This is a genomic window from Variovorax sp. YR634 (assembly GCF_900106655.1).
Taxonomy (GTDB): domain Bacteria; phylum Pseudomonadota; class Gammaproteobacteria; order Burkholderiales; family Burkholderiaceae_C; genus Variovorax.
In genome coordinates this window covers 1-111,870 of the sequence record NZ_FNOL01000017.1, presented here as the reverse complement: position 1 = coordinate 111,870, position 111,870 = coordinate 1, and the positions used below count along the sequence as shown (strand labels likewise).

Below are 111,870 nucleotides of genomic sequence, written 5' to 3'. Positions count from 1 at the left end.
CGCTGGCTGCACTTGCGGGCGGCGCGGCGCGCGTGATCCTCGCTGACCTCGTGCCGGAGAAGCTGGCGCTGTTTGCGGACAACCCGGCCGTCACCACGGTCGATGTGCGCAACACCAAGCTCGCCGACACCGTGAAGTCGCTGACCGACGGCTGGGGCGCCAACGTGGTGTTCGAAGCCAGCGGCAGCGCGCGCGCCTTCGACGACATCTTCGAGCTGCTGTGTCCCGGCGGCTGCCTCGTGATGGTGGGCATACCCGCTGGCAAGGTTGCCTTCGACATCGTGGCCATCCAGGCGAAGGAAGTGCGCATCGAGTCGGTGTTCCGCTACGCCAACATCTTCCCGCGCGCGCTGGCGCTGATCGCGTCGGGCCAGGTCGACGTGAAGCCCTTCATCTCGCGCACCTTCGCGTTCGAAGATGGCATCGAGGCCTTCGAGGAAGCCGCGGCGGGGCGCGCAACCGACGTGAAGATCCAGATCGAGTTTGGGGAGCCCGTCACTTCCTCGTAGCTTCTTCCGGAGGCGCGATCAGGTGCTCGAGCATGCGCCGGGCGTTGAGCGGCAGGTCTTCCGACGAGCGCACGCAAGCCATCAGCGTGCGCTCGGCCCATTTGTCGGCGAGCGAGGCGCGCGCGATCTTCATCGAGCGGGCGCAACGTTCGGCCGCGGTCTGCGGCACGATGCCGACGCCAATGCCGTACTCGACCATGCGGCACACGGCCTCGAAGTTGCGCACGCGCACCCGGTAGGCCAGGTGCTTGCCGAGCGCACGCACATGCTGGGTGATCAGCAGCTGCAGTGCGCTGTCTGCGGGCAGGCCCACGAATTCGCTGTCGACCACGTCGGCCAGCTGCAGGCGCCGGCGTCCAGCAAGGGCGTGGCCGCGTGGCATCACGAGCACGAGGTCGTCGCGGCGGAAGGGGTGGCATTCGAGGCCTTCGCTGTCGATGGCGTCCGAGACGATGCCGATGTCGCACAGGCCGGCGCGCAGCGCGTCCACCGTGTCGGGGCTGGGGCGCTCCTCGAGGTCGACCGAGATGCGCGGGTGCTCGGCGAGAAAGCGGCTCAGCACCTCTGGCAGGTGCTCGGTCAGCGCCGAAGTGCCGCACATGAAGCGCACATGGCCCTTGAGGCCCTGTCCGTATTCGCCGAGTTCGCCGCGCAGCCGCTCCATCTGCTGCAGCACGACGCGCGCGTGGTGCAGCAGCGTGCGGCCGGCCTCGGTGGGACGCACGCCCTGCGCGTGGCGGGTGAGCAGCGGGGAGCCGAGCGCGTCTTCCATGCCGCGCACGCGCTGGCTGGCGGAGGCCAGCGTCATGTGCGAGCGCCCGGCGCCGCCGGTGAGGCTGCCGGCTTCGACGACGTTGAGGAAGAGCCGCAGGTCGGTGAGATCGAATCGCATGGTTCGGCGGAGTGTGCACCAGGAGCCTCAGCCGCAGCCTGAGGCTACCTCTGCGAATGCCCGATTTCCAGAGGCCGGCTTCGTCGGCAGAGTCGTGTCCCGATGACGCATTCGATCGACACAACGAGTTTCTGGGCCGTCGCCGCGGCGGTGTACCTGCTGGCCGGGGTGATCAAGGGCGTGGTCGGCCTCGGGCTGCCGACGGTGTCGATGGCGCTGCTCGCGCTGTGGATGTCGCCGGTGCAGGCCGCGGCGCTGCTGATCGTGCCGTCGCTCGTCACCAACATCTGGCAGACCGGGCCGCGCGCGACCTTCATGCCGGTGCTGCGGCGCATCGGCGGCATGCAGGTGGGGGTGGTGATCGGCACGCTGGGCGGGGCGCTGTGGCTGGGCGTGCCGGCGGGGGCCTGGGCTTCGTTCGCGCTCGGGGTGGCGCTGGTCGTCTACGCGGTCTGGGGGCTGACCGGGCGGCAGCTTCACGTGACCGACGCGCAGGCGCGCTGGATGGGGCCGCTGGTGGGCATCGTCACGGGGCTGGTGACGGCGGGGACCGGGGTGTTCGCGGTGCCGGCGGTGCCGTACCTGCAGGCGCTGGGGTTCCAGCGCGATTCGCTCATCCAGGCGATGGGGATCTCTTTCACCACCTCGACGGTGGTGCTGGCCATCGGGCTGGTCGGGAACGGGGGCTATCCGATGTCGGCGATGGGCGGGTCGATCGCCATGCTGGTGCCGGCCATCGGCGGCATGGTGCTCGGGACCTGGCTGCGGCAGCGGCTTTCGGTGGCGGTGTTCAAGCGCTGCTTCCTGATCGGGCTGGCGCTGCTGGGGCTTTACATGGCCGCGCGCGCCGGGCTGTGAGCCGAAGTCAGGCTGCCTGCAGCAGGGCCGCGCGCACGCGCTCGATGGTCTGGCGGTAGGGCAAGGCGAAGTCGTCGAGTGCATCGCCCGCTTCGAGCCAGCGGAACGCGAACACCAAGCCTTCCTCTTCAGGGCTGCCCGTGGCCATGTGCGTGAAGGTTTCAGGCAGGGCGCCCTGGGCGCGCATCAGGAAAAGGTGCCACAGCTGCGGGTGGCGGTGCGTGTTGCCTTCGACGCCGGCTTCGCATTCGCGGTGCAGCGTGCCCAGCGATTGCAGCGGGCCGGTGTAGTCGAGGCCCGATTCTTCGAGCAGCTCGCGGCGCACCGCCACTTCAGGCGATTCACCGGGCTCGATGGTGCCCTTGGGCAGCTGCATGTTGCCATCCTCGGGATGGCGGAACACCAGCAGCCGGCCCCGCGCGTCAACCATGCAGGCGCAGGCCTTGGGGATCGTGGCGGAGGGGCTGCTGCCGGTGCTGTTCATCATCAGGCGCCCGTCAGAGCGGCCTTGACCGCTGCGCTGACCTGGCCCATGTCGGCCTTGCCGGCGAGGCGGGTCTTGACCACGCCCATCACCTTGCCCATGTCGCCGGGGCCGCTGGCGCCCAGCTCGGCCACGATGGCTTTCACAGCGGCCACTGTTTCATCGGCGCTCATGCGCTGGGGCAGGTAGGCCTCCAGCACCTTGATCTCGGCAGCTTCCTTATCGGCCAGATCGGGGCGGCCACCGGTGGTGAAAGCGGCGATCGAGTCCTTGCGCTGCTTGACCATCTTGTCGACGATGGCGACGACCATGGTGTCGTCGAGCTCCACGCGCTCGTCGACTTCCTTTTGCTTCAGGGCGGCGAGCAGCAGGCGGATGGTGGCCAGGCGCTCGGAGTCCTTGGCGCGCATCGCCGTCTTCATGTCTTCGGTGATTTGTTCTTTGAGAGTCATTCGGCAACCTTTCGGAAAAAACAAAAGCCGCGGCAGGTTTCCCTGGCGCGGCTGAGGCAACGGGGCGGCGGTGCTGACTTTCGTCTGGAGCCGGCCGCCCTGGGTGTTGCTTAGTACAGCTTCTTGGGCAGCTGCATGCTGCGCACGCGCTTGTAGTGGCGCTTGACCGCGGCGGCCTTCTTGCGCTTGCGCTCGGCGGTCGGCTTTTCGTAGAACTCGCGGGCGCGCAGGTCGGTCAGCAGGCCGAGCTTTTCGATGGTGCGCTTGAAACGGCGCAGTGCGACGTCGAAGGGCTCGTTTTCTTTAACGCGGATGGTGGTCATTGATGAATCGTTGAAATGAATTTGGCCTGGAGAGATCGAGGCCCCAAGCCGGGGTTCCTCAACTGAAAACTTTTTGCGGCCGTTGAGGGGAGGCCAAGAGTTAGCCCGCGATTATAGCGCGGTTGCGCACGCGTGGGCGCTCGCCCAAGCCCATTGGAAGTTGTATCCGCCCAACCAGCCGGTCACATCGACCACTTCGCCGATGAAATACAGGCCCGGCTGCTTCGATTCCATGGTCTGGGACGACAGGTCGCGGGTGTCGACTCCGCCGGCCGTGACTTCGGCTTTTTTGTAACCTTCGGTGCCGCTGGGGGTGATCTGCCAGCGGGCGATGCGCTCCGACAGGGCTGTCAGCGACTTGTCGGCGGCTTCGTTGACGGGGCGCTGCAGGGCCGGATCCTGCCCGACCCAGGCGTCGGCCAGCCGGGAGGGCACCAGCGTGGCCAGTTCGTTGGCGATGCGCTTTTTAGAGCGCAGCTTGGCTTCGCCCAGCGCCTCCGCCACGTCCACGCCGGGCGCGAAATCCAGCGTGAGCGGGGTGCCGGGCTTCCAGTAGCTCGAAATCTGCAGCACCGCCGGGCCAGACAGGCCGCGGTGGGTGAAGAGCAGGTCTTCGAGGAAGGCCATTTTTTCCTTCTTCGCCCCGGTCTCGATGCGCACCGGCAGCGCCAGGCCGGCCAGTTCGGCATACGGCGCCCAGCCTTCGCCGCCGAAGGTCAGCGGCACCAGCGCCGGACGGGGGGTGACGAGGCGCAGGCCGAACTGCTCCGCAAGGCGGTAGCCGAAGTCGCTGGCGCCGATCTGCGGGATCGACAGGCCACCCGTGGCAACCACGATCTTCGGCGTTTCGATCAGCCCGCGATCGCTCTCGATTTGATAGCCGCCAGCACCCGATCCATCGGCGTCAGCGCCAGAAAACACAATCTTCCCGACCTTGCACGGCTGCCACCGCTCCACCCCACCCGCCGCGCATTCCGCCAGCAGCATGTCGACGATCTGCTGCGACGAGCCGTCGCAGAACAGCTGCCCCTTGTGCTTCTCGTGGAAGGCGATGCCGTGTTTTTGCACCAGCTCGATGAACTGCTGCGGCGCGTAGCGCGACAGCGCCGAGCGGCAGAAATTCGGGTTGTCGCCGATGAAGTGGCGCTGCGGTGCGCGCACGTCGAGATCGCGGTTCGTGAAATTGGCCCGCCCACCGCCTGAGATGCGGATCTTCTCGCCCACCTTTTCGCTGTGGTCCACCACCAGCACCCTGAGCCCGCGCTGACCCGCCACGCCGGCGCAGAACAGCCCGGCAGCCCCGGCGCCGATCACGACGACGTCGAAGCGCGATGAAGCGGCCGCGCTCAAGGGCCGTCTGCCGCGAGCAGCGGCGGCGGGTTGTATTTCAGGTGGCCTACGTAGCGCAGCGGCTGCGTGGCGGCGATGGAAGGCACGTCGCCCTCGCGCATGTGCAGCAGGTCGGACGGGCTCACCCAGCGCGGGTCGGCGCTGGTGATCGGCAGGCCAGCCTGTTTGTAGGCCTCGAGCACGAACTGCGAGCAGAAGAACTGGTCGTCGCGGCTCGCACCCAGCTGCACCATCGCCATGCCGCTCAAGCAGTAGTTGCTGACCGCGCTTGGCACCAGCGGTAGTTCGCACAGGCGCCGGTTCAGCACGAAAGGCGCGTTCAGCAGCACGCCCACGGTGTTGTAGCGCGCGCCGACCTGCGACAGCGCCCATTCGCGCATGCGCCCGGCACCGGCTTCGTCGACGCCCGGCACGCGAAAGGCCACCACCATCTGCTCTTCATCGACCAGATCGGCCAGCGGCCGCGCGCGCACGCCGGTGCCCACGGCTTCGGCGATCTGGCCGTCGCCGAGGTACAGCACCGCGTGGCTCACCGGCGAGAAGGTGCCCAGCCGGATGCCGAAGGAATTCACCGTGGCGATGGAGGTCAGCAGGATGTCGCCGGGCTCCAGCGCGTCGGCCGCGATGAGTTCGCCGCCGTTGCCTGGCGCGATGACCGAGCTCTGCACCCGCAGACGCAAGCCGGCATCCTTGGACGGCAGGTCGATGCGGGTGGCGCAGGCCGTGAGCAGCAGGGCAGCGCCCGCGGCAACGACGACCGCGGCGGTCTTGAACGCGGCGCGCATCAACCCTTCCAGATGAACGGAAACTTCAGCTGCTTGAAGAAGCCGTTGGGCACGTAGTCGCCCAGCACGCCGTATTTTTCAGGCCAGAGCTTGGTGCTCTTCACCGCGGTGCCGAAGATGTAGTCGAGGAAGGCGTAGTGCGCCGCGTAGTTCTTGTCGAGTGCTTCCTGGTCCTGGCTGTGGTGCCAGTGGTGGAAGTTGGGCGTCACGATCAGGTAGCGCAGCGGACCGAGCCGCACGCTCACGTTGCAATGGTTGAACACCGCCTGGAAGCCCACCACCACGATGTAGGCGTCGATCACGTCCTTGCTGAAGCCCAGCACGTAGATGGGCGCCAGCACCAGCGTGCGCGTGATCAGCAGTTCGAGGATGTGCTGGCGCGAGCCCGCCATCCAGTCCATGCTCTTCACGCTGTGGTGCACCGCGTGCAGGCGCCACAGCACCGGCACCTCGTGGTAGGCGCGGTGGGTCCAGTACTGCACGAGGTCGGCCACCAGAACGATCAGCAGCAGCCCGGCCCAGAACGGCAGGTTGCCCACCCAACCGCGAATGCCGTCATTGGCGGCCCAGCCGAAGAGCTTGTGCACCATCAGGTTGGTGGCCAGCAGCACGAAGCCCACGATCATGTGGTTCACCACGAAGTGATGGAAGTCGGTCTGCCACTCTTCGCGGAACACGGGCTGGTCTTTGCGCAGCGCAAAGAGTTTCTCGATGAAGATGAAGATCAGCGACGAGCCCAGCAGGTCGAGGATGAACCAGTCGAGCCCGATGTACGGCGTGTTGTCCGCGAAGTCGTGCACCGGCACCTTGTGCCCGCCGAGCAGCGCCGACGCCACCACCAGCAGGAACGCCGCCGACGAGAGCCAGCGCGAGCGGTTGAAGATGATGTTGACCAGCGACAGCCCACCCGAAATGACCAGCGCCGCCAGCAGGATGTAGCGCATCACGTCGACGTTGTAGCTCTTGCGCAGCTCGGGCGTGGTGAGGTACTGCGGAAAGTGGAAGGCCAGCACGCCGAGGAAGCACAGGATGGCCAGGCTCAGCGCGATGGTGCCTGTGACCAGCCCTTGGCCACGGCGCAGTTCGCCGTGGTTATGGGTGAATTCGTTGAGTTTGTCGATGTCCAGCATGCCCGCCTCTCTCGCTTGTACTTTGTGTTGGAGCGCGATTTTAGAGGCGGCTGTAGGAAAAATCTCACCTGGGCCGCACAGCCCTGCGGCGCAGCAGCGCAGCCGAGCCCAGCGCCACGGCCATCACGAGCAGCGACACGACGGTGGTCACCGTGCCCAGCGCATAGATCGACGGCGTGGTGACGGTCGACGTCAGCCCCTGCAGTTCGAGCGGCAGCGTGTTGACGTCGCCGATGGCCTGCGAGGTGCGGGCGATCTCGTCCCACGACAGCGTGAAGCCGAACATGCCGATGCCCACGATCGACGGGCCGATCAGCGGCAGCACCACGAAGCGGAAGGTCTGCCACGGCGTGGCGCCGAGGTCGCGCGCGGCTTCCTCATAGGCGGGGTTGAAGCGGTTGAACACCGCGAACATGATGAGCAGGCCGAAGGGCAGCGTCCAGGTCAGGTGCGCGCCGAGGGCTGAGCTGAACAGGCCGAGCGCGGTGCCGTAGCCTTCGAGCAGCGTGGTCGCGTCCATCGCCGTCAGCACGCTCTTGATGCCCGTGTCGATCAGCCGGAACTGCAGGCCGATGCCGAGCGAGATGATGATCGACGGCATGATGAGGCTGGCCACCGTGACGAAGAACAGGGCGTTGCTGCCCGCGAGCTTCTTGCGGAACGCCAGGCCTGCCAGCACCGACAGCACGACAGTGAAGGCCATCACCACCGCGCCCAGCGCCAGCGAGCGCCTGAAGGCCGCGCCGATGTCCACTGTGCCCAGCCCTTCAGCCAGCTTGTAGAACCAGTGCAGCGAGACGCCGCGCAACGGGAAGGTGAGACCGCCCTCGGGGCCCTGGAAGCTGAGCACGAAGATCGTGATCATCGGGCCGTAGAGGAACAGCACGAACAGGGCGAAGACCGTGGCGAGAGGCCAGAAGCCGGGGCTGCGTTGTTCGCCTATGCGTTGGCTCATTTGTATTTTTCCTTCAGGGCGTGAGCGCGCCCCGAACGACGCACCCCAAACAGAACGGAAGAATCCAGGTTCACCCTAGAGCTCCTTTCGAATGTCGACCAGCCGCGTCAGCCCCCAGATGATCATCAGCACGACAGCCAGCAGGATCATCGCGTTGGCCGCAGCCAGCGGAAACTGCAGGTACGAGGTCTGCACCTGGATGATCTTGCCGATAGAGGCGATCTGCTGGCCGCCCATCACGCCGATGGTGACGAAGTCGCCCATCACGATGGTGATGACGAAGATCGACCCGATCAGGATGCCCGTGCGCGACAGCGGCACCACCACGTTCCACAGCGTCTGCCAGCCCGAGGCGCCCGCATCGCTGGCTGCTTCGAGCAACGAGCGGTCGATGCGCATCATGCTGTTGAAGATCGGCACGATCATGAACATCGTATAGAGGTGCACGAAGGCCAGCACCACCGAGAAATCGGAGAACAGCAGCCACTCCACGGGCTGGTTCACGAGGCCCAGGCCCATGAGCGCCTGGTTGACCAGCCCGTTGCGCCCCAAGAGCGGCACCCACGAGATCATGCGGATCACGTTCGAAGTCCAGAAGGGCACCGTGCACAGCACGAACAGCACCGTCTGCATGGTCGACGAGCGCACGTGGAACGCCAGGAAGTACGCAACCGAAAAGCCGATCAGCAGCGTGATGCCCCACACCAGCACGCAGAACTTGAACGTGCTCAGGTAGGTGTTGAGCGTGACGCACAGGTCGCCGTTGTCGGTGAGGCGCGAGCAACCCTCGAACAGGCTCAGGTAGTTGCGCAGCGTGACCGCAGGGATCAGCTCGTATTCGTTGAAGTTCCACAGGCTGACCATCGCGACCAGAGCCAGCGGAACCAGGAAGAACAGCAGGAACACCAGCGCGAACGGCGCCGCCTGCCACCATGCTTTCACAGCATGGATGGGCGTGGTGGCGACGGACGCGCTGGTCGAGGGGGCGCTCACAAGCTCAGGTCGAAGGTCAGGCCGCGACGAACTCGTTCCACTTGCGGACCATGTACTCGTTCTCGTCCATCACGGCGTTCCAGCAGGCGATGCCGCCCATGCGCTGTTCGTAGCTGCCGCCGTCGCGCACCGAGCCCGCCTTGGCGATCACGTCGCCCTGCGGGCTCTTGATGTCCTGCGCGGCGGGCTTGCCTTCCATCCAGTAGGCCCACTCGTAGGCTTCCATCTTGGTCTTGGCGGTGTCGAGCACGGCGCTGTAGTAGCCTTGGCGGTTGAGGTACGCACCAGCCCAGCCGTCGAGGAACCAGTTGATGAACTCATAGGCGCCGTCGAGCTTCTTGCCCGAGAGCGTGGCCGGCAGCCCGAAGCCCGAGGCCCAGGCGCGATAGCCTTCCTTCAGCGGCTGGAAGGTGCAGTCGATGCCCTTGCTGCGCACGGCCGTGACGGCGGGCGACCACATCGACTGGATCACAACCTCGCCCGAGGCCATGAGGTTCACCGACTCGTTGAAGTCTTTCCACAGCGCGCGGAACTGGCCGGCCTTCTTGGCTTCGATCAGGGTCTTGATCGTCAGGTCGATCTCGGCCTTGGTCATGTTGCCCTTGTCGGCGTACTTGTGGATGCCCTTGGCCTCCACCACCATCGCGGCGTCCATGATGCCGATCGACGGAATGTTCAGGATCGCGGTCTTGCCCTTGAACTCGGGGTTCAGCAGCTCGGCCCACGAAGAGATCGGGCGCTTGATCAGGTCGGGCCGGATGCCCAGGGTGTCGGCGTTGTAGGTGGTCGGGATCAGCGACATGAACTGCGTGGCCGACTTCGCGAAGACCTTGCTCTTCTCGCCCTCGAGATAGATCACCTTGACCGGCGCCGTGCCCTGGCTGCCGACCTTCTTGCCCGCAACTTCGCCCTTGGTGAAGAGCGAGGTGATCTTGTCGGCGTTCTTCACGCGCTTGGTGTCGATGCCCTTCAGGTTGCCGGTCGGCACGATCTTCTTGAGCGAGAAGAACTCGGTATCGATCAGGTCGAAGCTGTTGGGGGCGGTCACGGCGCGCTTGGTCACGTCGTCGGTGGTCACGGCCACGTACTGGATCTCGATGCCGGTGTCGGCCTTGAATTTTTCGGCAATCGCCTTGTCCTGGTTCACCGCGGTGCCGAGGTAGCGCAGCACGATCTTTTCCTGCGCATGTACGAAGGGCGCGATGCCCGTGGCCAGGATGCCGGCGGTGCCTTGCAGGAGGGTGCGGCGCTTGACGCCGTTGGACGAGTCGATGGAATCGGTCATGGCTGAGTCTCCAGAGAAAAAAGTGGAAAGAAACGAACGCAGGAAAAAGAGAAGCAGGTTGCGGATGCGCTCACAGGGTCATGGCGAGCGCGGCCGTGTCGTCGCGCTGGCGAGCCCCGGCGTTGGCGGGCGCCGAAGCCCGCTCGCCCGGCGGCTTGACGCCGGGGCCGAGCACGCGCGCGTCGGCTTCGGCCCATGAGAGGCGCACCGCCTCGCCGTGCGCATAGGGGCGCGCGAGGAAAGCGGCTTCGCCGAGCAGCACAGAGACGTTCTGGCGCCCGGCGGCAGCGCCTTCGAGCGCCAGGCCGAGCAGCACGTAGGTGCCCTGGTATTCGACGTCGGTAACGGTGGCGGCAAGGGCAGTGCCAGCCGCGTCGCCCTCCGAAGCCGCGGCGATCCGCATGCGGTCGTTGCGCACCGCGATCGGGCCGGCCGGCGTGTCGAACACGTTGTGGCCGCCCATGAAGCGCGCCACGAACTCGCTCGCCGGGTGGTTGTAGACCGCGTGCGGCGAGCCGACCTGCTCGATCACTCCGTGGTTCATCACCACCATGGTGTCGGCCAGCGCCATCGCCTCTTCCTGCGAGTGCGTGACGTGCACGAAGGTCAGGCCCAGTTCCTTCTGCCAGCGCCGCAACTCGGCGCGCATCTGGATGCGCAGGAAGGGGTCGAGCGCCGACAGCGGCTCGTCGAGCAGCAGCACGCGCGGCTCGGTGATGAGTGCTCGCGCCAGTGCCACGCGCTGCTGCTGGCCGCCGGAAAGCTCACCGGGCTTGCGGTTGGCCAGGTGACCCATCGCCACGCGTTCGAGCAGGTCGTTGGCACGCTTGTGGCGCTCGGCCTTGCCGACGCCTTTCATCTTGAGGCTGAAGGCCACGTTGTCGGTGGCCGAGAGGTGCGGGAACAGGGCGAAGCTCTGGAACATCATCGCCGTGCCGCGCGCGGCCGCGGGCAGGTCGGTGATGTTGCGGTTGTCCAGCAGGATGTCGCCGCTGGTGACGGACTCGTGGCCCGCGATCATGCGCAGCGTGGTGCTCTTGCCGCAGCCCGACGGGCCGAGCAGGCAGCAGTAGCTGCCGCTGGCAATGCGCAGGTCTATCTGGTCGACGGCGGCCGGTGTGCCGGGGGCATAGCGCTTGGTGAGCGCGACGATCTCGACGGCGGCGGGTTCGGGCGTGGCGACGGCATTCATTGCCGGTGGCTCAGCACGATCCATGCCACGTTGTGGTGCGCGGCGCCCGTGCCGCTCGTGCTGTCCTCGCCCTGGTCAGGTGCCGATCAGGTACCGAACTTGTCCGCGTCCACCGGTACCTCGACGGCTGCCAGTCCGCGCAGCACGTCGCCCACCACGATCACAGCCGGGCTGGCCAGGCCGGCCTCGGCGATGCCGTTCTGCAGGTTGCCCAGCGTGGTCGCGATGTGCCGCTGGTGCGGCAGGCTCGCATGCTGGATGACGGCCACCGGCGTGTCGCCCGGCAGGCCTTGCAGCAGTTCGCGTTCGATGTGCCCGGCGCCCGACACGCCCATGTAGATAACGAGCGTGAGCCGCGCGTTGTACGCCGTCGCGGCCAGCGCGCGCCAGTCGGTCGGGTCCTCGGCTGCGCCGGCCCCTGTCTTGGCATGGCCGGTGACGAACACCACGCCCTGCGCATGGTCGCGGTGCGTGAGCGGCACGCCCAGCGCGGTCACGGCCGCGAGGCCGGCGGTGATGCCGTTGACCACGGTGCATTCGATGCCGGCTTCGCGCAGGTGCTCCACTTCTTCGCCGCCGCGGCCGAAGATGAACGGGTCGCCGCCCTTGAGGCGCACTACCGTCTCGCCTTCGCGCACCGCGGTGATCATCAGCCGCTCGATGAATGCCTGCGGCGTGCTCTTGCAGCCGCCGCGCTTGCCCACGTGCACGATGCGCGCTCCGGGGCGGCTGTAGGCCAGGATCTCGTCGTTCACGAGGTCGTCGACCAGCAGCACCGTCGCGGCCTGGATTGCCTTCACGGCCTTGACGGTCAGCAGCTCCGGGTCGCCGGGGCCGGCGCCCACCAGCGTGCAGCGGCCGGTGATGAGGGAGGTGGGGGTGTCGTTGTTCATGCGTGGGATGCCAGTTGCGTGATGTGCCTGACTTGCGCCGCAATGGCTTCGGGCACGGGAAGCTCGCCGGCCAGCACGCGGCGCGTGTAGCCAGCGGTGGTGGCGACGTCGATTTCCTTCGGCAGGCCCGGCACTTCGGCTGTGGTGCCGGCCTGCTGCGCCTGCAGTTCGGTGCGCACGCCGCGCACGAAGCCGTCGATCTGCGCGGTGCGGCGCGGGTCGGACACCACTTCGCCTTCGAGGCCGCGCGAGAGCAGGGCGGTCATGCCCGTGAGTTCGAAGGTCTCGCCCATGGTGCGGGCGTATTCGGGGTGTGTGTAGCTGGCCACCACCACGCAGGGGCCGGCGGTGGGCTGCATCAGCTTCACCACGCTGTGGCCCGGGTTGCGCAGGCCGACCACGCGGCGCACATCGAGCAGGCGCTTGAGCGCGGGGTTCAGCAGTTCGGTGGGCGCAAAGGCCGCTTCGCCGTTGGCGATGGGGCGGATGGCGGTCATGGGCGGAACATCGAGCGCCGAGAGCACGTTCGACGCCAGCACGCGCGAGGTTTCGCTCGCACTGCCGTGCACCAGCACCGGCAGGCCTTCGCGCGCCAGCAGCAGCGCCAGCAGCGGCGTGAGCACCGGCAGCTTGCGCGCGCCGTTGTAGCTGGGCAGCACGACCAGCGCCCGGTCGCCCGCTGGGATGCGGTTCAGCCGCGCATGGGTGGCATCGAGAAAACCGGCCATTTCCTCAGGCGTTTCGCCCTTGATGCGCATGGCCAGGCAGAAGCCGCCGATTTCGAGGTCGGTGACGGTGCCGTCCAGCACCTGGCCGAACAGGTCGGTGGCCTGTTCACGCGTGAGCGGCTTGGCGCCTCGCGCGCCGCGGCCGATTTCCTTGATGTATTGGCTGATTCCCATGGGTAGGCGGATTGTCCTGCAACGCTTATGCCGGAATGTCATTCGGCTTATGCACAGGGCTGTCATGGGGCTTCCACCATCGCTTCGGCCGGTGTTGCCCGCACCATGCGCTTGAGTTCCGGAATGCACGAGCCGCAGTTGGTGCCGCACTTCAACGCTCCCTGCAGCTTCGCCAGCCGCTCGTCGGCGGTGCCGGTGAAGCGGCCCAGTTCGGTCTGGATCGCCACGTCCGCCACGTTGAAGCAGGTGCACACCGTCTTGCCCCGCGACTGCACCGCCACCGGCGCTTTCGAGCCCGGCGACAGCAGCAGGCGGCCGTAGCTTTGCGCCGGCAGTTCCTCGCGCAGCAGCGTGGAGATCCAGGTTTCGGCGCTGGTGTCGCCGCCCAGCAGGAAGGCTTCGAGGCCCGCGCTGCCGTCGGCACGGCGCACCAGCCGGGCCGAGCGGCGCTGGCCCCGGCGGCGGTCGGCGTAACGCAGGGTGTCGGCGGTCTGCAGGCCGAGCAGGGCTTCGATCTTCTCGACCAGCGCGTCGTCGGGCGCGTCGTGCGCGGCGGCGCGAAAGAGGAGGCCGCTGCGTTCGGCGCCCTGCGTGTTGCCGGCAAACGGCACGCAGGTCGCAAAAGGAAACAGCGCCATCATCGGCTGCAGCGCGCGGTGCGCGGCCAGCGCGTCGCCATCGGGCAGCCAGGCCATGGCCAGCAGCGACCACGGCAGCTCGGCCTTGAGGATCTTCACCGGCGTGTGCTTCAGCTCGGGCTGCTTCGAGGTCGGGCAGTAGGCCGGCGTGGTCAGCGCGTTGATGCCCGCGAGCCGCGTGCCGTTCGACGAGCAGCCGCTCAGGTACTCCTCGCCCCAGTGCATGGCGACGAACGCCTGGCTCAGCCCCACCTCGGCGCTGGCGCGCGCGGGCAGCATGATCGAGCCGCGCCTGGAGGTCAGGTGCACCAGGTCGCCTTCGCGGATCTGGCGGCGCGCCATGTCCTGCGCGTTCATCTGCACCACCGGCTCAGACACATGGCCGAACAGGCGCCCGACGGTGCCGGTGCGGCTCATTCCGTGCCACTGGTCGCGCAGGCGGCCGGTGTTCAGCGAGAAAGGGTAGCGGGCCTCGCGGGCTTCGGCCACCGGCTTGTAGACCGTGTCGACGAAGCGGGCGCGGCCATCGGACGTGGGGAACACGCCGTCTTCGTAGAGGCGCACGCGGCCGGTGTTTTCGCCTTCCTTCAGCGGCCATTGCTGCGGGCCGGCGGTTTCCAGCATCGCGTAGCTCAGGCCGGTGATGTCGAGGTCGCGCCCGCGCGTGGACTCGCGGTGCTCGTTCCAGACCGATTCGGCCGTCTCGTACGGGAACAGCGTGAACGCGCGACCCAACTGCCTTTCGAGCCGGTGCGCGAAGGCCACGGCTATCGACCAGTCGTTGCGCGCCTCGCCGGGCGCCGGCACGGCCGGGCGCACGCGCGAGATGCGGCGCTCGCTGTTGGTCACGGTGCCTTCCTTCTCGCCCCAGGTGGTGGCTGGCAGCAGCAGGTCGGCAAAGGCGCAGGTGGCGGTGGTGGCAAAGGCTTCCTGCACCACGACGAACTCGGCGCGTTCCAGCGCGCGGCGCACCGTGGCCTGGTCGGGCATCGACTGCGCCGGGTTGGTGCAGGCGATCCACAGCGCGCGGATCTCGCCGTCGGCCACGGCCTGGAACATCTCGACAGCCGTCTTGCCCGGCTTCTCGGGCACCGAGGGCACGCCCCACAGCGCGGCCACTTCGGCGCGGTGATCGGGGTTCGCCAGGTCGCGGTGCGCGCTCAGCAGGTTGGCGAGGCCGCCCACTTCGCGCCCGCCCATCGCATTGGGCTGGCCGGTCAGCGAGAACGGGCCCGCGCCGGCGCGGCCGATCTGCGCGGTCGCCAGGTGCAGGTTGATGAGCGCAGCGTTCTTCGCCGTGCCGCTCGACGACTGGTTCAGGCCCTGGCAGTACAGGCTCAGCGTGGCGGGCGAGGTGGCGAACAGCCGCGCCGCCTCGAGCAGGTCTTCCTTCGGGATGCCGCACACCTGCGCGACCTTGTCCGGCGTGCATTCGCGCACCGTTGCCTTCAATGCGTCGAAGCCGTTGGTGTGCGCCGCGATGTACTTCGCGTCGATCCAGCCTTCCCACAGCATCAGGTGCAGCATGCCGTTGAACAGCATCACGTCGGTGCCGGGCTGGATGGGCAGGAACAGGTCGGCGATCTCGACCGTGTCGGTGCGGCGCGGGTCGACCACGATGATCTTCAGCGCCGGGTTCGCGGCCTTCGCGTCCTCGATGCGGCGAAAAAGAATGGGGTGCGCCCACGCCGTGTTGCTGCCCACGATGAACAGGCAGTCGGCGTGCTTCAGGTCGTCGTAGCAGGCCGGCGGCGCGTCGGCGCCCAGCGTCTGCTTGTAGCCGGCCACGGCGCTGCTCATGCACAGGCGCGAGTTGGTGTCGACGTTGTTGGTGCCGATCAGGCCCTTGGCGAGCTTGTTGAAGACGTAGTAGTCCTCGGTGAGCAACTGGCCCGACACATAGAAGCCGACCGAGTCCGGGCCGTGGTCGCGGATCACCTGCGCGAACTTGCCGGCGGCGTTGTCGAGCGCGGTGTCCCACGTCACCGCGGTGGGCGCTTCTGCGCGCGCGAGGCGTTGCATGGGCTGCAGCAGCCGCGTCTGCCGCGTGACCGTGGCGCTGGCCGTGAGGTGCAGCGTCGAGCCCTTGGTGCACAGCCGGCCGAAGTTCGCCGGGTGGTCAGGGTCGCCGCGCACGCCGGTGATTTCGCTGCCCTGCGATTCGATGATGACGCCGCAACCGACGCCGCAGTAGGGGCAGGTGGAGCGGGTCTCAAGCGTCATGGGTTATTCCAGCGGCAGAACCGTCAGCACCGCGAACGGCTTCGGGCCGGCGACCGGGCGCTCCAGGTCGATGGCGTGCGTGGCCAGTTCGCCCGCGTCCAGGTGCACCACGCCGTCTTCCACCTTCACGGCGAACTTCGGCGTGCAGCCTTCGTCGGGCGACCTGGCGCAGCCGTCGTCCAGCCCGATGGCCCAGTTGTGCAGCGGGCAGGCCACGCTGGTGCCGAACACGATGCCCTGGCTCAGCGGGCCACCCTTGTGCGGGCAGCGGTCGAGCAGCGCGAACACCTCGTTCTCGGCGTTGCGGAACACGGCAACGTCCACGCCGGCAGGCCGCGCCACGCGGCGGGCGCCGAGCACGGGGATGTCGTCGATGCGGCAGATGACTTTCCAATCGCTCATGGTGTCTCCTTTCAGGCGGTCTGGTGGGTGTCGATCGGCGCCGTCAGCGGCGTGAACTGCCGCACATCGACCGAGGCCTGCGCCGATTCGAACCACGGATCGGGCTCGCCGTCGAGCGCGAACTGCAGGCGCTCCCACAGCGCCTTGCGGCCTTCGGCGTCGTCGAGGATCTTCTTCTTCACGTAGTCCAGGCCCACGCGGCCGATGTAGTGCACCGTGCGCTCCAGGTACCAGCCCTCTTCGCGGTACAGCTGCAGGAAGGCGCCCGAGTACTCCATCACTTCCTCGGCCGTCTTCACTTTCACGAGAAACTGCGCCACCTCGGTCTTGATGCCGCCGTTGCCGCCCACGTAGAGTTCCCAGCCCGAGTCGACGCCGATCACGCCCACGTCCTTGATGCCGGCCTCCGCGCAGTTGCGCGGGCAGCCCGACACCGCCAGCTTGACCTTGTGCGGCGAGTACATGGCCCACAGCGCGCGCTCCAGGTCCTTGCCCATCTGCGTGGAGTCTTGCGTGCCGAAGCGGCACCACTCGCTGCCCACGCAGGTCTTCACCGTGCGCAGCGACTTGGCGTAGGCAAAGCCGCTGGGCATGCCGATGTCCTTCCAGACGTTTTCCAGGTCTTCCTTCTTCACGCCCAGCAGGTCGATGCGCTGGCCGCCCGTGACCTTGACGGTCGGAATCTTGTACTTGTCGGCCGCGTCGGCAATGCGGCGCAGCTCGTCGGGCGTGGTGTGGCCGCCCCACATGCGCGGAATGACGGAGTAGGTGCCGTCCTTCTGGATGTTGGCGTGGCTGCGCTCGTTGATGAAGCGGCTCTGCGGATCGTCCTTGGCCTCCTTCGGCCAGGTGCTGATCAGGTAGTAGTTGATGGCCGGGCGGCAGGTGGCGCAGCCGTTGGGCGTGCGCCAGCCGAGGTTGCGATACACCTCGTCGTGCGTCAGGTAGTGCTCCTTGCGGATCGCATCGCGCACGTCCTGGTGGCTCGCGTCGGTGCAGCCGCACACGGCCTTCTTCTTCGGCGTGGCCGAGTAGTCGCCGCCGGCGGTGAACATCAGGATCTGCTCGACCAGCCCGGTGCACGAACCGCAGCTGGCACTGGCCTTGGTGTGCTTCTTCACCTCGTCGAGCGTGAACAGGCCCTTTTCCTTGATGGCCTTGCAGATGGTGCCCTTGCTCACGCCGTTGCAGCCGCAGACCTCGGCGTCGTCGGGCATGGTCGCGGCCTTGTTGTGGCCCTCGTGGCCGGTGTCGCCGATGTTCGATTCGCCGAACATGAGCTTGTCGCGGATGTCGTGCACGCTGCGGCCGTCGCGCAGCAGCTTGAAGTACCAGCTGCCGTCCACCGTGTCGCCGTAGAGGCAGGCGCCCACCAGCTTGTCGTCCTTGATCACCAGCTTCTTGTAGACGCCGCCGAAGGGGTCGCTCATGACGATTTCTTCAGTGCCTTCGCCGCCCATGAACTCACCGGCCGAGAACAGGTCGATGCCCGTCACCTTCAGCTTGGTGGAGGTGAGCGAGCCCAGGTAGCGGCCGATGCCGAACTGCGCCAGGTGGTTGGCCGCCACCTTGGCCTGCTCGAACAGCGGCGCGACCAGGCCGTAGGCAATGCCGCGGTGCGCCGCGCACTCGCCCACCGAGTAGATGCGTGCATCGGTCACGGTCTGCATGGTGTCGGTGACGACGATGCCGCGGTTGCAGTGCAGGCGCATCTTCTCAGCCAGCTCCACGTTGGGGCGGATGCCCACGGCCATCACCACCAGGTCGGCAGCCACCTCGGTGCCGTCCTTGAAGCGGATGGTCTTGACGCGGCCGCCCTTGCCGTCGTCGCTGTCGCCGACGAGGTCTTGCGTCTGCGCGCCGATCCGGAACTTCAGGCCCCGGTCTTCCAGCGACTTCTGCAGCAGCTTGCCCGCCACGTCGTCGAGCTGGCGCTCCATCAGCCAGGGCATCACGTGCACCACCGTCACGTTCATGCCGCGCAGCATCAGGCCGTTGGCGGCTTCGAGGCCCAGCAGGCCACCGCCGATGACCACCGCGTTCTTGTGCGTGCGCGCGGTCTCGATCATGTAGTCGGTGTCGGCGATGTCGCGGTAGGCGATCACGCCCTTCAGGTCCTTGCCGGGCACCGGCAGCATGAAGGGGTTGGAGCCGGTGCACATCAGCAGGCGGTCGTAGGCAGCCTCGGTGACATCGCCTTGCGAATCCACGGCGCGCACGACGCGCTTGACGCGGTCGACTTCCACCACCTTCTTGCCGGCGTGCAGCGTGATGTTGTTGTCCGTGTACCACTCCCAGCTGTTGAGCACGATCTCGTCGACCGTCTGCTCGCCCGCCAGCACCGGCGACAGCAGGATGCGGTTGTAGTTGGGATGCGGCTCCGCGCCGAAGACGGTGATGTCGTACAGCTCGGGCGCGATCTTCAGCAACTCTTCGAGCGTGCGCACGCCGGCCATGCCGTTGCCGACCATCACGAGTTTCATTTTCTTCATGGGGCTGGGCCTTTCAGGGAAATCAAGCAAAGGAGCGCCCGCGGCGCGCGTTCAGAATCGCGCCATGAGCTTTGAAGTGGACATCGGCTACAGCAGCCAGCGCGGACCGCGCGAGCTGAACGAAGACTTCGCCGGTGCAGTGCATGCGCCGCCGGGCGACGAGGCCCGCGGCCTCATTGCGGCCATTGCCGATGGGGTGTCCAGCGGCGGGCACGGCCGCGAAGCGGCGCAGACCACGGTGATGGGCCTGCTGGCCGACTACTTCGCCACGCCCGCCACCTGGGAGCCGACCGCCGCGCTCGACCGCCTGATCGGCGCGCAGAACGGCTGGCTGGCCGACCACAACCGCCGGCGCCAGAGCAAGCAGGACGGCGGCACGGCGCTCACCACGCTCACCGCACTGGTGCTGCACGGCCAGAGCTACACGCTGGCGCACGTGGGCGACACGCGCGCCTGGCGCGTGCGCGCCGGCGGCGGGCCGGCCGTGCCGCTCACGCAGGACCATGCCTTCGACCACCCCGACATGCGCAGCCGGCTCACGCGCGCCATCGGCCTGGACGACCAGGTGCGCGTCGACTACGCCCAGGGCGACGTGCGCGTGGGCGACTGCTTCGTGCTGAGCTCCGACGGCGTGCACGGTGTGCTCAAGCCGCAGCAGGTGGCCGCGCTGGCCCTGCAGGGCGATGCCGAAGCGGCCAGCGAGGCGCTGGTGCATGCGGCGCTCGACGCCGGCTCGCGCGACAACGCGACCGCGCTGGTCATCCGCGTGGTGGGGCTCGATGCGCGCCAGCTCGACGACGAACTCGGCGACGGCCGCCGGCTCGCACCGCCGCCCGCGCTGAAGGTGGGCGACGTGCTCGACGGCTACGCCATCACCGCGCTGGTGGCCGACACCGGCGTGCACCTGCTGTACCAGGCGCGGCATCCGCAGACGCGCGAGCTGGTCGCGCTGAAGACGCTGCACCCCTCGCGTGCCGGCGATCCGCAGGAACGCGCGATGCTGGCGCACGAGGCGTGGCTGGGGCTGCGTGTCGGAGGTATTGGCGGCAGCGGGTTCGTTCGTGTGCACGAGCGCGCCGAGAACGCGAGCGCGCTGTACATCGTGTTCGACTGGCATGGCGGGCGCACGCTGGAGCAGTTGCGCAAGGCGAACGCGCGCGGCGCGGTGTCCGAGGTAGTTGCCGCCGGCATCGAACTGAGCCGCGCGCTCGGCCGGCTGCACCGGCAGGGCGTGATCCATCGCGACATCAAGCCGGGCAACCTGCACCTGGGCGACGACGGGCGCTGGCGCATCATCGACCTCGGCGTGGCCCTGTCCGGAAGAGAAGGCGCTGCCCAGCGCGAGCTGCATGCCGGCACGCCCAGCTACATCAACCCCGAGCAGTGGGAGGAGGGCGGCACCGCCAACGCGGCCAGCGACCTGTTCGCGCTCGGCGTCACGCTGTACCAGTGGCTCACCGGCCACCTGCCCTACGGCGAGATCGAGCCCTACCAGGTGGCGCGCTACCGGCGCGATCCGGTCGCGCTCTCGCGCATCCGCCCCGACGTGCCGATCTGGCTCGACCATCTGGTGCGCAAAGCCGTTGCCCGTGATCCGCGCGAGCGCTTCGAAACCGCCGAGGAGCTGCTGCTCGCGCTGGAGCGCGGCGCCTCCCGCCCTGTGAACGCGCCCGCCGCCACGCCGCTGATCCGCCGCGACCCGCTCGCGCTCTACCAGCTCGCGCTCGGCGTGTCGGTCCTGTTCAACGTGCTGCTCATCGTGTGGCTGCTGTTCTTGCCACGTTGAGCGGAAGACGGCGGGGCGTGTCATGAGCGTGCCGTCTTTCGAATGTGGGGGGCAGCTGCGTGCGGCGTCGTGACGCGCGCACGGCCGCCCTTTTCGGCCCAGGTGCGGGTCCAGCGGATCTGCATCACGCGCATCACGCCCAGCATCACCAGCGACAGCGCCGCGAAGAACACGAAGCCCCAGATATAGCTGCCCAGGTATTGCTTCGACAGGCCCATGGCGTTGGGCACGAGGCCGCCGCCCAGCGCGCCGATCTCGCCGATCATCGAGCCGGCCACTGCCGTGCTCGTAGGCCAGCGCAGCGGCACCAGCTGGAACAGCGCGCCGTTGCCCGCGCCCAGTGCGGCGAAGCAGACGATCAGCACCAGCGTGGTGACGGCCAGCGAGCCTGAAGAGAAGCCCACCAGCACCAGGCTCACGGCCACCACCAGCAGCACCACCGTCAGCGTGTTGACGCCGCCCCAGCGGTCGGAGATCCAGCCGCCCACGACGCGCACGGCCGCGCCCATGAAGGCCGCGAGCATGGTCAGCTGGCCGGCCTGCACCTTGCTCACGCCGAACTGGTCGTAGTAGTACGAGGGCAGGAAGGTGGTGAGGCCGATGAAGCCGCCGAAGGTCACGCCGTAGATCAGGCTGAACACCCAGCCGTCTTTCTCGAACAGGCAGGCAATGTGCTCGCGGAAGCTCGAATGAGCGTTCACGTCCGGCGGCTCCTTGGCGAACACCACCATCACGACCATCGGAATGAGGATGGCGACGGCGGCCACGCCGTACACCGCCTGCCAGCCCAGCCAGTTCGCCAGCGGCGGCGCCACCAGCACCGACACCGCCGTGCCCACGTTGCCCGCGCCCACAAGGCCCATGGCCAGGCCCTTGTGCTGCGGCGGGAACCAGCCCGAGCCAAGCGACAGCGCCACGCCGAAGCTCGCACCCGCAATGCCCAGCAGCACACCCATGGCGAGCAGGTCGTTGAAGCTCTTGACGAAGAAGAAGCCGAACAGCATCGCCACCGCGATCAGCGCCATTTCGACCAGCGTGGCCTTCTTGCGGCCGATGTACTGCGAGAGGATGCCCAGCGGAAAGCGCATCAGCGCGCCCGCGATGATCGGCACCGACAGCATCAGGCCCTTCTGGGCGGGCGAGAGGTTGAAGGTTTCGCCGATGAACGGCGCCATGGCGCCGTTGAGCACCCAGATGCAGCAGGAAAACGAGAAGTACAGGAAGGCCGCGAACAGTGTCGGGCTGTGGCCTGATTGCAAGAAATTCCTGAAGCTGGACATGGCGTTCAAAGATGCGAAAAGCCGCGGCGCGACCCTGGAGAGGTCGTGTCGACGGACGGGGTTGGGGTCGGAGTGCCGGCAGCGGACGCTGTCGGCGTGGGGGTGTGCACGGCGTGTGAATTGCCGGGCCGGCTGCAGGAGCCTGCAGCCTCATCACCAAAGCGGTGCTTCGTTACACCGCGCTCCGTTTCATGCAAGAGGCGTGCCTGCGAGTTCGCGCGGGCGTGGCCTATGCTCGCGGTGCGTTCCCACACCGCTTCCCCAAGATGTCCCTTCTCGTAGTCCTGCCCGATGAACCCGCCGGCCTCGTTTTGCCCGAGGCGCTTGCGCGGGCGCTGTCCGGCGCCGGTCTCGACGTGCTCGGCTGCGCGGATTGCGGCAGCTTCGCGCGGCAGGTCGAGGTGCTGGCCCCCCGGCAGGCCTTGATCTGCCTGCCTTTGCCCACGCCCGCGCTGCTCGACGCCTTGTACACGTGGGCCGGCCTGCCGCCGTGTGCGCTGAGCCTTGTCAGCGCGCCGTTGAGCGGTGCTCAACATGAAGAACTGATCGCGCTCGGCATGCACGCATGGATGCAGATCGATGCCATCGATGCCGAATCGCTCGCCGCATTGGCCGCCCGCGCCCGGTCGCGCTGGCAGCGCGAGGCCACTTTGCGCACCGAACTGGAGAGCCTGCGCACCCGCATGGACGAGCGCAAGTGGGTCGACCGCGCCAAGGGCCTGCTGATGTCCGCGCGCGGCATCGGCGAGGACGAAGCCTTCGGCCTGCTGCGCGGCGCTGCGATGCACGCCAACCTGCGTCTGGGCGAGGTGTCGCGCTCGGTCATCGAGGCGGCGCAGTGGGCCGACGCGATCAACCGCGCCGGGCAACTGCGCATGCTTTCGCAGCGGCTGGTGCGCGTGGCGGCGCAGCTGCTGGGCAACATCGACGCCCAGCGGGCGCGAGTGCTGCGCACGCAGTCGGCCGAGCGGGTGCAGCAGAACCTCGATCATCTGGCGACCCTCGGGCTCGGTGCGGCTGGTGCGCAGGCGCTGGGGGATGCGCAAGCCGCGTGGAGCGGACTGGCCACTGCCTTGACTGCACGGCCGACGGCAGCGGGGCTGGCCGACATCGACCAGCGCGCGGAAGTGCTGCTCCACGCAGCGGAGGCCTTGACGGAGGCGCTCGAAACCTCGGGCGCGCGGCGCGCGCTGCGCATCGTCAACATCTGCGGACGGCAGCGCATGCGCGCGCAGCGGCTGGCCAAGGACGCGCTGCTGGCCGCCGCGCTGAAAGAGAAGGCCGCGAACGCGCGGCTGGTGCCGACCATGGCCGAGTTCGAGGCCGCATTGCTCGAGCTGGAGCACGCGCCGCTCAGCACCACCGAGATCCGCGCCGCGCTGGCCAGCGCCCGCGACGAATGGCTGCGGCTGGTCGGCGGCGTGCGCACGCTCGACAGCGCCGACGGCCGCGCCACGCTGGTGCGTTCCAGCGACGCGCTGGTCGACACCTTCGAGCGCCTCACGGCGTCGTACGAGCACAGCCTGCAAGTGATCATGTCCTGACGCCGGTTGTGCTGGCGCGGGCGCAGCGTCAGGCCGCGACCTTCTCCACGTGCGCCTGGCGCGTGTAGAGGAAATCGATCACCGCCTTGCGTGCGTGCACATAGGCCGGGTCTTCGGCCAGTTCGACGCGGTTGCGCGGGCGCGGAAGGTTCACTGCGAGCACGTCGCCGATGGTGGCGGCCGGGCCATTGGTCAGCATCACGATGCGGTCGCTCAGCAGCACGGCCTCGTCGACGTCGTGCGTCACCATGACGACGGTGCTGTGCGTCTTCTGCACGATGGCCAGAAGCTCGTCCTGCAGCTTGGCGCGGGTGAGGGCGTCGAGCGCGCCGAAGGGCTCGTCCATCAGCAGCACCTTGGGCTCCATCGACAGCGCGCGCGCAATGCCCACGCGCTGCTTCATGCCACCGGAGATTTCGCCGGGCCGCTTCTGCGCGGCGGGCGTGAGGCCCACCAGCGCCAGCGCCGCATCGGTGCGCGCGCGCAGCTGCGCTTTGTTTTCGGTGGCTGCGAACACGCGTTCGACCGCGAGGTACACGTTCTCGAAGCAGGTGAGCCAGGGCAGCAGAGAGTGGTTCTGGAACACCACCGCGCGCTCGGGGCCGGGGCCCCTGATTTCCTTGTTGGCGCACAGCAGCGAGCCTTCGGTGGGCGTGGTGAGCCCGGCAATCAGGTTCAGCAGCGTCGACTTGCCGCAGCCCGAGTGGCCGATGAGCGTGATGAACTCGCCCTTGGCCACGTTCAGGTTCACGTCGCGCAGCGCGACGAAGCGGCCCTTGGGCGTCTTGAATGCCTGCTCGACCCCGTGGATCTCGATGTACTTGCTGTCGTCGATCATGACTTCACCTCTTCGAATGTGAATGCCGTTGCGAGCTTGATGAGCGCGAACTCCAGCACCAGGCCGACGATGCCGATCACGAAGATCGCGATGATGATGTTGGCGACGTTGAGGTTGTTCCACTCGTCCCACACCCAGAAGCCGATGCCGACACCGCCGGTGAGCATCTCGGCCGCCACGATCACCAGCCACGCGGTGCCCACGGCCAGGCGCACGCCGGTCAGCATGTAGGGCAGCACGGCGGGGAACAGGATCTTGGTGAGGATCTTCCATTCGCTGAGGTTCAGCACCTTGGCTACGTTCATGTAGTCGCTCGGCACGCGCTGCACGCCCACGGCCGTGTTGATGACCATCGGCCAGATCGAGCAGATGAAGATGGTCCAGATGGCCGCCGGGTTGGCGCCCTTGAACACCAAGAGGCCGATGGGCAGCCAGGCCAGCGGCGACACCGGGCGCAGCAGGCTGATCAGCGGGTTGAACATGCGCGCGAGAAATTCGAAGCGCCCGATCGCGAAGCCGGCCGGAATGCCGACCAGCGCCGCCAGCCCGAAGCCCAGCGCCACGCGCTGCAGCGACGAGAGCACGTTCCAGCCCACGCCCTGGTCGTTCGGGCCCTTGCTGTAGAACGGATCGCTGAACACCGTCACGGCCTGCTGCCAGGTGGCTGCGGGCGTGGGGAAGCCGGTGGTGCTTTTCATGGCCACCACTTCCCAGATCAGCAGCAGCAGGCCGAAGCCCGCCAGCGGCGGCAGCACGCGCATCCAGAAGGCGCGCAGGTCGATGGGCGTGCGCACCCGGGGCTCGGGCGCCGGGGCGGGTGCGGGCTTGGGGGCTGCCGGCCTGGCGGCGACGGAAGGGGCCACTTGCGTCACCTGCGCGGTGGTCGCTTCGAGCGGCGAGTGAAAGACTGCGCTGACCATGTTGTTCTCCCTATGCATGAAGCTTGAAGGACTCGGCGTATTTCTTCGGGTCTTTGCCGTCCCAGACCGAGCCGTCGAACAGCTTGCTGGTGCGCATCGTTTCCTTGGGCACTGGCGTCTGCGTGGCTGCGGCGGCCTGCTTGTAGATGTCGATGCGGTTGATCTCGGTGGCCACCTTCAGGTAGTCGGGGTGTTCCTTCAGCAGGCCCCAGCGCTTGTGCTGCGTGAGGAACCACATGCCGTCCGACAGGTACGGGAAGGTCACGGCGCCGCCGTTGTAGAACTTCATGTGGTTGGGGTCGTCCCAGCTCTTGCCCAGGCCGTTGGTGTAGCGGCCCAGGATGCGCTGGTTGATGGCGTCCACGCTGGTGTTGACGTAGCTCTTGTCGGCGATGGTCTCGGCCATCTTGTTCTTGTTCTGCAGGCCGGTGTCGATCCACTTGCCGGCCTCGAGGATGGCGGCGGTCACGGCGCGCGCGGTGTTCGGGTATTTCTTGGTGAACTCGGCCGTGGTGCCGAGCACCTTCTCGGGGTGGTCCTTCCAGATGTCCTGCGTGGTGATGGCCGTGATGCCGATGCCGTCCATGATCGCGCGCTGGCCCCAGGGTTCGCCCACGCAGTAGCCGTCCATGTTGCCCACGCGCATGTTGGCCACCATCTGTGGCGGCGGCACGGTGATGTTCTTCACGTCCTTGAACGGGTCGATGCCGGCGGAGGCGAGCCAGTAGTAGAGCCACATGGCGTGCGTGCCGGTGGGGAAGGTCTGCGCGAAGGTGTATTCGCGCTTCTCGCTGGCGATGAGCTTGGCGAGCGAGGCGGCATCGACCGCGCCCTTGTCCGAGAGCTTCTTCGACAGCGTGATGGCCTGGCCGTTGTTGTTGAGCGTCATGAGCACGGCCATGTCCTTCTTGGGGCCGCTTACGCCGAGGTGCACGCCGTAGACGAGGCCGTAGAGCACGTGCGCCATGTCGAGCTCGCCGTTGACCAGCTTGTCGCGCACGCCGGCCCAGCTGGCTTCCTTGCTGGGGACGATCTTCACGCCGTACTTCTTGTCGATGCCGAGCACCGAGGCCATCACCACGCTGGCGCAGTCGGTCAGCGGGATGAAGCCGATCTTCACTTCTTCCTTCTCGGGCTTGTCCGAGCCCTGGGCCCAGACGGCGGCGCGCAGCGCCGGGTCGATGCCGACGGCGCCGATGGCAGCGGCTTGCAATACGCGGCGTCGGCTGAGGCGGGTTTTGAGCAGGTCGGTCATGGGGCGGGCTCCGGTTGAAGGCAAACAACAAACAAGAAAGACAAAAACGAAAAGGCGTCCGCACCGCGCAGGGGCTGCTCGAAAACGAGCCCTTGCGGGATGGGGACGCCTTTGTCCGGTTCGGTGGGAGACACCCGCCGTTGGGTGCCGCCTGCCTGAAGACCCATTGGGGGGCCTACGAACTTATTGCTTGCAAGCGGTGTGCCAGCCTTCGGGTGCTACGGGCTGCTATCAAGAAAGTAGCGGGATGCGGCCGCACAGCATGGGAGAGGGCCCGATCAGGCCGGGAAGTGCCGGATGGCACAGTTGTTGTGCACTGCACCAAGTTGAACGGCAGGACCGCTTCAACGCGGCGGCGCGCGGTCGAGCATGGGCAGGTAGTCGGCCATTGCCAGCATTGACTCGGCCACGTCGACCAGCCGCCGCTTCTGGTTCATCGCGGTCTGGCGCAGCATCTTGTGCGCGTCTTCCTCGCTGAGCCGGCGGTGCGCCATCAGCAGGCCCTTGGCGCGTTCGACGATCTTGCGTTCGTTGAGCGAGGCGCGCACGGTTTCGAGCTCGTCGCTCATGGCCTGCAGGCGGTGCGACTGTTCCTGGACCATGTCGAGCACCGAGCGTTCGAGATGGCGGCCGAACTGGGCGGGCGCGGCTGACTGCGCGTCGGCGTCGTCGAAGAACAGGGCGCCAGCCTGCGGGGCCAGCGTGTCGAGCAGCTGCCGGTATTCCTGCAGCTCGCTGCGCGCCTGCACGGTCTTTCGCTCGCACAGCGCGCGCAGGTCGGCGGCCAGGCGGTCCTCGACGATCTTCATGGCGTCGATGCGGCGGGTGCAGCAGTCGAACCAGGCCTGGCTGAGCGGCACGTCAGCCGGCGTGGAGGCGGCGCCGCGCCGGCGGATGCGTTCGAGCTCGGCCACTTCGGCATCGGGCTGGCTGTTGCGCCACAGCGCGAGCACCGCCTCACCGGAGAAATCGGTGAACACCTGGAAGCAGCGTTCCTGCGATTCGATCAGGTGCAGCCACTGCAGGCGCTGCGCTTCGTCGCTGCGGCCCAGCGCCAGCGCGGCGGAGCCGAAGGCGCGCTCCTGGCCGGCGAATTCCTTGCCCTGCATGAAGTTGAACATCGCGACCAGCAGGCGCGAGATCTCTGGGTCGGTGGCGCCGTCGGCCGCCTCGAACACCACCGACAGCAGGCCGGCGACGAGCTTGGCGAACGCGGCGGTGGACTGCGCCGGCTTCAGTTCGAGCGCATCGATGCGGCGGCGCAGGCCGGGCAGGGCGTCCAGCCCGGGGAGCACCCATGCGATGCGGCTGAACAGGCGTGCGCTGTTGCCGGTGCCCGCGCCGCGGTGGTTGTCGGCCTCGAGCTGGTCGAAGCCGGCGCGCACCTCCTGCTCCAGCGCGATGCATTCGGCGATCTGCGGGCCGCGCTGGTCGGCGAAGCGGGCGCCGCGAGAGGTGAGGAACATGTTCGACATGCCCCGCTCGCGCTGCAGCGCGTGGACGAGGCGGCCGATCAGGCTCACCAGTTCGCTGGTGCGGGCGAGCTGATCCAGCTCGTCGATTTCGCAGCGACGGGCAGCGATCAGAAAACTCAGTCCGGATTTCATGGTGGGAGGGCGCGGGGCTCTGGCATGGTCAACGCAACATCCGTGCCTCGGGGAGTGGAGAGCGCCGCCGTTTGCCCCTTCGCGGGTGCCGGGGGAGGGCGCCGCCTACACTCGGCGGCATGCTCTTGTTGGGAATCGAATCATCCTGCGATGAAACCGGCGTGGCGCTGGTCGAGTCGCACGGCGACGCGCTGCCGCTGCTGCTTTCGCACGCGCTGCACAGCCAGATCGCCATGCACCAGGCCTACGGCGGCGTGGTGCCCGAACTGGCCAGCCGCGACCACATTCGCCGCGTGCTGCCGCTGACTGAAGCCGTCATGGCCGAAGCCGGTCGCACGCTGGGCGAGATCGACGTGGTGGCCTACACGCGCGGGCCGGGCCTGGCGGGCGCGCTGCTGGTGGGCGCCGGCGTGGCCTGTGCGCTGGGCGTGGCGCTTGGCAAGCCGGTGCTGGGCGTGCATCACCTCGAAGGGCATCTGTTGTCGCCGTTCCTGAGCGCCGATCCGCCGGAGTTTCCGTTCGTCGCGCTGCTGGTGTCGGGCGGCCACACCCAGCTGATGCGGGTGGACGGCGTGGGCCGCTACGAGCTGCTCGGCGAAACCATCGACGACGCGGCCGGCGAGGCCTTCGACAAGAGCGCCAAGCTCATGGGCTTGCCGTACCCGGGTGGGCCGTGGCTCGCGAAGCTGGCCGAAGGCGGCAGTGCCACGGCCTTCAAGCTGCCGCGGCCGCTGCTGCACAGCGGCGATCTCGATTTTTCTTTTGCCGGCCTGAAGACGGCCGTGCTTACGCAGGCCAAGAAGCTTGGCGACCAGCTCGAAGCGAACAAGGCTGACCTGGCAGCGTCCACGCAGGCGGCCATCGTCGAGGTGCTGCTGAAGAAGTCGCTTGCCGCGCTCGACCAGACCGGGCTCAAGCGCCTGGTGGTGGCGGGGGGAGTGGGAGCCAACAGGAATCTGCGCGAACAGCTGAACGCCGCGTGCGCCAAGCGCAAGGTGCGCGTGCACTACCCTGAGCTGCACCTGTGCACCGACAACGGCGCGATGATCGCCATGGCTGCGGCGATGCGCCTGCAGTCGGGGCTGTCGCAGGCGAGCGAGCGCTATGCCTTCGACGTCAGGCCGCGATGGCCCATGGCTTCGCTACCGGAGACTGCGTAAGCAGTTGCTTTGATCGGCCGATTGCCGGCAGCGGCAGCACGTCGAGCACGTTGCGCCACAGCTGGCGCCACTGCGGCCAGTCGTGGCCACCCTCGGTCGTGAAGACGCGCCCCGGCGGCAGGGCGTCGGCCAGCAGCTTGTGGTTGCTGGCAAAGCGGTCGTCGAGCCCGAAGCCCAGGTACAGCGGCGGCAGGTTCTGCGACGGCTGGGCTTCCAGGTACTGCTGGAAGAAGGGCCAGAGCTTGCGGTCGGGCTCTTCGTCGGGCTGCGGCCCGGTAGGCGCCTGCCAGGTGCGCAGGCCGCCGGCTTTCTTGATCTCCGCGCCGAGCACCCGGCGTCCCAGGTAGGGCGCGAGCGCCACGATGCCGTCCACCGAGCCCGGCCGCGCCAGTTCGTGAATGAGCGCGCCGAAGCCGCCGATGGAAATGCCCACGAGCCAGATCGACTTGTAGCCCTTGGCGCGCTGCGGCTCGATGACCTCGGTGTGGAGGCGATCGCTCAGCGTCTGTTCGTAGTAGTAGGAAACATCCGCGTCCACCAGCAGGGAGTCGGCCGCCAGATGGCGTTCGCGCACGGCTGCGATGAACCCTTCGCGCTCGAACTCGTCGGGCTTCAGGTACGCCCCGGGCAGGAACACCAGGAGCGTGTCGGATTGTTCGTTGGGGTTGGCGGATTGAAGGTGCGTTTTCATGGTGCCTTTGGGGCACCCGAACCGCACCGTAGCGAGTTCGGTGCGTTTACGAGACGCCCACGAAGAAGAAAGTTCTAAGAAAACGTCACATCATGTGACGTTATCTGGCGCTATTGTGAATAAGGTGCTCGTTTAAAGTCAAAACGAGGCCTTAACTAACATTTTCCTCTTGTGGGCATAGGCCAAATTAGTTGATTTGTAACTGAGTGGCCTGGCTCACGGGGACCAGCTTGCCGAGCTTCAGCGTGAGCACGCCGTTCTCGAGCTTTGCTTCGCTGGTGGCCACGTCGATGTCCTGCGGCAGCTCGTAGGCGGCCTTGAACTGGCGCTTGGCTTCGGCCTTGCTGTCGATGCGCAGCACGGCGCCTTCGATGCTGATCGCGAGGTCTTCGCGCGTGAAACCCGGCACGTCGAGCGAGAGGGTCCAGCTCTTGTCGTCCTGCTCGACCAGCGGCGAGCGGCGGGCACCGGCGAAGGCATCGTTCACGAAGCGTTCGAACGAGCGGTCATAGGCGCGGGGAGCAAAGCGGGCGGTGCGAAGGGTGGGGGCGAAAAACATGATGAAGAACTCCTGAATCAACACAATGGGGACAAGGAATGTGTGTCCCTTACACTGCGCGGCCGTTCAATCGTGAGTGCCGCTTGAGACCTCATCTAGGCGCAGCCGCACGCGTTTCAAGACAATGAATCCCCCCTTTATTTGGCGTCGCGAGGCCTTGAAATTCGCGGCGCTGGCGCTATGCGCGAGGCCCTTCGCCGCGCTGGCGCAAGCATCGGTTTCATCGCCACCTGCGCCCATTCGCCTGGCACTCATCGAAAGCATGAGCGGCCCCTTCGCCAACACCGGCGAGGCCGTGTTCCGCAATCTGTTGTGGGCGGTGGAGCGCGTGAATGCGCGAGGCGGCATCAAGCTGCCCGGCGGCACGCGGCCCCTGCAGCTCGACCGCTACGACAGCAAGGGACAGAACGAAGAAGCGCTCTCCGCGCTGCGCGCCGCGATGGACGACGGCGCGCGCATCGTGCTGCAGGGCAACTCGTCGGCCACGGCCGCGGCGCTGGTCGATGCCATCGACAAGAACAACGAGCGCGACCCGTCGCGGCGCGTGATCTTCCTCAACTACGCGGCGGTCGACCCTGTGCTCACGAACGAGCGCTGCAGCTTCTGGCACTTTCGCTTCGACGCCCATGCCGACATGCGCGTGGCAGCGCTGATGGACGTGGTGAAGGACGACGCAGCGCTCAAGCGCGTCTACCTGATCGGACAGGACTACAGCTTCGGCCAGGCCGTGCTGCGCGAGGCGCGCCGGCAGCTCGGCACACAGCGGCCCGACGTGGAGATCGTCGGCGACGAGCTGCATCCGATGGGCAAGGTGAAAGACTTTGCGCCCTATGCCACCAAGATCATCGCGAGCGGTGCGCAGGCCGTGGTCACGGGCAACTGGGGCAACGACCTCACGCTGCTGGTGAAGGCGGCGCGCGAAGCGGGCTTCAACGGCACCTTCTATACCTTCTACGGCAATGCGCTCGGTGCGCCCGCAGCCATCGGCGATGCGGGCATCGGGCGCGTGATCGCGGTGGCCGACTGGCTGCCCAACGTGCAGACGACGCAGTCCGAAGCCTTCTACCGCGCCTTCCGCGCGCGCTTTCCGAAGCCAGCCGAAGACTATGTGCACATGCGGCTGGCGCTGATGATCGAAGCGCTCGTACAGGCCATCGAACGCGCGGGCAGTGTCGACGCGGTGCCTGTGGCACGCGCGCTGGAGCAGGCCGACGTGAGCCTGTACGGCCAGCGCGGGCGCATGCGCGCTGCGGACCACCAGTTCCAGCAGCAGCTCGTGGTCGGCGTGATGGACAGGCAGGGCAGGCCGGGCGTGCAGTTCGACGTCGAAGGCTCCGGCTACGGCTTTCGGGTGGTCAAGACCATCGCCCCCGAGCGCGCCGAGCTGCCGACCTCGTGCAAGATGAAGAGACCTTGATGACGATGATGAACAGGACAACCAGACATGCGTGAAGCCATCCACAACCTCGAAGCATCGAAGATCCGCGAAGTCGCCAATGCCGGCATGGGCCGCGACGACGTGCTGGCCTTCTGGTTCGGCGAAAGCGACGAAGTCACTCCCGAGGTGATCCGCCAGTCGGCCATCGAGTCGCTGCAGCGGGGCGAAACCTTCTACGCCCACAACCTCGGCCTGCCCGAACTGCGCGAAGCCATCGCGCGCTACACCAGCGGGCTGCATCCGGCGGTCGATGCCTCGCGCATCGCCGTCACCTCGGGCGGCGTGAGCGCGCTGATGCTCGCGGTGCAGGCGCTGGTCGATGCGGGCGACGAAGTGGTCGCCGTGACGCCGGTGTGGCCCAACCTGACGGCGCAGCCCGCGATCATGGGCGCGCATGTGCGCACGCTGTCGCTGGTGCCGGTGAAGGGCCAGTGGACGCTCGACCTGCCCGCGTTGCGCGCAGCGGTCACGTCGAAGACGAAGCTGCTGATCGTCAACGCGCCGAACAACCCCACGGGCTGGACCATGACGCGCGACGAGCAGCAGGCCGTGCTCGACCATTGCCGCAAGACCGGCACGTGGATCCTTGCCGACGAGGTGTACGAGCGGCTGTACTACGAGCCGACGCCCAATGGCTGCGCGCCGAGCTTCCTCGACATCTCGAAGCCTGACGACCGCCTCGTCGTCACGCACAGCTTCTCGAAGAGCTTCCTGATGACGGGCTGGCGCCTCGGCTGGCTGGTGCTGCCGCCGTCGATGGTGGACGGCATCGGCAAGCTGATCGAGTTCAACACCTCATGCGCCAGCGTGTTCACTCAGCGCGCCGCCATCACCGCCATCGAGCACACGAGCGAGATCACGCCGCGCGTGGTGGCGCACCTGAAGCAATGCCGCGACACGCTGGTGCCGCTGCTGGCGGCGCTGCCGGGCGTGCAGGTGGCCTCGGCCAAGGGCGGCATGTACGCCTTCTTCCGGCTCGAAGGCTTCGGCGATTCGCTCGAAGTGGCCAAGCGGCTGGTGGCAGAGGCGGGCCTGGGGCTCGCGCCGGGCAATGCCTTCGCACCTGAAGCGCAGGGCTGGCTGCGCTGGTGCTTTGCGTCGAAAGACCCGCAGCGGCTGGTGAAGGGCGTGGAGCGGTTGCGCAACTGGCTGGCGGAGCAGCAACCCGGCAAGGGCTGAGCCGGCTGCAATTTCGTTCAATACGCGGCGCGCCGGGGCCGCGAAGCTCGAGCTTTTCTCGAAAGCGAAAGGTCCGGCATGTTGTCGCAACGGTTGAAGGGGATGGCGCTGTGCGCGCTGGCGATGGTCACGGTCGGCAGCACGGTGGTGGCCAGCAAGGTCATCGCGGGCGGGCTGCCGCCGTTCACCGCGACCGCGCTGCGGTTCGCGATGGCGCTGCCGGTGTTCCTGGTGCTGCTGCGGCTGACCCGCACGCCGTGGCCGCGGCCCGGCCGGCGGGATCTGGCGCTGCTGGTGTGCCAGGCGGGGCTGGGGAGCGTGGGCTACACCGTGCTGCTGATCCTTGGTGTGCGCTGGGCGCCGGCGGCCAGTGCGGGCGTGGTGGCTGGTACCTTGCCGGCTGTGGCGGCGCTGGTGGCGGTGATTGCGCTGCGCGAGCGGCCGGGGCGGTTTCTGGTGGGCAGCATCGTGCTGGCGACGGCGGGGGTGCTGGCGATCAGCTGGCCCGGGGCGGGCCAGGCTTCGGCGGGGGACTCAAAATCCCCGGCGGCTCTGATCGGCAACCTGCTGGTTTTGGGCGCGGTGGTTTGCGAGGCGATGTTCATCCTGCTCAACAAACGCCTGCGGGTGCCGGTGCGTCCGCTGGTGCTGTCGACGCTGATGACGGCCTTCGGGTTGCTCCTGTCGCTGGTGCCGGCGCTGTTCGAGCGAGCCTGGGAGCGCCCCTTGCCGGCGGAGGCACTGGCTGGCGTCGCCTACTACGCGCTGGTGCCGACGGTGCTGGGCTTCGTGCTGTGGTTTGCCGGATCTTCCCGGCTGCGCGGGGCCGAGGCGGCGCTTTTCACTGCCGTTCTACCGGTTTCGGCGCTGGCGCTGGCCGCGCTCTGGCTGGGCGAAAGCATCAGCCTGGCGCAGATCGGCGGGGCAGCCTGCGTGCTGGGCGCCGTGGGGCTGGCTTCGCTCGATGGAAGGCCCTCAAGGGGGCCTGAAAGCCCGATCAGGACGGTCGGGCTATAATTCCAAGGCTTTGCATGCCGCAAGGCGCACGGTGGGTGCAGTTCCAGCGCACACCGCAAGTCAAACATCCCGGAACAAGGAAATCAACATGATCGCAGCCTCCATCAAGGCAGAAGTTGTCAAGGACAACGCCCGCGCCGCCAACGACACCGGCAGCCCCGAAGTGCAAGTCGCACTGCTGACCGCCCGCATCAACGAGCTCACCCCCCACTTCAAGACGCACGCCAAGGACCACCACGGCCGTCGCGGCCTGCTGCGCATGGTGAGCCGCCGCCGCAAGCTCCTCGACTACCTCAAGTCCAAGGACGCCGACCGTTACACCGCGCTGATCGCCAAGCTGGGTCTGCGCAAGTAAATCGAATCGCATGAAAAAACGCCTGGGTTAGTCCGCTAGCTCAGGCGTTTTTTACTTCGCGATCCACTTTCGGAGTGCCCAAACAGAGCGAAGCTGTGTCATTCCAATGAAGTTCGCCCCGAGCTTCGCTGGAATGGCATCGTGTTCTGAGAAGCCTCCGTCTCTTGCGGGCTCTGTGTAGTCCGCTATCAAAACAGGAGCAAAACATGAGCCTCTTCAACAAAGTCACCAAGTCGTTCCAATGGGGCGACAAGACCGTCGTCATGGAAACGGGTGAAATCGCCCGCCAGGCCAGCGGCGCCGTGCTCGTCGACATCGACGGCACCGTCATCCTCGCGACCGTGGTTGCCTCCAAGTCGGCCAAGGCCGGCCAGGACTTCTTCCCGCTGACCGTCGACTACATCGAGAAGACCTACGCCGCGGGCAAGATCCCCGGCAGCTTCTTCAAGCGCGAAGCCAAGCCCAGCGAACACGAAACGCTGACCAGCCGCCTGATCGACCGCCCGATCCGCCCGCTGTTCCCCGAAGGCTTCCTGAACGAAGTGCATGTGGTCATCCACACCGTGTCGCTCAACCCCGAAGTCGATGCCGACATCGCCGCCATGATCGGCGTGAGCGCTGCGCTGTCGATCTCCGGCGTGCCGTTCAACGGCCCGATCGGTGCAGCCCGCGTGGGCTACATCAACGGCCAGTACGTGCTGAATCCGGGGCAGACGGCTCGCAAGGATTCGCAGATGGACCTCGTCGTCGCCGGCACGCAATCCGCCGTGCTGATGGTCGAATCCGAAGCCCTGCAACTCAGCGAAGAAATCATGTTGGGCGGCGTGGTGTTCGGCCACGAGCAAGCCAACATCGCCATCAACGCAATCCATGAACTCGTGCGCGACGCCGGCAAGCCGGTGTGGGACTGGAAGGCTCCCGCCGAAGACGAAGCCTTCGTCGCCAAGGTCAAGGGCCTGGCCGAAGACAAGCTGCGCGCCGTCTATCAAATTCGCAGCAAGCAAGCCCGTACGCAAGCCCTGCGCGAAGCCAACGCCAGCGTGCTCGAGGCACTGAAGGCCGAAGGCGCCGAGTTCGACTCCGGCAAGGTCAGTGACCTGCTGTTCGCCATCGAATCGAAGATCGTGCGCAGCCAGATCCTGTCGGGCGAGCCCCGCATCGACGGCCGCGACACGCGCACCGTGCGCCCCATCGAAATCCGCAACTCGGTGCTGCCCCGCACCCACGGTTCGGCCCTGTTCACGCGTGGTGAAACCCAGGCGCTGGTCATCACCACGCTCGGCACCGAACGCGACGCACAGCGCATCGACGCGCTGGCCGGCGAATACGAAGACCGCTTCCTGTTCCACTACAACATGCCTCCCTTTGCCACCGGCGAAGTGGGCCGCATGGGCTCGACCAAGCGCCGCGAAATCGGCCACGGCCGCCTGGCCAAGCGCGCGCTCGTCGCCGTGTTGCCGAACAAGGAAGAATTCCCGTACACGGTTCGCGTGGTGTCGGAAATCACCGAGTCGAACGGCTCGTCGTCGATGGCTTCTGTCTGCGGCGGCTGCCTCTCGATGATGGACGCCGGCGTGCCCATGAAGGCGCACGTGGCTGGTATCGCCATGGGCCTGATCAAGGAAGACAACCGCTTCGCGGTGCTGACCGACATCCTGGGCGACGAAGATCACCTGGGCGACATGGACTTCAAGGTTGCGGGTACCACCAACGGCATCACCGCGCTGCAGATGGACATCAAGATCCAGGGCATCACCAAGGAAATCATGCAGGTCGCACTGGCACAGGCCAAGGAAGCGCGCATGCACATCCTGGGCAAGATGCAGGAAGCCATGGGCGAGGCCAAGGCCGAAGTCTCCAGCTTCGCACCGCGCCTGACCACGCTGAAGATCAACCCCGAGAAGATCCGCGACGTGATCGGCAAGGGCGGCTCGGTCATCCGTGGCCTGCAGGAAGAAACCGGCACGACGATCAACATCGACGAAGACGGCACCATCACCATCGCTTCGACCGATCCGGAAAAGGCCGAGCTGGCCAAGAAGCGCATCGAGCAGATCACGGCCGAAGTCGAAATCGGCAAGGTCTACGAAGGCCCGGTCACCAAGATCCTGGACTTCGGCGCGCTCATCAACCTGCTGCCCGGCAAGGACGGCCTGCTGCACATCAGCCAGATTGCGCACGAACGCGTCGAGAAGGTGACCGACTATCTGAGCGAAGGCCAGATCGTCAAGGTCAAGGTTCTGGAAACGGACGAGAAGGGCCGCGTCAAGCTGTCCATGAAGGCCCTGACCGAGCGTCCGGCCGGCATGGAATACAGCGAGCGCCCGCCGCGCGAAGACCGCGGTGACCGTGGCGAGCGGCGTGACCGTGGCGATCGCGGCGACCGCGGTGGTGACCGTGGCGAGCGCGCACCGCGCTTCAACAACGAGCAACAGCAGCCGCGCAACGAGCAGCCGCAGGCTCCGGCCGGCGAGCAGCAGCAACAAGCCCCGCGCGAGCCTCAGGAGTAAGAAGGGCGCAACGGCGGTCCTCCGGCTGCCGTTGCTATCTTTTGAACATCAAGCTTCGCCCCATCTGCGGGCGTTGGAGGCCGAAAGACCATGAAAGCCATTGAAATCACTTCGTACGGCGCCCCTGAGGTGCTGCGCGTTGCGCAGCGTCCCGACCCGGTAGCGGGTGCGGGCGAACTGCTGATCCGTGTGGCGGCAAGTGGCGTCAATCGCCCGGACGTGCTGCAGCGCAAGGGGCACTACCCCGTGCCGCCGGGCGCTTCCGATCTGCCGGGCCTCGAAGTGGCCGGCGAGATCGTCTCGGGTGACGCTGCGGCGCTGGCCGAGGCGGGCTTCAAGGTTGGTGACCGTGTCTGTGCGCTGATCGCCGGTGGCGGCTATGCCGAGCTGTGCGTGGCGCCCGTGGCGCAATGCCTGCCGGTGCCCAAGGGCTGGAGCGATATCGATGCAGCTTCGCTGCCCGAGACCTTCTTCACCGTCTGGAGCAATGTGTTCGACCGCGGCCGCCTGCAAAAGGGTGAGACGCTGCTGATCCAGGGCGGCTCGAGCGGCATCGGCGTCACGGCGATCCAGATCGCCAAGGCGCTCGGTGCGACCGTGATCGTCACGGCCGGCAGCGACGACAAGTGCGAAGCCTGCCTGAAGCTCGGCGCCGACCATGCCATCAACTACCGCACGAGCGACTTCGTCGAAGAGGCGAAGAAGCTCACCGGTGGCAAGGGTGTGGACGTGGTGCTCGACATGGTTGCCGGCGACTACGTGGCGCGCGAGATCGAGTGCCTGGCCGAAGATGGCCGGCTCGTGATCATCGCGGTGCAGGGCGGCGTGAAGAGCGAGATCAATGCGGGCCTCGTGCTGCGCAGGCGGCTCACGATCACCGGCTCGACGCTGCGTCCGCGGCCAGTGGCGTTCAAGGGCGCCATTGCCAAGGCCCTGCGCGAGAAGGTGTGGCCGCTGCTGGAAAGCGGCGCAATCAAGCCTGTGATCCACAGCATCTTTGCGGCGGCGGGCGAGCCCAGCGGCGCAGCCCAGGCTCACGCGCTGATGGAATCGAACCAGCACATCGGCAAGATCGTGCTGACATGGTGAGTGACGAGAAGACGAACGCGATGACGACCAAGAAGAAACTGATCGCTGGCAACTGGAAGATGAACGGCAGCCTGGCTGCCAACGAGGCGCTGGTGAAGGCCTTGCAGCAAGGCTTGGCCGCAAGTCCGGCGGCTTGCGATGTGGCGCTGTGCGCGCCTGCGCCGTACTTCGCGCAACTGCAGTCGCTGCTGGCGGGTTCGCCGGCACTGGCACTGGGCGCGCAGGACATTTCGGCTCATCCGCAAGGCGCCTTCACCGGCGAGCAATCGGCGGCAATGCTGAAGGACTTCGGCGTGCGCTATGCCATCGTCGGTCACTCCGAGCGTCGGCAATACCACGGCGAGACCGATGAAGCGGTCGCGGCCAAGACGGCGGCAGCGCTGGCCAATGGCATCACGCCGATCGTCTGTGTCGGCGAAACGCTGGCACAGCGCGAAGCAGGGCAGACCGAAGAAGTCGTCAAGCGTCAGTTGGCAGCGGTCATTCATGTGAACGGCCATTGCATCAGTGAGATCGTCGTGGCGTACGAGCCTGTCTGGGCCATCGGTACGGGCAAGACGGCTACGCCGGAGCAGGCGCAAGCGGTGCATGCGGTGCTGCGCGCGCAGTTGCATCACGCAGCGAGCGAGCATGCAGCCGGCATCCAGATTCTTTATGGTGGCAGCATGAACGCCGCCAACGCCGCAGAACTGCTGGCGCAGGCCGACATCGATGGCGGCCTCATCGGTGGCGCTTCGCTCAAGGCGCCCGATTTTCTGCAGATCATTTCCGCCGCTGCGCGCTGAACGCGCAACGGCTGTATCACTTAGGAGTAAGAACGAATGAACCTGGTCCTCAATCTACTGGTCGGTGTGCAGATGCTGACGGCCCTCGCAATGATCGGCCTGATCCTGATCCAGCACGGCAAGGGCGCCGACATGGGTGCGGCCTTCGGCAGCGGAAGTGCCGGCAGCCTGTTCGGTGCCAGCGGCAGTGCCAACTTCCTCTCGCGCACCACGGCTGTGCTTGCTGCGGTGTTCTTCGCATGCACGCTGCTGCTGGCCTATTTCAGCCACGCGCGTCCTGCGGGCGGCGGCAGTCTTCTGGAGCGCGCTGCAGTGGGTGCACCGGCCACGCCGGCTTCTGGTGCAGCGAGTGAAATTCCTGGTGCGGCGGCTCCCAGTGCGCCTGCTTCGGCTCCTGCTGCCCCGGTTTCGGGCGCGGGTCAGATTCCGAGCAAGTAATCAACTCGTTTTCATGAGTTGCCTGTGAGAAATGGCTTCATTTCAGGGTAAACTCTAAATCTGTTCGGAAAGCCAAATGCCTCTTGCAGGTACCTCATGCCATCCGAACAGCAAAAACCGCGGTCGTGGTGAAATTGGTAGACACGCTATCTTGAGGGGGTAGTGGCGAAAGCTGTGCGAGTTCGAGTCTCGCCGACCGCACCAAATCTCATCGGCAGAAAGCCTCATCCAGGGGCTTCTCTTGCCGGTGGCAAGCGGTGAAAAACTCTCGATGAATCTCGACTCCTACCTCCCCGTCCTTTTGTTCATTCTGGTCGGAGTCGGCGTAGGCGTCGCCCCTCAGGTCATCGGATACATTCTCGGCCCCAACAGGCCCGACGCCGCAAAGAACGCTCCCTACGAGTGTGGCTTTGAAGCCTTCGAGGACGCACGCATGAAGTTCGACGTGCGCTACTACCTCGTTGCGATTCTCTTCATCCTGTTCGATCTCGAAATTGCCTTTCTCTTTCCGTGGGCCATTGCGCTCAAGGAGATTGGTGCTGTCGGCTTCTGGGCCATGATGATCTTTCTCGCCATCCTCGTCGTGGGCTTTGCCTACGAGTGGAAAAAAGGCGCGCTCGACTGGGAATGACAAGGAATCACGATGGCCATTGAAGGCGTTCTCAAAGAAGGTTTCGTCACCACCACCTACGACTCGGTGGTGAATTGGGCGAAGACCGGATCTCTCTGGCCGATGACCTTCGGCCTCGCATGCTGTGCGGTGGAAATGATGCACGCGGGTGCCGCCCGCTACGACATCGATCGTTTCGGCATGCTGTTTCGCCCCAGCCCACGTCAGTCCGATCTGATGATCGTGGCCGGCACGCTGTGCAACAAGATGGCTCCGGCCTTGCGCAAGGTCTACGACCAGATGCCCGAGCCGCGCTGGGTGCTGTCGATGGGTTCGTGCGCGAATGGCGGTGGCTACTACCACTACAGCTATTCCGTCGTGCGCGGCTGCGACCGCATCGTGCCGGTCGATGTCTACGTTCCGGGTTGCCCGCCCACCGCCGAGGCTTTGCTCTACGGCGTGATCCAGTTGCAGCAGAAGATTCGCCGCACCAACACCATTGCCCGCGCCTGAGGGATTGCCGACGATGACTGACTTTGCAATTTCGCCGGAGGTGCTGCGCGCCACCATCGCCGAGACGCTCGGCGCCAAGGCCAAGAGCGTGACGCTCGCCCTGGAAGAGGTGACCGTGGTGGTCGGCGCTGCCGACTACATAGAAGCCGCCTTGCTGCTGCGCGATGCGCCCGGCTGCCGCTTCGAGCAGCTGATCGACCTCTGCGGCATGGACTACTCCGACTACCGCGAAGGTGAGTGGCAGGGCGAACGCTACTGCGTCGTCACGCACCTGCTGTCGGTAAGCCTCAACCAGCGCGTGCGCCTGAAGGTGTTCGCGCCGAACGAAGACCTGCCTGTGGTCGATTCGCTGCAGCCCGTCTGGAATGCCGCCACCTGGTTCGAGCGCGAAGCCTTCGACCTCTACGGCATCGTGTTCGACGGTCACGACGACCTGCGCCGCATCCTGACCGACTACGGCTTCATCGGCCATCCGTTCCGCAAGGACTTCCCGGTGTCGGGTCACGTCGAGATGCGTTACGACGAAGAACAGAAGCGCGTGGTCTACCAGCCGGTTTCCATCGAGCCGCGCGAAATCACCCCGCGCGTGATCCGCGAAGACAACTACGGCGGCGGTTTGCACTGATATGGCCGAAATCAAGAACTACACACTCAACTTCGGTCCCCAGCACCCTGCGGCACACGGCGTGCTGCGCCTGGTGCTCGAGCTGGACGGCGAAGTGATCCAGCGCGCCGACCCTCACATCGGCCTGCTGCACCGCGCGACCGAGAAGCTTGCCGAATCGCGCACCTTCATCCAGTCGCTGCCGTACATGGACCGTCTCGACTACGTGTCGATGATGAGCAACGAGCACGCGTACTGCCTCGCCATCGAGCGGATGATGGGCCTCGAAGTGCCGATCCGCGCGCAGTACATCCGCGTGATGTTTGCGGAGATCACCCGTCTGCTGAACCACTTGCTGTGGCTCGGTGCGCACGGTCTGGATTGCGGTGCGATGAACATGCTCATCTACTGCTTCCGCGAGCGTGAAGACCTGTTCGACATGTACGAGGCCGTGTCCGGCGCGCGCATGCACGCGGCGTACTTCCGTCCGGGTGGCGTCTACCGCGACCTGCCGGATGCAATGCCGCAGTACAAGGTCAGCAAGATCAAGAACGCGAAGGCTATCGAGAAGCTCAACGAGAACCGCCAGGGCTCGTTGCTCGACTTCGTCGACGACTTCTGCAAGCGCTTCCCGAAGATGGTCGACGAGTACGAGACGCTGCTCACCGACAACCGCATCTGGAAGCAGCGCACCGTGGGCATCGGCGTGGTCACGCCGGAGCGCGCGCTGAACCTCGGCTTCACCGGCCCCATGCTGCGCGGCTCGGGCATCGAATGGGACCTGCGCAAGAAGCAGCCCTACGACGTCTACGACCAGATGCAGTTCGACGTGCCTGTCGGCAAGACCGGCGACTGCTACGACCGCTACCTGGTCCGCGTCGAAGAGATGCGCCAGGCCAACAAGATCATCCAGCAGTGCTCGGCCTGGCTGCGTGCCAACCCCGGCCCTGTCATCACCGACAACCACAAGGTCGCCGCGCCCGCGCGCGAATCGATGAAGGCGAACATGGAGGAGCTGATCCACCATTTCAAGCTCTTCACCGAAGGCTTCCACGTGCCCGAAGGCGAAGCGTATGCCGCCGTCGAGCATCCGAAGGGCGAGTTCGGCATCTATCTCGTGAGCGACGGCGCCAACAAGCCGTACCGCCTGAAGATCCGCGCCCCTGGTTTCCCGCACCTCGCCGCCCTCGACGAAATGTCGCGCGGTCACATGATCGCCGACGCTGTCGCGGTGATCGGCACGATGGACATCGTGTTCGGCGAGATCGACAGGTGAGAAAGAGCGAATGACGACTTCCTCGACCCACCATGACGCGGCGCCCTCGGCGCCGTTGAAGACTACGATCCTCGAGCGCTTTGCGCGCGAGGTCGCCAAGTACCCCGAAGCAGGCAAGCAATCCGCCGTGATGGCCTGCCTCGCCATCGTCCAGCAGGACGAGGGCCACGTCAGCCTGCAGCGCGAGCGCGAGATTGCCGAGTACCTCGGCATGGCGCCCATCGCCGTGCATGAAGTGACGACCTTCTACAACATGTACAACCAGCATCCGGTGGGCAAGTTCAAGCTCAACGTGTGCACCAACCTGCCTTGCCAGCTGCGCGATGGCGTCACCGCCCTCGTGCACCTCGAGAAGAAGCTCGGCATCAAGATGGGCGAGACCACGGCCGACGGCCTGTTCACGCTGCAGCAGAGCGAATGCCTGGGCGCCTGCGCCGATTCGCCCGTGATGCTGGTCAACGACCGTACCATGTGCAGCTTCATGAGCAACGAGAAGCTCGACCAGCTCATCGAAGGCCTGCGCGGTTCCACCAAAGGGGAGGCTGCCTGATGTCACCCGAACAAGTGCTCCAGCAGTTCCAGGCGACGGGCGTCCAGACCTGCTTCCATGACCGTCACATCGAGCCGCAGATCTATGCGGGCCTTGACGGCACCAACTGGCGTCTGGCCGACTACGAGGCGCGCGGCGGCTACCAGGCGCTGCGCAAGATCCTCACCGAGGGCCTCACGCCCGACCAGGTGATCGCCGAAGTCAAGGCCTCGGGCCTGCGCGGCCGTGGCGGCGCCGGTTTCCCGACCGGCCTGAAGTGGAGCTTCATGCCCCGCCAGTTCCCGGGCCAGAAGTACCTCGTCTGCAATTCGGACGAGGGCGAGCCGGGTACGTGCAAGGACCGCGACATCCTGCAGTTCAACCCGCACATCGTGATCGAAGGCATGGCCATCGCCGCGTATGCGATGGGCATCAGCGTGGGCTACAACTACATCCACGGCGAGATCTTCCAGAGCTACGACCGTTTCGAGGAAGCCCTCGAAGAAGCGCGCGCCGCCGGCTACCTCGGCGACAAGATCATGGGCAGCACGTACAACTTCCAGTTGCACGCCGCCCACGGCTTCGGCGCCTACATCTGCGGCGAAGAAACCGCGCTGCTCGAATCGCTCGAAGGCAAGAAGGGCCAGCCGCGCTTCAAGCCGCCGTTCCCGGCCAGCTTCGGCCTGTACGGCAAGCCGACCACCATCAACAACACCGAGACCTTCGCGGCGGTGCCCTGGATCATCCGCAACGGTGGTCCGGCTTACCTCGAATGCGGCAAGCCGAACAACGGCGGTACCAAGATCTACTCGGTGAGCGGTGACGTCGAGCTGCCCGGCAACTACGAAGTGCCCATGGGCACGCCGTTCTCCAAGCTCCTCGAGCTGGCCGGCGGCGTGCGCAAGGGTCGCACGCTGAAGGCCGTGATTCCCGGCGGATCGTCGGCGCCGGTGCTGCCGGCCGACATCATGATGGCCTGCACCATGGACTACGACTCCATCGCCAAGGCCGGCTCCATGCTCGGTTCGGGCGCGGTGATCGTCATGGACGACAGCCGCTCGATGGTCGAGTCGCTCAAGCGCCTCTCGTACTTCTACATGCACGAGTCCTGTGGCCAGTGCACGCCGTGCCGCGAAGGCACGGGCTGGCTCTACCGCGTGGTGGACCGCATCCACAACGGCCAGGGCAAGCCCAGCGACCTGCAACTGCTGGACTCCGTCGCCGGCGACATCATGGGCCGCACCATCTGTGCGCTCGGCGATGCGGCAGCGATGCCGGTGCGCGCCATGATCAAGCACTTCCGTCACGAGTTCGAAGCCCTGATCCCGGGCTACGTTCCGACGGCGCCCGTCAAGGCCTGAGCGCGAGAAGAAACATACTCATGATCGAAATCGAACTCGACGGCAAGAAGGTCGAAGTGACCGAAGGCAGCATGGTGATGCATGCGGCCGACAAGGCGGGCACGTACATCCCGCACTTCTGCTATCACAAGAAACTCAGCATCGCGGCCAACTGCCGCATGTGCCTCGTCGACGTGGAAAAAGCGCCCAAGCCGATGCCGGCCTGTGCCACGCCCGTCACGCAGGGCATGATCGTCCGCACCAAGAGCGAAAAGGCCATCAAGGCGCAGCAGTCGGTCATGGAGTTCCTCCTGATCAACCACCCGCTGGATTGCCCCATCTGCGACCAGGGCGGCGAATGCCAGCTGCAGGACCTGGCCGTTGGCTACGGCGGTTCTTCTTCGCGCTACGAAGAAGAAAAGCGCGTCGTGTTCCACAAGGACGTGGGCCCGCTGATCAGCATGGAAGAAATGAGCCGCTGCATCCATTGCACGCGCTGCGTCCGCTTTGGCCAGGAAGTGGCCGGCGTGATGGAGCTCGGCATGTCGCACCGCGGCGAGCACTCCGAAATCGAAACTTTCCTCGGCGACTCGGTCGACTCCGAACTGTCGGGCAACATGATCGACATCTGCCCGGTCGGCGCGCTCACGAGCAAGCCCTTCCGCTACAGTGCCCGCACCTGGGAACTGTCGCGTCGCAAGTCGGTGAGCCCGCATGACTCCACCGGCGCCAACCTGATCGTCCAGGTCAAGAACAACCGCGTGATGCGCGTGGTGCCGCTCGAGAACGAAGACGTCAACGAATGCTGGATTGCCGACCGCGACCGCTTCTCGTACGAAGCGCTCAACGGCCCGGAACGCCTGACGCAGCCCATGCTGAAGCAGGGCGGCCAGTGGCAGCAGGTCGACTGGCAGACGGCGCTCGAGTACGTTGCCAATGGCCTCAAGCAGATCAAGGCCGACCACGGCGCGCAAAGCATCGGCACGCTGGTCAGCCCGCACAGCACGCTCGAGGAGCTGCAGCTCGCAGCCTTGCTCACGCGTGAACTCGGCAGCGACAACATCGACTACCGCCTGCGCAACGCCGAATTCACGGCCTTCGAAGGCGTGCGCTGGCTCGGCACCTCGATCGCTTCGCTCACGCAAGTGCAGCGCGCGCTGGTCGTCGGCTCGAACCTGCGCAAGGAACATCCGCTGTTTGCACAGCGCATCCGCCAGGCCGTGCGCAAGGGCGCCGCGCTGTCGGTGATCACCTCGGCCAGCCTGATGGCTGCTCGCGACGCCTGGGCCATCGACGTGGCGCAGGCGTCCATCGTCGAAGCCGACCAATGGGTCGAGGCGCTGGCCGCAGTTGCTGCCGCCATCGGCCAGACCAATGGCGCAGCCGCGCCCCTGGCACCGAAGAACGCGCCTGACGCCGCCGCGCAAGCCATCGCAGCTTCGCTGCTGAGCGGTGAACGCAAGGCCATCCTGCTCGGCAATGCAGCTGCCCACCACGCACAAGCCAGCAGCCTGCTGGCCCTGGCGAACTGGATCGGTGCGCAGACGGGCGCCACCGTCGGCTACCTGACCGAAGCCGCCAACACCGTTGGCGCGCAGATCGTCGGCGCTTTCCCGAAGAACGGCGGCCTCGATGCCGGCCGCATGCTCGCCGCCGGTTCCGGCCTGAAGGCCGTGATGCTGCTGAACACCGAGCCGGTGTTCGACTCGGCCGCTGGCGCCGCCGCTGCCGATGTCATCGGCAATGCTCAAATGGTCGTCACGCTGAGCCCCTTCAAGGCCAACCTCGAGTTCAGCGACGTGCTGCTCCCGATCGCTCCTTTCACAGAAACCCCCGGTACCTTCGTCAATGCCGAAGGCCGCCTGCAAGGTTTCCATGCCGTCGTGAAGCCGCAAGGCGAAACGCGCCCGGCGTGGAAGGTGCTGCGCGTGCTGGCCAACCTGCTGGGCCTGCCCGGCTTCGCGTTCGAATCGACCACCGAGGTGCTGGCCACCATCGGTGACAAGGGCGCGGTGCCGGCGAATGCGCTGAACAACGCCACCTCCGCCAATGCCGTCGCTTCCAGCGGTGCAACTGCTGCACCCGTGGTCGCGAGCATCTACCAGCTCGACTCGATCGTGCGCCGTGCACCGTCGCTGCAACTGACTGCCGACGCGCGCATTGCATCGGCTGGATCGAACGTGTCGGCGCGTGCCGAGGAGGCACTGGCATGATCGTCGACACCATTCATGGCTTCGGCCAGGGGCTGGTTGCCGCAGGCTGGTGGACCGCCGTGGTCTGGCCCCTTATCTGGACGCTGATCAAGATCATCGTGGTCGTGATCCCGCTGATGCTGGCTGTGGCGTACCTCACGCTGTGGGAACGCAAGGCCATCGGCTTCACGCAGATCCGCATCGGCCCGAACCGCATCGGACCGCTGGGCCTGCTCCAGCCGATCGCCGACGCGCTCAAGCTGATGACCAAGGAAATCATTCTTCCGACGGTCGCCAACAAGGGCCTGTTCCTGCTGGGCCCGATCATGACCATCATGCCGGCGCTCGCCGCATGGGCCGTGATTCCCTTCGGCCCCGACGTGGCGCTGGCCAACATCAACGCCGGCCTGCTGTTCGTGATGGCCATCACCTCCCTCGAGGTGTACGGCGTGATCATCGCCGGCTGGGCCTCGAACTCGAAGTACGCCTTCCTGGGCGCGCTGCGCGCCTCGGCACAGATGGTGAGCTACGAAATCGCGATGGGCTTCTGCTTCGTCGTGGTGCTGATGGTCACCGGCAGCCTGAACATGAGCGAGATCGTGAACGTCCAAGGCAAGGGCATGTTCGCCAACATGGGCGTCGGCTTCCTGTCGTGGAACTGGCTGCCGCTGCTGCCGATCTTCGTCGTGTACTTCATCTCCGGCCTGGCCGAGACCAACCGCCACCCGTTCGACGTGGTGGAAGGCGAGTCCGAAATCGTTGCCGGCCACATGATCGAGTACTCGGGCATGAGCTTCGCGATGTTCTTCCTGGCCGAGTACGCCAACATGTGGCTCGTCTCGATCCTGACCGTGGTGCTGTTCCTCGGCGGATGGCTGCCGCCGTTCGAGTTCCTGAGCATCATTCCGGGCTGGATCTGGCTGGGCCTCAAGACCTTCTGCGTGGTCACCATGTTCCTGTGGGTGCGCTCGACGTTCCCGCGCTTCCGCTATGACCAGATCATGCGTCTGGGCTGGAAGATCTTCATTCCCGTCACCCTCGTGTGGCTGGTCGTGGTCGGTGGCTGGATGCAGACGCCGTTCAACATCTGGAAATAACAGGAAGCGCCAACATCATGTCTGCTGCGCACACCGCAACACCGTCCGCGCCGTTCTCGCTCAAGGACTTCCTGGGCAGCTTCATGCTGTTCGAGCTGTTCAAGGGCCTGGCCATTACCGGCAAGTACGCCTTTGCCCGCAAGATCACGGTGCAGTTCCCCGAAGAGAAGACGCCGCTGTCGCCGCGATTCCGCGGCCTGCACGCGCTGCGCCGCTATGAAAACGGCGAAGAGCGCTGCATTGCCTGCAAGCTCTGCGAAGCCGTCTGCCCGGCGCTGGCCATCACCATCGAATCGGATGTGCGCGACGACGGCTCGCGCCGCACCACGCGCTACGACATCGACCTGACCAAGTGCATCTTCTGCGGCTTCTGCGAAGAGAGCTGCCCGGTCGACTCGATCGTCGAGACGCACATCTTCGAATACCACGGCGAAAAGCGCGGCGACCTGTACTTCACCAAGGACATGCTGCTGGCCGTGGGCGACCGCTACGAAAAAGAAATCGCAGCGAACAAGGCGGCTGACGCCAAGTACCGCTGATTCCGACCAGCCCGAACCCCGTACCAATTCGAATTCCAATGGACGTCAAGACCGGTCTGTTCTATCTGTTTGCCGTGGTGCTGCTGTTTGCAGCGTTCCGCGTCATCACCGCCCGCAACCCCGTGTACGCCGCGCTGTACCTGGTTCTGGCCTTCTTCCAGGCATCGGCCATCTGGCTGCTGCTGCGCGCCGAGTTCCTCGCGATCTCGCTCGTGCTGGTGTATGTGGGCGCCGTGATGGTGCTCTTCCTGTTCGTGGTGATGATGCTGGACATCAACGTCGACGGCTTGCGGGAGGGCTTCTGGAAGCACTTTCCGCTGGCGGCAGGCGTGGGCGCGCTGATTGCGCTCGAAATGGCGGCCGTGCTCATGGGCGGCTTCCGCCTCGGCGAGCCGCGCGCTGCTGCCGGTGCGTTGGGGGCCAACACTTCCAATACGCTCGAACTCGGCAAGCTGCTCTACTCCGAATACCTCTACCCGCTGGAAATTGCCGCGGTCATCCTGCTCGTGGCCATCGTGGCCGCCATCGCGTTGACGCTGCGCACCCGCAAGGACAGCAAGTACGTCAACCCGGCCGACCAGGTGCGCGTGAAGGCGCGCGACCGCGTGCGCATCGTGCAGATGCCGGCAACGCGTGCTGCCGAGCCTGTGGTTGAAGCTGCGGACGCTGCAAAGGAAAACAAGGCATGACGCTCACGCTCGGACACTTTCTTTCGCTCGGCGCGATGCTCTTCGCGCTGTCCGTGATCGGCATCTTCCTGAACCGCAAGAACCTGATCGTCCTGCTGATGGCCATCGAGCTGATGCTGCTCGCGGTCAACATGAACTTCGTGGCGTTCTCGCACTTCCTGGGCGACATGCACGGCCAGATCTTCGTGTTCTTCATCCTGACGGTGGCCGCGGCCGAGTCGGCCATCGGGCTGGCGCTGCTGGTTCTGCTGTTCCGCAACAAGTCGAACATCAACGTCGACGAACTCAACTCGCTCAAGGGTTGAAAGCAACATGAGCGCAACCCTTTCCGCATCCACCTTGCTGGCCGTGCCGCTGGCACCCCTGGTCGGCGCCGCTGTCGCCGGCCTGTTCGGCACCAAGTTCGGCGGCAATCACATCGGCCGCAAGGTCACGCATTCGCTGACCATCCTGGGCGTGCTGGTCGCCTTCATCATCTCGGCCATGACGCTCAAGAGCGTGGTGGCCGACGGTGCCCGCTTCAACGAAACCATCTATGAATGGATGGTCGTGGGCGGCCTGAAGATGGAAGTCGGCTTCATGGTCGACGGCCTCACCGCCATGATGATGTGCGTCGTGACCTTCGTGTCGCTGATGGTCCACATCTACACCATCGGCTACATGGAAGAAGACGACGGCTACAACCGCTTCTTCGCGTACATCTCGCTGTTCACCTTCTCGATGCTGATGCTCGTCATGAGCAACAACATGCTCCAGCTGTTCTTCGGCTGGGAAGCGGTGGGCCTGGTGTCGTACCTGCTGATCGGTTTCTGGTTCAACAAGCCGACCGCGATCTTCGCGAACATGAAGGCCTTCCTGGTCAACCGTGTGGGCGACTTCGGCTTCATCCTCGGCATCGGCCTGATCGCCGCCTACGCCGGCACGCTGAACTACACCGAGGCCTTTGCCAAGGCCGGCACGCTGGCCGGCATCACGTTCCCGGGTACCGAGTGGATGCTCATCACCGTGATCTGCATCTGCCTGTTCATCGGCGCGATGGGCAAGAGCGCCCAGTTCCCGCTGCACGTGTGGCTGCCCGACTCGATGGAAGGCCCGACGCCCATCTCCGCGCTGATCCACGCGGCAACGATGGTGACGGCCGGCATCTTCATGGTGGCGCGCATGTCGCCGCTGTTCGAGCTGAGCGACACGGCACTGAGCTTCATCCTCGTGATCGGCGCCATCACCGCGCTGTTCATGGGCTTCCTGGGCATCATCCAGAACGACATCAAGCGCGTGGTCGCGTACTCGACGCTCTCGCAGCTCGGCTACATGACGGTGGCGCTCGGTGCCTCGGCCTACTCGGTCGCGGTGTTCCACCTGATGACGCACGCGTTCTTCAAGGCGCTGCTGTTCCTCGGCGCCGGCTCGGTGATCATCGGCATGCACCACAACCAGGACATCCGCTGGATGGGCGGCGTGCGCAAGTACATGCCGATCACCTGGATCACCTCGCTGCTGGGTTCGCTCGCGCTGATCGGCACGCCGTTCTTTGCCGGCTTCTACTCGAAGGACAGCATCATCGAAGCGGTGCACGAAAGCCACCTGTGGGGCGCGAACTTCGCGTACTACGCGGTGCTGGCCGGCGTGTTCATCACGGCGTTCTATTCGTTCCGCATGTACTTCCTGGTCTTCCACGGCAAGGAACGCTACGACCAGAACCCCGATGCGCACCATGACGACCATGGCCACGGTCATGACGATCATGGTCACGGCCATGACCAGAAGCCGCACGAATCGCCTTGGGTCGTCTGGCTGCCGCTGGTGCTGCTGGCCATCCCCTCGGTGGTGATCGGCTTCATGACGATCGAGCCGATGCTGTTCGGCGAGTTCTTCAAGAACGCGATCGTCGTGGACGGCACCAGGCACCACGCCATGAAGGAACTGGAAGAAGCCTTCCACGGCCCGGTGGCCATGGCCATCCACGGCCTGCAGGCTGCGCCGTTCTGGCTGGCGCTGGCTGGTGTGGTCCTGTCCTGGTACATGTACATGATCAACCCGGCGCTGCCGGCTGCGATCAAGCGCGCCTGCGGTCCGATCTACCGCCTGCTCGAGAACAAGTACTACATGGACTGGTTCAACGAGAACGTCATTGCCCGCGCCACGCGCGCGCTTGGCACCGGTCTGTGGAAGGGTGGCGACCAGGCCCTGATCGACGGAGCCGTCGTCAACGGTTCGTGGAAAGTGATCGGCCGGATTTCGGGTGTGGTGCGCTGGATGCAGTCTGGCTACATCTACCACTATGCCTTCGCGATGCTGCTCGGCATCTTCATCCTGATGACGTACTTCGTCTGGTTCAAACGCTGAGCCTAGCGCTGGAGAAAAAGAAAAATGGGTTTGTTGAGCCTTGCCATCTGGGTGCCGATCGCATTCGGCGCCGTGCTGCTGGCGTTTGGCCGTGACGAGCATGCCAAGGGCGTGCGCTGGGTCGCGCTAGTCGGTGCCATCGTGAGCTTCCTGGTCACGGTGCCGCTGTTCACGCGTTTCCAGAACGGTACTGCCGCGATGCAGTTCGTCGAAAAGACGGGCTGGATCGCACGCTTCAACGTCAACTACCACCTCGGGATCGACGGCCTGTCGCTCTGGCTGGTGCTGCTGACGTCGTTCATCACGGTCGTCGTCGTGATCTCGGCCTGGGAAGTGATCACCGAGCGCGTGAACCAGTACATGGGCGCGTTCCTGATCCTGTCGGGCTTCATGATCGGCGTGTTCTCCGCGCTCGACGGCGTGCTGTTCTACGTGTTCTTCGAAGCCACGCTGATCCCGATGTACCTGATCATCGGCATCTGGGGCGGCCCGAACAAGATCTACGCGGCGTTCAAGTTCTTCCTCTACACCTTGCTCGGCTCGCTGCTGATGCTGGTTGCGCTGATCTTCCTGTACAACAAGTCGGGCGGCAGCTTCGACATCCTGGCCTGGCACAAGCTGCCGCTGGGTTCGACCGCGCAGACCTTCCTGTTCTTTGCTTTCTTCGCGGCCTTCGCCGTGAAGGTGCCGATGTGGCCGGTGCACACCTGGCTGCCCGACGTGCACGTCGAGGCGCCCACCGGTGGCTCCGCCGTGCTGGCCGCGATCATGCTGAAGCTGGGCGCCTATGGCTTCCTGCGCTTCTCGATGCCCATCGCGCCCGATGCCTCGCACGAATGGGCCTGGCTCATGATCGCGCTGTCGCTGATCGCCGTGATCTACGTCGGCTTGGTGGCGCTGGTGCAGCAGGACATGAAGAAGCTGGTGGCCTACTCGTCGGTCGCCCACATGGGCTTCGTGACGCTCGGCCTCTTCATCTTCAACGAGCTCGGCGTGTCCGGCGGCATCGTGCAGATGATTGCGCACGGTTTCGTGTCGGGCGCCATGTTCCTGGGCATCGGCGTGCTGTACGACCGCGTGCACTCGCGCCAGATCGCCGATTACGGCGGCGTGGTCAACACCATGCCCAAGTTCGCCGCGTTCGCGCTGCTGTTCGCCATGGCCAATTGCGGCCTGCCGGGCACCGCCGGTTTCGTGGGCGAGTGGATGGTGATCCTGGGCGCCGTGAAGGCCAACTTCTGGATCGGCCTCGGCGCCGCCACCGCGCTGATTTTCGGCGCGGCCTACACCCTCTGGATGTACAAGCGCGTGTACCTGGGTCCGGTCGGCAACGACCACGTCAAGGAACTCAGCGACATCAACGCCCGCGAGTTCCTGATGCTGGCACTGCTGGCCATCGCCGTGCTGTGGATGGGCCTGTTCCCGAAGCCGTTCACCGACGCGATGAACGCCTCGGTGACCGAGCTCCTGCGCCACGTGGCAGTTTCGAAGCTGCCTTCCTGATGCCACGCTGAAGAAGAGAACGAGATGATTGACAAACTCAGCTGGGTCACGATCTACCCCGAAATCGTGTTGCTGGTCATGGCCTGCATCATTGCGCTGGTCGACCTGTCGGACACGAGCCCGCGCCGTACCCGCACCTATGTGTTGACGCTGGCCACGCTTGCCGTGGTCGCCGTGTTGTCGGGCCTGCAGGCCCTTGACGCCAAGACGATCTACGGCTTCGGCGGCATGGTCGTCAGCGACCCGATGGGCAACTGGCTCAAGTGCTTCGCCACCGTCGCCCTGATGGTCACTCTGGTCTACGGCCGTCCCTATGCGGCCGACCGCGAGATGCTGCGCGGCGGCGAGATGTTCACCGTCAGCATGTTCGCGCTGCTGGGCATGTTCGTGATGATCTCGGGCAGCAACTTCCTGCTGATCTACCTGGGACTTGAACTGCTCACGCTGTCGAGCTATGCGCTGGTGGCGCTGCGCCGCGACAACGCGGTGGCCAGCGAAGCGGCGATGAAGTACTTCGTGCTCGGCGCCATGGCCAGCGGCTTCCTGCTGTATGGCTTGTCGATGATGTACGGCGCGACCGGCTCGCTCGACGTCAACGAAGTGTTCAAGACCATCGCGAGCGGCAAGGTGAACCACCAGGTGCTGGTGTTCGGCCTGGTGTTCATCGTCGCCGGCCTGGCCTTCAAGGTGGGCGCTGCGCCGTTCCACATGTGGGTGCCTGACGTCTACCAGGGCGCTCCGACTGCGATCACGCTGCTGATCGGTGCCGCGCCCGAGCTGGCTGCCTTCGCGATCATCATCCGCCTGCTGGTCGACGCTCTGCAGCCGCTTGCCATCGACTGGCAGCAGATGCTGGCCGTGCTCGCGATCGCCTCGCTGCTGGTCGGCAACCTGGCCGCCATTGCGCAGAGCAACCTGAAGCGCATGCTGGCCTATTCGACGATCTCGCAGATGGGCTTCATGCTCCTCGGCCTGGTCGCCGGCTCGGACCAGCAGGGCACCTACAACGCCCAGTACGCCTACAGCGCCTCGATGTTCTACATCGTGACCTACGTGCTGACCACGCTGGCCAGTTTCGGCATCATCCTGCTGCTGGCGCGCGAAGGCTTCGAAAGCGAAGAGATCACCGACCTGGCTGGCCTGAACCAGCGCAGCCCGCTGTACGCCGGCGTGATGGCCATTGCGATGTTCTCGCTGGCCGGTCTGCCGCCGCTGGTCGGCTTTTACGCGAAGCTGGCCGTGCTGCAGGCGCTGATTGCGTCGGGCCACGCCATCTACATCGGCCTGGCCGTGTTTGCGGTGATGATGTCGCTGATCGGCGCGTTCTACTACCTGCGCGTGGTCAAGGTCATGTACTTCGACGCACCCGTCACGGCCACCACCGTGTCGGCGCCGCGCGACGTGCGCACCGTGCTCACGATCAACGGCGCGTTGATCCTGATCCTGGGCATCGTGCCCGGCGGCCTGATGACGCTTTGCTACGACGCGATCGTGGCAACCCTGGCCCACTGACGCGGCCCGGCCTGGTGTCGCAAACCGCGTCGGTCTGGGTCGTTCTGCTGGTGGCCCTGGTGGCTGCCAACCTGCCGTTCTTCAACGACCGCCTGTTCGGCGTCGTGCCGCTGGCGACAAAGCCCAAGTCGCTCGCGGTGCGTCTCGCCGAACTGGTGGTCTTGTACTTTCTGGCCGGCGGTATCGGGCTGCTGTTCGAGCGCAGGGCAGGGCAGATTGCCCCGCAGGGCTGGGAGTTCTATGCGGTGACTGGCGCGCTGTTCATCGTGCTGGCCTTTCCAGGATTCACCTGGCGCTATCTGATGAAGCACAGGCATTGACGAGGACGACATGACCACGCCCATCGACACCACCGATTCCCATCTGAAGGAAGAGCTCACGAGCCGCGAAGAGCTGTTCAAGGGCAAGTTCCTGGAGGCCAGGCGAGACACCATCCGGCTGCCCGATGGCCACAGCGCCACGCGCGAGTACGTGGTGCACCCGGGCGCCGTGGTGGTGATTCCGCTGCTGGACGACGGCCGCGTGGTGCTGGAGCGGCAGTTCCGCTATCCGGTCGGCCACGTGATGATCGAATTTCCGGCGGGCAAGCTCGATGCGGGCGAAGACCCTTTCGATTGCGGCCGGCGTGAACTGCTCGAGGAAACCGGCTATACCGCGCGCGAATGGGCGCATGCGGGCGCCATGCACCTGGCGGTGGCGTACTCGACCGAAATCATCCACATCTACTTTGCGCGCGGCCTTTCACTCGGTGAGCGGCAGCTCGATCATGGCGAGTTTCTCGACGTATTCACGGCTACGCCCGATGAGCTGGCCGGCTGGTGCCGCGACGGCAAAGTGACCGACGCCAAGACCCTGACCTGCACGCTCTGGCTGCAGAACGTCCTTTCGGGCGCATGGACACTGGATTGGAAGGCTGCCCCTGCGGAAGGCCACGCGGGATAATCCGCGGATGAAGGTTCTCAATCTCCGCTGCGCGCACGGCCACGGCTTCGAGGGCTGGTTCGCGTCCAACGAGGCCTTCGATAGCCAGTTGGCCAGCGGACTGGTCGAGTGCCCGGTCTGTGGCGACACCGCCATCGTCAAGCTGCTGAGCGCGCCGCGCCTCAATCTGGGCAATGCCAAGGCGCCTGAGGCTGCGGCACCGGCTGCTGCCTCGAACGTTCCCGCCGAACTCTCACCCGAAGCCCGCTGGATGCGCGCTGTGCGCGAGGTGCTGGCAAAGACCGAAGACGTCGGCGACCGCTTTGCTGACGAAGCCCGGAAGATGCACTATGGCGAAGCCCAGGAGCGCGGCATTCGCGGCCAGGCGACGCCGGAGCAGACCGAAGCGCTGCTCGACGAAGGCATTCCGGTGATGGCGCTGCCGATTCCGGCGGCGCTGAAAGAAACCCTGCAGTAATCGACCAGCCGGTCGCAGCCGTTCAGGCCGTGAACTGAAGCGCAGCCAGGCGCGCGTACACGCCACCCTGCGCGACCAGCGTCGCATGCGTTCCCTGCTCGACGATCCCGCCGTGGTCCAGCACCACGATGCGATTGGCCTTCTGCACCGTTGCCAGCCGGTGCGCGATGACCAGCGTGGTCCGGTTCTCCATTGCCGATTCCAGTGCCGCCTGCACCATGCGTTCGCTTTCCGCGTCGAGTGCGCTCGTGGCTTCGTCGAGCAGCAGCAGCGGCGGGTTCTTCAGGATCGCGCGCGCAATCGCGATGCGTTGGCGCTGTCCGCCCGACAGCCGCACGCCGCGCTCGCCGAGGAAGGTGTCGTAGCCCTCGGGCAGCGCCTGGAGAAAGTCGTGGGCAAAGGCGGCGCGTGCTGCGGCATGCACTTCCTCGGTTGTCGCCTCGGGACGGCCGTAGCGGATGTTCTCGAACGCGGTGGTCGAGAAGATCACCGCGTCCTGCGGCACGAGGCCGATGCGGGTGCGCAGGTCGGGCAGGGCGAGCGAGGCCAGCGGCGCGCCGTCGAGCAGCAGGCGGCCCGATTGCGGGTCGTAGTAGCGCAGCAGTAGCTGGAACACTGTGCTTTTGCCCGCGCCGCTCGATCCCACCAGGGCCACGGTTTCGCCCGGTGCGACTTCGAGGCTGAAATCGCGCAATGCCGGCGTGCCTGGTCGGGATGGGTAATGGAAGGTCACCGCATCGAACTTGATCGTGCTGCCCGCTACGGGGACGGGCGTGACCGTCGGGCTCGGCGGTGAAAAGATGGCGGCGGGCGCATGCAGCAACTCCATCAGCCGCTCGGTCGCGCCGGCGGCGCGCAGCAGGTCGCCGTACACCTCGCCGAGCACCGCAGTCGCGCTGGCCAGGATGGCGACGTAGACGACGGTCTGGCCCAGGTGGCCGGCCGTGATGTCGCCGCGCAGCACCGCCTGCGTGCCTTGATAAAGGCCCCAGAGCAGCGCTGCCGAGGTCGCGATGATGATGAACGCCACCAGCACCGAGCGTGCCTTGGTACGGCGTACGGCGGTGCGAAAGGCGTTCTCGGTCGAGCCGTTGAAGCGCGCGGCCTCGCGGCCTTCGGCCGTGTAGCTCTGTACTACGGGAATAGCGTTCAGCACCTCGGCGGCAATGGCGCTCGAATCGGCCACGCGGTCCTGGCTGGCGCGCGACAGCTTGCGCACGCGGCGGCCGAACCACATGCTCGGTAGAACCACCAGCACGAGGATGCCCAGTACCTGCACCATCACGTAAGGATTGGTCCAGATCAGCACCGCCAGGGCGCCCACGCCCATCACCGCGTTGCGCAGGCCCATGCTCAGCGACGAGCCGACGACCGTCTGTACCAGCGTGGTGTCGGCCGTCAGGCGCGACAGCACTTCGCCGGTCTGCGTAGTTTCGAAGAAGACGGGGCTCTGTTTCAGCACATGGCCGTAGACCGCGTTGCGGATGTCGGCCGTCACGCGCTCGCCCAGCCAGCTCACCGTATAGAAGCGCGCCGCCGAGAAAACGCCCAGCGCCACGGCCACGGCGAAGAGGGCGCCGAAGTGCTCGCGCAGCGCCATGGTCTGGGCGCCTTTGTCGGTACTGATCAAGCCGCCGTCAATCAGACTTCTCAATGCGATAGGGAAAACCAGCGTGGTAACCGCCGCCAGCACCAGAAAGAGGGCTGCCAGCACGATCTGCACGCGGTAGGGGCGAAGAAAAGGGCTCAGGCCCGACAGCGACCGGGGCGAGCCCTTGGCCATGGAAGACGGTGGGGTAGAAGCCATGCGCCGATTCTAACGATCCCTTGCCTCCACAAAGGCGGCCTTGACAATTACTGCCGCGGCAGCTAATATTTTGCCCCATGAGCGATGCAAACATTCCAGTAGCCCCGTCGGTCCCTGCCGACGCCGAGCGTCGCCCGCCTGTCTTCTATCGCGCGGAGACCTACTCGACCGAAGAGAGCATCGGTTATCTGATGCGCCGCATCATCACTTTGGTTGGTCAGGCAGTAGAAACCCGCATGTGCGAGCCCGGCGGCCCGACCTATCCGCAATGGTTGCCTCTCTACAAGCTGCACACCGGCGCCGCCACCACCGTGGCCGAACTGGCCCGCGCCTGCGAGCTCGACACCGGCGCCATGACGCGCCTGCTCGACCGCCTCGAAGCCAAGGGCCTGTGCCGCCGCGTGCGCTCGCTCGAAGACCGCCGAGTGGTCAACATCGAACTCACCGACGAAGGCCGTGCCGCCGCCAAGGAAGTGCCCTACGTGCTCAGCCGTGTGCAGAACGAACACCTCGCTGGCTTCAGCGCCGAAGAATGGGAGCAGCTCAAGGGTTACTTGCGCCGCATCCTCGACAACGCCCAGGCCCTCGCGGCCCGTGGAGATAAAAATGACTGATTCCCTCGCCGTGCGCGCTGTGCGTCGCACCCCCGTCGTGGCCGCAGCATTGCTCGTGGTCGCACTTGCCGGATGTGCCGACATGGCCGGCATCGGCTCGCAGGCCAAGCTGCGCGACGCCTCGTCGCTGGGCATCGCGCCCGACAGCGCCGCGGCGCCTGTGTCCCGCCTCGACAGCCAATGGTGGCTCGCCTTCGGCGACACGCAGCTCAATTCGCTGATCGACCAGGCCGTGGCCGGCAACCCCAACCTGCAGGTCGCGCAAGCCCGCCTCGCGCGCGCGCAGGCCTCCGCCGACATCGCCGGCTCGGCCCTCAAGCCGAAGGTCAACGCCGAACTCGACCTGGATCGCCAGAAGTTCAACAGCAACTACATCTACCCCGCACCGCTGGGCGGCTCCACGCAGAACATCGGCCTGCTGCAGCTCGGCGCAAGCTGGGAACTCGACTTCTTCGGCAAGAACCGCACCGCGCTCGACGCCGCCATCGGTTCGGCGAATGCCGCGGCTGCCGATGCGGATGCTGCCCGCGTGCTGCTCGCGAGCAACGTGGCACGCAGCTACTTTCAATGGGCGCGCCTGAACGACCAGCTCACCGTGGCCCAGCGCACGCTGGCGCAGCGCGACGAAACGCTCAAGCTCGTGCGCGACCGCGTGTCCGCCGGCCTCGACACCCGCCTCGAACTGCGCCAGAGCGAAGGCGGCCTGCCCGAGGCACGCCAGCAGATCGAATCGCTCAACGAGCAGATCGCGCTGCAGCAGCACGCGCTCGACGCGCTCGTCGGCCAGCCGAATGTGTCGGCATCGCTCAAGCCGCCGGTGCTTGCCGGCGTCAAGCCGATGGCACTGCAGGGGAGCATTCCGGCCGACCTGCTCGGCCGCCGCGCCGACATCGCCGCCGCGCGCTGGCGCGTCGAGGCCGCCACGAGCGACGTGGCCAACGCCAGGACGCTCTTCTATCCCAACGTGAACCTCACGGCCTTCGTCGGCTTCCAGAGCCTGGGCTTCGGCAAGCTGCTGAAGTCGGGCAGCGAGCAGTGGGGCGTGGGCCCGGCCATCAGCCTGCCGATCTTCGAAGGCGGCAAGCTGCGCGCCAACCTGCGCGGCAAGTCGGCCGACCTCGACGTGGCCATCGAAAGCTACAACGCCACCGTGCTCGACGCGGTGCGCGATGCGGCCGACCAGGTCACGAGCGCGCAGTCGATCACGCGCCAGCAAACCGAACAACGCGCAGCGCAGACCGCTGCCGAAGGCGCCTACGACATCGCCGTGCAGCGCTACCGCGCGGGCCTCGGCAACTACCTCAACGTGCTGACCGCGGAAACCTCCGTGCTGGCGCAGCGCCGGCTGGCCGTCGACCTCGCCGCCCGCGCGCTCGACACGCAGGTGGGCCTGGCGCGCGCGCTGGGCGGCGGCTGGCAGCCCCCGGCCACGGCCACCGCCTCGGCCCCCGCGGCCGCAGTGAACTGAACAAGAACCGACCAGAACTGACCCGACTTCCTCGTCTTCGGAAAGAACTTCATCATGAGCGACAACAACACTCCGACGCCCGCTGCAGCTGCAGCTCCCGCAGCCCCCGAGGCGCCCGCCAACAGCGGCAAGCGCCGCCGCGCACTCACCGCGCTCGCCGCGGTGGTGATCGTCGTCGGCGGCGGCTGGGGCCTCTACGAATGGCTGGTTGCCAGCCACTACGAGGACACCGACAACGCCTACGTGCAGGGCAACGTCATCCAGATCACGCCGCAGATCGGCGGCACCGTGATGGCCATCGGCGCCGACGACACTGACTTCGTGAAGGCCGGCCAGCCGCTGGTGCAGCTCGACCCGGCCGACGCCAAGGTATCGCTCGAACAGGCCGAGGCTGCGCTCGCGCAGGCCGTGCGCCAGGTGCGCACGCTGTACGCCAACAACGGCTCGCTGGCCGCGCAGGTCACGCTGCGCCAGTCCGACATCGTGAAGGCGCAGAGCGACATCGCCAAGGCGCAGGACGACCTGCAGCGCCGCCGCGCGCTGTCGGGCAACGGCGCCGTGTCGAAGGAAGAACTCAACCACGCCGAGACGCAGCTCGACACCGCCAAGAGCGCACTCGCCGCGGCGCAGGCCGGCGTGGTCGCCGCGAAGGAAGCGCTGGTCAGCAACCAGTCGCTGACCGACGGCACCAGCGTGGCCCAGCACCCTAGCGTGCTGGCCGCCGCCGCCAAGGTGCGCGAGGCCTACCTCGCCACCCAGCGCGTGGCCATGCCCGCACCGGTCGACGGCTATGTCGCCAAGCGCACCGTGCAGCTCGGCCAGCGCGTGGCTGCCGGCACGCCGATGATGTCGATCGTGCCGCTCAACCAGCTGTGGGTCGACGCCAACTTCAAGGAAGTGCAGCTGCGCAACATCCGCATCGACCAGCCAGTGAAGCTCACGGCCGATGTGTACGGCAAGAAGGTCGAGTACACCGGCAAGGTTGCGGGCCTGGGCGTCGGCACCGGCAGTGCGTTCGCGCTGCTGCCCGCGCAGAACGCCACCGGCAACTGGATCAAGGTGGTGCAGCGCGTGCCCGTGCGCATCGCGCTCGACCCCGAGCAGCTCAAGGCCAACCCGCTGCGCATCGGCCTGTCGATGGACGCCGAAGTCGACATCTCGTCCAAGAGCGGCAAGATGCTCGCCGACGCGCCGCGCGCCACCGCGCTGACGCAGACGGCCGTGTACAGCCAGCTCGATCGCGGCGCCGACGCCGAAGTCGACCGCATCGTCGCGGCCAACCTCGGCCGCAGCGCACCGGCAACGGCCACCGCGCCGTCGAAGGGCTCGGCGGCACCGTCGAGCGCGCCCGCCGCGGCATCGGTGGCAGTGCAGGGGCAGCCGGGCTGATCGCCCGCGCTTCCCTCGGGTAACTCAGGCAAACAGTTCGCGCGACCGCAATGGCCACCGCTGCTCCTGCTTACGTTGCGCATCCACCGCTCGAAGGCGCAGCCCGCGTCTGGGGCACGGTAGCGCTGTCTGCGGCAACCTTCATGAACGTGCTCGATTCGTCGATCGCGAACGTGTCGTTGCCCGCCATCTCGGGCGACCTGGGCGTGAGTACCACGCAAGGCACCTGGGTCATCACCAGCTTCGCGGTGGCCAACGCCATCGCGGTGCCGCTCACGGGCTTCATGACGCAGCGCTTCGGACAGGTGCGCCTGTTCATGGCCAGCGTGATCCTGTTCATGGTCGCCTCGCTGCTGTGCGGCCTGGCGCCGAACATGACGACGCTGATCGCCTTCCGCGCGCTGCAGGGCTTCGTTGCGGGTCCGATGATTCCGCTGTCGCAGACGCTGCTGCTGTCGAGCTATCCGCGCGCCAAGGCAGGCCTTGCGATGGCCATGTGGTCGATGACCACGCTGGTCGCGCCGGTGATGGGGCCGCTGCTGGGCGGCTGGATCACCGACAACATCTCGTGGCCGTGGATCTTCTACATCAACATCCCCGTGGGCATCGTCGCGGCCGCCATCACCTGGACGCTGTACCGCAAGCGCGAGAGCAGCACGCACAAGGTGCCTATCGACGCCGTCGGCCTCGCGCTGCTGGTGCTGTGGGTGGGCTCGCTGCAACTGATGCTCGACAAGGGCAAGGAGCTCGACTGGTTCCACTCGGCGCAGATCGTCACGCTGGCGGTGGTGTCCGTGGTCGGCTTCGCGTTCTTCCTGGTCTGGGAGCTGACCGACAAGCACCCGGTGGTCGACCTGTCGCTGTTCAAGCGCCGCAACTTCTGGTCGGGCGCCGTGGCAACGGCCGTGGCCTACGGCCTGTTCTTCGGCAACGTGGTGCTGCTGCCGCTGTGGCTGCAGCAGTGGATGGGCTACACCGCCACGCAGGCGGGGATGATCATGGCGCCCGTGGGGCTGCTGGCGATCTTCTTCTCGCCGGTGGTGGGGCTCACGGTGGCCAAGATCGATCCGCGCCGCTACGCGACCTTCTCGTTCCTGGTGTTCGCACTGGTGCTGTGGATGCGGTCGAACTTCAACACGCAGGCCGACTTCGTCACCATCATCATCCCGACGGTGATCCAGGGCATCGCGATGGCGTTCTTCTTCATCCCGCTCGTGACCATCACGCTGTCGGGCCTCACGCCAGACCGCATCCCGGCCGCGTCGGGGCTGTCGAACTTCCTGCGGATCACGGCGGGTGCGATGGGCACGTCGATCACCACCACGCTGTGGGACAACCGTGCCACGCTGCACCATACGCAACTGGCCGAGACGATCAACCAGGGCAACAACGCAGCCACGAGCGCGATGTCCGGGCTCAACGCCAGCGGCTTCAGCGCCGACCAGGTGCTGGGGCAGATCAACCGCATCGTCGACCAGCAGGCCTACATGCTGGCCACGAACGACATCTTCTACGCGTCAGCGATCCTGTTCCTGCTGCTGATTCCGCTGGTGTGGCTGGCAAGGCCGCAGAAGGGCGGCGCCGGTGGCGACGCCGCAGCCGGAGCACACTGACCGCGCATCGTCCTCACACCATTCACCCCCAGCCTCCGCAAGGAGCCTGGGGGTTCTTATTTGCGCAGTGCCCTGAGCACGTCGTGGCACGCGCCCATGGTGTGATAGTCGGTCTTGCCGGCGGGGCTCTTCTCGTCGCTGATCTTCCGGTTCTGCGGCGTGAGGATGCGATACCACGCGCCGTGCCGGTGATCGACGAAGTGCTCCCAGCTGTAGGCCCAGATGCTGTCGTACCAGTCCCAGTAGCTGGCCTCGCCGGTGCGCACCGCGAGCAGGGCGGCCGCCGCGAAGCTCTCGGCCTGTACCCAGAAGTACTTGTCGTCGTCGCACACTTTGCCGTCGGGGCCGAAGCCGTAGACCAGCCCGCCGTTGTCGGCGTCCCAGCCGCGGAACATGGCGGTGTCGAAGAAATGGCGCGCGCGCGGCACGATCCAGTCGGCCGTACGGTCCTTGGTGGCGAGATGGCCTTCGAGCTGCAGCAGCAGCTTGGCCCACTCGGTCAGGTGGCCGGTCTGGAAGCCCCAGGGCCTGAAGATGTTGCTCTTGTCTCCGCGGTTGTAGTCCCAGTCGACCGACCAGTCTTCGCGGTAGTGTTCCCAGACCAGTCCGTCTGCCAGCGCGGCCTGCTTGCCGGTCACGGATTCGGCGACAGCCAGCGCGCGGTCGAGGTAGCGCGTTTGCTGCGTGGCTTCGAATGCGGCCATCAGGGCCTCGCAGGCGTGCATGTTGGCGTTCTGTCCGCGATAGGCGCCGATGCGCCAGTCGGTGGTGGCCTCGTCGGCATAGAGCTGGTGCCGTGGCTCCCAGAAATGCTGCTCCATCAGTTGCCAGGTGTGCTCCAGCCCCGCATACGCTTCCTCGATGCCGGCCATCAGCGCATGCGCTTGCGCGAGCAGCACGAAGTCCAGGCCGTAGCAGTGATTGGTGTCGTCCTGCACGGTGGCGCGCTGCTGATGCCAGTCGATCTGCCATGCATAGCCGCCACCCGGCTGCCGATGCGCATGCTCGACGAACGCAAGGCCGTGCCGCGCGGCTGCAAGATGTGCGGGAATGCCGAAGCGGCGATACGCCATCGCATGGTTGAACACGAAGCGCGTGCTGCTCACGAGATGGCGCGTACGCCGGTCGTACACCGTGCCGTCGTCCTTGAAGAAATGAAAGAAGCCGCCCGTGGCATCGAGGTCGCGCGGCTCGTAGAAAGCCAGCGTGTGCAGGATGTGGTCGGTCAGGAAGTCGGGAGAGCGGAAGTCCGGCATGTTGGTTGCAGTCTACGCAGACCCCTGCGCGCACCGGCTTGGGGTTTCCGATGCCGCCGGAGCTTTCTTTGTCGTCACAACGACAGTCCCCGATTCGAATGTGCGCCGGTCCGTGCAGGTTGCACTGCAGCATAGGCATTTGCCCCAGTATGCAAGCGGGGTAGGCCCACGAACAATCGGTCCGCGCTCGATGGTGGCGCATTGAGATGGACCGCATGACCGATATTCTTTTTCCGTACCCGGGCGACTTCGCGAGATGAGCGACGTCATTCTCGAAACACGCCAGCTCACCAAGGAATTCAAAGGGTTCACGGCGGTCAGCAAGGTCGACCTGTCGGTGGTGCGCGGATCCATCCACGCGCTCATCGGTCCGAACGGTGCCGGCAAGACGACCTGCTTCAACCTGCTCACCAAGTTCCTCGAACCGACCACCGGCACGATCCTGTTCAACGGGCAGGACATCACCGGCGAGCGGCCCGCGCAGATCGCGCGGCGCGGCATCATCCGCTCGTTCCAGATCTCGGCCGTATTCCCGCATCTCACGCTGCTCGAGAACGTGCGCCTGGGCCTGCAGCGCAAGCTCGGCACTTCGTATCACTTCTGGAAGAGCGAGAAGTCGCTCAAGCCATTGGATGCCAGAGCACGCGAGCTGCTGGCTGAAGTCGGCCTCGAAGAACTCGCCGACGAACAGACCGTGAACCTGCCCTACGGCCGCAAGCGCGCGCTCGAGATCGCGACCACGCTCGCAATGGAACCCGAGCTGATGCTGCTCGACGAACCCACGCAGGGCATGGGCCACGAAGACGTGCACCGCGTGGCCGAACTCATCAAGCGCGTGTCGGCCGGACGCACCATCCTGATGGTCGAACACAACATGAGCGTGGTCTCGACCATTGCCGACACCATCACCGTGCTGCAGCGCGGCGCCGTGCTGGCCGAAGGCCCGTACGCGGAAGTCTCGAAGAACCCGCAGGTGATGGAAGCCTACATGGGCACCACCGACGGCCAACTCCAAGGGGCCCACTGATGACCGCCGCATTGGAAATCAAGGACCTTCAAGCCTGGTACGGCGAATCGCACGTGCTGCACGGCGTCGACATGGTCGTGCAGCCCGGCGAAGTCGTCACGCTGCTGGGCCGCAACGGCGCGGGCCGCACCACCACGCTGCGGGCCATCATGGGCCTGACCGGCGCGCGCAAGGGCAGCATCGAGGTCAATGGCAAAGAGACCATCGGCATGCCGACGCACCGCATTGCGCACCTGGGCATCGGCTATTGCCCTGAAGAGCGCGGCATCTTCGCCAGCCTCTCGTGCGAGGAAAACCTTCTGCTGCCGCCTGAACTCAAAGGCGCGGGGCAGGGCATGTCGGTCGAAGAGATCTACGCCATGTTCCCCAACCTGGCCGAGCGCCGCAACAGCCAGGGCACGCGCCTGTCGGGCGGCGAGCAGCAGATGCTGGCCGTGGCGCGCATCCTGCGCACGGGTGCCAAGCTGCTCTTGCTCGACGAGATTTCCGAAGGCCTCGCTCCCGTCATCGTGCAGGCGCTGGCCCGCATGATCACTACGCTGCGCTCCAAGGGCTACACCATCGTGATGGTGGAGCAGAACTTCCGCTTCGCCGCGCCGCTGGCCGACCGCTTCTACGTGATGGAGCACGGCCGCATCGTCGAGAAGTTCGGCGCCGCCGAGCTCGAAGCCAAGATGCCAGTGCTCACCGAGCTGCTCGGCGTCTGAAGCAAAAGACACGTCCACAAGACCTTTTCTCGCATCCCACAAAGATTTCTTCAGGAGACAACACCATGAACAAAAAACTCGGCCTCATCGCTACCGCCGTCGCTGTCCTCGCCATGGGCGCAGGCGCCGCGCAGGCGCAGGAAAAAGTGAAGATCGGCTTCGTCACCGACCTGTCGAGCCTGTATGCCGACCTCGAAGGCAAGGGCGGCGCCACCGCCATCCAGATGGCCATCGACGACTTCGGCGGCAAGGCGCTGGGCCAGCCCATCGAGCTGCTGGTGGCCGACCACCAGAACAAGGCCGACATCGCCGCCTCCAAGGCCCGCGAATGGATCGACACGGCCGGCGTGACCATGGTCTTCGGCGGCACCAACTCCGGTACCGCGCTGGCCACCGCCAAGGTTGCGGAAGAGAAGAAGCGCGTGTACTTCAACAACGGCGCGGGCAGCTCGGTGCTCACCAACGAGCAGTGCAGCCCCTACACCATCCACTACGCCTACGACACCGTGGCGCTGGCCAAAGGCACCGGCGCGGCGGTTGTAGACCGCGGCGGCAAGAGCTGGTTCTTCCTGACGGCCGACTACGCCTTCGGCCACGCGCTCGAAGCCGACACCACCAAGGTGGTGAAGGAAAAGGGTGGCACGGTGGTGGGCGCGGTGCGCCATCCGCTGAACGCTTCGGACTTCTCCTCGTTCCTGCTGCAGGCGCAGAACTCCAAGGCGCAGATCCTGGGCCTGGCCAATGCTGGCGGCGACACCATCAACTCGATCAAGGCGGCCAAGGAATTCGGCATCAACAAGACCATGAAGACCGCCGGCCTGCTGGTCTTTCTGAGCGACATCCACAGCCTGGGCCTGAAGAACACCGAAGGCCTGCTGCACACCACCAGCTGGTACTGGGACCTGAACGACGAATCGCGCAAGTTCGCCAACCGCTTCTTCGAGAAGACCAAGCGCATGCCGACCGACGTGCAGGCCGCCGACTACTCGGCCACCATGACCTACCTGAAGGCCGTGGCCGCCGCCAAGACCACCGACTCCGACAAGGTGATGGCGCAGCTCAAGAGCACCAAGGTCGACGACTTCTATGCCAAGGGCACCATCCGCGCCGACGGCAGCTTCATCCACGACATGTACCTGGTCGAAGTGAAGTCGCCCGCCGAATCGAAGAAGCCCTGGGACTACCTGAAGGTGCTCAAGACGCTGCCGGGCGACCAGGTCTTCACGACCAAGGCCGAGACGAAATGCGCTCTCTGGAAATAACCGGCTGACGCCGCGCCAGACCCTTCCACCGAAGTCAACCGAGAGAACCATCCCATGAAACGCACGCTCATCGCCTCTGCCTGCCTCGCCGCTACCTGCCTCATGGCCGTTGGCGCCGCGCAGGCCCAGGACAAGGTCAAGATCGGTTTCATCACCGACATGTCGAGCCTCTACGCGGACGTGGAGGGCAAGAACGGTGCCCTCGCGATCCAGATGGCCATCGACGACTTCGGCGGCAAGGTCAACGGCATGCCCATCGAGCTGCTGCAGGCCGACCACCAGAACAAGGCCGACATCGCCGCCTCCAAGGCGCGCGAATGGATCGACACGCAGGGCCTGACGATGCTGTTCGGCGGCACCAGCTCGGGCACAGCCCTGGCCATGGCCAAGGTGGCGCAGGAGAAGAAGCGCGTGTTCGTCGTGAACGGCGCGGGCAGCTCGGCGCTCACCAACGAGCAGTGCAGCCCCTACACCGTGCACTACGCCTACGACACCGTGGCGCTGGCCAAGGGCACCGGCAGCGCGGTGATTGCGCGCGGCGACAAGAGCTGGTATTTCCTCACGGCCGACTACGCCTTCGGCCAGGCGCTGGAGGCCGATGCCTCCAAGGTCGTGAAAGAGAAGGGCGGTACGGTGGTGGGCAGCGTGAAGCATCCGCTCAACACCTCCGACTTCTCTTCGTTCCTGCTGCAGGCGCAGAACTCCAAGGCCCAGGTGCTGGCGCTGGCCAATGCAGGCGGCGACACCATCAACTCGATCAAGGCGGCCAAGGAATTCGGCATCACCAAGACCATGAAGATGGTCGGCCTGCTGGTGTTCGTGACCGACGTGCACAGCCTGGGCCTGAAGAACACCGAAGGCCTGCTGCTCACCACCAGCTGGGACTGGAACCTCGACGACAAGACGCGCGCCTTCGGCAAGCGCTTCTTCGAGAAGACCAAGCGCATGCCCACCGACATCCAGGCCGCCGACTATTCGGCCACCATGACCTACCTGAAGGCCGTGCAGGCTGCCAAGACGGTCGATGCCGACAAGGTGATGGAGACGATCAAGGCCACGCCCATCGACGACTTCTACGCCAAGGGCACCGTGCGCGCCGACGGCCGCTTCGTGCACGACATGTACCTGGTGCAGGTCAAGTCGCCGGCCGAATCGAAGCAGCCGTGGGACTACTACAAGGTAATCCAGAAGCTCAAGGGCGAAGAGGTCTTCACGACGAAGGCCGAGAGCAAGTGCGCCCTCTGGAAGTGATCCCCCGCGGGCGCGCAGCCGCCCGGGTTCGTTGAAACGCTTATGACCATTTCCCTTCCCGCGCTTTTGAGCCAGCTCCTCCTGGGGCTGGTCAACGGCTCCTTCTACGCCATCCTGAGCCTCGGGCTGGCGGTGATCTTCGGCCTGCTGAACGTCATCAACTTCGCGCATGGCGCGCTGTTCATGCTCGGCGCTGTCCTCACGTGGATGGCGATGGAGTACCTCGGCGTCAACTACTGGGTGATGCTGATTGCGGCGCCCGTCGTCATCGGCATCTTCGGCGTGCTCATCGAGCGCTTGCTGCTGCGCTGGATCTACAAGCTCGACCACCTCTACGGCCTGCTGCTCACGCTGGGCCTCACGCTGCTGATCGAGGGCGTGTTCCGCTCGATCTACGGCGTGTCGGGGCTGCCCTACGACGCGCCCGATGCGCTGTCGAGCGCCACCGACCTTGGCTTCATGGTGCTGCCGAACTACCGCGCCTGGGTGGTCGTTGCCTCGCTCGTGGTGTGCTTCGCCACCTGGTACGTGATCGAGAAGACGCGCCTGGGTGCCTACCTGCGCGCCGGCACCGAGAACCCGCGGCTCGTGGAAGCCTTCGGCGTCAACGTGCCGTTGATGATCACGCTGACCTACGCCTTCGGCTGCGCGCTCGCGGCCTTCGCAGGCGTGCTGGCCGCGCCGGTGATGCAGGTGTCGCCGCTGATGGGGCAGAACCTCATCATCGTGGTGTTCGCCGTGGTGGTGATCGGCGGGATGGGCTCCATCATGGGCGCCATCCTCACGGGCCTCGGGCTCGGTGTGATCGAAGGGCTCACCAAGGTTTTCTATCCCGAGGCATCGTCTACGGTTGTGTTCGTGATCATGGTCATCGTGCTGTTGATTCGCCCCGCCGGCCTGTTCGGCAAAGAGAAATAAGGCGAACGGCATGAACATGAAAAAAATCTCCACCGTCGTCTACGCCTTGCTGCTGGTCGCGCTGCTCCTGGCGCCGTTCTTCGGCGCCTACCCGGTGTTCGTGATGAAGCTGATGTGCTTCGCGCTGTTCGCCGCGGCCTTCAACCTGCTGCTGGGCTTCACGGGCCTGCTGTCGTTCGGCCATGCGGCCTTCCTTGGTGGCTCGGCATATGTCGCGGGCCATGCGATCAAGGTCTGGGGCCTCACGCCCGAACTGGGCCTGATCGCGGGCACGCTCACTGGCGCTTTCCTCGGCTGGCTCTTCGGCGTGCTGGCCATTCGCCGGCAGGGCATCTACTTCGCGATGATCACGCTGGCGCTCGCGCAGATGATGTTCTTCGTCGCGCTGCAGGCCAAGTTCACGGGCGGCGAAGACGGCCTGCAGGGCGTGCCGCGCGGCAAGCTCTTCGGCCTGATCGATCTGTCGAACGACCTCACGATGTACTACGTCGCGCTGGTCATCGTGGTCGCGGCCTTCCTGCTGATCGTGCGTACCATCCACTCGCCCTTCGGCCAGGTGCTCAAGGGCATCAAGGAGAACGAGCCGCGCGCGCTGTCGCTGGGCTACGACGTGAGCCGCTTCAAGCTGCTGGCCTTCGTGATCTCGGCGGCGCTGTCGGGCCTGGCCGGGTCGCTCAAGACGCTGGTGCTGGGCTTCGCCACGTTGTCGGACGTGCACTGGACCGCTTCGGGCCAGGTCATCCTGATGACGCTGGTGGGCGGCCTCGGCACGCTGTCGGGTCCGCTGGTGGGCTCGGCGGTGGTGGTGCTGCTGGAGAACAAGATCGGCGAACTCGGCAACTTCCTGGCGCGCATCACGACGATCGACTGGTTCAACACACTGGGCGAGTCGGTGACCATGGTCACGGGCCTGATCTTCGTGATCTGCGTGCTGGCGTTCCGCAAGGGGATCATGGGCGAGATCATTGCGTTCATCGAGCGGCGACGAGCCAAATAGCAAGCAAGGCAACTGCAATGAAAAAGGGAGCCGAGGCTCCCTTTTTTCATTGCATCAGCAGTTGCCTTTTTTCGCCTGGCCGGGCGGGCAGAAATCGCCGCGATCGTGGTCATGGCCGCGCCGATAGTCGCGATCGTGGTCGCGGCGGCGATGCTCTTCTTCCCACTCGCGTTCGCGGCGCGCTTCACGGTAAGCCTCGCGCCGGCGCCAGTCGCCTTCGGTCCAGCGCCAGCCGCCGCGGTCCTCGACCCAGCGGCCAGGGGCATAGGCGTAGCCCGCGCGCTCGGGCTGCCAGCCGCCCGGACGCCATCCGTAGGCACGGCCGTCCCAGGCCCAGCGGCCCGGCACCCAGACGAAGCCGCCGCGCGGCGGTGGCAGGGGTTCGTAGCGTGGCGGCGGCGGCGCCGTCATCACCAGCCCGGGCACATTGATGTTCACCGAGACCTGCGCGTTGGCGGCAAGGGGGCTCGCAAGGATGGAAAGGGCGCCGGCCACGGCCAGCACGGCAAGTCGAATCTTCATGATGGGGATCCTCTGGTTTTCAGATGAGTTCTGGACATTATTCCCAACGCACGCGGGAGGCGGCTGGTTGTCAGTGCTTGTGCGCGGCTACAACGGTTACAGCTTCAGCGGTGCGGCGTAGCCGGTCATTTCCAGGTAGCCACGGCCCACACGGCGCCGGGCGTCGAGCAGGTCGCTTACGCCTTCCCAGTACACACCGCCGGTCGAGCCTCGGCTGTCCAGTTCCTGGTCGTCGAGCAGGGCGCGCACCTCGAAGCTGCCAGAGGGCGTCTGTACGCGCCATTGCGTCGGGTACTTTGCCTGCGTGCGCGGGCTGTCCCAGGTCTTGAGGCTCTCGAAGCGGACTTCGTCGTTCTTGAAGGTGCGAGCCACGCCATCGCGCGGGCGGAACGAGCCGCCGCCCCACAGCGCGCTGCCGTCGTTGCGCCGCAGGTGGAAGGCGGTGAGGGCGCTGCCGTCATCGAGGTTCATGCCGATCCAGTCCCAGCCCACGGCCTCGGGGTGCATCAGCGCTTCGCTCCATTCGTGGTCGAGCCATGCGGTTCCGCCCACGTCGAAAGCCTGCCCCTTGAGCGTGAGCTTGCCCTGCGCCTTGAGCTGCGGCTCGCTGTAGTAGTAGCTTGCCTGCGATTCATCGGGGCCCTTGCGCGAGAGGCCTGCGTTGCCTTGCAGCAGCACCGGCTGCGTGGGCGTGAAGCGCAGGTCGAGCGAGAACTCGCCGGCCGGAATGCGCGCGACGTAGATGCCGTCTTTTTCCCGCACCAGCGACCAGTCGCGGATGCGCACGTCGGTGTCGCTCGTGCTCGCCTCCGCCACGCCGAAGCCCGCGCGCGCGATGCGCTGGTCATGCAGCAGCACGCGGCCTTGCAGGTCGGTGACGGCTGCGTGCGCGAACACGAGATGCTTCGCGGCAAAGGCCGAGCGCATGCCCTGCGTGGCCTCGACGCGCGAGCGGAAGAAGGTCACCTGGTAGCCGAACTCGCGCCCGCCCGGCGTCTTCGCATGGCCGGTGATGTACCACCACTCGGTGCGCAGATCAGGGTGGCTGCCGAAGTCGCGCGGAAACTCCAGCCGGTGCTCGGGCAACGCCCATGCCGCCAGCGGACCCGCCGCGAGCGCCGCCAGCAGCAGGCCGCGGCGCGACAGCAGTGGCATGGGAGACATCACGACGCCACCAGCACATCGATGCGCTGCTGCGCCGGCCCGATGTCGCCGAAGGCGTTCTGCACCCAGGTCGCATCGTGGTAGCTCGGCAGGTAGCGCTCGCCCGCATCGCACAGCAGCGAAAGAATGGAACCCTGCTGCCCCGCCGCGCGCATCTCCTGCGCCACGGCCAGCATGCCGATGAAGTTGGTGCCTGTCGACGGCCCGACCTTGCGACCCAGCAGCGCCGACAGCGCATGCATGGCCGCCACCGAATCGAGGTTCGGCACTTCGATCATCCGGTCGACCAGCGTGCGGATGAAGCTGGGCTCCACGCGCGGCCGGCCGATGCCCTCGATGCGCGAGCCGGCGGCCGTCAGCGTAGCGTCGCCCGTGCGGTGGTAGGCCGAGAACACCGAGCCTTCGGGGTCGGGCACGCACACCTGCGTGTCGTGGCAGCGATAGCGCAGGTAGCGACCGATGGTCGCGCTGGTGCCGCCCGTGCCCGCGCCCACCACGATCCACTTGGGCACCGGATGCCGCTCGCGCGACATCTGCTGGAACATGCTCTCGGCGATGTTGTTGTTGCCGCGCCAGTCGGTCGCGCGCTCGGCGTACGTGAACTGGTCCATGTAGTGGCCGCCGGTTCGCTCGGCCAGCGCGCGGGCTTCTTCGTACACCTGCGCGGCATGGTCGACGAAGTGGCAGCTCGCGCCGTAGAAGGCGATCTGCGCGATCTTCTCGGGCGAGGTGGTGCGCGGCATCACCGCGATGAAGGGCAGGCCCAGCAGCCGCGCGAAGTAGGCCTCGCTCACGGCCGTCGAGCCGCTCGATGCCTCGACGATGGTCGTGCCTTCGCGCACCCATCCGTTGCACAGCGCATAGAGAAAGAGCGAACGTGCGAGCCGGTGCTTGAGGCTGCCGGTCGGGTGCGTCGATTCGTCCTTCAGGTACATGTCGATGCCGTGCGCCGCGAGCGAGGGCAGGGGCAGCGGGATCAGGTGCGTGTCGGCGCTGCGCTGGTAGTCGGCTTCGATGCGGCGGATTGCGCCGCCGAGCCAGCCGCTGCAGTAGGACGAGGAGGTGGAAGGTGTTTGCTGCTGCATATCGGCGCCAGTCTACAAGTCATGCCTTGTAACGCCCACAAGGTGCGATGAGGCGCGCAAATCGGGATACTGTGCCCTGCCATCTACAACAAGGCAGGAGACGAGACACATGAAAAGAACAAACCTGCGCCCCGCATCGCGGCGCTCGTTAGGTCAAAGGCATTCCTTCGGCGCGGTTGCGTTCGCGGCCCTTCTGCTCGCGGGTTGCGCGTCGGGGCCTCCCGGTTCGCAGACGCCCACGCGTCCTTCCTCATCGTTCGCCGTGCCCGGTCTCGAGAAGCCGGCTGAGGTGCTGGTCGACCGCTGGGGCGTGCCGCATCTTTATGCGGGCACGCTCTACGACGCATTCGTGGCGCAGGGCTTCATCGCCGCGCGCGATCGGCTGTGGCAGATGGACCTCTGGCGCAAGCGCGGCCTCGGCGAAATGGCGAAGGACTTCGGTCCCGCATGGGTCGAGAACGACCGCGCCGCGCGTGCGGTGCTCTACCGCGGCGACATGTACCGCGAGTGGCTGGCCTACGGCTCCGACGCCAAGCGCGTGGCCGAGGCTTTCACGGCCGGGGTCAATGCCTACGTGGCGCAGGTGCGCGCGCAGCCTTCGTTGCTGCCGCCGGAGTTTGCGCTGCTGGGCTACCAGCCGGCCACGTGGTCGCCCGAAGACGTGGTGCGCATCCGGCATCACGGCCTCACGCTCAACTTCACGTCGGAGGTCGATCGCGCCAAAGCCTACTGCGCGGGCGGAGCCGGCATCAAGGCCGACTGGCTGCGCCGCGAGCTTGATCCGCCGATCAACCCGCGCGTGCCGCCGGGGCTCGACCCGTGCACCATTCCTGCGGCCGAACTGCGCGCGGCCTACATGCGCGCAACCGAGTCGCCGCAGTTCACCAAGGCCAACACGCGGCTCGTGTCACCGGTGGCCCAACTGCCGGGCAGCGACGAAGCAGAACAACTGCAGGCCTCGCAAGGCGACCCGACCGGCGCCTACGGCAGCAACAACTGGGTGATCTCGCCGAAGCTCACGTCCACCGGCCGTCCCATCCTGGCCAATGACCCGCACCGCGCCCACGGCGCGCCCAGCCTGCGCTACATGACGCACCTGAGCGCACCTGGCATGGACGCCATCGGCGCGGGCGAGCCCTTCCTGCCGGGCCTGTCGATCGGGCACAACGGCACCATCGCCTTCGGCCTCACGCGCTTCTACATGGACCAGGAAGACCTGTACGTGTACCAGCTCAACCCGCGCAATGCCAACGAGTACCGCTACCAGGGTCGCTGGGAGCCGATGGTGCGCGTCACCGAACGCATCGCGGTCAAGGGCGAGAGCGCGCCGCGCGAGGTGGTCAACACCTTCACGCGCCATGGCCCGGTGCTGCTGGCCGAGCCGGGCAAGCAGCGCGCGTATGCCTTGCGCGCGGCGTGGCTGGAGCCCGGCATGGCGCCGTACTTCGGTTCCATGGACTACATGCGCGCGCGCAACTGGGACCAGTTCCGCGCGGCCATGAACCGCTGGGGCGCGCCCGGCGAGAACCAGGTCTATGCGGACACCAGCGGCAACGTCGGCTGGATTCCCGGCGGCCTCACGCCCATCCGGCCCAACTGGGACGGGCTGATGCCGGTGCCGGGCGACGGGCGCTACGAGTGGTCGGGCTTCCGCAACGGCGACGAGCTGCCTTCGGAGTTCAACCCGGCGCGTGGCTATGTGGTGACCGCCAACGAGAACAACATTCCGCCAGACCATCCCGCCGCGAAGAAGGGCGTGGGCTACGAGTGGAGCGACGCGGCGCGTGCGCGACGCCTCAAGGAACTGTTCGCGGCCAAGGTGGCGGCGGGTTCGCGCTTCTCCGTCGAAGACTCGGAGCGCATGCAGAACGACATCGTCGCGACGCCCGCGCAGCGCGTGCTGAAGCTGCTGGCCGGCCTGCGCAGTGACGACGCGCAAACGGCAACAGCGCTGCGCATGCTGCAAAGCTGGGACGGCACCATGGACCGCGACAGCGCAGCCGCCGCGCTGTACGAGGTGTGGAGCAGCAAGCCGCTGCGTGCCGCCGTGCTAAAGGCCGGCGCAGGCGATGCAGGCGCCGCGCTGGCCGCGCCCGGCGACAACACGCGCATGGTGCTGTTGCTCGAAAGCCCCTTCGGCTGGGTCACGAACGAGCAGCGCGATGCACTGCTGCTGAAGACACTGCCAGTAGCGATGCAAGAGCTCACCACCAAGCTCGGCCCCGACCCCGCGACCTGGAAGTGGGGCGCGCTGCACCGTGCCGAGTTCCGCCATCCGCTGGGCGGTGTGGTCGATGCCGCCACGCGCAAGAAGCTCGACGTGGGCGACTGGCCGATGTCCGGTTCTTCCTTCACGCCGATGGCGGCCACCTACCGGGCCAGCGACTACAAGCTGACGGCGGGCGCATCGTTCCGCATGGTGCTGGACGTGGGCAACTGGGACGCCTCGCGCGTCATCAACACGCCGGGCCAGTCGGGCAACCCGGAGAGCCCGAACTACCGCGACCTTGCGCCGCTGTGGCTCGAAGGCAAGTACGTGCCGCTGGTCTACAGCCGGGGGGCTGTCGAGAAGGAAACGGTGGAGAGGATCCAGCTGACGCCGGCGCGCTGAGACGCCGAGGGCGCTACCAGTCTTCCTTCACCGCCAGCACCACGTCCTTGCCGGCGGCGGCCCGGCCCGCCATCCAGGCCGTCACGGTGCCGGCGGCCACCACCGCCGCGCACAGTGCCAGCAGGCGGCCCCATGGCACCAGCAGGTCCATGCTCCAGTGGAAGCTCTGCGGGTTCACGACCTTCACGAGCACCACCGACACGGCCAGCCCCAGTCCCAATCCGGCCACGGCGCCGATGGCGGTCCACGCGGCGCCTTCACCGGCCACCACTGCCAGCACCTGCCTTCGCGTGAAGCCCAGGTGCGCGAGCAGCCCGAACTCCTTGCGCCGCGCCAGCACCTGCGCGCTGAAGCTCGCGGCAATGCCGAACAGCCCGATGGCGATGGCCACCGCCTGCAGCCAGTAGGTGACGGCGAAGCTGCGGTCGAAGATGCGCAGCGAGGTCGCGCGGATCTGCCCCACCGATGCGATCTCGACGGACTCGGCGGACGAGCCGCCCTGGCGTGCCGCCAGAGTGCGCACTGCAGTCTGCACCGCGCCTTCCGACGCTCCGGGCGCAAGCCACAACGCCACGTCGCTCACATTGCGCTCGCCGGTGATGCGCTCGAAGTCCCGCGCATCCATCGTGACTGTGCCGAACTGCCGCGCATAGTCGCGCCACACGCCCGCCACGAAGAACGTTTGCGCCTTCTTCGAGCCCGCGCGCAGGCCCATCGCGTCCGACAGCGGCGTGAACGCCGTGCCCGGCTTCGCGCCATACAGCTCCACCATCGGCTCGCTCACGTAGATGCCGATCTGCCCCTCGGGCACGGGCAGCGCGGCACCTACCAGCGGCAACGACTGCGTCGCCCCGCCTTCCAGGCTGCGCGCAATCAGCGTCACGGTGGGCCGTGTCGCATCGAGCTGAAGCGATTGCGTGCGCAGCGTGCCCGTGCGCGCCACGCCGGGCAACTGCGCCAGCGACTGCACGAAGGCTGGAGAAAAGGTCGCCGTGTCTGTGCTGCTGCTGTTGCCGCTGTTGCTGCCGCGCCCGCCCGAGGTGGCGCGCACGTACAGGTCGGCCGGCAGCACCACGTCGAGCCAATGCGTCACCGAATCGCGAAAGCTCGCGACCATCACCGTGAGTGCGACGGCAAGGCTCAGGCTTGCCACCACGCCGCTGACCGCCACGGCGGCCGTGCCGCGCATGCGGCGCGCGCGCTCCACCGCCAGCATCGGCAGCACGCGTCGCGCGAACATTGGCGCCACTCGGTCGTACAGCAGCGCGATCAGCCAGGGCAGGGCGGTGATGCCTCCGACCAGCAGGCAGCCCACCGACAGGTATGCCGCCACCGGGATGCCGCTGATGGCCGGCACGTTGGCCAGCACCGCGCTCAGCGCGATCAGCCCCAGCGCCAGCCAGTGGCCGTTGCCCTGTGTGGGCGCGGCGCCCAGGCCCTTGAGCGTCTGTGCTTCGGGCAGCGCCTGTGCCGCGCGCGCGGGCCACCAGCCGCCGACCAGCGCGGCCAGCACGCCCAGTCCGCCGTACAGCAACGCCGAGCCCGCGCTCCAGTGCAGCGTGGGCGCCACGCCTTCGAAGTACCCGCCACCAAGGTCGCCGCCCAGAACGCGCAACGCAAAGGCCGCGAGCGCTGTACCCAGCGCGAGACCCGCCGCGCTGCCGATCAGCCCCAGCACCAGCGATTCGGCCAGCACCAGCCGCAGCCGTTCGCGCGGCGTGAGGCCGAGCACGCCGAGCAGCGCGAACTGCTGCGCGCGCTTGGCCACGCTGAGCGCCAGCACCGAGAACACCAGGAACGCGCCCGTGAACAGCGCCACAAGCGCCAGCACCGTCAGGTTCACGCGGTAGGCGCGCGACAGATTGCTCACGCGCTGCGCCGCATCACCGGGCTCGGCAAACTGCACGCCCGCTGGCCAGCCCGGCGACTGCTGCAGCGAGGCCATGAAGGCGGCCCTGTCCGTGCCGGGCGCCAACCGCAGGTCGATGCGGCTGAGCCGGCCGATCTGGCCGAACAGCTCTTGCGCCGCCGCGATGTCCATCACCGCGAGCGCAGTGCCGCTGGCGGCGACATGGCCGGCCACGTCGAGCTTGTGCCATGCGTCGCCGCTGCGCAGTTGCATCGTCTCCGTCGTTCCGGCGGGCGTTTCCGCCGGCAGGCCCAGTGCGCTGCGTGCCGCTGCGTTGAGGAACACACGGCCCGGCGCGAACAGCGAGAAGCGGTCGGCACCGGCCGCGGCCTGCGGCATCAGCGCGGGCGCGATGGTCGGCAGCACCAGCGCATCGACGCCCATCACGCGCATCGGCACCTGGCGCTCGCCGGCCAGCGCCAGGCCCTGGAACTCGACCACGGGGCTCGCCAGCGTCACCTGCGGGTGCCGGGCCAGCCGCTCGAACACGGCCTCGTCGAAGCCGCCCTGCACGGCGCGCACTTCCAGGTCGGGCTGGCCGTTGACAGAGCGCACCGCGCTCGCGAACTCGTCGAGCGCCGACGCATTGATCAACTGCACCGAGAAGGCCAACGCCACGCCCAGCATCACGGCCAGCACGGCGGCCGCGTTGCGCCAGGGGTGGTGGCGGAGTTCCTGCCAGGAGAAGGTGGTGAGCAATGCGCGCATCGGGCAATTGTCGCGGCGCGCGCGGTGTTACACCGCCGTGGCACGATGGCGCCTCTTCGACGACGCCTGAGGAATCCGACGATGCGGCTCTTGCCCCGTGCCCTGTACCGCCCCTGGCTTGCGGCCTGGCTCATCGCACCGCTGCTGGCAGGCCACGCCGCCGCACAGCTTCAGCAACCCCTGACACTCGCCAGTGACCCGACGGTGCTGGCCAAAGCCGCTCTCGGTGCCGAGCGGGGCACGCTGGTGGTGGGCACGCTGCGCAACGGCCAGGCGTCCTACGGCGCCGCCTACAACCCCGAGCCTCCGTCGTCGCCGCGCGCCATCGCGGCTGGCAGTGCCGAGCAGCCGATGTTCGAGATCGGCTCCGTCACCAAGGTCTTCACCGGCCTGCTGCTCGCGCAGTCGGTGGAGCGCGGCGACCTCAAGCTCGACGACACCGTGGGCAAGCTGCTCGCCGGCAAGGTCGAAGACCTATCGTCCGCCGTGGCCTCGGTCACGCTGCGCCAGCTCGTCACACATACGGGCTGCATGCCCGTGATGGCCGATGGCGTAACAGGCGGCGCGCCGCTCGCCGAACAGTTCCGCACCTTCGACAAGCCCATGTTCTGGGCGTCCCTCGCGCGCATCAAGCTCACGGCCGCCGCGCCGCCGTGCGAAGGTGCGTACAGCAACTTCGGCATGGCGTTGCTCGGCCAGTTGCTGGCCGAGCACTACAACACCTCGTGGGGCGAACTGGTGCGTGCGCGCATCACCGAGCCGCTGGGCATGAACGACACCGTGATCTCGCTCGGCGACAAGGCCTCGCGCATGGCCCCGGCCTTTGCCGGCGACCGCCGCCAGCCGCTGTTCGACATGCTGGCCTACGCGCCGGCCAGCGCGCTGCGCTCCACCGCCGCCGACATGATGACCTTCAGCCGCGCCATCCTCGCGGGCGCCGGCGGTCCGCTCGGCCCGGCCGCCGCGCGCATGCTCACGCCGCTGGCGCGCTACGAGGGCGCCGATATCGGCTACGCAGTGATGGTGCGCGGCCCCGAAGGCGGCCGGCGCACCTACTGGCACGCAGGCGTCACCGAAGGCTACCGCACGCTATGGCTGCTCGCGCCCGACACCGGCGAAGCGATGATCGTGCTCAGCAGCAACGCACGCGCGCCGATGCAGCCCGTGATGCTGGCCATCGGCAAGAGCCGCTACCCGGTGCCGACGGTGGAGGTGCCGGTCGATCCGAAGCGGCTGGAAGACTACAAGGGCGAGTTCCGCGTGACGAAGGCCAAGTCGCTGAGCTTCACCGTGCGCAGCGGCAAGCTGCTGGTGCGCGAGACCGGGCGCGGCTACAACGCGCTCACGCCCACCGGCAACGACCGGTTTGCGGTGACCGGCATCGGCGCGCAGTTCGTCTTCCGGCGGGATGCGGGGAATGCGGTGGTCGCGGTGTCTCTGACGCAGGGTGGCAGCCAGCTCGATGCGAAGCGGGTGGGGGAATCGGTCGCTGTGCCGCAGGAGTGACTGCGCGACACGACTAGCTGGCCAACTCCAGCAACTGGTCGGCCATCTGCTCCATTTCGCCGCGCATGACGAGCTGCCTGAGCCAACTCTCCGGAATGCCGCCGAAGCCGTAGAAGGCACCAGCCAGCTGGCCGCAGATCGCGGCGGTGGTGTCGGCGTCGTCGCCGAGGTTGGTCGCAGCGAGCACGGCGTCCTCGAAGGATTCGGTGTGCGCAAAGCACCAGAGCGCCGCTTCGAGCGATTCGACGCAGTAGCCCGATCCCTTGATGCGCTCGATGGGCTTCGAGGCGTAGTCGCCGCGCGCCAGTGCCGCGACCTTCTCGCTCAGCGGCTCCATCGGCACGGTCGCAAGAATCGCCGCCTTGCTTTCGCCGCGCAATGCCGCGCGCAACTGCAGCGCGAAGAGTCGCGAGCACTCGATCGCCTCCAGCGCACCGTGCGTGGTGCGCGTGCTTTCGCCGGCCTGCTGCCAAGTGGCCTCGGCGCTCGCTGCATAGAACATCGGCACCGGTGCGAGCCGCATCAGCGCGCCGTTGCCGGCCGTGCGCGGATCGGGGTCGCCCGAGAACGGATCGCCCGACGCGAGGTAGCGGGTAAGAGCGCCCGACACGGTCAAACCGATGTCGAAGCACTGCCCGGTGCTGCTCATGTAGCCCACGCTGCGCCAGTTGCAGTAGCGGTTCATCTGGTCGACCGCATCGAAGCCCTTGCGGTGGATCAGGCTCGCCGCAAGGCACAGCGTCATCGAGGTGTCGTCGGTCCATTCGCCGGCAATCAGCCCGAAAGGGCCACCGCCCTGCATGCCGGTCACGGGCGCGAAGGTGCCGCGCGTGCGGAACTCGACCGTGGTGCCCACGGCGTCGCCGCAGGCCAGGCCGAGCAGGCAGCCTCGATAGCGTTCGATGCTGGTCATTGCGCTTTCCTCAGCGCATCGCGTGCGGCCATCAGAGCAAAGCCCAGCAGGTTGAGGCCCATCCATTCGCGTGGCTCTTGCGCCGCAGGATCGGTGGCCGCGAGGCCAATGCCCCAGATCGAATCGACCGGGCTGGCCTCTACCAGCACCTGATGGCCGGTGCCGAGCAGGAAGGCGCCGAGTGCTGGGTTCTGCGAGAACTTCTCGATGTTGCCCTGCGTCACGATGTCGAGGCGCGCAGCCACCCATGCCGCTTCGTCGAATCCGCGGATCTTGCGGCCGAGTTTCTTGGCTTCGCCCGGCGTGCGGGCCGCCAGAATCTGCTCGCAGGTTTCCGCATCGTCGAACAGGCGCGACTTGCCGGCCATCATGAAATGCTCGGCCGTGCGGTAGTGCGTGCCATCGACGGTGAATTCGGCCTCGAACCACTGGCTGAAGCAACTCTTGTTCACGCCGGTCTTGGGCGCCTGGTGGCCCCAGAACAGCAGGTACTCGGGCTGATGGCCCTGTGCGAAATACGCAGGTAGATCCTGGATGCTGCGCGGTGTCGTCGTCATTTCTTTTTCTCCTCAGGCGCCGATGTCGAGCGGATGCTCCACCGGCAATTGCAATTCGGGGTTGTCGTTTTGCGCCAAGGGGCGCTGTGCGTCCACGAAGGCGCGCATGTCGATGACCTCCAACAGTTCTTCGCTCGCAAAAGCCGCGAGCGTACGGCCGCGCAAGCCCAGCTGGATCGCACGGCGTTCCAGCTTGTGGCCGCTGGGCGAGTGATCCGGGTCCCATTGCAGGCGCACTTCCGAGCTCTCGACCGCTGCTTGCCATGCCTCGCGGCTCGGGTAGCTGGGGTTGAAGGTCGATGGCACGGCCTCGCGCACCACGCGCTCGAAGAAAGCACGACGCAGCCGCAGGCCGAGCGTGATCTCCTGGCCTTCCTTGGTGCCCCAGCCGCAGCGGTACATCATCCAGAGGAAGTTGGGCTTTATCCAGCTCATGCGCGAAAGGCTGAAGTCCGGGCCGTCGAGTCGGCCGTGGCGGATCGCATGTTCGCCGATGGCGGGGCGGTAGGCCTGGTACACGACGACGGATGCCGCGTCGTGGTGGGCGAGGATGTGTTGGCCGCTCTGCGGCCAGCGCGCGCGTTGGGCGACGTGCGGTTCGACGGGAAGGGGTGTGACAGCGTTGTTCATTTCTTGCTTCTTCTTTTTTGAGTTGCCCTATGCAACTAATTAAGGGTTGTATAGTACAACTAATCAATCCGGAGTCAAGCCTTCCTGTGAGCACCCCCTCGTCAAACTTTCCGGCCCTGACCTTCCCGCGCCCGCTGGTCACGGTCGATGTGGTGACGTTCACCGTGCTTGACAACGCGCTGCAAGTCCTGCTGGTGAAGCGGCCCTCCGACACGGTCGAGCCGTTCCCCGGCAAGTGGGCGTTGCCGGGCGGCTTCGTGAACATCGACGAAGACGCCACGCTGCTCGATTGCGCCTTGCGCAAGCTGCGCGAGAAGACCGGTGTGGTGACGCCCTATCTCGAACAGCTCGGCAGTTGGGGTGGCGCGCAGCGCGATCCGCGCGGCTGGTCGGCTACGCACTGTTTCTATGCGCTGATTCCCGCGGAGGCCATGCAGTTGCGCAGCGGCGCCAACGCGCCCGAAGTGGCGTGGTTCGAGGTCGATGCCGCTTCGCGCAAGCGGCTGGCCTTCGACCACTGCGAACTGCTCGACGCGGCCGTTGCCCGGCTGCGCAGCAAGGTCGAATACACCTCGCTGCCGGCCTTTCTGCTCGAAGAGCCGTTCACCCTGCCGGCGCTGCAGCAGACCTACGAGGTTGTTCTGGGCCGCGGTATCGACAAAAGCGCCTTTCGCAAGCGCATGCTCGACGGCGGGTTCATGGAAGAGGCGGGAATGCTCACCGGCAGCCTCGGCCGACCGGCCATGAGCTACCGGCTGCGCGATCGTTCGCAGGCAGCGCTGTTTCCCCGCACGTTCAACGCGAAATAAGTCTGGGGCCCTGAGCCGTTCGCTCAGAGCCGATCCGACATCGCATGCAGATACGCGCGAACCGCCGCGCTGGCGCTCAGGCCGATGGCGCGGTCATAGGCCTGCCGCGAGGCGGAACGTGCGCCGCCGGCCGCGAGCAGGTGCGCACGCGCCGCCCAGAACGGTTGGTAGTTCGCTACCTCCAGCGCGGGAATGGCTTCGAGCGCCCGCAGGCCGATTTCGGGGCCGCGCGCGTTCGCCAGCGCGCAGGCCCGGCTGACCTGGGCGCCGATGCTGGGCCGCAGGGCCAGCAGGCCTTCGTACAGCGACACCAGCACTTCGGGCGCGACCGGCGCGCCCACGCGGCGTTCGCAATGGGCCGACTGGATGGCCGCTTCAAGCTGGTATGCACCGAGAGATTTCATGTCCGATGCCAGCCGCAGACAACGTTCGGCCTCCGCGAGCAGATCCGGGTCCCAGCGCAGCGGGTCCTGCTGGTCGAGCGGCACGTAGGCGCCGGTCTCGCTGCGACGGGCCGCGGCGCGGCTTTCGCAGAACAGCATCAGCGCGAGCAGGCCCAGCGGCTCGGGCTCGTTCGGCATCAGGCCGCACAGGATGCGGCAGAGGTCGATGGCCTCGGCCGTGAGGCCGCGGGGCAGGGCGTCGGCGCCGTCCACGTCGTCCCAGCCGGTGCCGTAGGCGGCGTAGATGCCGTCGAGCACGTCCTGCAGCCGCTGTGGCAGGTCGCGCGCCTGCGGGTATTCGAATGGAATGCCGGCCGCGCGGATACGGGCCTTGGCACGCACCAGCCGTTGGCCGAGCGTGGCCGGCGCGGTGAGAAAGGCGCCGGCCATGCGTGCCGCGTCGAGGCCGAGCACGGTCTGCAGCATGAGCGGTGCGCGCGCCGCCGCGTCGATGGCCGGGTGCGCGCACACGAAGAGCAGGCGCAGCCGCTCGTCGGGCACGGCCGCGCCGTCGGTGGTGCCTTCGTCGACCTCGCCGGCCAGCAGCAGCAGGCTCTGCGTGGCCGCGTCCTGCACACGGGTGTGGCGCCAGGCGTCGAGCTTGCGGTGCCGGGCCACGCTCAGCAGCCAGGCATCGGGCTGCACGGGAATGCCGTCGGACGGCCAGCGCTCGAGCGCCCGCGCAAAGGCGTCGGCCAGTGCGTCTTCCGACGCGGCGATGTCGTGCGTGCGCGCCGACAGGATGGCCAGCAGCCGTCCGTAAGAATCGCGCGCCGCACGTTCGGCGGCTCTCTGAACCGCCGGATCACTCATGCGGCTACGGCGGTCGCCATGAAGACAGGCCGTATCTCGACCCCGCCACTGGTCGCGCAGGGCGCGCGCGCAGCCCATTCGAGCGCGGCGTCGATGTCGGGCACGTCGACCACGAAGTAGCCGCCGAGCTGCTCCTTGGTGTCGGCGAAGGGGCCGTCCTGCACCTGGCGCTTGTCGCCGCGCACGCGCAGCGTGGTGCCGGTCATGGGCGGGAAGAGGCCGTGGCCGCCGAGCGAGATGCCGGCCTGGCGCACGGCGTCGGCATACGCGACCCAGCTGGCCCGGTAGGCCTGCGAGGACGCGTTGTCGCGCTGTTCGAATTCGGCCGCGGGCTGATAGAACATCAACATGTACTGCATGGTGTCTCTCCGTCAAGGAAAAGGCTGTTGAGCAAGATCGCTCACCACAATGACGGCCCGCCGGCGGTCATTTCGACACGGGTTCGTGCCGAGCAGATTATTTTTTATGCGATTGCCGTTTGGCGCAACGGTTGCACCACCTATGCCCTAGGCCGTCATGCCGCCCTGGCCCTGATGGAGGGCGCGAACATGGCTTCCATCTCGTTGCGCAGCCTGTAGGCGGCAGTCGTCGTGTCGATCGCCACGTCGGCCCAGCTCAGGCTCTGGCCCTTCTTCACGGGGCGCACCAGCTTGACGTTGTGCGCCAGCCCGAGCGGCAGGCCGCCCAGGCGCAGCGAGCGCTCGGCCGGCAGCAGCTTGCCCCAGACCGTGTAGCCGCCTTCGCCGTCGAGCATCTCGCCCGCCGCGAGGTCGCGCTTGGCGGTGGCGACTACGTCGGCGTTCCAGCAGGTGGCCACGCCGGTGGGCTCGCCGCGCAGCGCCACGCAGGCCACCGACATGCCGACTTCGAGGCCGATCAGGTGCCAGCGCTTGTAGAGCGTGAAGTAGCGCCCGCTCGGGTCGGTGTGGGCGTTGTATTCCTCGAAGCAGTTCTTGATGTAGTCGGTCTCGGCCTCTACCGTGACCCACACGCCCATGCGGATGTCGTAGGGAATCTTCCGGCCATCGGCTTCGAGCGACGACACCACCTCGACCATGCCTTTGCGCTCGAGCACGCCGCCTTCGCTTTTCGGCCGCGTGACGAAGGGAATGTCTTCCACGCTCGCGGGCGGGTAGAGCAGGCCGTCCGAAGGCACCGTGAGCCCGGTGGCGTTGGCCACCGCCGAGCTTTCTATCGACGGCTTGGAGCCGTCGAGAAAGCTGTTGAACATCTTCGGGTTGAGCCCGCCGCGTTTTGCCTGCTCGGGCGTGAGGCCGTAGTTGCCCCACACCGTCTCGGGCGTCGATTCGGTGAAGTGCGGCAGCCACTTGTGGCCGCGCCCGGCCGCCACCACCGGAAAGCCGCAGGTGCGCGCCCAGTCGACCAGGTCGCAGATCAGCGCGGGCTGGTCGCCGAAGGCCAGCGAATAGATCACGCCGGCCTGCTGCGCCCTGTGCGCAAGCAGCGGGCCGCAGAAGGCGTCGGCCTCGACCGTCACGTTCACCACGTGCTTGCCGTGCGCGAAGGCGTCGAGGCAGTGGTCCACCGCCGCAATGGGGTTGCCGGTGCACTCGACCACGATGTCGATGCACGGTTCGCGCGTCACCGCCTGCCAGTCGTCGGTGATCCAGGTGGTGCCGTGCTTCAGCGCCTCTTGCACCGAGCCAGCCGCGGCGCGCTCGGGCTGCCAGCCCACGCGTTCGAGGTTGACGCGGGCAGCGTCGGGCGACAGGTCGGCAATTGCCACCAGTTGAACGCCGGGCGTGCGCGGAATCTGCGCGAGGTACATCGAGCCGAACTTGCCGGCGCCGATCAGGCCGATGCGGATGGGGCGGCCTTCGGCGGCGCGTTGTTGCAGGCGGGTGTGCAGGCTCATGGGGTCAGGCCTCCGCGGTGTCGAGCACGTCGAGCGAGGTGAGCAGTGCGCTCTCGGGCAGGCCGTTTTTCCACGGCACATCGACCGGGTACGGCTTCAGCAGGCAGTCGTCGGGCAGCATCTCGACGGGCGTGAAGTCGCGGTGCGCGATGTACTCGGGCCGCTTGTGGCGCCGGATGTGGTTGCTGACCGCGCACAGGCTCAGGTACACCGCCACGCGATTGAAGGGTGACAGATTGCTGCCCGAGGCATGCACCAGGCAGCTGTGGAACAGGATCATCGAACCGGCCGGCCCCTTGGGCGAGACGATGCCGCCGTGCTTGCCGCCCGCGCGATCGACCAGCTGGCGGATCAGGTCGTTGTCCACGGTCCACAGCGGGTAGCTGGTGGTCGTGAGGTCATGCTTCGCATCGACCACGCCCTTGCGGTGGCTGCCCGGAATGAACATCAGCGGGCCGTTGTGCTCGGTCACCTCGTCGAGAAAGATCGCGACGTTCATCGCGCGCTCGGTGGGCATCAGGTCGTCGTTGAGCCAGGTGCCGTAGTCCTGGTGCCACTGCCATACGTCGCCCTCGAAGGCCATCTTGCCGTTGATCTTGAACTGGTGCATGTAGACCTCTTCCTCGAAGAGATCGGTTACCGGGCCGACCATGCGCGGGTGGCGCGCCAGGCGCGCGAAGGGCTCGCTGATGAGGTGCGCGGCGAAGTTCGTGCGCACGGCGTCGGAGCCTTTCTCGCGCACGTTGAAGGCCTCGCGCCTGCTGTAGAGATCGGGCACCGCGTCGGTCAGCACCTTCGTCTCTTCGGCCGAGAAGTGGCCGGGGAAGAACAGATAGCCGTCGCGCTCGAACTGCGCGCGTTGCTCGGGGGTCAGCTTCATGCCTTGTCTCCTTTTTTCGTGGGGGTGGGGGATGCGGCTCGTGCCAGTTGCTGCGCGAGCCGTTCGCTCAATGCCTCGCTGGCTCGCGAGACGTGTTCTTCGCTCAGGCGAGAGGCGCGCTCGACATTGCCGGCCGCAATGGCTACGGCGATGGCCTCGTGTTCGTCCCACAGAGATTCGCGCTGTGGCTCGGCCTGCAGCACCGCGCCCATCGCGCGGCGCAGGTGGCGCCAGTGCGGATCGGCGCTCTGGCCGATCAGCGGGTTGCCCGATGCCTCGTAGATGGCCTGGTGAAAGGCAACGTCGGCGTCGATCATTGCTTCGACATTGCGCCCGCGCGCTGCGCGCCGGCCGCGTTCGATGAGCTTCGGGTCGATGCGAAAACGTTGCTGTGCCGCCAGCCGAGCGGCCAGCACGTCGAGCGCGCCGCGCACCTGGTAGACCTTGCGCATCGCTTCGGCTTCCAGCGGCGCGACCAGTACGCCACGGCCAGGTGCGTCGAGCACGAAGCCGTCTTTCTTCAGCAGCCGCAGCGCCTGCAGCACGGGCTGTCGCGACACCGAAAGGCGAGAGGCGATGTCCTCCTGGGTAAGGCGCTCGCCCGGCGCGAGCGTGCCGCTGCTGATGGCGCCGAGCAGGGCGCGGTAGACCTGGTCGACGAGGTCGGGGGCGGCTTCGATGCTGACGAGCTGGGCGGGCATGGGCGGCTTTCTTTGAACTCTGTATACAGAGTACGGAGTTCACGGCCGACGCGTATCCCGGGTTTTTACCCATCGGGGCTGCAAAAATTTGCAAGCCGCCGCTAAGCTCGGACACATGCAACTACCTACCTACGACGACGTCATCGCCGCGGCCGCGCGGCTCGAAGGCCATGCCCACCGCACGCCGGTGCTGCGCTCTACCACCGCCAACGAACGCTGGGGCGCCAGCTTCTTCTTCAAGTGCGAGAACTTCCAGCGCATGGGCGCGTTCAAGTTCCGTGGCGCGTTCAATGCGCTGTCGAAGTTCGACGCAACGCAGCGCAAGGGCGGCGTGATCGCGTTCTCATCGGGCAACCATGCGCAGGCCATTGCGCTGTCGGCGCGCCTGCTGTCGATGCCGGCCGTGATCGTGATGCCGAAAGACGCACCGGCCGCCAAAGTCGCCGCCACCAAGGGCTACGGCGCCGAAGTGGTGATGTACGACCGCTTCACCGAAGACCGCGAGGCGCTGACCAAGCAGCTCGCACAGGAGCGCGGCATGACGATGATTCCGCCCTATGACCACCCCGACGTGCTGACGGGGCAGGGCACGGCGGTGAAGGAGCTGATCGAGGAAACAGGCCCGCTCGACCACCTGTTCGTGTGCCTGGGTGGCGGCGGGTTGCTGTCGGGCTCTGCGCTGTCGGCGCGTGCGCTGGCGCCTGATTGCAAGGTCTACGGCGTGGAGCCCGAAGCGGGCAACGATGGCCAGCAGTCGTTTCGCGCGGGGAAGATCGTGCACATCGAAACGCCGAAGACCATTGCCGATGGCGCGCAGACGCAGCATCTGGGCGAGTACACCTTCGGCATCATCAAGCGCGACGTGGACGACATCTTCACCGTTACCGACGAGCAGCTCGTCGATGCGATGCGCTTCTTTGCCGAGCGCATGAAGATGGTGGTGGAGCCGACCGGCTGCCTCGCCTTTGCGGGTGCGATTGCAGCGGGCAAGGCGATTGCCGGCAAGCGCGTGGGCATCGTGATCAGCGGCGGCAACGTCGACCTGTCGCGCTACGCGACCTTCCTCGCGCCGCAGACATAAGGCTTCAGGCCGTGCGCAGCGAACCGAAGAGCCCTTCGGTTTCGTCCTGCGGCCCGGCCGCGAAGTACAGCGCATTGCTGTCGCCGAGCGCCACGCCATTGCCGAACTGCAGGCCCCAGAGGCCGGCGATGGACACGGGCCGGTCCTGCGCATCGCGCAAGTCGTCCACATACTGGCCGCTGGCCGGATCGAAAGCGCAGATGCGGCCCGTCCCGCCGAAATTGCCGACCAGCAGCAAGCCCGACAGCGCGCCGAAGTCAGCGGGCGCAATGGCCACGCCCCAGGGCGCGTTGAGCCGGCCGTCATCCGCATAGACGCGCAGCAGACGACCATCCAGATCGAATTCGGCGAGCCTGCCGCGCGAGGGGCGATTGCCCGTTGCGGCTTCGGCCGCGGCATCCAGCGCATCTTCCTCGCCGGCGTGGAAGGCATGCGCTTCGGCTGGGCCGGCCTGGCTGATCGCATACAGCACGAACACCCGGTCCCGGGTTCCGTCGTTCACCACCTGGATGTTGAAAGGCACTGGGTCGCCCGGCCGTGCCGCGCCTGCCGGTCCGCTCGCGAAGGGGTTGGCGAAGCCCTGCGTCGGCACCAACTGCCACTGCGCGTCCAGTGTGCGTATCTGCGGTTGCGCGCCGAAGTCGGCCAGCCACAGCCGGTCCCAGCGGCCGGTGTGGATGGCGGCGCCGAAGAAGGCCATGCCCTGATCGGCACCGTTGAAGACCTCCACGGCCGGGCCGTCCATGCGCACGATGGCGCCGCTGTCTGCATCGCGCTCGGTCCAGGCGCTGACGCTACCGCTGTCCGTGACGAAGACGAAGCGCGCCGAACCGTCCAGCGTGCGCTCGCCGGCCGGCTGGCCTTGCACCCGGAACAGGTCCGAAGTCAGGGCCGCGCCGTTGAACACGACGCCGGTGACCTTGCCTGCGCTGTCGTCGCTCGTGCTGGCATCCGAGCCCGGTACGGTCACTTCGCGCAGGCCGTCTTGGTGCAGTGCGCGCAATGCCGGGTCGGCCGAACGCGTGACGTCGCCGAGGTATTGCCAGGAGATGCCACCGCCGCCAACCCAGAAATGGCCGCCGGCACCGGCCGGGCGGATGGCGATGCCCCAGCCGTTGATGAATTCCGGCTCCGTGAAGGAAGCGCCGTAGCGGGTGTGGCTGGCCAGCAAATTGGCCTGGCGGTATCGGTTGACAGCGGCGCTATTGCTGCTGCCGCTGTTGCCGCCACCACAGGCGGCCGGCGCTGATGAACATTGGTTGGCAGCGGTGTCGTTGCCCCCGCCACAGGCGACTAGCGCCGATGAAGCGAGCGTGCCTAGAACGAAGTTTCTTCTGTCGAGCATGAGTGATCCCCCTGATTGCATTGCAAAGCCGTTTTATGAATTGGCTGAGCACGCGGGACCACCATGCCTTTGAAGCAGATGAACTGCAGGCGTCGGTGTGTTCGCAGGTGGCTTGGCTACGGGCCGTCGAATGCTATGAGCACCCGTCTTGGAGGTTCAAAAATCCGGCTCTGTTTCTGCCAACTTTTGCCGGACTTGGCGATGGCATTGGGCGTAGCCAGGAAGTCTCAGGTGGCGATGCCGTCGGCGCGCAGATGCAGCAGGCGGTCCGCGCGGGCGGCCGCGCTCTCCGAGTGCGTCACCAGCACCAGCGACGCACCATGCTCGCGGGTCTGCCCGATCAGCAGTTCCATCACCTTCGCGGCGGTGGTCGGGTCGAGGTTGCCCGTGGGCTCGTCGGCCAGCAGCAGGGCGGGGCGGTGCACCAGTGCACGCGCAATCGCCACGCGTTGCAACTGGCCGCCCGACAGCGTCTGCGGCAGCCGCGCGCCCATGCCGGGCAGGCCCACCGCTTCGAGCATGTGGGCGACGCGGCCGTCGTTGTCCTTCTGCTGGCCCAGCAGCATCAGCGGCAGCGATACGTTCTGCGCCACGTCGAGGTGCGGCAGCACATGGAAGGCCTGGAACACGAAGCCCACGTGGCGCCGGCGCCAGAGCGCGCAGGCTTCGCCGTCGAGCGCACCGATGTCGGTGCCGTCGTGCGTCACCGTGCCCTGGTCCCAGCTGTCGAGGCCAGCCATGCAGTTGAGCAGCGTCGACTTGCCGACGCCCGATTCGCCCACGATGGCGACGAATTCGCCGGGCTCGACGCCCAGCGTCACGTTCTCGAAGACAGGCGCATCGCCGTAGTGCTTGCCGAGGTTGGAAATGCGCAGCGTCATCCGAGTTGAGTGGTCTTGGAGATCAGTTGAACGGCGGTCTGCACCGCGTCGGGGGCGTCGCAGGCGATCACGGTGCGCTGCGGCATGCTGCGCAGCCAGGTGATCTGCCGCTTGGCAAGCTGGCGCGTGGCGGCGATGCCGCGTTCGCGCAGATCGGCCATGGCTTTGGCGTCGGGAGCGGCATCGCCGCAGGCGTCGAGCGTTTCCCAAGCCTGCCGGTAGCCGACGCAGCGCATCGAGGGCAGGTCGGTCGACAGGTCGCCGCGCGCGCGCAGTGCGCGTACTTCGTCGAGGAAGCCGGCTGCCAGCATCGCATCGAAGCGCTCGGCAATGCGCGTGTGCAGCCAGGCGCGGTCGGTAGGTTCGAGCGAGAACAGCACGCCGCCTTCGACTGCGCTGGCAGTCTTGTTGTCGCTCGCATGAAAGCTCGACAGCGGCTGGCCGCTGCTCTCCCACACTTCGAGCGCGCGCTGGATGCGCTGGCTGTCCTGCGGTGCCAGCCGCGCGGCCGTGACCGGGTCGACCTGCGCGAGCCGCGCATGCATGGCGGGCCAGCCGAGCGTGGCGGCATCGGCGTCGATGCGCGCGCGCACCGCGGCATCGGCCGCGGGCATGGCGTCTATGCCGTCGAACAGCGCCTTGAAATACAGCATGGTGCCGCCCACCAGCAGCGGCAGCGCGCCGCGTGCGCGAATCTCGCCGATGAGCCGCGTGGCGTCAGCCACGAAGGCGGCCGCGCTGTAGCTGTCGCGCGCATCGAGGATGTCGATCAGGTGATGGGGCGCGGCAGCCTGCTCGGCGGCCGTGGGCTTGGCGGTGCCGATGTCCATGCCGCGGTAGACCAGTGCCGAGTCAACGCTGATGATTTCGACCGGCTGCAGCCGCGCCAGCGCCAATGCGGCGGCCGTCTTGCCCGAAGCGGTGGGGCCGGCAAGCGCCACGTAGCGCGGCGGACCGGAACGCGCAGCGGCGGGCGATGCCGGGGGAGCGGCCTCGGCGGCCGGTGCGGAGCTGGGAAACATGATGCGCCGAGGGTAGCAAATGGCGCGCGCCGGTCTGCAGCGCGGGTCTTGCTCAGGTCGTTTCCCGCATCCGCTTGATGTCGCGCAGCGGCGGCGCTCCAAACAGACGGGCGTATTCGCGGCTGAACTGCGAGGCGCTTTCGTATCCCACGCGCACTCCCGCGGTGCCGGCATCGATGCCCTGGTTCAGCATCAGTTGCCGGGCCTCTTGCAGGCGCAGCTGCTTCAGGTATTGCATGGGGCTCATGCCCGCCACGGCACGAAAGTGCTGCCGGAACGTCGATGGACTCATATGCACGGAAGCGGCCAGATCGTCCGCCAGCACAGGCTGCGTGAAATTCATCTTGAGCCAGGCCATGCTCTGCGCCACCTGCTGGCCTGGAGAGCCGACTGCCACGAGGCGCTGCAACTGCTGGCCATGGCGCCCGGCGAGCAGGCGAACGGCGATTTCCTGCTGAAGCAGTGGAGCGATCTGGGGAATCAGTTTGGGCTCGGCCAGCAGCTCGACGAGCCGCGTCACCGTGCCGAGCAGCGTCGGATCGAGATCGCCGAGCGACATGGCTCGATAGCTGTAGTCCTTTGTCGGTTGGGGCAACGCCATCTCGGCTGCCGCCTGCACGATGGCGCGAGAGTCGAGCTTGAGCATGATGCCCAGAAAAGGCCGCGCGGCGCTGGCCTGGGTGACATGCGCCACGACGGGAAGGTCAGCCGTGGTCAGCAGCGATTGCCCAGCGGCGTAGTCGAAGAATTCCTCGCCGAGCGCAACCCGCTTCTGCCCACTGACAGTGATGCCCACACCAAAGCCATAGATGCAATGAACAGGCTCGGTCGTGGCGCTGCGACGGTGGAGCGAGAGTTCGGGAATGGCGGTGATGAAGTCGCCGTCATTTTTGACAATGCTTCCGACCGCTTTGGCCAAGCCGCTCAGGACGGCCGATTCGCTTTGCTGCGTCAGCTGCGGCGCTTCCATTTGAATCCTTTCGGGGTGCTCCGGCAAAGTCTAGCTCGCGCATTTCGCTCGGTCCGCATTTCTGGCGCAGTCTCATCGTTTCAGGCAAGAACACGCGCGCTTTCGGCAAACGGGTCGACGGTTCCTGGGCAGACACTGGCACCAACCGAAAGGAACATTCCCATGACCGACAAGAAAATCTGGTTCATCACCGGCGCAGGCCGGGGCCTGGGCGTCGACATCGCCAGGGCAGCGCTGGCCGCAGGCCACGCCGTCGTGGCCACTGGCCGCGACCCCGCGAAGGTGGCTGCGGCCATCGGCCCCCATGCAGACCTGTTGAGCGTCAAGCTTGATGTCACCCGCCTCGACGACGCACAGGCAGCAGTGGAGGCCGCCATCGCGAAGTTCGGGCGCATCGACGTCCTGGTCAACAACGCGGGCAACTTCTACGCCGGTTTCTTCGAGGAGCTGAGCCCCGAGCAGGTCCGCAACCAGATCGAGACGCTGCTGTTCGGCCCGATGAACGTCACCCGCGCCGTGCTGCCGATGATGCGCAAGCAGCGCTCGGGCCTGTTGCTCACCATCTCTTCGACTGCGGGGGTTGCCGGCGGAATGTTCTGCACTGCCTATGCCGCGGCAAAGTTTGGCGTCGAAGGATGGATGGAGTCGCTTGCTCCTGAGCTTGCCCCCTTCGGCATACGCACCATGCTGGTGGAGCCGGGCTTCTTCCGCACCGAGCTGCTCACCGCCGGTTCGACCACTTTCGCCGAGCCGAACATCGACGACTACGCCGAGCGCACCAGGGAAACCGTTGCCGCCTGGAGCAGCATGAGCGGCAAGCAGGGCGGCGACCCCGCCAAGCTCGCCGACGCCATCGTGCGGCTTGCCGCGCTCGAAGAGCCGCCGGCCCGGTTCGCCGCAGGTGCCGATGCCGTGCAGACCTTCGAGGCCAAGGCTAACGCGCTGCTTGCGCAGGCGGGCGCTCATCGCGGCCTGTCCACGTCTCTTGCCCACGACGACCGGGGACAGCAATGACCAGCGATCGCACCGCAGCTGTCCAGCGTTCCTTTGCCGCTTCCCTCGTCGTGGCGCTGGGCATTGGCGTGGGCGTCGTCGCGTGGCCGGCACGCGCAGTGGCCAGCCAGGCGCTGGCGCAGAAGTACGCGTGCGTCGCATGCCACCAGGCCACAGCCAAAGTGGTGGGTCCGTCCTGGAAAGACATCGGGGCAAGGTACGGCGAAGGAAAGGGAACTGCCGCGCAGCTGGCTGCAAGCATCAAGGCCGGCAGCTCGGGAAAGTGGGGCCCGATGCCGATGCCGCCGCAAACCCTGGTCCCCGATGCCGACGTGCAGTCGCTCGCGCAATGGCTGCTCGACGGCGCCAAGTGAATCAGATCCAACCTACCCAGGAAGAACCGAACATGAGCATGCTCCACATCAACGGCCGTGAACACACGGTCGACGCCGACCCCGGCACTCCCATCCTCTGGGCCTTGCGCGACACGCTGGGCATGACCGGCACCAAGTTCGGCTGCGGCGCGGCGCTGTGTGGCGCCTGCACCGTGCATCTGGACGACCAGGCCATCCGCTCGTGCATCACACCCATCTCGGCCGCCGAGGGCAAGAAGATCACCACCATCGAAGCAACGACCAGCGGCAGCGATCGGGTCGGCGCAGCCGTGCACACCGCATGGGTCAAGCACGACGTGGCGCAATGCGGCTACTGCCAGAGCGGCCAGATCATGAGCGCGACGGCCTTCCTCAAATCGCTGCCGCGAGGCAACCAGCCCAGCGCGGAGGAGATCGATTCGGCCATGGTCGGCAACATCTGTCGCTGCGGCACCTACGCCCGCATTCGCGCCGCCGTGGCCGATGCGGCCAAGACCCTCGCCTGAAGGAGCCGCCATGCTGCCCAACATCGACTACCGCGAACTGCCGCGCGCCATGCAGCGCCTGATGGCCCAAGGTCTGACCGGCGAAGCTGCCACGCTGCCTCGCCGCAGCTTCCTGAAGATGGCCGGGGCTGGCGGCCTCGCGCTCGGCGCCTTTCCTCACCTGGCCATGGCGCAGGCCGACGGTGCGGCGCAGGCGGCTGGCGCGCTCAAGCCGACGCAGCAGCCATCGGCCTTCGTGCAGATCGCTTCCAATGGCGAAGTCACGGTGACCATCAACCGGCTGGAATTCGGCCAGGGTGTGCAGACCGGCTTGCCAATGATCCTGGCCGAGGAACTCGACGCGGACTGGGCCCTGGTGCGCAGCCGCAATGGCTCGAACGACGCCGCCTATGTCGATCCGCTCTTCGGCATCAACATGACCGGCGGCTCCCACTCGATCAAGAACAGCTTCACGCAGTACCGCGAACTGGGTGCCCGTGCCCGGGCCATGCTGCTGTCGGCGGCAGCGGCGCGCTGGAAGGCCGACGTGGCCACGCTGCGCACGCAGGCCGGCATGGTGCTCGGCCCGGGCGGCCGAAAGCTGGGCTACGGAGAGTTGGCTGAAGCTGCCATGGCCCTGCCGGTGCCGGAGAAGGTCACGCTGAAGAATCCCAAGGACTTCCGGATCATCGGCCGTCCGACCACGCGCCTGGACGCGCGCGCCAAGAGCAGCGGGCGCCAGGACTTCGGCATCGACGTGCGGCATCCCGGTCAACTCACGGCGGTTGTGGCGCATCCGCCGGTGTTCGGCGCTCGCCTGGCCTCGGTGGACGACAGCGCGGCGCGCGCCGTCAAGGGCGTGAAGGCCGTGCTGCGCGTGCCGCTGGACCGCGGCGCCGAAGGCGTAGCCGTGGTGGCCGATGGCTACTGGCCCGCCAAGCTGGGCCGCGACGCGCTGAAGCTGCAGTGGGACACGGCCTCCGTCGAGAAGGTAGACACCGAAAAGCAACTGGCGCAGTACCGCGAGTTGGCCGGCCGCCCAGGCTCACGCAAGTTCGACGCCGACATGGCACCGCTGGCTACGGCGCCCCGGCAACTGGAAGCCGAGTTCGTCTTCCCCTATCTCGCTCACGCACCCATGGAGCCGCTGAACTGCACCGTCAAGCTGTCGAACGGGCGCGCCGAGCTGTGGGTCGGCACTCAATGCGCCGGGCTGGACGCTGCCGCCGCGGCGCGCGTGCTGGGCCTCAAGCCCGAGCAGGTGACGGTGCATGTTCAGATGGCGGGCGGCGGCTTCGGCCGGCGTTTCGTGGGCACCAGCGACTTCGTGGTCGAGGCCTGCGAGATCGCCAAGGCCGCGCGTGCCGCCGGCTTCGACGTGCCGGTGCGCCTGCTGTGGAGTCGCGAGGACGACATCAAGGGTGGCTACTACCGCCCCATGCATCTGCACCGCGCACGCATCGGCTTCGACGAGCGCGGCAGGATCCTGGCGTGGGACCACGTCATCGTCGGGCAGTCGATCACCACTGGCACGGTGTTCGGGCAATTCCAGGTGAAGGACGGCATCGACGCCACGGCCACCGAGGGCATGCGCGATCCGTACCCGCTGCCGATGCGCCTGACGGTGCATCACCCCCAGGTCAACGTGCCTGTGCTGTGGTGGCGCAGCGTGGGTTCCACCCACACCGCCTTCGTGATGGAGACCCTGATCGACGAGATCGCCCGCAGCACGAAGCAGGACCCGGTGGCCTATCGGATGCAGCTCTTCGCAGACAAGCACCCACGCCACCGCGCTGCGCTGCAACTGGCCGTGGACAGGAGCGGCTACGGCAAGAAGCAGCTGCCGGACGGTCGTGCCTGGGGCGTAGCCGTGCACGAGTCATTCGACTCCGTGGTGGCCTATGTGGTGGAAGCTTCAGTGAAGGACGGCCAGCCGGTGCTGCATCGCGTCACCAGCGGCGTGCACTGCAACCTGGCGGTCAACCCGCGCAGTGTGGAGGCGCAAGTGCAGGGCGCGGCGGTGATGGGGCTGTCGACGTGCCTGTCCGGCGGTGCGATCACGTTGAAGGACGGCGTCGTGCAGCAGAGCAACTTCGGCGATTTCACCGTAGCCCGAATCACCAACATGCCGGAGTTCGATATCCACATCGTGCCCAGCGCCGATGCGCCCACCGGCATGGGCGAGCCCGGCCTGCCTCCACTGGCGCCTGCGTTCGCCAACGCCATTGCACGGTTGACGGGCAAGCCCTTGCGCCAGCTGCCCTTCAACCTGGCTTGACGGCGGGCGCGGACGAAACCTAGATGGCGGCCGGTGCCGGCGCGCGCACCTCGCCGCGCACATCCTGCGGCGCCAGCGCGGCGGAAGGCGGTGCAAGCCGTGGCTGCGGCCGGTTCGCCACGCCGCCATTGCTGGCGACCATGCTCTCCGGCTTCATGCGGAACAGCTGCGTCAGCGCCGCGCGGTACTGCGCCTCGCCGATCGAATTGGTGTTGTGGTGCGAACCGCCCTCGACCAGCACGAACAGTTTGGGCACGGTGGCCGCGTCATACAGCTTGCGGCCCAGCGTCGGGTTGATGAGGCTGTCGGCCGTGCCATGCACCACCAGCAGCGGCGAGCCGATGTCCTTGACCGTGTTGATCGCTTCGAATCGCTGCGTGATGAACGGGCCGAAGGGCAGCCAGCCCCACTTGAAGCCGCTGACCACGTCGGCGATCGAGGTGAAGGTGCTCTCGACGATGGTGCCGCTCTCGTCGTTCACATGCGCCGCCAGGTCGATGCCGATGGCGCCGCCGAGCGAGTGACCGAAGATGTAGCGGTGCTGTTTGGGGTGGCGCGCGGCCAGCCAAGTCCAGGCGGCGCGGGCGTCTTCGCGGGCCGACTCTTCCGAGGGCAGGCCCTTGGAGCTCTTGCCGAAGCCGCGGTAGTCGATGGCCAGCACCGAGAAGCCCAGTTCGTGCATGCGCTGGATGCGCGGCGCCGAGCCGGCCACGTTGTAACGGGCACCGTGCAGGTACAGCATCACGGGGGTGTCGGTGGTTTCGGGCGCGCCGCCCAGCCACAGGCCGTGCAGGCGAGCGGGCTCACCGGTGAGGGAAGACTGGAAATCGATCCACACGTCTTCCATGCCCTGGGTCATGGAGGCGGTGTTGCCCCAGCTGCGGTCGCTGGGCTGGAAGATCCATTCGCGTTGCTGTTCGTCGAGCGTCGAGCAACCGGCTGCCAGCAGGGCACAAAGCGAGAGGACAGACGCGAGGAGGGTCCAGCGTTTCATCATGGGGTTGAGGGACAGCGAAGTCGGCGGAAAAGTTCACCTGCTTTCACCTTGGTGCGCCGACACTGCACCTTGGTAACCCCCCGAAACAACGCTCACAGGCGCTTTACCGAGCCTATGCAACGTGCGTGCCCGCAATCCCGATGACTGCGGAAAACCCTAGAAAAAAGGCTTAAAGCGCCGATTTGCCCTATCGGCCGCGCATGAACAGCGAATCCAGCTCGCGAACCGACAGCTGGCGCCAGGTCGGCCGGCCGTGGTTGCACTGGTCCGAACGTTCTGTTGCTTCCATCTGACGTAACAGTGCGTTCATCTCGTCGATGGTGAGCTTGCGGTTGGCCCGCACCGCCCCGTGGCAGGCCATGGTGGACAGCAATTCGTTCTGGGCGCGCTGAACCACCGTGCTCGCGTCGTGCTGGCCCAGTTCGGCCAGTACGCTGCGCGCCAGCTCCACCGGATCGCCGTCGGCCAGCGTTCCGGGCACGGCGCGCACCGCTAGCGTGCGTGCCGAGAAGGGAGTTATTTCCAGGCCCAGCGTCGGCAGCACCTCGGCGCAGGCCTCGGCCGTGGCCACTTCCTGCGGCGTGGCCGCGAAAGTGGCCGGAATCAGCAGCGGCTGGCTGCTGATGGACGCACCGTCGAGCTGGGTCTTGAGCCGCTCGTAGACGATGCGCTCGTGCGCCGCGTGCATGTCGACGATCACGAGGCCCTGGCTGTTCTCGGCCAGGATGTAGATGCCCTGCAGCTGGGCCAGCGCGCGGCCAAGCGGCCAGGCTTGTTCGTTGGTGGCGAGGGCGGCAGCCTCCGTGTTTGCCGCGGCCACGGGCAGCCCGACAGGGGCCTGGAACGTTGCCGCCGCCGCACTGGCCTGGGGCCAAAGAGACGATGCGGTCGATTCCGCCGCATGCTGCGCCGGCTGCTCGCTGCGCCGGGGCCACATCGCCTCGAAATCGCCGGCGCCGCGCTCCTGCGATGTGAAATTGATGGCGGGCTGAGCCCAGCTGGCGTTCGACGGCAGCGGGGTCTGCTTGAAAAATGGCTGCGGTGCCGCACCCGCTGGCGCGACTGCATCACCGGCACGCGGGGCCGCCAGCGCGTCCTCGATGGCATGGCGCACCGCCTGGTGCACCTCGCGCCCGTCGCGAAAGCGCACCTCGATCTTGGTCGGGTGCACGTTCACGTCGACCCGTGCCGGATCGATCTCCAGGTACAGCGCGTAAATCGGCTGGCGCTGGCCGTGCAGCACGTCCTCGTACGCGCTGCGCACCGCATGCGACAGCACCTTGTCGCGCACGAAGCGGCCATTGACGTAGAAGAACTGCTGGTCGCCACGCGAGCGCGCTGCATCCGGAATGCCGGCACGGCCGACCACGCGCACCGGGCCGCCTTCGCGATAGACGGCCACGCTCTGCGCCACGAACTCGTCGCTCAGCGCATCGGCCAGCCGCTGCTCGCGCGTGGTGGCGGCGCGCCACTGCTCGACCAATTTGCCGTCATGCCACACCGAAAAGCCCACCTCGGGCCGTGCCAGCGCATGACGGCGCACCGCCTCGATGCAATGAGCCAGCTCGGTGGCGTCGGTCTTCAGGAACTTGCGGCGCGCGGGCGTCGCAAAGAACAGTTCGCGCACCTCGACTGTGGTGCCGGTGGAGCGGGCCACCGGCCGCAGCTCGCCGGTGCGTCCATCGAGCGCGAAGGCCGTGTCGGAGCCGGTGAAGCGCGAAAGAATGCTGAGCTCGGCAATCGCATTGATGGCGGCCAGCGCCTCGCCGCGAAAGCCCATCGTGCCGACCGTTTCGAGGTCGTCGAGGCTGGCGATCTTGCTGGTTGCATGGCGGCGCAGGGCCACCGTGAGTTCCTCGCGCGGAATGCCCAGGCCGTCGTCTTCCACCGAAATCAGCCGTACGCCACCCGAGGCCAGCCGCACCGTGATCTGGCTGGCGCCCGCGTCGAGCGCGTTGTCCAGCAACTCGCGCACCACCGATGCGGGGCGCTCGACGACTTCACCGGCAGCGATCTGGCTGATCAGTTCGTCGGGGAGTTCGCGGATCGGGCGGCGTTCGGTGGGGGTGATGGAAGTGGGGAGGGCGCTCACCGGGGCATTCTAAAAGCCGTGTCGTTTTCAGCGCGGCATCAGGGTGTTCGACGGCAGCGTCTCGTCGAGCAGCTTGCGCGCCGTCTCGATTCCGGCCACCGGCAGCAGCTTCGCATCGAGCAAACCCACCTGCACCAGCACGCTGGCCTGATCCCAGTAGATGTGCTCGTGATAGAGCTTGTCGCCGCGGAACTTGATGACCGCGAGCAGCGGCACTTCCACGCGCTTGCCTGTTGGTGCCACGCCCGGGAGCATCCACGGGATTTCGGTGGTGTGGGTGAAGCAGAACAGCATCTCGTCGACCACCTGCGTGGCGCCCACCGTGCGCGAGATCGGCACCAGCGAGGTGTCGGGCGGATTGCTGTTGACGAAGTGGTTCGTATAGAACGCGTGCAGCGCCTTGTAGCCCACGCCGCCGGTCATGGTCGGGATGTGGTTGACGTACGGCTCGGCCACCATGGTCGACATGGTGTCGTCGACGTTGCGGGTGGCGAACTCGTATTCGCAGTGCTTGTCCCACAGCGCCGAGAGGTCGTAGTGCGGGCCGATGGCGTCCTTCAGCGTGGCGATGCTGCGCTCGTGCGCCATCAGCGCCGAGGGCTTGTGGAAGTGTTCGCCGCCGGCGCGTGCGAAGGCGTGGTCCATGCCGGGATACACATACAGCGAGACACCGGACCGGCCCTTGAGCGCGGCAACGATGCGGTCGCGCGCCTCGGGTGGGCAGAACTTGTCGAGCTCGGCGATGTGCAGCGTGAGCGGGCGCTTGATCTTGTCGGCTTCGTCGAGCGCGGCGTCGATGCCCACGCCGTAGTAGCCGACGGCGACGTCTGCATCGGTGCGGCAGGCCGCCAGGTAGGCCAGCTTGCCGCCCAGGCAGAAGCCGAGCACGCCGACTTTCTTCGAAGGCACCTCGGCGCGGCCGCGCAGCGCATCGATGGCGGTCTGCATGTCTTCCATGCCCTTGGCCTCGTCGAAGCCGCCGTAGAGCGCGAAGGCGCGTTGCCAGTCGGCTTCGCTGTAGCCGAGCTCCACGTTCGGCTCCTGGCGCCAGAACAGGTCGGGCACCAGCGCCACGTAGCCTTCTTCGGCGTAGTAGTCGGCCACCTCGCGCATCGTGTGATTGATGCCGAAGATTTCCTGCGCGATCACCAGGCCCGGGCCGGTGCCGGCTTCGGGCAAGGCGAGGTAGCCGCGGAAGGTGCCGCTGCCATCAGCGGCTTTCATCTGGATGTACTGGCCTGTCATCGTGTGTTTCTCCGGGTGGGGTAAGTAAGTCTTATGGCTGCTGCAGTTGCTTGAACATGACGAAGGCATCCACGAAGCCATGCTGCGGATGCCTGAACGCGCCAGGCAGTGTGCCGACGATGGCAAAGCCCAGCTTGCGCCAGAGGCGCACCGCGCCTTCGTTGGTGGACACCACGAAGTTGAACTGCATCGCGCGAAAGCCCATGCGCACGGCCTCCTGCTGCGAGTGTTCGCACAGCGCCGAGGCCACGCCCAGGCCGCGCGCGGCCTCGGACACCACGTAGCCGCAGTTGCTCACGTGCGAGCCGTGCCCGGGCTGGTTGGCCTTGATGACGTAGGTGCCGAGCACCGCACCCTGCGCGTCGCAGGCCACGAAAGTGGCGGCGGGCAGGTTCATCCACGCATGACGGGCCTCGGCTTCGGTGACGTCGGTCGCGAAGGTGTAGGTGTCGCCGCGGCGGAAGGTGGGTTCGAGCACGGACCAGATGGCCGGCCAGTCTGCGTCGGTGGCAGCGCGTATGTGCAGCATGGGGTGATTCACAGGGCGTTCGGTTTCAACAAGGATAATCCGCGGCCATGGAAATCATCAGCTTTCTCGTCGACTTCATCCTTCACGTCGACAAACACCTCGAGGCCTTTGTCATTGCCTATGGCCCCTGGGTCTATGCCTTGCTGTTCCTCATCGTCTTCGTCGAGACCGGTGCGGTGGTGATGCCGTTCCTGCCCGGTGACTCGCTGCTCTTCATCGTTGGCGCACTGTGCGGCGCGGGGCTCATGAACTTCCCGCTCGCCTGCGGGGTCCTGATTGCGGCGGCCATTCTGGGCGACCAGTGCAACTATTCGATCGGCCGCTACTTCGGGCCGAAGGTGTTCCAGTGGGAGAACTCGCGCTTCTTCAATCGCAAGGCCTTCGACCAGGCCCACGGCTTCTACGAGCGCTACGGCGGCATCACGATCATTCTTGCGCGCTTCATGCCGTTCATTCGCACCTTTGCGCCCTTCGTGGCCGGCGTGGCCGAGATGAGCCGCGCGAAGTTCACCATGTTCAACGTGGTGGGCGGGCTGATCTGGGTGCTGGGCATTGCAACAGCGGGTTACTTTTTCGGCAATCTGCCGTTCGTGCGCCAGCATCTCGACAAGATCATCTGGGCGCTGATCTTCGTGCCGGGGTTGCTGGCGATCTTCGGCGCATGGCGCGCCTCGAAGGCCGAGAAGGCACGCGAGGCGCAGGCCTCGCAGGCCTGACGACTGCCTGGCCGATCAACCAGCAAAAAAGCGCGCCACTGGCGCGCTTTTTCGTTCAGGCCGTATCTCAGTAGTTCGGGCCGTTGCTCGGGTAGTAGCCGCTGCCTTGCGGATAGCGCTGCTGGTTGTAGTAGTTGCGTTCGTCGGCATTGCGGCCGACCTGGTTGCCGATGATGCCGCCAATGGCCGCGCCACCCACCGTGCTTGCAGTGTTGCCGCCGATGGCGTGGCCCACCAGCGCGCCGCCGACGGCGCCCACACCAGTCCCGAGGTTCTGGTTAGGGCCGCTCGCGCAGCCTGCAATCGTCATGACCGAAGTGGCTGCGAATGCAGCGATCCAGAGACGTGTGTTCATGATGTCCACCTTTCGAGGAGTGATGAGCCATCATGTCCAGAAGGTCAGTGGCATCTGTGTAGGAGCCTGCCGCGCCTGCCTGTGCGGACTCGTGGGCCGCACGGCGTGGGACAGCAGTGCACGCTTTGGCTTTACAAAGTCGCGCGGCCGATCAGAGCTGCCGGCTGCGCGCCAGAGGCGGGTTCTGCGCAAAGTAGCGCTGGATGCCGCGCATCAGCGCGTCGGCCAGGTTCTCCTGGTAGTCGACGCGGCGCAGGTTGGCTTCTTCTTCCGGATTGCTGATGAAGGCTGTCTCCACCAGCACGCTCGGGATGTCCGGCGCCTTCAGCACCGCGAAGCCGGCCTGTTCGACCTGGCCCTTGTGCAGCCGCGCGCCGATGTTCTTGATCTCGCCGAGCATCGCGCCGCCGAGCTTCAGGCTGTCATTGATCTGAGCGGTGGTGCTCATGTCGAGCAGGGCACGCTGCACCTGCGCCTCGTGGCCGCCGACGTTCACGCCGCCGACCTTGTCGGCATCGTTTTCCTTGTTGGCCATCCAGCGTGCCGCGCTGCTCGACGCGCCGCTCTGGCTCAGCGCGAACACGCTGGCGCCGCGCGCGGCGGGTGTGGTGAAGGCGTCGGCGTGGATGCTCACGAACAGGTCGGCCTGCACGCGCCGCGCCTTCTGCACGCGCACGCCCAGCGGCACGAAGAAGTCGGCGTCGCGCGTGAGAAAGGCGCGCATCGGGCTGCCGTTCACGCTGCTTGCGTTGATGCGCTCGCGCAGCCGGTGCGCCACCTGCAGCACGATGTCTTTCTCGCGCGTGCCGTTGGGGCCGATGGCGCCGGGGTCTTCACCGCCGTGGCCGGGGTCGAGCGCCACGATGATGATGCGGTCGGTGCGGCTGGCCGTGGCGGCGGTGCTGCTGCCGCCGCGTGCGGCAGCCACCGGGGGAGGGGGCGCCACAGGCCTGACGGGCGCGGTGCCCACCACGGGCGGTGGCGGCGTGATTAGCACGGGTGGCGGCGTCTGCGGGCCGGGGCGCATCGACTGTTGCGCCATCAGCTCGCCGAGTGGATCGGCCGCAGGTGCGGCCGGGGCCGAGGGCACGATGCCGGCTACGGCCGGTGCGTTGTTCGTGTTGCTGCCGCTGCCCGCGCGAGGCGCATCGCGCAGGCGCTCGGCAATCAGCGCTTCCATCGGGTCGATCGCCTGTTCGGGGTACAGGTCGAGCACCAGCCGGTGCTTGTACGCGGCCACGGGCGCGAGCGAGAACACCTGCGGCACCACGGCCTGCTTCAGGTCGAACACGATGCGCACCACCTTCGGCGCGTTCTGCCCGACGCGCAGGCCGTTGATGAACGGGTCGCCCGGCTTGATCTTCCCGACCAGCTCGCGCAGTTCGGGGCTGAGGTCGATGCCCTCGATGTCGACGGCAAGCCGCGGCGGGCTGCCCACCACGAGCTGCTGCGAGTTGAGGCGGGCATCGGACTCGATGGTCACGCGCGTGTAGTCGGCGGCGGGCCACACGCGCACGGCGAGGATGGTGGCGCCGCGGGCGATCTGGTGCACGCCGAGCATCAGCGCGATGCTGCCGCCTTGCAGCAGCACGCGCCGTTTCAGGCCGGTCGCCTTCATGCGGCGATGCGCGCCAGCAGATCGCTGCCGCGAGGGGTGTTCGCGAGGAGGGTCACGCTGCGTGTGTCGTCAGTCATTGCTTCTATTTTAATAGCGAGGTCGGCAACCGGTGTGCGGCCCGCGGCGTTTTCCGGCCATTCGGCCAGCTTGAGGCCCGGTCCCGCGAAGATGTCGCGGAAGCCGGCGTCGTCCCATTCGCGCGGATCGGCGAAGCGGTAGAAGTCGAAATGGAAGATCTGCAGGCCGTCGGGCGCCTCGTGGGGCTCGACCACTGCGTATGTGGGGCTCTTGATGCGCCCTGCGATGCCGAGCGCGCGCAGCAGGTGTCGAACGAAAGTGGTCTTGCCGGCGCCAAGGTCGCCTTGCAGCGCGATGAAGGCATCGCGCAATGCGGGCGAGGACGCGAGGGCCAGCGCGAAAGCGTCGGTGTCGTCCTCGCTGCGCCAGCGCAGGGTGCGGGCGTTCTGGGTCGTTTCTACAATCGGCAAGTGATCGTCAGCCATCCACTCGTTGTTCGTATTCAGGCTTTGGCCCGGGAACTCGGATTCTCCCAAATCGGAATCGCGGGCGTCGATTTATCGAGCGCCGAGGCCGGTCTGATGCAATGGCTGGCCCATGGGTTCCATGGCGAGATGCAATACATGGAAACACACGGCACGCGCCGCGCCCGTCCGGCCGAGCTGGTGCCGGGCACGGTGAGCGTGATCACCGCGCGCATGGACTACCTGCCGCGCAGCACGCAGCCCGAGTGGCAGGCCATCGAGTTCGACCGCCTCACGCGGCCCGGCGAGGCCATCGTGTCGGTCTATGCACGGGGCCGCGACTATCACAAGGTGCTGCGCAACCGGCTCGCGAAGCTGGCCGAGCGCATTGCCGAGGAGGTCGGCCCCTTCGGCCACCGCGCCTTCACCGACTCCGCCCCCGTGCTCGAAGCCGAGCTGGCCTCGCGCAGCGGGCAGGGCTGGCGCGGCAAGCACACGCTAGTGCTCGACCGCGATGCCGGCTCGATGTTCTTCCTGGGCGAGATCTACGTCGACATGGAACTGCCGCCGAGCGAGCCCGTCACTGCGCATTGCGGCAGCTGCAGTGCCTGCATCGACATCTGCCCGACGCAGGCCATCATTGCGCCGCAGCGGCTCGATGCGCGGCGCTGCATCTCCTACCTCACCATCGAGCACGGCGGGCCCATTCCGCTGGAGCTGCGTCCGCTGATGGGCAACCGCATCTACGGCTGCGACGACTGCCAGCTGATCTGCCCCTGGAACAAGTTCGCGAAGAAGAGCGAGCTGCCCGACTTCGATGCGCGCGAAGGGCTCACGGGGCGCACGCTGGCCGAGCTTTTTGCGTGGACCGAAAAAGACTTCCTGCGCCGCACCGAAGGCAGCCCGATCCGCCGCATCGGGCATGAGCGCTGGCTGCGCAACATCGCCGTGGCGCTGGGCAATGCGGCGCGAGCGGGCGAGGGCGATGCGCAGGAGGCACTGGCGACGCGGGCCGAACACCCAAGCGAACTCGTGCGCGAGCATGTCGCGTGGGGCCTGGCGCAGCGGGCCACGAGCTGACGCTTCAGGCCGGAAGGATCTCGCGCACGCGCCCCCATGGCCGGCACATCAGCGTGCCGCGCGGCGACACCACGATGGGACGCTGCAGCAGGATGGGGTGCTCGACGATGGCGTCGAACAGCTGGTCGTCGGTCCACTTCGAATCGGCCAGCTTCAGTTCTTCGTACGGCGCTTCCTTGGTGCGCAGCAGTTCGCGCGCGCCCATGCCCATCGCCTTCGCGAGCTCGCGCAGCTTTTTCTTCGGCGGTGGCGTTTCCAGGTACAGGACGATCTCGGGCTCCACGCCGCTTTCGCGGATCAACGTCAGCACGTTGCGCGAGGTGCTGCAGTTGGGCTTGTGGTAGATGGTCATCGGGTAGACGGTGGTCGGTGTGCGTACGGTCATGGTGTCGATGATAGAAAACAGGGCTCAGCCTCCCGGAGCGCTCGGGTCCATGGTGAAGGGAAAGCGCGCAGCCCAGAACTCCGCCAGCCGAGGGTCGGCATCCACGCGGCGCACCACCCTGGCCATGCGCGGCGCTACGCGGTAGAAGCGCCTGCGGCCCGGCGTCCAGCGCGACATCACGGTCACGTACAGGTCGAGCATGCTCAGCTTCTCCCCCAGAAGGTAAGGCGCGGGCTCGTCGATCTGCGTGTCCATCAGTTGCCAGCAGTGCGCGATGCGCTCGGCAGAGCGTTCGAGCATCGCGGCTTGCGCGGTGTGGTCGGGCACGAGGCGCTGCGGGTCGTCGCGCACCCAGAACAGCGAGTAGATGGCCGCCGGCAGATAGACCATCCAGCGCAGGTAACGCGAGCGCAGCGGATCGTCGGGTGCGGGGCAGAGCCCGGCTTGCGGATAACGGTCGCCGAGCCAGATCAGGATGGCCGCGCTCTCGGTCATTACCTCGCCCGAAGGCAGCACCAGCGCGGGCACCTGGCGCATCGGGTTGACGCCCGACACGCGCTCGCGCTCGGCATCGCTCTCCCACGTGGCGACGTCGACAGTTTCGACCTGCGCGCCGATCAGCGTCAGCGCGGCATGTATCGGCGTGGCGCCCGAGCCAGGGGCGCCGTAGAGGGTGTAGCGGTCTTCGCGGGCGGATGATGAAGAGCTCATCCGCCCAGATTACTGCAGGCCTGCGCCTGTTGTCACGCAGCTGCCAGCAGCGCGTCGACCTTCTTCAGCCCTTCGAGCGTCTTGAAGCAGGCCTCGGCCACTTCCGTGCCCTTGACCGCGAAGTGGCGGTGGAAGTACTTGCGATGCTCCACGTGCTCGTGGAAGTGATGCGGCGTGAGCACGGCCGAGAAGATCGGCACGTCGGTTTCCAGCTGCAGCGACATCAGCGTGCTGACCACCGTGTTCGCGACGAACTCGTGGCGGTAGATGCCGCCGTCGACCACCAGCGCGCAGCCGATGATGGCCGCGTACTTGCCGGAATTGGCGAGCCGCTTGGCATGCAGCGGAATCTCGAAGGCACCGGGCACGTCGAATATGTCGATGAGCTCGCGCGCCACGCCGAGGCGGTCCATCTCCTCGAGGAAGGCGTCGCGTGCCTGGTGGACGATGTCGGAATGCCACTGCGCCTCGACGAATGCGATGCGCTCGCCGCGCGGGGAACCCGACGCAGTGACGGCAGAAAGGGGAAGGTCGTTGATCTGACTCATGGTGTGCCTCTTGAAAGCAGGTTTCCTGAATCAGGGCGCACGAAACCGCGAGGCTACCTGCGCGCACGGCAAAGCAAAGCGCGCGGGCGAGCCCGCATTTCGCGCTCTCTTTCATCCGGACTGTGACCGTCGGCTTCGGAATCGCACCGAAATCTGCTGACCCTGAAACTTGTTGCAAGCTCCAGGCGCTCGCGGGCTTGTGCGGCCTTTTTTCAGAAGAGCCGCCATTACCGCCGGTGGGGAATTGCACCCCGCCCTGAGAACGCTTGCCGTCCGGCGAACCGGACAGCGGGGGCGATTCTAGGAGCCCATCGCCGTACGGACCTGTCGCCCGCGCGGCAGACCTTCGCTCGAGCGGGGATTTTCTTCAGAAACGATACGTGGCGGCCGCAGTCACTGTACGGCGCTGGCCGTAGAAGCAGTCGCCGCGCGCCAGGCAGGTGGTGATCTGCACCTTGTCGGTCAGGTTGCCCACGTTGAGCGACAGGCGCAGTGGGCCGTTGTCCCAGGCGACCATCGCATCCAGCAGCGTGACAGAGGGCACGGGGTTGGCGTCCATGCCGTCCCATGACTTGCCGAGGTAGCGCACGCCGCCGCCCACCGAGAAACCCGACACGCCGCCGATCGTGAAGCGGCGCATCAGCCAGGCCGAGGCCGTGTGCTTCGGCACGCCCGAGATGCGCTTGCCCAGGTCGGCGCCGTTGCTGCGCGACACGCGCGCGTCGGTGTAGGCGTACGAGGCGATCCAGTCCCAGTCGCGCCCGATGCTGCCCTTGTACTCGAGCTCCAGGCCCTTCACGTGCACCTCGCCGAGCTGGATGCTGTTGAGCGGGTTGGTCGGGTCGGTGGTCTTGCGATTGGTGTCGCGCAGGTCGTACACCGCCGCCATGAACGAGGTGCGCTGGCCTTCGGGCTCCCACTTCACGCCAGCCTCCCACTGCTTGCCGCGCTGCGGCTTGAAGGGCGTGTTGTTCACGTCCGCGCCGCCCAGCGGCAGGAAGGACTCGGCATAGCTCAGGTACGGCGCCCAGCCGCCGTCGGCCAGGTAGACGATGCCGGCGCGCTTGGTGGTGGCCTTGTCGTGGCGCAGGCCGAGCAGGCCGATCCAGCGGCCGTACTTGACCTGGTCCTGCACGTAGATGCCGGCCTGCTTCTGCAGCACCGCGGGCTGCCGCGTGAGGAAGGTGGGCGCCGTGTAGTTGCCATACACCGGCGCATACACATCGAGCGCGCCCGCGCGGCCGCGGCCGGTGAGCTGCGAGGTCTCGTTGCGCTGGAAGTCCGCGCCGACGAGCAGCGTGTGCTCCACCGCGCCGGTCTTGAAGTGCGCCTCGGCCTGGTTGTCGATCAGCAGCATCTTGCCGCCGTTGAGCTGCACCACCAGGTCGCGCTCGATGGTGCGCTGGTCGGCGTTGAACACCGGTCGCGCCGGGCGACCGGTGAGCCGGTTGGCCGTGAAGCTGGTGTAGGAGGAGTTGTAGACCACTTTGCTCTCGGTCGAGCGCAGGTTCTGCCTGAAGGTCCAGGTGTCGTTGAAGCGGTGGCTGAACAGGTAGCCCAGCGAGGTGTTGCGCGTGTCGTAGCGGTCGAAGCCCGGCTCGCCGGTGAAGGTCGAGGTGGGAATCTGGCCGTACAGCGACGGCAGCAGCGTGCCCTGCCATGGGAAGAAGCCGATCAGCGAGCCGCTCTTGTCCTTCTGGTAGAGCGCCTGCAGCGTGAGCGAGGTGTCGGCGTTCGGGCGCCAGGTGAGCGAGGGCGCCAGCAGGATGCGGTCGTCGGGCACATGGTCGACCTGCGTGCCGCTGTCGCGGTTCACGGCCACCAGGCGATAGAGCCACTTGCCTTCGGTGTCGAGCGGACCGGTGAAGTCGGCCGCGACCTGCTTGCGGTTGTGGCTGCCCAGCTGCACCTGCACCTCGCGCTGTTGCTCGGCCTGCGGCCGCTTCGACACCAGGTTCAGCACGCCGCCGATGCCGCCCTGGCCGTAGAGCACGGAAGAGGGCCCGCGCAGCAGCTCGACGCGCTCCAGCATGTACGGATCTACGCGCGTGGTGTTGTAGGTGCCGTAGCTGCGCTGCAGCCCGTCGAGGTACTGGATGGCGTCGCCGCCGCGCACCTTGAACGAGTCGACGCGGCTGTCGAAGTAGCTCGACACCACGCCGGCCGTGTAGTTGGTGGTCTCGCGCAGCGTGAGCGCGCTCTGCGCCTCCATCTGGTCGCGCGTGATGACCGAGATGGCCTGCGGCGTTTCGATCAGCGGCGTGTCGGTCTTGGTTGCCGAGCTTCCGCGCTTCGCGACGAAGCCGGTCACCGGGCCGGTTGCGGTCTCGCCCGAATCGCCCGATACGGTGACGGTGGGCAGTGCCCTGCGGGGCTCGCCGGCTTCGTCTTTTTCTTCGGCATAGGCCGGTACGGCGGCGCTCAGCGCCACGGCGGTGGCCGCGAGCGTGGCGCGGCGGGTGTGTGAAAGGTGCCACGTCGGGCGGCGATGCTTCTTCGATGTCATGTGCAGCTTCTCCTGAGTCCTGCGGTAAGGGGAGTGGCTGCGGCGCGCAGCGGGGCGTGCCATGGCTTCTCGGATTCGGTTCAATCCGGACGAGCGCTACCGGCGGCTCGCTCAATCAATCAAGGCTGGCGGCCGGTGGGTGTTGTAGGTTTTTCTTGCGTCGTCGGGGGGAACAGCCGTTGCGGCTGCGGTCTTCGTTCCTTCGAAGACGGCTGGCGGCCCGTTGCGGGCGGCTGGCTGAGGCCGCGCGATTATAGGAAGAAAGGTGTCAGCGTCCGGAGAGGAACTGCGTCATGCGCTGCAGTTCGTCGTCGAGCGCCGCGCGAAAGGCCGCGTCGCGCGGCTTCTTGCCGGCGTAGCCGAAGGCTGGCTTCAACCGGCCTTCGGGCGCGGTGACGTTGGCCCACCCGATCACGCGGTCATGCCACAGCATCGGCAGCGCGTAGTAGCCGAACTGGCGCTTGGGCGCGGGCGTGTAGGCCTCGAACTTGTACGTCCAGTCCCAGAGCAGTTCGAAGCGGCGGCGGTCCCACACGACGGGGTCGAAGGGCGCGAGCAGGCGCACCGCGTCGTCGGGCGCGTGGCGGCGCGAGGCCGGATTTTCGTCAGCGGGCCAGTACCAGGTCGTCCCGTCGATGCGGCAGCTTGCGAGCAGTTCTTCGCGGGCGATGCGCAGGGCCGCCTGCGTTTGCAGCGAGAGATGCGGCGCACCGTAGCCGAGCAGGCGCACGAGGTAGGTGAGGCTCGCGGCAGGCAGCGGCGCGTACTTGCGCACCACCAGTTCGATCAGCGCGGCGGCGCGCCGTGCGCGGCCGGCAGGGCTGTCGTCGGCGGGCTGGTGCGTCACGGCCTCATAGACGCGCGTGCCGCTGTCGCGCCGCACCACGCGCAGCATGCCGCGATAGTGCATTTCGTCGAGCAGGTGCGTGGTCGCGTTGCTCGAGCCGCCCCAGTAGTTCTTGATGCGGCCATGCGCGAAGTGCTGCTCTACCTGTCGTGGATGTACTTGGCCGTGTTCCTGCACGTAGGCGAGCACATCGGCGGCCTTGCGCCGCGTGTCGGCGTCCCATGCGCGCTTGGCTTCGCGCGGGTGCATCAGCGCCAGGTGCTCGCGCGGCAGGAAGCCGTAGTTGACGAGGCAGTCTTCCTCGACGGCGAGGCGGGTGTAGCGGTTTTCGAGGTCGCCCGCTCGGTAGTCCTTCACGCGGTGGCGCAGCGTGAGGTCTTGCGCGCGTGCCGGCGCTCGGATCGGGTCGGCCTGCACGAAGCCGAGCTGGCGGATCGCTGCCGGCAGCGTGGTCGGCTTGAAGAGGGTGCGCGCCACGGCGTAGCGGCGCAGGTCGTCGAGGGTCGGGTCAGCCATCGGCGAATTGCAGCACAGGTGGCGGGATTTCGCTTTGCTGCTGTGTTCGGGGCGCGCTCACGCCGACGGGGTGCCTTGCTCCGCGAATGTCCCCCGCCCTTCGGGCTCCTCCTTTATTTCGCTGCGCAAGGCACCCCGCCGACGTGATCGTTTAGTGACGCTGCGGAAGCTGTATTTGTTGGCGGTAGTCGGGACTTCGTGCCGCGCGGTGCGGAGATTTCGGCGGGTTCTTCTCTAGAGTGAACGCCCCTGTCACTCCACACCCCACCAAGGGGACAAGAAAGGCGCAACACACCCACCACCCAGATGTTCGAAGGCTGCTTGCCTCGCGGCAGGTCGTCGGTGCGAAAGCAGCGATGCGGATGCGAGGTATCAAAAGGCGACGGCCGGGGTGTAACAAGCACCCCGACCGTCTAACCAAGTTCGTGCACGTACCTTGGAAGGAAACGCACAAAAATGGCTACCAAGACTATAGCCCGGCCTCGCACGCCGGTAGCTTCCGAAGACAACGCCCAAGACCCGGCGGATCTTCTCGAAAACACCCTCTCTCAACTCGAAGCTCTACTGTGGGTCTGCCACGGGGAAGAGATCGACTGGTGCAGCGGTGATGGGCCTCGACGACTGGACAACCTGCTTTGGCTTGCGGCTGAACTGGCGCGCAAGGCCGGAGAGCTGTTCCAGATGAGCGAGAAGGCGCGGCGTGGGGCGCCTGAGACCGGCGGTTAGCGGCCGGTCCGCGGGCTGCGGGTTTCGCGGCCCGCCTGAGGCCTTCGTGGTGAAGGGAATTCGGGTTAATTGAAGTTTGCGGGGTAGGGCTCGATGGCAGCTATGTGTTCCGAGCTGATCGGCGGTGGACAATGCGGGCATCTGCTTTGCAGCGATGCCGTCGTTGGCGCTGGCGAGGTGGATAGGTACTATCGGCCATAACCAATGGGATGGACGCCCCCACCCGTACCGGCATCGATGTGCCAAAGTGGAAGTGTCAGCAACCACTTGAACTGAAAGGGGCGTCCACCATGA

At 66.7% G+C, this 111,870-nt stretch carries 103 protein-coding genes, 1 tRNA gene, 1 pseudogene and 1 riboswitch (1 of these 106 only partly in view); of the genes and pseudogenes, 52 read left to right on the top strand and 53 right to left on the bottom strand.

Annotation, left to right across the window (positions count from 1 at the left end; translation table 11 throughout):
• Positions 1-509, top strand: the final stretch of a protein-coding gene (locus BLV60_RS24505) for an NAD(P)-dependent alcohol dehydrogenase (RefSeq protein WP_093057882.1). The gene continues 544 nt to the left of window position 1, outside the view; the window shows 509 of its 1,053 coding nt (coding positions 545-1,053); the start codon falls outside the window, past its left edge; it ends in the stop codon at positions 507-509.
• Here the strand turns inward: BLV60_RS24505 and BLV60_RS24500 are convergent.
• On the bottom strand, positions 496-1,401 hold the full coding sequence (locus tag BLV60_RS24500; RefSeq protein WP_093057881.1) for a LysR family transcriptional regulator: 906 nt from the start codon (positions 1,399-1,401) through the stop codon (positions 496-498). The two genes, BLV60_RS24505 and BLV60_RS24500, sit on opposite strands and share 14 nt — an antisense overlap.
• Positions 1,402-1,503: 102 nt before the next feature.
• Between BLV60_RS24500 and BLV60_RS24495 the strand changes: the two genes are divergently transcribed.
• Positions 1,504-2,259 carry a sulfite exporter TauE/SafE family protein gene (locus tag BLV60_RS24495; RefSeq protein ID WP_093057880.1) on the top strand — a complete coding sequence of 252 codons (756 nt, stop codon included), beginning with the start codon at positions 1,504-1,506 and terminating at the stop codon, positions 2,257-2,259.
• Positions 2,260-2,266: 7 nt separating this feature from the next.
• Here BLV60_RS24495 and BLV60_RS24490 read toward each other — a convergent pair whose 3' ends face one another.
• The 15 genes from BLV60_RS24490 to nirB all read right to left on the bottom strand — a co-directional run bounded on the left by BLV60_RS24490 (position 2,267) and on the right by nirB (position 18,758).
• Complete coding sequence (locus BLV60_RS24490) at positions 2,267-2,746, bottom strand: NUDIX domain-containing protein (protein ID WP_256329564.1); 480 nt, start codon at positions 2,744-2,746, stop codon at positions 2,267-2,269.
• Positions 2,746-3,195 (bottom strand): GatB/YqeY domain-containing protein, encoded by a 450-nt coding sequence (locus BLV60_RS24485; RefSeq protein ID WP_093057879.1) that lies wholly within the window; start codon positions 3,193-3,195, stop codon positions 2,746-2,748. The genes BLV60_RS24490 and BLV60_RS24485 overlap by 1 nt, the downstream gene beginning before the upstream one ends.
• 110 nt (positions 3,196-3,305) lie before the next feature.
• Positions 3,306-3,518, bottom strand: coding sequence for a 30S ribosomal protein S21 (gene rpsU, locus BLV60_RS24480; RefSeq protein ID WP_007833691.1), 213 nt, complete (start codon positions 3,516-3,518; stop codon positions 3,306-3,308).
• Between the two features lie 111 nt (positions 3,519-3,629).
• Positions 3,630-4,868 (bottom strand): BaiN/RdsA family NAD(P)/FAD-dependent oxidoreductase, encoded by a 1,239-nt coding sequence (locus BLV60_RS24475; protein ID WP_093057878.1) that lies wholly within the window; start codon positions 4,866-4,868, stop codon positions 3,630-3,632.
• A complete protein-coding gene (locus BLV60_RS24470; protein ID WP_093057877.1) occupies positions 4,865-5,653 on the bottom strand; it encodes a YaeF family permuted papain-like enzyme in 789 nt (262 codons plus the stop codon). Before BLV60_RS24470 ends, BLV60_RS24475 begins: the two co-directional genes overlap by 4 nt.
• Positions 5,653-6,783, bottom strand: coding sequence for a sterol desaturase family protein (locus tag BLV60_RS24465; protein ID WP_093057876.1), 1,131 nt, complete (start codon positions 6,781-6,783; stop codon positions 5,653-5,655). The genes BLV60_RS24470 and BLV60_RS24465 overlap by 1 nt, the downstream gene beginning before the upstream one ends.
• Before the next feature lie 64 nt (positions 6,784-6,847).
• Positions 6,848-7,738, bottom strand: a complete 891-nt coding sequence (locus tag BLV60_RS24460) for an ABC transporter permease (protein WP_093057875.1) — start codon at positions 7,736-7,738, stop codon at positions 6,848-6,850.
• Between the two features lie 75 nt (positions 7,739-7,813).
• Entirely contained in the window at positions 7,814-8,731 is a 918-nt protein-coding gene (locus BLV60_RS24455; RefSeq protein WP_093057874.1) for an ABC transporter permease, read from the bottom strand.
• A 16-nt stretch (positions 8,732-8,747) separates the two neighbouring features.
• Positions 8,748-10,016 (bottom strand): ABC transporter substrate-binding protein, encoded by a 1,269-nt coding sequence (locus BLV60_RS24450; protein WP_093057873.1) that lies wholly within the window; start codon positions 10,014-10,016, stop codon positions 8,748-8,750.
• Positions 10,017-10,086: 70 nt separating this feature from the next.
• Positions 10,087-11,208, bottom strand: a complete 1,122-nt coding sequence (locus BLV60_RS24445; protein ID WP_093057872.1) for an ABC transporter ATP-binding protein — start codon at positions 11,206-11,208, stop codon at positions 10,087-10,089.
• Between the two features lie 86 nt (positions 11,209-11,294).
• Positions 11,295-12,101 (bottom strand): uroporphyrinogen-III C-methyltransferase, encoded by an 807-nt coding sequence (gene cobA, locus BLV60_RS24440; RefSeq protein WP_093057871.1) that lies wholly within the window; start codon positions 12,099-12,101, stop codon positions 11,295-11,297.
• On the bottom strand, positions 12,098-13,003 hold the full coding sequence (gene ybiB / locus BLV60_RS24435; protein WP_093057870.1) for a DNA-binding protein YbiB: 906 nt from the start codon (positions 13,001-13,003) through the stop codon (positions 12,098-12,100). The genes cobA and ybiB overlap by 4 nt, the downstream gene beginning before the upstream one ends.
• Before the next feature lie 62 nt (positions 13,004-13,065).
• The gene (locus BLV60_RS24430; RefSeq protein WP_093057869.1) at positions 13,066-15,864 is read right to left on the bottom strand and encodes a nitrate reductase; all 2,799 of its coding nucleotides are present in this window, start codon (positions 15,862-15,864) and stop codon (positions 13,066-13,068) included.
• 3 nt (positions 15,865-15,867) lie between these two features.
• Positions 15,868-16,266 carry a nitrite reductase small subunit NirD gene (nirD, locus tag BLV60_RS24425; RefSeq protein ID WP_093057868.1) on the bottom strand — a complete coding sequence of 133 codons (399 nt, stop codon included), beginning with the start codon at positions 16,264-16,266 and terminating at the stop codon, positions 15,868-15,870.
• An 11-nt stretch (positions 16,267-16,277) separates the two neighbouring features.
• Positions 16,278-18,758 carry a nitrite reductase large subunit NirB gene (nirB, locus tag BLV60_RS24420; RefSeq protein ID WP_093057867.1) on the bottom strand — a complete coding sequence of 827 codons (2,481 nt, stop codon included), beginning with the start codon at positions 18,756-18,758 and terminating at the stop codon, positions 16,278-16,280.
• Positions 18,759-18,822: 64 nt separating this feature from the next.
• Here nirB and BLV60_RS24415 point away from each other — a divergent pair, with 64 nt between their 5' ends.
• Positions 18,823-20,544: a bifunctional protein-serine/threonine kinase/phosphatase gene (locus BLV60_RS24415; RefSeq protein WP_093057866.1), complete on the top strand. Its 1,722-nt coding sequence runs from the start codon at positions 18,823-18,825 to the stop codon at positions 20,542-20,544.
• A gap of 20 nt (positions 20,545-20,564) precedes the next feature.
• On the opposite strand, the gene BLV60_RS24410 is transcribed toward BLV60_RS24415, so the two are convergent.
• Entirely contained in the window at positions 20,565-21,824 is a 1,260-nt protein-coding gene (locus BLV60_RS24410; RefSeq protein ID WP_093057865.1) for an MFS transporter, read from the bottom strand.
• 266 nt (positions 21,825-22,090) lie between these two features.
• Between BLV60_RS24410 and BLV60_RS24405 the strand changes: the two genes are divergently transcribed.
• Positions 22,091-23,368: an ANTAR domain-containing protein gene (locus BLV60_RS24405; RefSeq protein WP_256329560.1), complete on the top strand. Its 1,278-nt coding sequence runs from the start codon at positions 22,091-22,093 to the stop codon at positions 23,366-23,368.
• Between the two features lie 28 nt (positions 23,369-23,396).
• Here BLV60_RS24405 and BLV60_RS24400 read toward each other — a convergent pair whose 3' ends face one another.
• From BLV60_RS24400 to BLV60_RS24385, 4 genes are all read right to left on the bottom strand, one after another.
• Entirely contained in the window at positions 23,397-24,206 is an 810-nt protein-coding gene (locus BLV60_RS24400; RefSeq protein ID WP_093057863.1) for an ABC transporter ATP-binding protein, read from the bottom strand.
• Complete coding sequence (gene ntrB, locus BLV60_RS24395) at positions 24,203-25,126, bottom strand: nitrate ABC transporter permease (RefSeq protein ID WP_093057862.1); 924 nt, start codon at positions 25,124-25,126, stop codon at positions 24,203-24,205. Before ntrB ends, BLV60_RS24400 begins: the two co-directional genes overlap by 4 nt.
• Before the next feature lie 10 nt (positions 25,127-25,136).
• Complete coding sequence (locus tag BLV60_RS24390) at positions 25,137-26,381, bottom strand: CmpA/NrtA family ABC transporter substrate-binding protein (RefSeq protein WP_093057861.1); 1,245 nt, start codon at positions 26,379-26,381, stop codon at positions 25,137-25,139.
• Positions 26,382-26,725: 344 nt separating this feature from the next.
• On the bottom strand, positions 26,726-27,988 hold the full coding sequence (locus BLV60_RS24385; RefSeq protein WP_093057860.1) for a nitrate regulatory protein: 1,263 nt from the start codon (positions 27,986-27,988) through the stop codon (positions 26,726-26,728).
• 119 nt (positions 27,989-28,107) lie between these two features.
• On the opposite strand from BLV60_RS24385, the gene tsaD reads away from it, so the two are divergent.
• The gene (gene tsaD / locus BLV60_RS24380; protein WP_093057859.1) at positions 28,108-29,148 is read left to right on the top strand and encodes a tRNA (adenosine(37)-N6)-threonylcarbamoyltransferase complex transferase subunit TsaD; all 1,041 of its coding nucleotides are present in this window, start codon (positions 28,108-28,110) and stop codon (positions 29,146-29,148) included.
• On the opposite strand, the gene BLV60_RS24375 is transcribed toward tsaD, so the two are convergent.
• Positions 29,105-29,839 carry an alpha/beta hydrolase-fold protein gene (locus BLV60_RS24375; protein WP_093057858.1) on the bottom strand — a complete coding sequence of 245 codons (735 nt, stop codon included), beginning with the start codon at positions 29,837-29,839 and terminating at the stop codon, positions 29,105-29,107. The genes tsaD and BLV60_RS24375 overlap by 44 nt on opposite strands.
• 187 nt (positions 29,840-30,026) lie before the next feature.
• A complete protein-coding gene (locus BLV60_RS24370) occupies positions 30,027-30,398 on the bottom strand; it encodes an Hsp20/alpha crystallin family protein (RefSeq protein WP_093057925.1) in 372 nt (123 codons plus the stop codon).
• A gap of 124 nt (positions 30,399-30,522) precedes the next feature.
• Here BLV60_RS24370 and BLV60_RS24365 point away from each other — a divergent pair, with 124 nt between their 5' ends.
• The 26 genes from BLV60_RS24365 (at position 30,523) to BLV60_RS24240 (ending at position 55,358) form a co-directional block, all read left to right on the top strand.
• Complete coding sequence (locus BLV60_RS24365; RefSeq protein WP_093057857.1) at positions 30,523-31,815, top strand: branched-chain amino acid ABC transporter substrate-binding protein; 1,293 nt, start codon at positions 30,523-30,525, stop codon at positions 31,813-31,815.
• A 27-nt stretch (positions 31,816-31,842) separates the two neighbouring features.
• The gene (locus BLV60_RS24360; RefSeq protein WP_093057856.1) at positions 31,843-33,015 is read left to right on the top strand and encodes a pyridoxal phosphate-dependent aminotransferase; all 1,173 of its coding nucleotides are present in this window, start codon (positions 31,843-31,845) and stop codon (positions 33,013-33,015) included.
• Between the two features lie 81 nt (positions 33,016-33,096).
• Complete coding sequence (locus BLV60_RS24355) at positions 33,097-34,032, top strand: DMT family transporter (RefSeq protein ID WP_371127401.1); 936 nt, start codon at positions 33,097-33,099, stop codon at positions 34,030-34,032.
• An 88-nt stretch (positions 34,033-34,120) separates the two neighbouring features.
• Positions 34,121-34,387 carry a 30S ribosomal protein S15 gene (rpsO, locus tag BLV60_RS24350; protein WP_007837783.1) on the top strand — a complete coding sequence of 89 codons (267 nt, stop codon included), beginning with the start codon at positions 34,121-34,123 and terminating at the stop codon, positions 34,385-34,387.
• A gap of 206 nt (positions 34,388-34,593) precedes the next feature.
• On the top strand, positions 34,594-36,897 hold the full coding sequence (pnp, locus tag BLV60_RS24345; protein ID WP_093057854.1) for a polyribonucleotide nucleotidyltransferase: 2,304 nt from the start codon (positions 34,594-34,596) through the stop codon (positions 36,895-36,897).
• A 90-nt stretch (positions 36,898-36,987) separates the two neighbouring features.
• Positions 36,988-37,986: an NAD(P)H-quinone oxidoreductase gene (locus BLV60_RS24340; protein ID WP_093057853.1), complete on the top strand. Its 999-nt coding sequence runs from the start codon at positions 36,988-36,990 to the stop codon at positions 37,984-37,986.
• Between the two features lie 20 nt (positions 37,987-38,006).
• A complete protein-coding gene (tpiA, locus tag BLV60_RS24335; RefSeq protein WP_007837775.1) occupies positions 38,007-38,771 on the top strand; it encodes a triose-phosphate isomerase in 765 nt (254 codons plus the stop codon).
• Positions 38,772-38,807: 36 nt separating this feature from the next.
• A complete protein-coding gene (gene secG, locus BLV60_RS24330; protein WP_093057851.1) occupies positions 38,808-39,209 on the top strand; it encodes a preprotein translocase subunit SecG in 402 nt (133 codons plus the stop codon).
• Positions 39,210-39,328: 119 nt separating this feature from the next.
• Positions 39,329-39,413, top strand: a tRNA-Leu gene (locus tag BLV60_RS24325).
• Positions 39,414-39,480: 67 nt separating this feature from the next.
• Entirely contained in the window at positions 39,481-39,840 is a 360-nt protein-coding gene (locus BLV60_RS24320; RefSeq protein WP_012748607.1) for an NADH-quinone oxidoreductase subunit A, read from the top strand.
• A 12-nt stretch (positions 39,841-39,852) separates the two neighbouring features.
• On the top strand, positions 39,853-40,332 hold the full coding sequence (locus tag BLV60_RS24315) for a NuoB/complex I 20 kDa subunit family protein (protein ID WP_007837763.1): 480 nt from the start codon (positions 39,853-39,855) through the stop codon (positions 40,330-40,332).
• Positions 40,333-40,345: 13 nt separating this feature from the next.
• Complete coding sequence (locus BLV60_RS24310) at positions 40,346-40,957, top strand: NADH-quinone oxidoreductase subunit C (RefSeq protein WP_093057850.1); 612 nt, start codon at positions 40,346-40,348, stop codon at positions 40,955-40,957.
• Between the two features lies 1 nt (position 40,958).
• Positions 40,959-42,212, top strand: a complete 1,254-nt coding sequence (locus BLV60_RS24305) for an NADH-quinone oxidoreductase subunit D (protein WP_093057849.1) — start codon at positions 40,959-40,961, stop codon at positions 42,210-42,212.
• 10 nt (positions 42,213-42,222) lie between these two features.
• Positions 42,223-42,762, top strand: coding sequence for an NADH-quinone oxidoreductase subunit NuoE family protein (gene nuoE / locus BLV60_RS24300; protein ID WP_093057848.1), 540 nt, complete (start codon positions 42,223-42,225; stop codon positions 42,760-42,762).
• Positions 42,762-44,102 (top strand): NADH-quinone oxidoreductase subunit NuoF, encoded by a 1,341-nt coding sequence (gene nuoF, locus BLV60_RS24295; protein WP_093057847.1) that lies wholly within the window; start codon positions 42,762-42,764, stop codon positions 44,100-44,102. Before nuoE ends, nuoF begins: the two co-directional genes overlap by 1 nt.
• Before the next feature lie 20 nt (positions 44,103-44,122).
• Positions 44,123-46,294, top strand: a complete 2,172-nt coding sequence (gene nuoG / locus BLV60_RS24290) for an NADH-quinone oxidoreductase subunit NuoG (RefSeq protein WP_093057846.1) — start codon at positions 44,123-44,125, stop codon at positions 46,292-46,294.
• Positions 46,291-47,370 carry an NADH-quinone oxidoreductase subunit NuoH gene (gene nuoH, locus BLV60_RS24285; protein ID WP_371127400.1) on the top strand — a complete coding sequence of 360 codons (1,080 nt, stop codon included), beginning with the start codon at positions 46,291-46,293 and terminating at the stop codon, positions 47,368-47,370. The genes nuoG and nuoH overlap by 4 nt, the downstream gene beginning before the upstream one ends.
• A gap of 17 nt (positions 47,371-47,387) precedes the next feature.
• Positions 47,388-47,909, top strand: coding sequence for an NADH-quinone oxidoreductase subunit NuoI (nuoI, locus tag BLV60_RS24280; RefSeq protein ID WP_042579825.1), 522 nt, complete (start codon positions 47,388-47,390; stop codon positions 47,907-47,909).
• Positions 47,910-47,947: 38 nt separating this feature from the next.
• The gene (locus tag BLV60_RS24275; RefSeq protein WP_093057845.1) at positions 47,948-48,598 is read left to right on the top strand and encodes an NADH-quinone oxidoreductase subunit J; all 651 of its coding nucleotides are present in this window, start codon (positions 47,948-47,950) and stop codon (positions 48,596-48,598) included.
• Positions 48,595-48,903, top strand: a complete 309-nt coding sequence (nuoK, locus tag BLV60_RS24270) for an NADH-quinone oxidoreductase subunit NuoK (RefSeq protein WP_019653383.1) — start codon at positions 48,595-48,597, stop codon at positions 48,901-48,903. The genes BLV60_RS24275 and nuoK overlap by 4 nt, the downstream gene beginning before the upstream one ends.
• 7 nt (positions 48,904-48,910) lie before the next feature.
• Positions 48,911-50,944 (top strand): NADH-quinone oxidoreductase subunit L, encoded by a 2,034-nt coding sequence (gene nuoL, locus BLV60_RS24265; protein ID WP_093057844.1) that lies wholly within the window; start codon positions 48,911-48,913, stop codon positions 50,942-50,944.
• A 24-nt stretch (positions 50,945-50,968) separates the two neighbouring features.
• Positions 50,969-52,447, top strand: a complete 1,479-nt coding sequence (locus tag BLV60_RS24260; protein ID WP_093057843.1) for an NADH-quinone oxidoreductase subunit M — start codon at positions 50,969-50,971, stop codon at positions 52,445-52,447.
• 24 nt (positions 52,448-52,471) lie between these two features.
• Positions 52,472-53,959 (top strand): NADH-quinone oxidoreductase subunit NuoN, encoded by a 1,488-nt coding sequence (gene nuoN, locus BLV60_RS24255; RefSeq protein ID WP_093057842.1) that lies wholly within the window; start codon positions 52,472-52,474, stop codon positions 53,957-53,959.
• Between the two features lie 14 nt (positions 53,960-53,973).
• A complete protein-coding gene (locus BLV60_RS24250) occupies positions 53,974-54,279 on the top strand; it encodes a DUF2818 family protein (protein WP_093057841.1) in 306 nt (101 codons plus the stop codon).
• A 10-nt stretch (positions 54,280-54,289) separates the two neighbouring features.
• Positions 54,290-54,901 carry an NUDIX domain-containing protein gene (locus BLV60_RS24245; protein WP_093057840.1) on the top strand — a complete coding sequence of 204 codons (612 nt, stop codon included), beginning with the start codon at positions 54,290-54,292 and terminating at the stop codon, positions 54,899-54,901.
• A 7-nt stretch (positions 54,902-54,908) separates the two neighbouring features.
• Complete coding sequence (locus tag BLV60_RS24240; protein WP_093057839.1) at positions 54,909-55,358, top strand: DUF1178 family protein; 450 nt, start codon at positions 54,909-54,911, stop codon at positions 55,356-55,358.
• Between the two features lie 22 nt (positions 55,359-55,380).
• Here BLV60_RS24240 and BLV60_RS24235 read toward each other — a convergent pair whose 3' ends face one another.
• The gene (locus BLV60_RS24235; RefSeq protein ID WP_093057838.1) at positions 55,381-57,165 is read right to left on the bottom strand and encodes an ABC transporter transmembrane domain-containing protein; all 1,785 of its coding nucleotides are present in this window, start codon (positions 57,163-57,165) and stop codon (positions 55,381-55,383) included.
• Positions 57,166-57,242: 77 nt separating this feature from the next.
• Here BLV60_RS24235 and BLV60_RS24230 point away from each other — a divergent pair, with 77 nt between their 5' ends.
• From BLV60_RS24230 to BLV60_RS24215, 4 genes and pseudogenes are all read left to right on the top strand, one after another.
• On the top strand, positions 57,243-57,779 hold the full coding sequence (locus BLV60_RS24230; protein ID WP_093057837.1) for a MarR family winged helix-turn-helix transcriptional regulator: 537 nt from the start codon (positions 57,243-57,245) through the stop codon (positions 57,777-57,779).
• Positions 57,772-59,247: an efflux transporter outer membrane subunit gene (locus BLV60_RS24225; protein WP_093057836.1), complete on the top strand. Its 1,476-nt coding sequence runs from the start codon at positions 57,772-57,774 to the stop codon at positions 59,245-59,247. Before BLV60_RS24230 ends, BLV60_RS24225 begins: the two co-directional genes overlap by 8 nt.
• Positions 59,248-59,301: 54 nt before the next feature.
• The gene (locus tag BLV60_RS24220; RefSeq protein ID WP_093057835.1) at positions 59,302-60,636 is read left to right on the top strand and encodes an HlyD/EmrA/EmrK family protein; all 1,335 of its coding nucleotides are present in this window, start codon (positions 59,302-59,304) and stop codon (positions 60,634-60,636) included.
• A 47-nt stretch (positions 60,637-60,683) separates the two neighbouring features.
• Positions 60,684-62,249 (top strand): annotated as a pseudogene (locus tag BLV60_RS24215) (DHA2 family efflux MFS transporter permease subunit); the annotation flags it as partial.
• A gap of 56 nt (positions 62,250-62,305) precedes the next feature.
• Here BLV60_RS24215 and BLV60_RS24210 read toward each other — a convergent pair.
• Positions 62,306-63,505: an AGE family epimerase/isomerase gene (locus tag BLV60_RS24210; protein ID WP_093057833.1), complete on the bottom strand. Its 1,200-nt coding sequence runs from the start codon at positions 63,503-63,505 to the stop codon at positions 62,306-62,308.
• A gap of 256 nt (positions 63,506-63,761) precedes the next feature.
• Here BLV60_RS24210 and BLV60_RS24205 point away from each other — a divergent pair, with 256 nt between their 5' ends.
• The 6 genes from BLV60_RS24205 to BLV60_RS24180 all read left to right on the top strand — a co-directional run bounded on the left by BLV60_RS24205 (position 63,762) and on the right by BLV60_RS24180 (position 69,667).
• Entirely contained in the window at positions 63,762-64,532 is a 771-nt protein-coding gene (locus BLV60_RS24205; protein WP_093057832.1) for an ABC transporter ATP-binding protein, read from the top strand.
• On the top strand, positions 64,532-65,239 hold the full coding sequence (locus tag BLV60_RS24200; protein ID WP_093057831.1) for an ABC transporter ATP-binding protein: 708 nt from the start codon (positions 64,532-64,534) through the stop codon (positions 65,237-65,239). Before BLV60_RS24205 ends, BLV60_RS24200 begins: the two co-directional genes overlap by 1 nt.
• Before the next feature lie 113 nt (positions 65,240-65,352).
• Positions 65,353-66,501 carry an ABC transporter substrate-binding protein gene (locus BLV60_RS24195; protein ID WP_256216924.1) on the top strand — a complete coding sequence of 383 codons (1,149 nt, stop codon included), beginning with the start codon at positions 65,353-65,355 and terminating at the stop codon, positions 66,499-66,501.
• A 54-nt stretch (positions 66,502-66,555) separates the two neighbouring features.
• Entirely contained in the window at positions 66,556-67,752 is a 1,197-nt protein-coding gene (locus BLV60_RS24190) for an ABC transporter substrate-binding protein (protein ID WP_093057829.1), read from the top strand.
• 42 nt (positions 67,753-67,794) lie between these two features.
• On the top strand, positions 67,795-68,670 hold the full coding sequence (locus tag BLV60_RS24185; RefSeq protein ID WP_093057828.1) for a branched-chain amino acid ABC transporter permease: 876 nt from the start codon (positions 67,795-67,797) through the stop codon (positions 68,668-68,670).
• A gap of 10 nt (positions 68,671-68,680) precedes the next feature.
• Positions 68,681-69,667 carry a branched-chain amino acid ABC transporter permease gene (locus BLV60_RS24180; RefSeq protein ID WP_176928912.1) on the top strand — a complete coding sequence of 329 codons (987 nt, stop codon included), beginning with the start codon at positions 68,681-68,683 and terminating at the stop codon, positions 69,665-69,667.
• 54 nt (positions 69,668-69,721) lie between these two features.
• Here the strand turns inward: BLV60_RS24180 and BLV60_RS24175 are convergent, their stop codons facing one another.
• The 3 genes from BLV60_RS24175 to BLV60_RS24165 all read right to left on the bottom strand — a co-directional run bounded on the left by BLV60_RS24175 (position 69,722) and on the right by BLV60_RS24165 (position 72,438).
• The gene (locus BLV60_RS24175; RefSeq protein ID WP_093057827.1) at positions 69,722-70,189 is read right to left on the bottom strand and encodes a YXWGXW repeat-containing protein; all 468 of its coding nucleotides are present in this window, start codon (positions 70,187-70,189) and stop codon (positions 69,722-69,724) included.
• A 96-nt stretch (positions 70,190-70,285) separates the two neighbouring features.
• Positions 70,286-71,353 carry a lipocalin-like domain-containing protein gene (locus tag BLV60_RS24170; RefSeq protein ID WP_093057826.1) on the bottom strand — a complete coding sequence of 356 codons (1,068 nt, stop codon included), beginning with the start codon at positions 71,351-71,353 and terminating at the stop codon, positions 70,286-70,288.
• Positions 71,353-72,438 (bottom strand): PLP-dependent cysteine synthase family protein, encoded by a 1,086-nt coding sequence (locus BLV60_RS24165; RefSeq protein ID WP_093057825.1) that lies wholly within the window; start codon positions 72,436-72,438, stop codon positions 71,353-71,355. Before BLV60_RS24165 ends, BLV60_RS24170 begins: the two co-directional genes overlap by 1 nt.
• 109 nt (positions 72,439-72,547) lie before the next feature.
• Here BLV60_RS24165 and BLV60_RS24160 point away from each other — a divergent pair, with 109 nt between their 5' ends.
• On the top strand, positions 72,548-75,049 hold the full coding sequence (locus tag BLV60_RS24160; protein ID WP_093057824.1) for a penicillin acylase family protein: 2,502 nt from the start codon (positions 72,548-72,550) through the stop codon (positions 75,047-75,049).
• Between the two features lie 13 nt (positions 75,050-75,062).
• Here BLV60_RS24160 and BLV60_RS24155 read toward each other — a convergent pair whose 3' ends face one another.
• Positions 75,063-77,666 (bottom strand): FtsX-like permease family protein, encoded by a 2,604-nt coding sequence (locus tag BLV60_RS24155; protein ID WP_093057823.1) that lies wholly within the window; start codon positions 77,664-77,666, stop codon positions 75,063-75,065.
• An 81-nt stretch (positions 77,667-77,747) separates the two neighbouring features.
• On the opposite strand from BLV60_RS24155, the gene BLV60_RS24150 reads away from it, so the two are divergent.
• Positions 77,748-79,172: a serine hydrolase domain-containing protein gene (locus BLV60_RS24150; protein WP_093057822.1), complete on the top strand. Its 1,425-nt coding sequence runs from the start codon at positions 77,748-77,750 to the stop codon at positions 79,170-79,172.
• 13 nt (positions 79,173-79,185) lie between these two features.
• On the opposite strand, the gene BLV60_RS24145 is transcribed toward BLV60_RS24150, so the two are convergent.
• Genes BLV60_RS24145 through BLV60_RS24135 form a run of 3 tightly spaced genes read right to left on the bottom strand, consistent with a single transcriptional unit; the run spans position 79,186 to position 81,272 of the window.
• The gene (locus tag BLV60_RS24145; RefSeq protein WP_093057821.1) at positions 79,186-80,085 is read right to left on the bottom strand and encodes an ADP-ribosylglycohydrolase family protein; all 900 of its coding nucleotides are present in this window, start codon (positions 80,083-80,085) and stop codon (positions 79,186-79,188) included.
• Positions 80,082-80,642, bottom strand: coding sequence for an NADAR family protein (locus tag BLV60_RS24140; RefSeq protein WP_093057820.1), 561 nt, complete (start codon positions 80,640-80,642; stop codon positions 80,082-80,084). Before BLV60_RS24140 ends, BLV60_RS24145 begins: the two co-directional genes overlap by 4 nt.
• Before the next feature lie 12 nt (positions 80,643-80,654).
• Positions 80,655-81,272 carry a DUF4291 domain-containing protein gene (locus BLV60_RS24135; RefSeq protein ID WP_093057819.1) on the bottom strand — a complete coding sequence of 206 codons (618 nt, stop codon included), beginning with the start codon at positions 81,270-81,272 and terminating at the stop codon, positions 80,655-80,657.
• Between the two features lie 86 nt (positions 81,273-81,358).
• On the opposite strand from BLV60_RS24135, the gene BLV60_RS24130 reads away from it, so the two are divergent.
• Complete coding sequence (locus tag BLV60_RS24130; RefSeq protein ID WP_093057818.1) at positions 81,359-82,081, top strand: NUDIX hydrolase; 723 nt, start codon at positions 81,359-81,361, stop codon at positions 82,079-82,081.
• Between the two features lie 23 nt (positions 82,082-82,104).
• Here BLV60_RS24130 and BLV60_RS24125 read toward each other — a convergent pair whose 3' ends face one another.
• The 5 genes from BLV60_RS24125 to BLV60_RS24105 form a co-directional block, all read right to left on the bottom strand.
• On the bottom strand, positions 82,105-83,337 hold the full coding sequence (locus BLV60_RS24125; protein ID WP_093057817.1) for an RNA polymerase sigma factor: 1,233 nt from the start codon (positions 83,335-83,337) through the stop codon (positions 82,105-82,107).
• Positions 83,334-83,696 (bottom strand): YciI family protein, encoded by a 363-nt coding sequence (locus BLV60_RS24120; protein WP_093057816.1) that lies wholly within the window; start codon positions 83,694-83,696, stop codon positions 83,334-83,336. The genes BLV60_RS24125 and BLV60_RS24120 overlap by 4 nt, the downstream gene beginning before the upstream one ends.
• 155 nt (positions 83,697-83,851) lie before the next feature.
• Positions 83,852-85,213: an NAD(P)H-dependent oxidoreductase gene (locus BLV60_RS24115; RefSeq protein WP_093057815.1), complete on the bottom strand. Its 1,362-nt coding sequence runs from the start codon at positions 85,211-85,213 to the stop codon at positions 83,852-83,854.
• Positions 85,214-85,217: 4 nt separating this feature from the next.
• A complete protein-coding gene (locus BLV60_RS24110) occupies positions 85,218-86,093 on the bottom strand; it encodes a phytanoyl-CoA dioxygenase family protein (RefSeq protein WP_093057814.1) in 876 nt (291 codons plus the stop codon).
• The gene (locus BLV60_RS24105) at positions 86,090-86,794 is read right to left on the bottom strand and encodes a GntR family transcriptional regulator (RefSeq protein ID WP_093057813.1); all 705 of its coding nucleotides are present in this window, start codon (positions 86,792-86,794) and stop codon (positions 86,090-86,092) included. Before BLV60_RS24105 ends, BLV60_RS24110 begins: the two co-directional genes overlap by 4 nt.
• Positions 86,795-86,909: 115 nt before the next feature.
• On the opposite strand from BLV60_RS24105, the gene BLV60_RS24100 reads away from it, so the two are divergent.
• Positions 86,910-87,875 (top strand): threo-3-hydroxy-L-aspartate ammonia-lyase, encoded by a 966-nt coding sequence (locus tag BLV60_RS24100; protein ID WP_093057812.1) that lies wholly within the window; start codon positions 86,910-86,912, stop codon positions 87,873-87,875.
• Between the two features lie 4 nt (positions 87,876-87,879).
• Here the strand turns inward: BLV60_RS24100 and BLV60_RS24095 are convergent, their stop codons facing one another.
• From BLV60_RS24095 to BLV60_RS24080, 4 genes are all read right to left on the bottom strand, one after another.
• A complete protein-coding gene (locus tag BLV60_RS24095) occupies positions 87,880-89,220 on the bottom strand; it encodes a TIGR03118 family protein (RefSeq protein WP_093057811.1) in 1,341 nt (446 codons plus the stop codon).
• A gap of 227 nt (positions 89,221-89,447) precedes the next feature.
• Positions 89,448-90,101: an ABC transporter ATP-binding protein gene (locus BLV60_RS24090; RefSeq protein ID WP_093057810.1), complete on the bottom strand. Its 654-nt coding sequence runs from the start codon at positions 90,099-90,101 to the stop codon at positions 89,448-89,450.
• Complete coding sequence (gene miaA / locus BLV60_RS24085; protein ID WP_176928909.1) at positions 90,098-91,123, bottom strand: tRNA (adenosine(37)-N6)-dimethylallyltransferase MiaA; 1,026 nt, start codon at positions 91,121-91,123, stop codon at positions 90,098-90,100. The genes BLV60_RS24090 and miaA overlap by 4 nt, the downstream gene beginning before the upstream one ends.
• Positions 91,124-91,175: 52 nt before the next feature.
• Positions 91,176-92,093 carry an AraC family transcriptional regulator gene (locus BLV60_RS24080; protein ID WP_093057809.1) on the bottom strand — a complete coding sequence of 306 codons (918 nt, stop codon included), beginning with the start codon at positions 92,091-92,093 and terminating at the stop codon, positions 91,176-91,178.
• 162 nt (positions 92,094-92,255) lie between these two features.
• Between BLV60_RS24080 and BLV60_RS24075 the strand changes: the two genes are divergently transcribed.
• The 4 genes from BLV60_RS24075 to BLV60_RS24060 are packed head-to-tail and all read left to right on the top strand — an operon-like array spanning position 92,256 to position 96,223.
• Entirely contained in the window at positions 92,256-93,107 is an 852-nt protein-coding gene (locus BLV60_RS24075; protein ID WP_093057808.1) for an SDR family oxidoreductase, read from the top strand.
• Positions 93,104-93,460: a c-type cytochrome gene (locus BLV60_RS24070; protein ID WP_256329553.1), complete on the top strand. Its 357-nt coding sequence runs from the start codon at positions 93,104-93,106 to the stop codon at positions 93,458-93,460. Before BLV60_RS24075 ends, BLV60_RS24070 begins: the two co-directional genes overlap by 4 nt.
• 32 nt (positions 93,461-93,492) lie before the next feature.
• Complete coding sequence (locus BLV60_RS24065; RefSeq protein ID WP_093057807.1) at positions 93,493-93,966, top strand: (2Fe-2S)-binding protein; 474 nt, start codon at positions 93,493-93,495, stop codon at positions 93,964-93,966.
• 10 nt (positions 93,967-93,976) lie between these two features.
• Entirely contained in the window at positions 93,977-96,223 is a 2,247-nt protein-coding gene (locus BLV60_RS24060) for a xanthine dehydrogenase family protein molybdopterin-binding subunit (protein ID WP_093057806.1), read from the top strand.
• 19 nt (positions 96,224-96,242) lie between these two features.
• Here BLV60_RS24060 and BLV60_RS24055 read toward each other — a convergent pair whose 3' ends face one another.
• The 4 genes from BLV60_RS24055 to BLV60_RS24040 all read right to left on the bottom strand — a co-directional run bounded on the left by BLV60_RS24055 (position 96,243) and on the right by BLV60_RS24040 (position 101,086).
• Positions 96,243-97,220 carry an alpha/beta hydrolase gene (locus tag BLV60_RS24055; RefSeq protein WP_093057805.1) on the bottom strand — a complete coding sequence of 326 codons (978 nt, stop codon included), beginning with the start codon at positions 97,218-97,220 and terminating at the stop codon, positions 96,243-96,245.
• Between the two features lie 187 nt (positions 97,221-97,407).
• Positions 97,408-99,312, bottom strand: a complete 1,905-nt coding sequence (mutL, locus tag BLV60_RS24050) for a DNA mismatch repair endonuclease MutL (protein WP_093057804.1) — start codon at positions 99,310-99,312, stop codon at positions 97,408-97,410.
• 27 nt (positions 99,313-99,339) lie between these two features.
• Positions 99,340-100,557, bottom strand: a complete 1,218-nt coding sequence (locus BLV60_RS24045) for a dienelactone hydrolase family protein (protein ID WP_093057803.1) — start codon at positions 100,555-100,557, stop codon at positions 99,340-99,342.
• A gap of 31 nt (positions 100,558-100,588) precedes the next feature.
• Positions 100,589-101,086, bottom strand: coding sequence for a GNAT family N-acetyltransferase (locus BLV60_RS24040; protein WP_093057802.1), 498 nt, complete (start codon positions 101,084-101,086; stop codon positions 100,589-100,591).
• A gap of 47 nt (positions 101,087-101,133) precedes the next feature.
• Between BLV60_RS24040 and BLV60_RS24035 the strand changes: the two genes are divergently transcribed.
• Positions 101,134-101,802: a DedA family protein gene (locus tag BLV60_RS24035; RefSeq protein WP_093057801.1), complete on the top strand. Its 669-nt coding sequence runs from the start codon at positions 101,134-101,136 to the stop codon at positions 101,800-101,802.
• Between the two features lie 67 nt (positions 101,803-101,869).
• Here the strand turns inward: BLV60_RS24035 and BLV60_RS24030 are convergent, their stop codons facing one another.
• The 3 genes from BLV60_RS24030 to tsaE all read right to left on the bottom strand — a co-directional run bounded on the left by BLV60_RS24030 (position 101,870) and on the right by tsaE (position 104,278).
• A complete protein-coding gene (locus BLV60_RS24030; protein WP_093057920.1) occupies positions 101,870-102,157 on the bottom strand; it encodes a glycine zipper domain-containing protein in 288 nt (95 codons plus the stop codon).
• 151 nt (positions 102,158-102,308) lie between these two features.
• Complete coding sequence (locus tag BLV60_RS24025) at positions 102,309-103,775, bottom strand: N-acetylmuramoyl-L-alanine amidase (RefSeq protein WP_093057800.1); 1,467 nt, start codon at positions 103,773-103,775, stop codon at positions 102,309-102,311.
• A complete protein-coding gene (tsaE, locus tag BLV60_RS24020) occupies positions 103,772-104,278 on the bottom strand; it encodes a tRNA (adenosine(37)-N6)-threonylcarbamoyltransferase complex ATPase subunit type 1 TsaE (protein ID WP_093057918.1) in 507 nt (168 codons plus the stop codon). Before tsaE ends, BLV60_RS24025 begins: the two co-directional genes overlap by 4 nt.
• Here tsaE and queG point away from each other — a divergent pair.
• Positions 104,264-105,337, top strand: a complete 1,074-nt coding sequence (gene queG, locus BLV60_RS24015; RefSeq protein ID WP_176928907.1) for a tRNA epoxyqueuosine(34) reductase QueG — start codon at positions 104,264-104,266, stop codon at positions 105,335-105,337. The genes tsaE and queG overlap by 15 nt on opposite strands.
• Positions 105,338-105,341: 4 nt before the next feature.
• Here the strand turns inward: queG and arsC are convergent, their stop codons facing one another.
• The 5 genes from arsC to BLV60_RS23990 all read right to left on the bottom strand — a co-directional run bounded on the left by arsC (position 105,342) and on the right by BLV60_RS23990 (position 110,850).
• Positions 105,342-105,722 carry an arsenate reductase (glutaredoxin) gene (gene arsC, locus BLV60_RS24010; RefSeq protein ID WP_093057799.1) on the bottom strand — a complete coding sequence of 127 codons (381 nt, stop codon included), beginning with the start codon at positions 105,720-105,722 and terminating at the stop codon, positions 105,342-105,344.
• Positions 105,723-105,746: 24 nt separating this feature from the next.
• On the bottom strand, positions 105,747-106,433 hold the full coding sequence (locus BLV60_RS24005; protein WP_093057798.1) for a glutathione S-transferase family protein: 687 nt from the start codon (positions 106,431-106,433) through the stop codon (positions 105,747-105,749).
• Positions 106,434-106,465: 32 nt separating this feature from the next.
• The gene (locus BLV60_RS24000; RefSeq protein WP_093057797.1) at positions 106,466-106,981 is read right to left on the bottom strand and encodes a 6,7-dimethyl-8-ribityllumazine synthase; all 516 of its coding nucleotides are present in this window, start codon (positions 106,979-106,981) and stop codon (positions 106,466-106,468) included.
• Positions 106,982-107,080: 99 nt separating this feature from the next.
• A riboswitch (FMN riboswitch) is annotated at positions 107,081-107,249 on the bottom strand.
• 99 nt (positions 107,250-107,348) lie between these two features.
• Complete coding sequence (locus BLV60_RS23995) at positions 107,349-109,487, bottom strand: TonB-dependent siderophore receptor (RefSeq protein ID WP_093057796.1); 2,139 nt, start codon at positions 109,485-109,487, stop codon at positions 107,349-107,351.
• Positions 109,488-109,755: 268 nt separating this feature from the next.
• A complete protein-coding gene (locus BLV60_RS23990; RefSeq protein ID WP_093057795.1) occupies positions 109,756-110,850 on the bottom strand; it encodes a DNA glycosylase AlkZ-like family protein in 1,095 nt (364 codons plus the stop codon).
• 456 nt (positions 110,851-111,306) lie between these two features.
• Here BLV60_RS23990 and BLV60_RS23985 point away from each other — a divergent pair, with 456 nt between their 5' ends.
• Positions 111,307-111,576, top strand: coding sequence for a hypothetical protein (locus BLV60_RS23985; RefSeq protein WP_093057794.1), 270 nt, complete (start codon positions 111,307-111,309; stop codon positions 111,574-111,576).
• The last annotated feature ends 294 nt before the right edge of the window (positions 111,577-111,870 follow it).

Bases quoted from the DNA above. Each gene is read 5' to 3' on its own strand.
- BLV60_RS24360 (WP_093057856.1), top strand. From the start codon at position 31,843: ATGCGTGAAGCCATCCACAACCTCGAAGCATCGAAGATCCGCGAAGTC.
- BLV60_RS24005 (WP_093057798.1), bottom strand. From the start codon at position 106,433: ATGAGCTCTTCATCATCCGCCCGCGAAGACCGCTACACCCTCTACGGC.
- BLV60_RS24110 (WP_093057814.1), bottom strand. From the start codon at position 86,093: ATGAAGCTGACCCCCGAGCAACGCGCGCAGTTCGAGCGCGACGGCTAT.
- cobA (WP_093057871.1), bottom strand. From the start codon at position 12,101: ATGAACAACGACACCCCCACCTCCCTCATCACCGGCCGCTGCACGCTG.
- BLV60_RS24105 (WP_093057813.1), bottom strand. From the start codon at position 86,794: ATGCCCGCCCAGCTCGTCAGCATCGAAGCCGCCCCCGACCTCGTCGAC.
- BLV60_RS24450 (WP_093057873.1), bottom strand. From the start codon at position 10,016: ATGACCGATTCCATCGACTCGTCCAACGGCGTCAAGCGCCGCACCCTC.
- nirD (WP_093057868.1), bottom strand. From the start codon at position 16,266: ATGAGCGATTGGAAAGTCATCTGCCGCATCGACGACATCCCCGTGCTC.
- BLV60_RS24125 (WP_093057817.1), bottom strand. From the start codon at position 83,337: ATGAGTGATCCGGCGGTTCAGAGAGCCGCCGAACGTGCGGCGCGCGAT.
- BLV60_RS24170 (WP_093057826.1), bottom strand. From the start codon at position 71,353: ATGTCTCCCATGCCACTGCTGTCGCGCCGCGGCCTGCTGCTGGCGGCG.
- BLV60_RS24260 (WP_093057843.1), top strand. From the start codon at position 50,969: ATGGGTTTGTTGAGCCTTGCCATCTGGGTGCCGATCGCATTCGGCGCC.
- rpsU (WP_007833691.1), bottom strand. From the start codon at position 3,518: ATGACCACCATCCGCGTTAAAGAAAACGAGCCCTTCGACGTCGCACTG.
- BLV60_RS24180 (WP_176928912.1), top strand. From the start codon at position 68,681: ATGAACATGAAAAAAATCTCCACCGTCGTCTACGCCTTGCTGCTGGTC.
- BLV60_RS24190 (WP_093057829.1), top strand. From the start codon at position 66,556: ATGAAACGCACGCTCATCGCCTCTGCCTGCCTCGCCGCTACCTGCCTC.
- BLV60_RS24000 (WP_093057797.1), bottom strand. From the start codon at position 106,981: ATGAGTCAGATCAACGACCTTCCCCTTTCTGCCGTCACTGCGTCGGGT.
- BLV60_RS24035 (WP_093057801.1), top strand. From the start codon at position 101,134: ATGGAAATCATCAGCTTTCTCGTCGACTTCATCCTTCACGTCGACAAA.
- BLV60_RS24115 (WP_093057815.1), bottom strand. From the start codon at position 85,213: ATGAGCCTGCACACCCGCCTGCAACAACGCGCCGCCGAAGGCCGCCCC.
- BLV60_RS24075 (WP_093057808.1), top strand. From the start codon at position 92,256: ATGACCGACAAGAAAATCTGGTTCATCACCGGCGCAGGCCGGGGCCTG.
- BLV60_RS24370 (WP_093057925.1), bottom strand. From the start codon at position 30,398: ATGTTTTTCGCCCCCACCCTTCGCACCGCCCGCTTTGCTCCCCGCGCC.
- BLV60_RS24155 (WP_093057823.1), bottom strand. From the start codon at position 77,666: ATGCGCGCATTGCTCACCACCTTCTCCTGGCAGGAACTCCGCCACCAC.
- BLV60_RS23995 (WP_093057796.1), bottom strand. From the start codon at position 109,487: ATGACATCGAAGAAGCATCGCCGCCCGACGTGGCACCTTTCACACACC.
- BLV60_RS24030 (WP_093057920.1), bottom strand. From the start codon at position 102,157: ATGAACACACGTCTCTGGATCGCTGCATTCGCAGCCACTTCGGTCATG.
- BLV60_RS24120 (WP_093057816.1), bottom strand. From the start codon at position 83,696: ATGCAGTACATGTTGATGTTCTATCAGCCCGCGGCCGAATTCGAACAG.
- BLV60_RS24235 (WP_093057838.1), bottom strand. From the start codon at position 57,165: ATGGCTTCTACCCCACCGTCTTCCATGGCCAAGGGCTCGCCCCGGTCG.
- nuoG (WP_093057846.1), top strand. From the start codon at position 44,123: ATGATCGAAATCGAACTCGACGGCAAGAAGGTCGAAGTGACCGAAGGC.
- BLV60_RS24305 (WP_093057849.1), top strand. From the start codon at position 40,959: ATGGCCGAAATCAAGAACTACACACTCAACTTCGGTCCCCAGCACCCT.
- BLV60_RS24375 (WP_093057858.1), bottom strand. From the start codon at position 29,839: ATGAAAACGCACCTTCAATCCGCCAACCCCAACGAACAATCCGACACG.
- BLV60_RS24490 (WP_256329564.1), bottom strand. From the start codon at position 2,746: ATGATGAACAGCACCGGCAGCAGCCCCTCCGCCACGATCCCCAAGGCC.
- tsaE (WP_093057918.1), bottom strand. From the start codon at position 104,278: ATGGCTGACGATCACTTGCCGATTGTAGAAACGACCCAGAACGCCCGC.
- ybiB (WP_093057870.1), bottom strand. From the start codon at position 13,003: ATGGGAATCAGCCAATACATCAAGGAAATCGGCCGCGGCGCGCGAGGC.
- BLV60_RS24465 (WP_093057876.1), bottom strand. From the start codon at position 6,783: ATGCTGGACATCGACAAACTCAACGAATTCACCCATAACCACGGCGAA.
- BLV60_RS24060 (WP_093057806.1), top strand. From the start codon at position 93,977: ATGCTGCCCAACATCGACTACCGCGAACTGCCGCGCGCCATGCAGCGC.
- BLV60_RS24495 (WP_093057880.1), top strand. From the start codon at position 1,504: ATGACGCATTCGATCGACACAACGAGTTTCTGGGCCGTCGCCGCGGCG.
- BLV60_RS24055 (WP_093057805.1), bottom strand. From the start codon at position 97,220: ATGATGAAACGCTGGACCCTCCTCGCGTCTGTCCTCTCGCTTTGTGCC.
- BLV60_RS24150 (WP_093057822.1), top strand. From the start codon at position 77,748: ATGCGGCTCTTGCCCCGTGCCCTGTACCGCCCCTGGCTTGCGGCCTGG.
- BLV60_RS24070 (WP_256329553.1), top strand. From the start codon at position 93,104: ATGACCAGCGATCGCACCGCAGCTGTCCAGCGTTCCTTTGCCGCTTCC.
- BLV60_RS24080 (WP_093057809.1), bottom strand. From the start codon at position 92,093: ATGGAAGCGCCGCAGCTGACGCAGCAAAGCGAATCGGCCGTCCTGAGC.
- tpiA (WP_007837775.1), top strand. From the start codon at position 38,007: ATGACGACCAAGAAGAAACTGATCGCTGGCAACTGGAAGATGAACGGC.
- BLV60_RS24365 (WP_093057857.1), top strand. From the start codon at position 30,523: ATGAATCCCCCCTTTATTTGGCGTCGCGAGGCCTTGAAATTCGCGGCG.
- BLV60_RS24145 (WP_093057821.1), bottom strand. From the start codon at position 80,085: ATGACCAGCATCGAACGCTATCGAGGCTGCCTGCTCGGCCTGGCCTGC.
- BLV60_RS24195 (WP_256216924.1), top strand. From the start codon at position 65,353: ATGGGCGCAGGCGCCGCGCAGGCGCAGGAAAAAGTGAAGATCGGCTTC.
- secG (WP_093057851.1), top strand. From the start codon at position 38,808: ATGAACCTGGTCCTCAATCTACTGGTCGGTGTGCAGATGCTGACGGCC.
- ntrB (WP_093057862.1), bottom strand. From the start codon at position 25,126: ATGGTCAGCGCAGTCTTTCACTCGCCGCTCGAAGCGACCACCGCGCAG.
- nuoF (WP_093057847.1), top strand. From the start codon at position 42,762: ATGTCACCCGAACAAGTGCTCCAGCAGTTCCAGGCGACGGGCGTCCAG.
- BLV60_RS24230 (WP_093057837.1), top strand. From the start codon at position 57,243: ATGAGCGATGCAAACATTCCAGTAGCCCCGTCGGTCCCTGCCGACGCC.
- BLV60_RS24240 (WP_093057839.1), top strand. From the start codon at position 54,909: ATGAAGGTTCTCAATCTCCGCTGCGCGCACGGCCACGGCTTCGAGGGC.
- BLV60_RS24045 (WP_093057803.1), bottom strand. From the start codon at position 100,557: ATGACAGGCCAGTACATCCAGATGAAAGCCGCTGATGGCAGCGGCACC.
- miaA (WP_176928909.1), bottom strand. From the start codon at position 91,123: ATGTTTCCCAGCTCCGCACCGGCCGCCGAGGCCGCTCCCCCGGCATCG.
- BLV60_RS24275 (WP_093057845.1), top strand. From the start codon at position 47,948: ATGGACGTCAAGACCGGTCTGTTCTATCTGTTTGCCGTGGTGCTGCTG.
- BLV60_RS24225 (WP_093057836.1), top strand. From the start codon at position 57,772: ATGACTGATTCCCTCGCCGTGCGCGCTGTGCGTCGCACCCCCGTCGTG.
- BLV60_RS24385 (WP_093057860.1), bottom strand. From the start codon at position 27,988: ATGAAATCCGGACTGAGTTTTCTGATCGCTGCCCGTCGCTGCGAAATC.
- nirB (WP_093057867.1), bottom strand. From the start codon at position 18,758: ATGAAGAAAATGAAACTCGTGATGGTCGGCAACGGCATGGCCGGCGTG.
- nuoL (WP_093057844.1), top strand. From the start codon at position 48,911: ATGAGCGCAACCCTTTCCGCATCCACCTTGCTGGCCGTGCCGCTGGCA.
- BLV60_RS24400 (WP_093057863.1), bottom strand. From the start codon at position 24,206: ATGATCGACGACAGCAAGTACATCGAGATCCACGGGGTCGAGCAGGCA.
- BLV60_RS24200 (WP_093057831.1), top strand. From the start codon at position 64,532: ATGACCGCCGCATTGGAAATCAAGGACCTTCAAGCCTGGTACGGCGAA.
- BLV60_RS24175 (WP_093057827.1), bottom strand. From the start codon at position 70,189: ATGAAGATTCGACTTGCCGTGCTGGCCGTGGCCGGCGCCCTTTCCATC.
- nuoH (WP_371127400.1), top strand. From the start codon at position 46,291: ATGATCGTCGACACCATTCATGGCTTCGGCCAGGGGCTGGTTGCCGCA.
- BLV60_RS24320 (WP_012748607.1), top strand. From the start codon at position 39,481: ATGAATCTCGACTCCTACCTCCCCGTCCTTTTGTTCATTCTGGTCGGA.
- BLV60_RS24090 (WP_093057810.1), bottom strand. From the start codon at position 90,101: ATGACGCTGCGCATTTCCAACCTCGGCAAGCACTACGGCGATGCGCCT.
- BLV60_RS24160 (WP_093057824.1), top strand. From the start codon at position 72,548: ATGAAAAGAACAAACCTGCGCCCCGCATCGCGGCGCTCGTTAGGTCAA.
- nuoN (WP_093057842.1), top strand. From the start codon at position 52,472: ATGATTGACAAACTCAGCTGGGTCACGATCTACCCCGAAATCGTGTTG.
- BLV60_RS24025 (WP_093057800.1), bottom strand. From the start codon at position 103,775: ATGAAGGCGACCGGCCTGAAACGGCGCGTGCTGCTGCAAGGCGGCAGC.
- BLV60_RS24140 (WP_093057820.1), bottom strand. From the start codon at position 80,642: ATGACGACGACACCGCGCAGCATCCAGGATCTACCTGCGTATTTCGCA.
- BLV60_RS24445 (WP_093057872.1), bottom strand. From the start codon at position 11,208: ATGAATGCCGTCGCCACGCCCGAACCCGCCGCCGTCGAGATCGTCGCG.
- BLV60_RS24040 (WP_093057802.1), bottom strand. From the start codon at position 101,086: ATGCTGCACATACGCGCTGCCACCGACGCAGACTGGCCGGCCATCTGG.
- BLV60_RS24100 (WP_093057812.1), top strand. From the start codon at position 86,910: ATGCAACTACCTACCTACGACGACGTCATCGCCGCGGCCGCGCGGCTC.
- tsaD (WP_093057859.1), top strand. From the start codon at position 28,108: ATGCTCTTGTTGGGAATCGAATCATCCTGCGATGAAACCGGCGTGGCG.
- rpsO (WP_007837783.1), top strand. From the start codon at position 34,121: ATGATCGCAGCCTCCATCAAGGCAGAAGTTGTCAAGGACAACGCCCGC.
- BLV60_RS24135 (WP_093057819.1), bottom strand. From the start codon at position 81,272: ATGAACAACGCTGTCACACCCCTTCCCGTCGAACCGCACGTCGCCCAA.
- nuoK (WP_019653383.1), top strand. From the start codon at position 48,595: ATGACGCTCACGCTCGGACACTTTCTTTCGCTCGGCGCGATGCTCTTC.
- BLV60_RS24415 (WP_093057866.1), top strand. From the start codon at position 18,823: ATGAGCTTTGAAGTGGACATCGGCTACAGCAGCCAGCGCGGACCGCGC.
- BLV60_RS23990 (WP_093057795.1), bottom strand. From the start codon at position 110,850: ATGGCTGACCCGACCCTCGACGACCTGCGCCGCTACGCCGTGGCGCGC.
- BLV60_RS24205 (WP_093057832.1), top strand. From the start codon at position 63,762: ATGAGCGACGTCATTCTCGAAACACGCCAGCTCACCAAGGAATTCAAA.
- BLV60_RS24220 (WP_093057835.1), top strand. From the start codon at position 59,302: ATGAGCGACAACAACACTCCGACGCCCGCTGCAGCTGCAGCTCCCGCA.
- BLV60_RS24185 (WP_093057828.1), top strand. From the start codon at position 67,795: ATGACCATTTCCCTTCCCGCGCTTTTGAGCCAGCTCCTCCTGGGGCTG.
- BLV60_RS24165 (WP_093057825.1), bottom strand. From the start codon at position 72,438: ATGCAGCAGCAAACACCTTCCACCTCCTCGTCCTACTGCAGCGGCTGG.
- BLV60_RS24095 (WP_093057811.1), bottom strand. From the start codon at position 89,220: ATGCTCGACAGAAGAAACTTCGTTCTAGGCACGCTCGCTTCATCGGCG.
- pnp (WP_093057854.1), top strand. From the start codon at position 34,594: ATGAGCCTCTTCAACAAAGTCACCAAGTCGTTCCAATGGGGCGACAAG.
- nuoE (WP_093057848.1), top strand. From the start codon at position 42,223: ATGACGACTTCCTCGACCCACCATGACGCGGCGCCCTCGGCGCCGTTG.
- BLV60_RS24500 (WP_093057881.1), bottom strand. From the start codon at position 1,401: ATGCGATTCGATCTCACCGACCTGCGGCTCTTCCTCAACGTCGTCGAA.
- nuoI (WP_042579825.1), top strand. From the start codon at position 47,388: ATGTCTGCTGCGCACACCGCAACACCGTCCGCGCCGTTCTCGCTCAAG.
- BLV60_RS24430 (WP_093057869.1), bottom strand. From the start codon at position 15,864: ATGACGCTTGAGACCCGCTCCACCTGCCCCTACTGCGGCGTCGGTTGC.
- BLV60_RS24410 (WP_093057865.1), bottom strand. From the start codon at position 21,824: ATGTCCAGCTTCAGGAATTTCTTGCAATCAGGCCACAGCCCGACACTG.
- arsC (WP_093057799.1), bottom strand. From the start codon at position 105,722: ATGACCGTACGCACACCGACCACCGTCTACCCGATGACCATCTACCAC.
- BLV60_RS24310 (WP_093057850.1), top strand. From the start codon at position 40,346: ATGACTGACTTTGCAATTTCGCCGGAGGTGCTGCGCGCCACCATCGCC.
- BLV60_RS23985 (WP_093057794.1), top strand. From the start codon at position 111,307: ATGGCTACCAAGACTATAGCCCGGCCTCGCACGCCGGTAGCTTCCGAA.
- BLV60_RS24340 (WP_093057853.1), top strand. From the start codon at position 36,988: ATGAAAGCCATTGAAATCACTTCGTACGGCGCCCCTGAGGTGCTGCGC.
- BLV60_RS24460 (WP_093057875.1), bottom strand. From the start codon at position 7,738: ATGAGCCAACGCATAGGCGAACAACGCAGCCCCGGCTTCTGGCCTCTC.
- BLV60_RS24470 (WP_093057877.1), bottom strand. From the start codon at position 5,653: ATGCGCGCCGCGTTCAAGACCGCCGCGGTCGTCGTTGCCGCGGGCGCT.
- BLV60_RS24485 (WP_093057879.1), bottom strand. From the start codon at position 3,195: ATGACTCTCAAAGAACAAATCACCGAAGACATGAAGACGGCGATGCGC.
- BLV60_RS24390 (WP_093057861.1), bottom strand. From the start codon at position 26,381: ATGACCGACCTGCTCAAAACCCGCCTCAGCCGACGCCGCGTATTGCAA.
- BLV60_RS24405 (WP_256329560.1), top strand. From the start codon at position 22,091: ATGTCCCTTCTCGTAGTCCTGCCCGATGAACCCGCCGGCCTCGTTTTG.
- BLV60_RS24315 (WP_007837763.1), top strand. From the start codon at position 39,853: ATGGCCATTGAAGGCGTTCTCAAAGAAGGTTTCGTCACCACCACCTAC.
- BLV60_RS24210 (WP_093057833.1), bottom strand. From the start codon at position 63,505: ATGCCGGACTTCCGCTCTCCCGACTTCCTGACCGACCACATCCTGCAC.
- BLV60_RS24065 (WP_093057807.1), top strand. From the start codon at position 93,493: ATGAGCATGCTCCACATCAACGGCCGTGAACACACGGTCGACGCCGAC.
- BLV60_RS24245 (WP_093057840.1), top strand. From the start codon at position 54,290: ATGACCACGCCCATCGACACCACCGATTCCCATCTGAAGGAAGAGCTC.